At 38.0% G+C, this 115,343-nt stretch carries 125 protein-coding genes, 1 pseudogene and 2 riboswitches (2 of these 128 cut by a window edge); of the genes and pseudogenes, 21 read left to right on the top strand and 105 right to left on the bottom strand.

Translation table 11 applies throughout. From position 1 onward, the window contains the following. Positions 1–230: the 5' portion of a MarR family winged helix-turn-helix transcriptional regulator gene (locus ACFX40_RS13300; RefSeq protein WP_013057279.1), read on the bottom strand. It extends 178 nt beyond the left edge of the window; 230 of the gene's 408 nt are visible here — the first part of the coding sequence; its start codon is at positions 228–230; its stop codon lies beyond the left edge, outside the window. Between the two features lie 170 nt (positions 231–400). Between ACFX40_RS13300 and pssA the strand changes: the two genes are divergently transcribed. After that, entirely contained in the window at positions 401–892 is a 492-nt protein-coding gene (gene pssA, locus ACFX40_RS13295; protein WP_181170486.1) for a CDP-diacylglycerol--serine O-phosphatidyltransferase, read from the top strand. A 32-nt stretch (positions 893–924) separates the two neighbouring features. Here the strand turns inward: pssA and ACFX40_RS13290 are convergent, their stop codons facing one another. Then, positions 925–1,152 carry a hypothetical protein gene (locus tag ACFX40_RS13290; protein ID WP_028408327.1) on the bottom strand — a complete coding sequence of 76 codons (228 nt, stop codon included), beginning with the start codon at positions 1,150–1,152 and terminating at the stop codon, positions 925–927. Between the two features lie 218 nt (positions 1,153–1,370). Here ACFX40_RS13290 and ACFX40_RS13285 point away from each other — a divergent pair, with 218 nt between their 5' ends. After that, the gene (locus ACFX40_RS13285; RefSeq protein WP_060745498.1) at positions 1,371–2,129 is read left to right on the top strand and encodes a TrmB family transcriptional regulator; all 759 of its coding nucleotides are present in this window, start codon (positions 1,371–1,373) and stop codon (positions 2,127–2,129) included. 104 nt (positions 2,130–2,233) lie between these two features. Next, complete coding sequence (locus tag ACFX40_RS13280) at positions 2,234–3,403, top strand: MFS transporter (RefSeq protein ID WP_377255202.1); 1,170 nt, start codon at positions 2,234–2,236, stop codon at positions 3,401–3,403. Between the two features lie 45 nt (positions 3,404–3,448). On the opposite strand, the gene ACFX40_RS13275 is transcribed toward ACFX40_RS13280, so the two are convergent. The 7 genes from ACFX40_RS13275 to ACFX40_RS13245 form a co-directional block, all read right to left on the bottom strand. Then, the gene (locus ACFX40_RS13275; RefSeq protein ID WP_028408325.1) at positions 3,449–3,919 is read right to left on the bottom strand and encodes a 2-thiouracil desulfurase family protein; all 471 of its coding nucleotides are present in this window, start codon (positions 3,917–3,919) and stop codon (positions 3,449–3,451) included. An 83-nt stretch (positions 3,920–4,002) separates the two neighbouring features. Next, on the bottom strand, positions 4,003–4,443 hold the full coding sequence (locus tag ACFX40_RS13270; RefSeq protein WP_025751716.1) for an Asp23/Gls24 family envelope stress response protein: 441 nt from the start codon (positions 4,441–4,443) through the stop codon (positions 4,003–4,005). Between the two features lie 27 nt (positions 4,444–4,470). Then, the gene (locus tag ACFX40_RS13265) at positions 4,471–4,680 is read right to left on the bottom strand and encodes a DUF2273 domain-containing protein (protein WP_377255199.1); all 210 of its coding nucleotides are present in this window, start codon (positions 4,678–4,680) and stop codon (positions 4,471–4,473) included. 15 nt (positions 4,681–4,695) lie between these two features. Then, entirely contained in the window at positions 4,696–5,238 is a 543-nt protein-coding gene (gene amaP, locus ACFX40_RS13260; RefSeq protein ID WP_098524982.1) for an alkaline shock response membrane anchor protein AmaP, read from the bottom strand. A 147-nt stretch (positions 5,239–5,385) separates the two neighbouring features. Then, a complete protein-coding gene (locus tag ACFX40_RS13255; RefSeq protein WP_098524981.1) occupies positions 5,386–6,216 on the bottom strand; it encodes a YihY/virulence factor BrkB family protein in 831 nt (276 codons plus the stop codon). A 282-nt stretch (positions 6,217–6,498) separates the two neighbouring features. Continuing rightward, positions 6,499–6,861, bottom strand: coding sequence for a YidH family protein (locus ACFX40_RS13250; RefSeq protein WP_060745497.1), 363 nt, complete (start codon positions 6,859–6,861; stop codon positions 6,499–6,501). A gap of 185 nt (positions 6,862–7,046) precedes the next feature. Continuing rightward, complete coding sequence (locus ACFX40_RS13245; RefSeq protein WP_371400198.1) at positions 7,047–8,498, bottom strand: alanine/glycine:cation symporter family protein; 1,452 nt, start codon at positions 8,496–8,498, stop codon at positions 7,047–7,049. A gap of 472 nt (positions 8,499–8,970) precedes the next feature. Here ACFX40_RS13245 and ACFX40_RS13240 point away from each other — a divergent pair, with 472 nt between their 5' ends. Next, positions 8,971–10,170, top strand: a complete 1,200-nt coding sequence (locus ACFX40_RS13240; RefSeq protein WP_028408323.1) for a multidrug efflux MFS transporter — start codon at positions 8,971–8,973, stop codon at positions 10,168–10,170. Between the two features lie 33 nt (positions 10,171–10,203). Here ACFX40_RS13240 and ACFX40_RS13235 read toward each other — a convergent pair whose 3' ends face one another. The 4 genes from ACFX40_RS13235 to ACFX40_RS13220 all read right to left on the bottom strand — a co-directional run bounded on the left by ACFX40_RS13235 (position 10,204) and on the right by ACFX40_RS13220 (position 13,053). Beyond that, entirely contained in the window at positions 10,204–10,503 is a 300-nt protein-coding gene (locus ACFX40_RS13235) for a TIGR04104 family putative zinc finger protein (RefSeq protein ID WP_016764349.1), read from the bottom strand. A 152-nt stretch (positions 10,504–10,655) separates the two neighbouring features. After that, positions 10,656–11,828 carry an MFS transporter gene (locus ACFX40_RS13230; protein ID WP_028408322.1) on the bottom strand — a complete coding sequence of 391 codons (1,173 nt, stop codon included), beginning with the start codon at positions 11,826–11,828 and terminating at the stop codon, positions 10,656–10,658. Further along, complete coding sequence (locus ACFX40_RS13225) at positions 11,798–12,238, bottom strand: MerR family transcriptional regulator (RefSeq protein WP_337134364.1); 441 nt, start codon at positions 12,236–12,238, stop codon at positions 11,798–11,800. The genes ACFX40_RS13230 and ACFX40_RS13225 overlap by 31 nt, the downstream gene beginning before the upstream one ends. 152 nt (positions 12,239–12,390) lie before the next feature. After that, positions 12,391–13,053, bottom strand: a complete 663-nt coding sequence (locus ACFX40_RS13220; protein ID WP_377255196.1) for a hypothetical protein — start codon at positions 13,051–13,053, stop codon at positions 12,391–12,393. A 249-nt stretch (positions 13,054–13,302) separates the two neighbouring features. Between ACFX40_RS13220 and ACFX40_RS13215 the strand changes: the two genes are divergently transcribed. Together ACFX40_RS13215 and ACFX40_RS13210 are read left to right on the top strand one after the other, a co-directional pair. Continuing rightward, positions 13,303–13,890, top strand: coding sequence for a beta-class carbonic anhydrase (locus tag ACFX40_RS13215; protein WP_028408319.1), 588 nt, complete (start codon positions 13,303–13,305; stop codon positions 13,888–13,890). 16 nt (positions 13,891–13,906) lie between these two features. Next, positions 13,907–15,526 carry a SulP family inorganic anion transporter gene (locus ACFX40_RS13210; RefSeq protein WP_050691663.1) on the top strand — a complete coding sequence of 540 codons (1,620 nt, stop codon included), beginning with the start codon at positions 13,907–13,909 and terminating at the stop codon, positions 15,524–15,526. A gap of 43 nt (positions 15,527–15,569) precedes the next feature. On the opposite strand, the gene ACFX40_RS13205 is transcribed toward ACFX40_RS13210, so the two are convergent. Both ACFX40_RS13205 and ACFX40_RS13200 read right to left on the bottom strand, forming a co-directional pair. Further along, a complete protein-coding gene (locus ACFX40_RS13205; RefSeq protein ID WP_377255192.1) occupies positions 15,570–16,253 on the bottom strand; it encodes a response regulator transcription factor in 684 nt (227 codons plus the stop codon). Further along, positions 16,231–17,721, bottom strand: a complete 1,491-nt coding sequence (locus tag ACFX40_RS13200) for a sensor histidine kinase (RefSeq protein ID WP_028408316.1) — start codon at positions 17,719–17,721, stop codon at positions 16,231–16,233. Before ACFX40_RS13200 ends, ACFX40_RS13205 begins: the two co-directional genes overlap by 23 nt. Positions 17,722–17,991: 270 nt before the next feature. Here ACFX40_RS13200 and ACFX40_RS13195 point away from each other — a divergent pair, with 270 nt between their 5' ends. Beyond that, entirely contained in the window at positions 17,992–18,492 is a 501-nt protein-coding gene (locus ACFX40_RS13195; RefSeq protein ID WP_028408315.1) for a GNAT family N-acetyltransferase, read from the top strand. A 42-nt stretch (positions 18,493–18,534) separates the two neighbouring features. Here ACFX40_RS13195 and ACFX40_RS13190 read toward each other — a convergent pair whose 3' ends face one another. Next, the gene (locus ACFX40_RS13190) at positions 18,535–19,074 is read right to left on the bottom strand and encodes an SMI1/KNR4 family protein (RefSeq protein ID WP_050690216.1); all 540 of its coding nucleotides are present in this window, start codon (positions 19,072–19,074) and stop codon (positions 18,535–18,537) included. Between the two features lie 155 nt (positions 19,075–19,229). Further along, complete coding sequence (locus ACFX40_RS13185) at positions 19,230–20,822, bottom strand: APC family permease (protein WP_013057301.1); 1,593 nt, start codon at positions 20,820–20,822, stop codon at positions 19,230–19,232. 249 nt (positions 20,823–21,071) lie between these two features. Here ACFX40_RS13185 and ACFX40_RS13180 point away from each other — a divergent pair, with 249 nt between their 5' ends. Continuing rightward, complete coding sequence (locus tag ACFX40_RS13180; RefSeq protein ID WP_252123291.1) at positions 21,072–22,640, top strand: RQC-minor-2 family DNA-binding protein; 1,569 nt, start codon at positions 21,072–21,074, stop codon at positions 22,638–22,640. Positions 22,641–22,800: 160 nt separating this feature from the next. Then, positions 22,801–23,970 carry a stage II sporulation protein P gene (gene spoIIP, locus ACFX40_RS13175; RefSeq protein WP_060746920.1) on the top strand — a complete coding sequence of 390 codons (1,170 nt, stop codon included), beginning with the start codon at positions 22,801–22,803 and terminating at the stop codon, positions 23,968–23,970. A 26-nt stretch (positions 23,971–23,996) separates the two neighbouring features. Here spoIIP and cobO read toward each other — a convergent pair whose 3' ends face one another. From cobO to ACFX40_RS13090, 17 genes are all read right to left on the bottom strand, one after another. Continuing rightward, positions 23,997–24,536, bottom strand: coding sequence for a cob(I)yrinic acid a,c-diamide adenosyltransferase (gene cobO / locus ACFX40_RS13170; protein WP_013057304.1), 540 nt, complete (start codon positions 24,534–24,536; stop codon positions 23,997–23,999). A gap of 31 nt (positions 24,537–24,567) precedes the next feature. Next, positions 24,568–25,137, bottom strand: coding sequence for a nitroreductase family protein (locus ACFX40_RS13165; protein WP_028408310.1), 570 nt, complete (start codon positions 25,135–25,137; stop codon positions 24,568–24,570). A gap of 20 nt (positions 25,138–25,157) precedes the next feature. Further along, positions 25,158–25,928 carry a uroporphyrinogen-III C-methyltransferase gene (gene cobA / locus ACFX40_RS13160; RefSeq protein WP_013057306.1) on the bottom strand — a complete coding sequence of 257 codons (771 nt, stop codon included), beginning with the start codon at positions 25,926–25,928 and terminating at the stop codon, positions 25,158–25,160. Beyond that, positions 25,925–27,307 (bottom strand): cobyrinic acid a,c-diamide synthase CobB, encoded by a 1,383-nt coding sequence (locus ACFX40_RS13155; RefSeq protein ID WP_098333073.1) that lies wholly within the window; start codon positions 27,305–27,307, stop codon positions 25,925–25,927. The genes cobA and ACFX40_RS13155 overlap by 4 nt, the downstream gene beginning before the upstream one ends. Before the next feature lie 13 nt (positions 27,308–27,320). Beyond that, on the bottom strand, positions 27,321–28,445 hold the full coding sequence (locus ACFX40_RS13150; protein WP_377255188.1) for a cobalt-precorrin 5A hydrolase: 1,125 nt from the start codon (positions 28,443–28,445) through the stop codon (positions 27,321–27,323). Then, entirely contained in the window at positions 28,442–29,218 is a 777-nt protein-coding gene (gene cobM, locus ACFX40_RS13145) for a precorrin-4 C(11)-methyltransferase (protein WP_098967691.1), read from the bottom strand. The genes ACFX40_RS13150 and cobM overlap by 4 nt, the downstream gene beginning before the upstream one ends. Further along, positions 29,215–29,916: a precorrin-2 C(20)-methyltransferase gene (gene cobI / locus ACFX40_RS13140; RefSeq protein WP_013057310.1), complete on the bottom strand. Its 702-nt coding sequence runs from the start codon at positions 29,914–29,916 to the stop codon at positions 29,215–29,217. The genes cobM and cobI overlap by 4 nt, the downstream gene beginning before the upstream one ends. Positions 29,917–29,918: 2 nt before the next feature. Beyond that, entirely contained in the window at positions 29,919–31,115 is a 1,197-nt protein-coding gene (cbiE, locus tag ACFX40_RS13135) for a precorrin-6y C5,15-methyltransferase (decarboxylating) subunit CbiE (RefSeq protein ID WP_377255185.1), read from the bottom strand. After that, positions 31,105–32,208 carry a cobalt-precorrin-5B (C(1))-methyltransferase gene (locus ACFX40_RS13130; RefSeq protein ID WP_028408304.1) on the bottom strand — a complete coding sequence of 368 codons (1,104 nt, stop codon included), beginning with the start codon at positions 32,206–32,208 and terminating at the stop codon, positions 31,105–31,107. The genes cbiE and ACFX40_RS13130 overlap by 11 nt, the downstream gene beginning before the upstream one ends. 3 nt (positions 32,209–32,211) lie before the next feature. After that, positions 32,212–32,859 (bottom strand): precorrin-8X methylmutase, encoded by a 648-nt coding sequence (locus ACFX40_RS13125; protein ID WP_013083415.1) that lies wholly within the window; start codon positions 32,857–32,859, stop codon positions 32,212–32,214. A 5-nt stretch (positions 32,860–32,864) separates the two neighbouring features. Then, positions 32,865–33,632: a precorrin-6A reductase gene (gene cobK / locus ACFX40_RS13120; protein WP_028408303.1), complete on the bottom strand. Its 768-nt coding sequence runs from the start codon at positions 33,630–33,632 to the stop codon at positions 32,865–32,867. Next, the gene (locus ACFX40_RS13115; RefSeq protein ID WP_028408302.1) at positions 33,629–34,540 is read right to left on the bottom strand and encodes a sirohydrochlorin chelatase; all 912 of its coding nucleotides are present in this window, start codon (positions 34,538–34,540) and stop codon (positions 33,629–33,631) included. Before ACFX40_RS13115 ends, cobK begins: the two co-directional genes overlap by 4 nt. 18 nt (positions 34,541–34,558) lie before the next feature. Further along, entirely contained in the window at positions 34,559–36,181 is a 1,623-nt protein-coding gene (gene cobJ / locus ACFX40_RS13110) for a precorrin-3B C(17)-methyltransferase (RefSeq protein WP_028408301.1), read from the bottom strand. A gap of 13 nt (positions 36,182–36,194) precedes the next feature. Beyond that, the gene (locus ACFX40_RS13105) at positions 36,195–36,575 is read right to left on the bottom strand and encodes a (2Fe-2S) ferredoxin domain-containing protein (RefSeq protein WP_016764370.1); all 381 of its coding nucleotides are present in this window, start codon (positions 36,573–36,575) and stop codon (positions 36,195–36,197) included. Between the two features lie 102 nt (positions 36,576–36,677). Then, positions 36,678–36,857, bottom strand: a riboswitch (cobalamin riboswitch). 118 nt (positions 36,858–36,975) lie between these two features. Beyond that, positions 36,976–37,154, bottom strand: a riboswitch (cobalamin riboswitch). Positions 37,155–37,301: 147 nt separating this feature from the next. Then, positions 37,302–37,460 (bottom strand): hypothetical protein, encoded by a 159-nt coding sequence (locus tag ACFX40_RS13100; RefSeq protein ID WP_013057318.1) that lies wholly within the window; start codon positions 37,458–37,460, stop codon positions 37,302–37,304. A 352-nt stretch (positions 37,461–37,812) separates the two neighbouring features. Continuing rightward, positions 37,813–38,850 (bottom strand): M42 family metallopeptidase, encoded by a 1,038-nt coding sequence (locus ACFX40_RS13095; protein ID WP_028408300.1) that lies wholly within the window; start codon positions 38,848–38,850, stop codon positions 37,813–37,815. 107 nt (positions 38,851–38,957) lie between these two features. Further along, positions 38,958–40,229, bottom strand: a complete 1,272-nt coding sequence (locus tag ACFX40_RS13090) for a cation:dicarboxylate symporter family transporter (protein WP_028408299.1) — start codon at positions 40,227–40,229, stop codon at positions 38,958–38,960. Between the two features lie 386 nt (positions 40,230–40,615). Between ACFX40_RS13090 and brnQ the strand changes: the two genes are divergently transcribed. Further along, entirely contained in the window at positions 40,616–41,971 is a 1,356-nt protein-coding gene (gene brnQ / locus ACFX40_RS13085) for a branched-chain amino acid transport system II carrier protein (RefSeq protein WP_028408298.1), read from the top strand. A gap of 39 nt (positions 41,972–42,010) precedes the next feature. Here the strand turns inward: brnQ and ACFX40_RS13080 are convergent, their stop codons facing one another. From ACFX40_RS13080 to ACFX40_RS13060, 5 genes are all read right to left on the bottom strand, one after another. Continuing rightward, positions 42,011–42,388 (bottom strand): hypothetical protein, encoded by a 378-nt coding sequence (locus tag ACFX40_RS13080; RefSeq protein ID WP_028408297.1) that lies wholly within the window; start codon positions 42,386–42,388, stop codon positions 42,011–42,013. A 14-nt stretch (positions 42,389–42,402) separates the two neighbouring features. Beyond that, the gene (locus ACFX40_RS13075; RefSeq protein WP_377255182.1) at positions 42,403–43,560 is read right to left on the bottom strand and encodes a hypothetical protein; all 1,158 of its coding nucleotides are present in this window, start codon (positions 43,558–43,560) and stop codon (positions 42,403–42,405) included. A gap of 185 nt (positions 43,561–43,745) precedes the next feature. Further along, positions 43,746–43,943, bottom strand: a complete 198-nt coding sequence (locus ACFX40_RS13070) for an IDEAL domain-containing protein (RefSeq protein ID WP_013057324.1) — start codon at positions 43,941–43,943, stop codon at positions 43,746–43,748. A gap of 133 nt (positions 43,944–44,076) precedes the next feature. Next, a complete protein-coding gene (locus ACFX40_RS13065; RefSeq protein ID WP_028408295.1) occupies positions 44,077–45,360 on the bottom strand; it encodes an ammonium transporter in 1,284 nt (427 codons plus the stop codon). Beyond that, a complete protein-coding gene (locus ACFX40_RS13060) occupies positions 45,357–45,773 on the bottom strand; it encodes a hypothetical protein (RefSeq protein ID WP_013057326.1) in 417 nt (138 codons plus the stop codon). The genes ACFX40_RS13065 and ACFX40_RS13060 overlap by 4 nt, the downstream gene beginning before the upstream one ends. A 429-nt stretch (positions 45,774–46,202) precedes the next feature. On the opposite strand from ACFX40_RS13060, the gene ACFX40_RS13055 reads away from it, so the two are divergent. Together ACFX40_RS13055 and ACFX40_RS13050 are read left to right on the top strand one after the other, a co-directional pair. Beyond that, on the top strand, positions 46,203–46,655 hold the full coding sequence (locus ACFX40_RS13055) for a DUF1641 domain-containing protein (protein WP_013057327.1): 453 nt from the start codon (positions 46,203–46,205) through the stop codon (positions 46,653–46,655). Between the two features lie 33 nt (positions 46,656–46,688). After that, positions 46,689–47,867 carry an NAD(P)/FAD-dependent oxidoreductase gene (locus ACFX40_RS13050; RefSeq protein ID WP_013057328.1) on the top strand — a complete coding sequence of 393 codons (1,179 nt, stop codon included), beginning with the start codon at positions 46,689–46,691 and terminating at the stop codon, positions 47,865–47,867. Positions 47,868–47,912: 45 nt separating this feature from the next. Here the strand turns inward: ACFX40_RS13050 and ACFX40_RS13045 are convergent, their stop codons facing one another. From ACFX40_RS13045 to ACFX40_RS13030, 4 genes are all read right to left on the bottom strand, one after another. Further along, the gene (locus ACFX40_RS13045) at positions 47,913–48,869 is read right to left on the bottom strand and encodes an AEC family transporter (protein ID WP_028408294.1); all 957 of its coding nucleotides are present in this window, start codon (positions 48,867–48,869) and stop codon (positions 47,913–47,915) included. A gap of 12 nt (positions 48,870–48,881) precedes the next feature. Continuing rightward, a complete protein-coding gene (locus ACFX40_RS13040; RefSeq protein WP_028408293.1) occupies positions 48,882–50,585 on the bottom strand; it encodes an NAD-dependent malic enzyme in 1,704 nt (567 codons plus the stop codon). Positions 50,586–50,826: 241 nt separating this feature from the next. Beyond that, complete coding sequence (locus tag ACFX40_RS13035; RefSeq protein ID WP_098331794.1) at positions 50,827–52,278, bottom strand: M20 family metallopeptidase; 1,452 nt, start codon at positions 52,276–52,278, stop codon at positions 50,827–50,829. Positions 52,279–52,300: 22 nt separating this feature from the next. Next, positions 52,301–53,524 carry an MFS transporter gene (locus ACFX40_RS13030; RefSeq protein WP_330533757.1) on the bottom strand — a complete coding sequence of 408 codons (1,224 nt, stop codon included), beginning with the start codon at positions 53,522–53,524 and terminating at the stop codon, positions 52,301–52,303. Positions 53,525–53,693: 169 nt separating this feature from the next. Between ACFX40_RS13030 and ACFX40_RS13025 the strand changes: the two genes are divergently transcribed. Continuing rightward, positions 53,694–55,760 carry a helix-turn-helix domain-containing protein gene (locus ACFX40_RS13025; protein ID WP_377255178.1) on the top strand — a complete coding sequence of 689 codons (2,067 nt, stop codon included), beginning with the start codon at positions 53,694–53,696 and terminating at the stop codon, positions 55,758–55,760. Between the two features lie 17 nt (positions 55,761–55,777). Here ACFX40_RS13025 and ACFX40_RS13020 read toward each other — a convergent pair whose 3' ends face one another. Genes ACFX40_RS13020 through ACFX40_RS13005 form a run of 4 tightly spaced genes read right to left on the bottom strand, consistent with a single transcriptional unit; the run spans position 55,778 to position 58,516 of the window. Next, a complete protein-coding gene (locus ACFX40_RS13020) occupies positions 55,778–56,248 on the bottom strand; it encodes a hypothetical protein (RefSeq protein WP_336063910.1) in 471 nt (156 codons plus the stop codon). A 21-nt stretch (positions 56,249–56,269) separates the two neighbouring features. Next, positions 56,270–56,494: a non-oxidative hydroxyarylic acid decarboxylases subunit D gene (locus ACFX40_RS13015; protein ID WP_028408288.1), complete on the bottom strand. Its 225-nt coding sequence runs from the start codon at positions 56,492–56,494 to the stop codon at positions 56,270–56,272. Between the two features lie 16 nt (positions 56,495–56,510). Continuing rightward, the gene (locus tag ACFX40_RS13010) at positions 56,511–57,932 is read right to left on the bottom strand and encodes a non-oxidative hydroxyarylic acid decarboxylases subunit C (RefSeq protein ID WP_334035380.1); all 1,422 of its coding nucleotides are present in this window, start codon (positions 57,930–57,932) and stop codon (positions 56,511–56,513) included. Positions 57,933–57,934: 2 nt separating this feature from the next. Continuing rightward, complete coding sequence (locus ACFX40_RS13005) at positions 57,935–58,516, bottom strand: non-oxidative hydroxyarylic acid decarboxylases subunit B (RefSeq protein WP_060746935.1); 582 nt, start codon at positions 58,514–58,516, stop codon at positions 57,935–57,937. Positions 58,517–58,629: 113 nt separating this feature from the next. On the opposite strand from ACFX40_RS13005, the gene ACFX40_RS13000 reads away from it, so the two are divergent. Continuing rightward, complete coding sequence (locus tag ACFX40_RS13000; protein ID WP_377255175.1) at positions 58,630–59,499, top strand: LysR family transcriptional regulator; 870 nt, start codon at positions 58,630–58,632, stop codon at positions 59,497–59,499. Between the two features lie 71 nt (positions 59,500–59,570). On the opposite strand, the gene ACFX40_RS12995 is transcribed toward ACFX40_RS13000, so the two are convergent. The 4 genes from ACFX40_RS12995 to ACFX40_RS12980 all read right to left on the bottom strand — a co-directional run bounded on the left by ACFX40_RS12995 (position 59,571) and on the right by ACFX40_RS12980 (position 62,743). After that, positions 59,571–60,527 carry an AEC family transporter gene (locus tag ACFX40_RS12995; RefSeq protein WP_028408284.1) on the bottom strand — a complete coding sequence of 319 codons (957 nt, stop codon included), beginning with the start codon at positions 60,525–60,527 and terminating at the stop codon, positions 59,571–59,573. 706 nt (positions 60,528–61,233) lie between these two features. Then, positions 61,234–61,638, bottom strand: coding sequence for a YkvA family protein (locus ACFX40_RS12990; RefSeq protein WP_377255172.1), 405 nt, complete (start codon positions 61,636–61,638; stop codon positions 61,234–61,236). A 99-nt stretch (positions 61,639–61,737) separates the two neighbouring features. Continuing rightward, on the bottom strand, positions 61,738–62,019 hold the full coding sequence (locus ACFX40_RS12985; RefSeq protein WP_033579186.1) for a hypothetical protein: 282 nt from the start codon (positions 62,017–62,019) through the stop codon (positions 61,738–61,740). A gap of 88 nt (positions 62,020–62,107) precedes the next feature. Further along, on the bottom strand, positions 62,108–62,743 hold the full coding sequence (locus ACFX40_RS12980; protein ID WP_098659335.1) for a DUF1796 family putative cysteine peptidase: 636 nt from the start codon (positions 62,741–62,743) through the stop codon (positions 62,108–62,110). A 234-nt stretch (positions 62,744–62,977) separates the two neighbouring features. On the opposite strand from ACFX40_RS12980, the gene ACFX40_RS12975 reads away from it, so the two are divergent. Next, a complete protein-coding gene (locus tag ACFX40_RS12975; protein WP_221817393.1) occupies positions 62,978–63,982 on the top strand; it encodes an LLM class flavin-dependent oxidoreductase in 1,005 nt (334 codons plus the stop codon). 27 nt (positions 63,983–64,009) lie between these two features. Here the strand turns inward: ACFX40_RS12975 and ACFX40_RS12970 are convergent, their stop codons facing one another. The 14 genes from ACFX40_RS12970 to ACFX40_RS12905 all read right to left on the bottom strand — a co-directional run bounded on the left by ACFX40_RS12970 (position 64,010) and on the right by ACFX40_RS12905 (position 79,107). Continuing rightward, entirely contained in the window at positions 64,010–65,329 is a 1,320-nt protein-coding gene (locus ACFX40_RS12970; RefSeq protein ID WP_377255168.1) for a (Fe-S)-binding protein, read from the bottom strand. Then, positions 65,326–66,738, bottom strand: a complete 1,413-nt coding sequence (gene glcD, locus ACFX40_RS12965) for a glycolate oxidase subunit GlcD (protein WP_377255165.1) — start codon at positions 66,736–66,738, stop codon at positions 65,326–65,328. Before glcD ends, ACFX40_RS12970 begins: the two co-directional genes overlap by 4 nt. 128 nt (positions 66,739–66,866) lie before the next feature. Beyond that, positions 66,867–67,979, bottom strand: a complete 1,113-nt coding sequence (locus ACFX40_RS12960; protein ID WP_028408279.1) for a CdaR family transcriptional regulator — start codon at positions 67,977–67,979, stop codon at positions 66,867–66,869. 71 nt (positions 67,980–68,050) lie between these two features. Then, on the bottom strand, positions 68,051–68,623 hold the full coding sequence (locus ACFX40_RS12955; protein ID WP_028408278.1) for a DJ-1/PfpI family protein: 573 nt from the start codon (positions 68,621–68,623) through the stop codon (positions 68,051–68,053). A 120-nt stretch (positions 68,624–68,743) separates the two neighbouring features. Further along, a complete protein-coding gene (locus tag ACFX40_RS12950) occupies positions 68,744–69,076 on the bottom strand; it encodes an IDEAL domain-containing protein (protein WP_153255301.1) in 333 nt (110 codons plus the stop codon). 210 nt (positions 69,077–69,286) lie between these two features. After that, positions 69,287–70,720, bottom strand: a complete 1,434-nt coding sequence (locus tag ACFX40_RS12945; RefSeq protein WP_028408277.1) for a GntP family permease — start codon at positions 70,718–70,720, stop codon at positions 69,287–69,289. Positions 70,721–70,765: 45 nt separating this feature from the next. Further along, positions 70,766–71,956 carry an iron-containing alcohol dehydrogenase gene (locus ACFX40_RS12940; protein ID WP_098791898.1) on the bottom strand — a complete coding sequence of 397 codons (1,191 nt, stop codon included), beginning with the start codon at positions 71,954–71,956 and terminating at the stop codon, positions 70,766–70,768. Between the two features lie 245 nt (positions 71,957–72,201). Beyond that, a complete protein-coding gene (locus ACFX40_RS12935; protein WP_286127423.1) occupies positions 72,202–73,350 on the bottom strand; it encodes an ABC transporter permease in 1,149 nt (382 codons plus the stop codon). Between the two features lies 1 nt (position 73,351). Continuing rightward, on the bottom strand, positions 73,352–74,458 hold the full coding sequence (locus tag ACFX40_RS12930) for an ABC transporter permease (protein WP_377255162.1): 1,107 nt from the start codon (positions 74,456–74,458) through the stop codon (positions 73,352–73,354). Between the two features lie 19 nt (positions 74,459–74,477). Further along, positions 74,478–75,416, bottom strand: a complete 939-nt coding sequence (locus tag ACFX40_RS12925) for an ABC transporter ATP-binding protein (protein ID WP_043982960.1) — start codon at positions 75,414–75,416, stop codon at positions 74,478–74,480. Between the two features lie 101 nt (positions 75,417–75,517). Then, positions 75,518–76,639 (bottom strand): sensor histidine kinase, encoded by a 1,122-nt coding sequence (locus ACFX40_RS12920; protein WP_377238249.1) that lies wholly within the window; start codon positions 76,637–76,639, stop codon positions 75,518–75,520. A 4-nt stretch (positions 76,640–76,643) separates the two neighbouring features. Next, complete coding sequence (locus ACFX40_RS12915; RefSeq protein WP_028408271.1) at positions 76,644–77,282, bottom strand: response regulator; 639 nt, start codon at positions 77,280–77,282, stop codon at positions 76,644–76,646. Positions 77,283–77,449: 167 nt separating this feature from the next. Continuing rightward, entirely contained in the window at positions 77,450–78,685 is a 1,236-nt protein-coding gene (locus ACFX40_RS12910) for a Zn-dependent hydrolase (protein ID WP_014459799.1), read from the bottom strand. A gap of 299 nt (positions 78,686–78,984) precedes the next feature. Beyond that, positions 78,985–79,107: a hypothetical protein gene (locus ACFX40_RS12905; protein WP_013057357.1), complete on the bottom strand. Its 123-nt coding sequence runs from the start codon at positions 79,105–79,107 to the stop codon at positions 78,985–78,987. Positions 79,108–79,399: 292 nt separating this feature from the next. Here ACFX40_RS12905 and ACFX40_RS12900 point away from each other — a divergent pair, with 292 nt between their 5' ends. Beyond that, positions 79,400–79,936, top strand: a complete 537-nt coding sequence (locus ACFX40_RS12900) for an IseA DL-endopeptidase inhibitor family protein (protein ID WP_014459798.1) — start codon at positions 79,400–79,402, stop codon at positions 79,934–79,936. Between the two features lie 154 nt (positions 79,937–80,090). After that, entirely contained in the window at positions 80,091–81,677 is a 1,587-nt protein-coding gene (locus ACFX40_RS12895) for an MptA/MptB family glycosyltransferase (protein WP_377255159.1), read from the top strand. Positions 81,678–81,717: 40 nt separating this feature from the next. Here ACFX40_RS12895 and ACFX40_RS12890 read toward each other — a convergent pair whose 3' ends face one another. Continuing rightward, positions 81,718–82,137: a GNAT family N-acetyltransferase gene (locus ACFX40_RS12890; RefSeq protein ID WP_231504486.1), complete on the bottom strand. Its 420-nt coding sequence runs from the start codon at positions 82,135–82,137 to the stop codon at positions 81,718–81,720. A 125-nt stretch (positions 82,138–82,262) separates the two neighbouring features. Then, positions 82,263–82,460, bottom strand: a complete 198-nt coding sequence (locus tag ACFX40_RS12885) for a hypothetical protein (protein ID WP_028408267.1) — start codon at positions 82,458–82,460, stop codon at positions 82,263–82,265. A gap of 92 nt (positions 82,461–82,552) precedes the next feature. Between ACFX40_RS12885 and ACFX40_RS12880 the strand changes: the two genes are divergently transcribed. Further along, positions 82,553–83,470 carry an aminoglycoside phosphotransferase family protein gene (locus ACFX40_RS12880; RefSeq protein ID WP_377255156.1) on the top strand — a complete coding sequence of 306 codons (918 nt, stop codon included), beginning with the start codon at positions 82,553–82,555 and terminating at the stop codon, positions 83,468–83,470. A 17-nt stretch (positions 83,471–83,487) separates the two neighbouring features. On the opposite strand, the gene ACFX40_RS12875 is transcribed toward ACFX40_RS12880, so the two are convergent. From ACFX40_RS12875 to ACFX40_RS12860, 4 genes are all read right to left on the bottom strand, one after another. Continuing rightward, the gene (locus tag ACFX40_RS12875) at positions 83,488–84,483 is read right to left on the bottom strand and encodes an LLM class flavin-dependent oxidoreductase (protein ID WP_225049839.1); all 996 of its coding nucleotides are present in this window, start codon (positions 84,481–84,483) and stop codon (positions 83,488–83,490) included. A gap of 14 nt (positions 84,484–84,497) precedes the next feature. After that, complete coding sequence (locus ACFX40_RS12870; protein ID WP_014459792.1) at positions 84,498–84,782, bottom strand: DUF3219 family protein; 285 nt, start codon at positions 84,780–84,782, stop codon at positions 84,498–84,500. Positions 84,783–84,916: 134 nt separating this feature from the next. Next, the gene (gene uptA, locus ACFX40_RS12865; RefSeq protein ID WP_014459791.1) at positions 84,917–85,510 is read right to left on the bottom strand and encodes an undecaprenyl phosphate transporter UptA; all 594 of its coding nucleotides are present in this window, start codon (positions 85,508–85,510) and stop codon (positions 84,917–84,919) included. A gap of 94 nt (positions 85,511–85,604) precedes the next feature. Beyond that, positions 85,605–86,324: an endonuclease V gene (locus tag ACFX40_RS12860; protein ID WP_060746950.1), complete on the bottom strand. Its 720-nt coding sequence runs from the start codon at positions 86,322–86,324 to the stop codon at positions 85,605–85,607. Positions 86,325–86,592: 268 nt separating this feature from the next. Here ACFX40_RS12860 and ACFX40_RS12855 point away from each other — a divergent pair, with 268 nt between their 5' ends. After that, positions 86,593–87,468 carry a glycerophosphodiester phosphodiesterase gene (locus ACFX40_RS12855; protein WP_377255152.1) on the top strand — a complete coding sequence of 292 codons (876 nt, stop codon included), beginning with the start codon at positions 86,593–86,595 and terminating at the stop codon, positions 87,466–87,468. A 34-nt stretch (positions 87,469–87,502) separates the two neighbouring features. Here ACFX40_RS12855 and ACFX40_RS12850 read toward each other — a convergent pair whose 3' ends face one another. The 34 genes and pseudogenes from ACFX40_RS12850 to ACFX40_RS12685 form a co-directional block, all read right to left on the bottom strand. Then, positions 87,503–88,015: a hypothetical protein gene (locus ACFX40_RS12850; RefSeq protein WP_098791893.1), complete on the bottom strand. Its 513-nt coding sequence runs from the start codon at positions 88,013–88,015 to the stop codon at positions 87,503–87,505. Between the two features lie 27 nt (positions 88,016–88,042). Beyond that, complete coding sequence (locus ACFX40_RS12845) at positions 88,043–88,537, bottom strand: hypothetical protein (protein ID WP_098791892.1); 495 nt, start codon at positions 88,535–88,537, stop codon at positions 88,043–88,045. Positions 88,538–88,590: 53 nt separating this feature from the next. Then, positions 88,591–89,121 (bottom strand): ankyrin repeat domain-containing protein, encoded by a 531-nt coding sequence (locus ACFX40_RS12840; protein ID WP_263034117.1) that lies wholly within the window; start codon positions 89,119–89,121, stop codon positions 88,591–88,593. Between the two features lie 116 nt (positions 89,122–89,237). Continuing rightward, complete coding sequence (locus ACFX40_RS12835; protein ID WP_165575062.1) at positions 89,238–89,750, bottom strand: Imm6 family immunity protein; 513 nt, start codon at positions 89,748–89,750, stop codon at positions 89,238–89,240. Between the two features lie 76 nt (positions 89,751–89,826). Continuing rightward, a complete protein-coding gene (locus tag ACFX40_RS12830) occupies positions 89,827–90,285 on the bottom strand; it encodes an antitoxin YezG family protein (RefSeq protein ID WP_047750816.1) in 459 nt (152 codons plus the stop codon). Then, positions 90,276–90,788 (bottom strand): ankyrin repeat domain-containing protein, encoded by a 513-nt coding sequence (locus tag ACFX40_RS12825; protein WP_263034116.1) that lies wholly within the window; start codon positions 90,786–90,788, stop codon positions 90,276–90,278. Before ACFX40_RS12825 ends, ACFX40_RS12830 begins: the two co-directional genes overlap by 10 nt. Positions 90,789–90,927: 139 nt before the next feature. Continuing rightward, a complete protein-coding gene (gene cdiI, locus ACFX40_RS12820) occupies positions 90,928–91,305 on the bottom strand; it encodes a ribonuclease toxin immunity protein CdiI (protein WP_047751848.1) in 378 nt (125 codons plus the stop codon). A 113-nt stretch (positions 91,306–91,418) separates the two neighbouring features. Next, the gene (locus ACFX40_RS12815; protein WP_033579207.1) at positions 91,419–91,889 is read right to left on the bottom strand and encodes an SMI1/KNR4 family protein; all 471 of its coding nucleotides are present in this window, start codon (positions 91,887–91,889) and stop codon (positions 91,419–91,421) included. A 90-nt stretch (positions 91,890–91,979) separates the two neighbouring features. After that, positions 91,980–92,459 carry an antitoxin YezG family protein gene (locus ACFX40_RS12810; RefSeq protein WP_263034115.1) on the bottom strand — a complete coding sequence of 160 codons (480 nt, stop codon included), beginning with the start codon at positions 92,457–92,459 and terminating at the stop codon, positions 91,980–91,982. 53 nt (positions 92,460–92,512) lie between these two features. Continuing rightward, on the bottom strand, positions 92,513–92,968 hold the full coding sequence (locus ACFX40_RS12805) for an immunity protein YezG family protein (protein ID WP_230932747.1): 456 nt from the start codon (positions 92,966–92,968) through the stop codon (positions 92,513–92,515). Positions 92,969–93,094: 126 nt separating this feature from the next. Then, entirely contained in the window at positions 93,095–93,583 is a 489-nt protein-coding gene (locus ACFX40_RS12800; RefSeq protein ID WP_377255704.1) for an immunity protein YezG family protein, read from the bottom strand. Between the two features lie 322 nt (positions 93,584–93,905). Beyond that, complete coding sequence (locus ACFX40_RS12795) at positions 93,906–94,412, bottom strand: ankyrin repeat domain-containing protein (protein WP_377255147.1); 507 nt, start codon at positions 94,410–94,412, stop codon at positions 93,906–93,908. 141 nt (positions 94,413–94,553) lie between these two features. After that, positions 94,554–95,396 (bottom strand): immunity protein YezG family protein, encoded by an 843-nt coding sequence (locus ACFX40_RS12790; protein WP_263034114.1) that lies wholly within the window; start codon positions 95,394–95,396, stop codon positions 94,554–94,556. Positions 95,397–95,455: 59 nt separating this feature from the next. Next, positions 95,456–95,668 (bottom strand): annotated as a pseudogene (locus tag ACFX40_RS12785) (SMI1/KNR4 family protein); the annotation flags it as partial. A gap of 174 nt (positions 95,669–95,842) precedes the next feature. Then, positions 95,843–96,412, bottom strand: coding sequence for a suppressor of fused domain protein (locus tag ACFX40_RS12780; RefSeq protein WP_263034113.1), 570 nt, complete (start codon positions 96,410–96,412; stop codon positions 95,843–95,845). Positions 96,413–96,590: 178 nt separating this feature from the next. Beyond that, the gene (locus tag ACFX40_RS12775) at positions 96,591–97,070 is read right to left on the bottom strand and encodes an SMI1/KNR4 family protein (RefSeq protein WP_263034112.1); all 480 of its coding nucleotides are present in this window, start codon (positions 97,068–97,070) and stop codon (positions 96,591–96,593) included. 59 nt (positions 97,071–97,129) lie between these two features. Further along, a complete protein-coding gene (locus tag ACFX40_RS12770) occupies positions 97,130–97,675 on the bottom strand; it encodes an ankyrin repeat domain-containing protein (protein ID WP_153254699.1) in 546 nt (181 codons plus the stop codon). Between the two features lie 221 nt (positions 97,676–97,896). Beyond that, positions 97,897–98,535, bottom strand: coding sequence for an SMI1/KNR4 family protein (locus ACFX40_RS12765; RefSeq protein ID WP_228116953.1), 639 nt, complete (start codon positions 98,533–98,535; stop codon positions 97,897–97,899). 98 nt (positions 98,536–98,633) lie between these two features. Continuing rightward, entirely contained in the window at positions 98,634–99,119 is a 486-nt protein-coding gene (locus ACFX40_RS12760) for an antitoxin YezG family protein (RefSeq protein ID WP_263034683.1), read from the bottom strand. A gap of 212 nt (positions 99,120–99,331) precedes the next feature. After that, entirely contained in the window at positions 99,332–99,796 is a 465-nt protein-coding gene (locus ACFX40_RS12755; protein WP_195696836.1) for a hypothetical protein, read from the bottom strand. A gap of 455 nt (positions 99,797–100,251) precedes the next feature. Continuing rightward, positions 100,252–100,767, bottom strand: a complete 516-nt coding sequence (locus ACFX40_RS12750) for an Imm6 family immunity protein (RefSeq protein ID WP_025751639.1) — start codon at positions 100,765–100,767, stop codon at positions 100,252–100,254. A 29-nt stretch (positions 100,768–100,796) separates the two neighbouring features. Then, positions 100,797–101,210, bottom strand: coding sequence for a hypothetical protein (locus tag ACFX40_RS12745; protein ID WP_028413068.1), 414 nt, complete (start codon positions 101,208–101,210; stop codon positions 100,797–100,799). A gap of 272 nt (positions 101,211–101,482) precedes the next feature. Continuing rightward, positions 101,483–101,992, bottom strand: a complete 510-nt coding sequence (locus ACFX40_RS12740) for an Imm6 family immunity protein (protein ID WP_025751637.1) — start codon at positions 101,990–101,992, stop codon at positions 101,483–101,485. Between the two features lie 174 nt (positions 101,993–102,166). Continuing rightward, positions 102,167–102,865: an SMI1/KNR4 family protein gene (locus tag ACFX40_RS12735; protein WP_114895647.1), complete on the bottom strand. Its 699-nt coding sequence runs from the start codon at positions 102,863–102,865 to the stop codon at positions 102,167–102,169. 699 nt (positions 102,866–103,564) lie between these two features. Further along, complete coding sequence (locus ACFX40_RS12730; RefSeq protein ID WP_114895648.1) at positions 103,565–104,278, bottom strand: pentapeptide repeat-containing protein; 714 nt, start codon at positions 104,276–104,278, stop codon at positions 103,565–103,567. Between the two features lie 19 nt (positions 104,279–104,297). Continuing rightward, positions 104,298–105,077, bottom strand: coding sequence for a hypothetical protein (locus tag ACFX40_RS12725; protein WP_114895649.1), 780 nt, complete (start codon positions 105,075–105,077; stop codon positions 104,298–104,300). 49 nt (positions 105,078–105,126) lie between these two features. Continuing rightward, entirely contained in the window at positions 105,127–107,349 is a 2,223-nt protein-coding gene (locus ACFX40_RS12720) for a ribonuclease YeeF family protein (protein WP_377255142.1), read from the bottom strand. An 18-nt stretch (positions 107,350–107,367) separates the two neighbouring features. Further along, positions 107,368–107,625, bottom strand: coding sequence for a YwqI/YxiC family protein (locus tag ACFX40_RS12715; RefSeq protein ID WP_377255139.1), 258 nt, complete (start codon positions 107,623–107,625; stop codon positions 107,368–107,370). After that, positions 107,622–108,053, bottom strand: a complete 432-nt coding sequence (locus ACFX40_RS12710; RefSeq protein ID WP_013057382.1) for a YwqH-like family protein — start codon at positions 108,051–108,053, stop codon at positions 107,622–107,624. The genes ACFX40_RS12715 and ACFX40_RS12710 overlap by 4 nt, the downstream gene beginning before the upstream one ends. A 334-nt stretch (positions 108,054–108,387) precedes the next feature. Then, entirely contained in the window at positions 108,388–109,782 is a 1,395-nt protein-coding gene (locus tag ACFX40_RS12705) for an MATE family efflux transporter (protein ID WP_014459767.1), read from the bottom strand. Positions 109,783–109,936: 154 nt separating this feature from the next. Then, complete coding sequence (locus ACFX40_RS12700; RefSeq protein WP_025751627.1) at positions 109,937–110,569, bottom strand: HlyD family secretion protein; 633 nt, start codon at positions 110,567–110,569, stop codon at positions 109,937–109,939. Positions 110,570–110,598: 29 nt separating this feature from the next. Continuing rightward, positions 110,599–112,254 carry an MFS transporter gene (locus ACFX40_RS12695; protein WP_028413057.1) on the bottom strand — a complete coding sequence of 552 codons (1,656 nt, stop codon included), beginning with the start codon at positions 112,252–112,254 and terminating at the stop codon, positions 110,599–110,601. 193 nt (positions 112,255–112,447) lie between these two features. Next, positions 112,448–112,885, bottom strand: coding sequence for a MarR family winged helix-turn-helix transcriptional regulator (locus tag ACFX40_RS12690; protein WP_014459764.1), 438 nt, complete (start codon positions 112,883–112,885; stop codon positions 112,448–112,450). 117 nt (positions 112,886–113,002) lie between these two features. After that, complete coding sequence (locus ACFX40_RS12685; protein WP_098432964.1) at positions 113,003–113,764, bottom strand: exodeoxyribonuclease III; 762 nt, start codon at positions 113,762–113,764, stop codon at positions 113,003–113,005. Between the two features lie 171 nt (positions 113,765–113,935). On the opposite strand from ACFX40_RS12685, the gene ACFX40_RS12680 reads away from it, so the two are divergent. Further along, the gene (locus ACFX40_RS12680; RefSeq protein ID WP_171843257.1) at positions 113,936–114,094 is read left to right on the top strand and encodes a hypothetical protein; all 159 of its coding nucleotides are present in this window, start codon (positions 113,936–113,938) and stop codon (positions 114,092–114,094) included. Between the two features lie 86 nt (positions 114,095–114,180). Continuing rightward, on the top strand, positions 114,181–115,343 hold the 5' portion of the coding sequence (locus tag ACFX40_RS12675) for an erythromycin esterase family protein (protein WP_377255135.1). 97 nt of this gene lie beyond the right edge of the window; the window shows 1,163 of its 1,260 coding nt (coding positions 1–1,163); the start codon lies at positions 114,181–114,183; the stop codon falls past the right edge of the window.

The raw sequence follows: 115,343 nt of genomic DNA, 5'->3' as shown, positions 1-115,343 counted from the left end.
ATATCTCTATTTTTATATACATACCCTTTATCAATATTTCTCTTTACGTGTTCAGATGCCGTATTATGTGAAACGTGTAAATAATCCGCAATTTCTTTTATTCCAACCGAAGATGATTTGTCGATATGCTGTAAAAGACGTATGGTTTGGTGTGTAATTTTCTCTTGATGCGTATAGTGCAAATGATAATAAATAGACGTCCAATAGCTGTTTAACTCCTCTACTTTCATGATCCTGCTCCTTTATATCGTATTTTCAATTATTATCGTATTATACGATATATATTACAGAAACGACACCCAGTTTTCAATACTACCTTCTTTTTATCTTGTATCTCACATAATAATACGATTTAACAGTTACACTAATTGTACACACTGTGAAAGGCGGTTGTATGACATTGATTCTTCGACTGTTAAAATGGGTTCCGAATCTCTTTACGATTGGAAATTTGCTAAGCGGCGTATTTTCCATAGCCTTTAATATGAACAGCTACGAACGCTTAGCTGCTCTTTTTATTTTTCTAGCCGCTTTTTTCGATTTATTTGACGGCAAAATTGCGAGAAAGCTGAAAGTTAACAGCGAGTTTGGTGTAGAGCTAGATTCTTTGGCTGATATTATCAGCTTTGGCGTAGCGCCTGCAATGCTATTTCATACTCTTTCTCCCCACTCTTGGCTAACCGTACTCGCTTTTATGATTTATCCAAGCATGGGCGCATTAAGATTAGCTAAATTTAGTGCAAATCCAACCGTAGGTTATTTTATAGGGCTGCCTATTCCTTTTCCAGCTCTAATTATCGCACTGCTTGGTATGTTTTATTATGTGAATCCTTATCTTATGATTATTTTAGCTATTTTGATGGTGAGTCCTATCCGGGTCATGAAAATTTAGATACAATAAAAGACAGACAAAATGCCTGTCTTTTATAGTGCTGTCCATTCTTCGCACAGCATTTTATGCTTAAATTTCAGCTCATGTTCTCTTTTTTCAAGCTGAGCTTGTAAAGACAGCCACTCCTTATTATCAGGTGCTGAGCATAATTTTTCTTCAAGAGACAGTAAGGAATCCAGTACGTCTTCAAGCTGAGCAGCCACTTCTCGTTGCTGTTTTATGTTCATTTTTTTCAACAGTAGTTTTTCATTTTTCTTCATTTTTTTCACCTCTTTCTTTTCTTTACCCGATGATGAATGTTTTAGTATGAAAAGCACCTGATTAAAAATAGTTTTATCGTAGTACAAGCCATTTAATAGCGTATTTTTTATTTTTATTAATTATTTAGAACATAGTTTAACAAGATATGTTTAGAATTAGTAATACTTTTACAAACCGTGATATACTTAAAAAAAGAAAGGATGATGAATAGAAAATTATGCTGCAAAAATTTGGTTTTTCTCAGTATGAAAGTCAAGTATATGAAGCGCTGCTTGCGAATGATGGCCCGCTGGATGCTAGTTCAATTGTTACGTATTCGCATGTTCCAAAAGCAAAAATTTATGAAGTGCTTAATCGTTTAATTGATAAAGGTATTGTAGTAAATACATTGTCCGGGAAAAAGAAACTTTACTCAGCGGTAGCCCTTCAAACCGTCATTCAAAAACTTACTGCTGATTTTGAAAATGACATTAATGAATTAAAAACATATAAAATTAAAAAAACGTTTACAGATGATCATGTTTGGAGTTTAAAAGATAAATCCTCTATTTCTGCTCACATCGAACAATTGATTCATGAAGCGGAATCTTCTATTATTTTATCCGCGTGGAATGATGAGTTAGCACATTACCGCTCATTGCTAGAAGAAAAAGAGAAACAAGGCGTAAACGTCGAGGTCTTAACCATAGGAAACTTGCAGACTGCCCTCAAACATTTACATACATTAAATCCAATAGATGATCATAAAAACCTTGAGCCGTCGCAGTTGATTATTGTTGACGATGCTTACCTTTTATTTGCCGGCATTGAACATGAGACATGGAAAGCAATAAAAACCATGTCCCAGCCGCTTGTAAAAGTTTTTGCTGATTTCTTTTATCATGACGTTGCACTTACCCATATTACAAAGAAATATCAAGAGCAGCTTCTTCAAGATTCTGAGATCATGGATCTGCTTACTCGCCTGCGATATTAAAAAGGTTACTAATGAATTAGTAACCTTTTTAATATTACCTATTGAAATCCCTTCTAAAAAAGGTTACTATTCTAGTTGTAACTTTTTAAAGAGGGGGTTTTTTGATGAATAAAAAAGTTTACATACTTGCGATTGCTTCTTTTGTTGTTGGAACGGTCGAATTAATTCTAGGAGGCATCTTAGACTTAATTGCCGATGCATTTCAGGTATCATTAGCAAAAGCAGGTTATTTAATCTCTATTTATTCGTTTGTTTATGCCTTGTCTGCGCCGATTTTACTAAATGTGACGGCTAAGATAGAGCGTAAAAAAGTTTATATGTGGACATTATTTATTTTCTTATTGAGCAATGTATTTTCAGCCTACAGTTCGGGCTATTATATGCTACTGATTGGACGTATTCTTGCTGCTGCGAGCGGTTCTTTTATCATTGTACTATCTACCACAATGGCTTCTAGAATGGTAAAACCTGAATACCAGGGCAGAGCAATTGGCATCGTATTTATGGGAATCAGCGGCTCACTTGTTTTAGGCATTCCTCTTGGTATTTTGATTGGAAATGCGCTTGGCTGGCGTCAAGTATTTGTTATGATTGCAATTTTGACTGCCATTATTATGATTACCGTTTGGTTTACAATGGAGCGTCTAGCTCCTGCTCCAATTGTACCGTTAAAAACTCAGGTAAAAGCTTTACGCAATAAAAAAATGCTCGCTATTCACCTAGCAACATTATTTGTACTTGCGGGCCATTTAACGCTTTATGCGTACTTCACACCATTTTTACAAGAAACACTAGGATTAAATACAACGATGGTGACCATTATTTATGGTATTTTCGGTCTTGCTGCCGTGGCAGGAGGAGGACTTGGAGGAGCTGTTTCTGATAAATGGAACCCTTCTTCATCTGTTATCACCATGATTGCTCTCTTTTTTGTTAGCATGATTGCTATGCCTTTTGGCGTTCATTTACCATTTATTGTGTTCTTGCTTCTTATGATCATTTGGAGTGCACTCAGCTGGGCGGTTTCACCAGCTCAAAGCAATTTAATTATCCATAGTGCACGCGACACGTCGGACATTTTAATCAGCACTAATGCAGCGATTTCACACGTAGGAATTGCGATCGGCTCCTATGTTGGAGGAATTGTCGTTAATCAATACTCTGTTATTTATAACGGCTGGGTCGGGTCTATTTTTGTTTTGCTTGGTCTTTTCTGCTCTCTTTATGCGGTAACACGAACAGAAAGCACAGCAGATACGCTTCACAGTAAATAAGCTTTTATAAAAAAAGCGTACACATATAGTGTACGCTTTTTTTGATTATGATGGGTCTCCATGCATTTCAGCTGCAAATTGAGATTCGGACATGACGATAAAACCATGCTTTCTTAGCAACGCAGTCGTTACCCCTTCACCGGCTAATTTAACATTTGAAAATGCTCCGTTATATATATGTTCACTTCCACATGAAGGGCTGTTTTCTTTTAGTACAATAACAGTAGCTTTTATTTCTTTTGCGATGCTCAGTGCCTTATAGGCCCCGTCTATGTATATATCTGTCACGTCTTTTCCCGATCGTTCAATAACTCGCGCATTTCCGTTTATTACGTCTATTCCCGTTCCTTTTATAATTTCTGCCGGTTCTCTAGGCGTGTGAAATCCACCTAACAGTTCCGGACACATCATCACCGCTTCTTTATTTTCAACGAGCGCTTCAATTTCCTTAACTAAGGCACTGCTTCCATTATATCTGCAAGCTTGACCTGCTAAGCAGGAACTAACCAGAATCACAGAATTCTCCCTCCCATAAAAAAACACTTCTCATTCATCATACAAAGAATATATGATGAATGGAAGTGTTTACCTTTTATATTTTATTCAAGATCACGCTTTGACTCCTGCTCTTTGTCTCGATCCGTTTTCGCTTCAAATTCAGAGCGAGTCATTACGTCCTCTACATGCATATTTACTTCTACTACCTCTAATCCCGTCATATCGTGAACTGATTTTTTTACGTTATTAACAGTTTCAGAGAAAATGGCTGGAACATTTTTTCCGTATTCGACAATTACTTTTAAATCAAGGGCAACTTGCTTTTCTCCTACTTCAGCGTTAATCCCTTTTGTGATATCTTCAGTGCTGCGGAAGCGATCTGTTAACCCGCTCATAAATCCGCCGCTCATTGATAAAATTCCTTTAATTTCATTAGCTGCAATTCCAGCAATTTTTTTAATGACTTGATCTTCAAATGTTAATGTATTTTGATGTGTATTTTCCTGAGATTTTACTGCTGTATTTGTTTCATTAACTGCCATAACTAACATCTCCCTTAAAGTGATTTTCTATCTTCCTTTAGTAAAGAATCCTACCCAAGCATTTATGTCTAAATGACCGTCTCTCCACTTCCCGATTATATAACCAATTCCCATAAAAGCTACAATTAGCAGCGTGGGGCCAAAACCAATTGTTAATAGCAAAATTGCCAACACTAAACCTGCCAGAATACCAAGTACTCGGCCACGGTACGGAATCAATTTATTTGGAGTACTCATTATGTCCCTCCTTCATCACACAACACGCTCTTTCTTTCGTGTTTGTGTATCTGTTAAGTCAATACGGACGGAGTGAACGGGAAGCTCGAGTAAGGCCTCCACGGCGCGTTTTGTTTCAAGCTGCATCTCTTTTCCTAGTGTTGGTAGTCCATCTCGTCCAAACAACGAACAGTTGATATACAGACTAACTTTTTCTTTCCGAGAATGAATAGAGGCCTGGACTTCAGGAGAGCGTATTCCCTGAAAGCTTCTAATTGCTCGTAAAGCTGTAGATTCGATCGTTGCTTTAGAAATTGTTATTTTGCCTTCACCAGTTACAATTGCTAAATTCTTCTTAGGCGGTCTGCTAAATATGCCTGTTAAAAGAAAAATAATAAAAATAACTGCTAAAAATGCGCTTATTGATAAAATTGTGTAGTAAAACCACTCCTGATGCTGCCACTTTTCTAACCAGTTTGAAAGGTGAGGAACCCTATAAACCATCAGTGCTAACATACCTGAACAAATCAGTCCTGCAATTCCAATAATTGCGATTAAAAACCGATTAAAATTATTCAATTTTCCACCTCATCTCAACGTGAACTCCTACTGCTTTTTTGTTGTGTGTAAAGGGAAGGCAACGAGATATTCAATAGTTACCCGCAATATTTTTTTGATAAACTTTCTAACTGTAAAACTGAATATAAAAAAAACGACTAGGTTTCCCTAGTCATTTTCTGCGTCTCTATACGTTGTCCTGTGAGCTTTGATGAACTTATTACCGTTTATTAAACCGCCAATTAATAAAATAGCGGCGGTTAAATAAAACCAGACCATTAAAATAATAATACTTCCAAGCTGACCATAGATTTGCGAGTAGCTTCCAAACTGGACATAGTATCCGAATCCGGTAGATACAACTTGCCATCCTAGCGTGGAGAAAACAGCCCCTGGAAGTACATCTTTCCACGTTACTCTTGCGCTTGGCATCAGTTTGTAAAAAAGAATGAAGAAGCCTAATAAAAATAATGTCCCAATTCCCCATCTAATTGTCGTCCAGCTTTGAAACCATATATCAGGAACATGGACTTTTGTTAGGACCAAATGTCGAATGACCTCTTCAATAATTGGTACAAACAATGAAATAGCTACCACAACCATAAAACCAAAAGTTAAAATCAAATCATTGATTAAACCGCGCAAAAACGTTTGTTTTCTTTGAATATGATACGCGTCATTTAACGAGCGAACCAAAGATTGTATAGCCATAGATGCGAGCCAAAAAGTCGCTAATAAACTAAAAGATAAAACTTTTTTCCCGCTATTGTTAACTGTTTCAATTGACCGTTCAATTACGTCGTAGGCGCTTTTAGGCGTAAATGGTTCAATAAATATCAGCAAATTGTTTGTATCAATTGGAAAGAAACTCAGCAGAGAAAAAAGAAAGATAATAAACGGTACAAAAGATAACAAAAAATAGTAGGCTGTTTGAGCAGCCTGATCAAAGAAACGCTCCGTAAAAAAACGAGCGGCAACGGTCTTAGATGTTTGAATCATAACAGCGTTCTCCTTTACTTTCGCTTCACCCTGTAGTGAAATTCATATTCAATTTTTATGTTCAACATGTATTGGATAAGTTTCGGCTTATAAAGCTTTCCTTTTCCATTATCCGCGGTTAACAAAGAATTTAACCTGTAAAATTATACAGCCGGTTCATAAAGAAGATATTATTATAATTACATCTGCCATTACCACCATATCAATAGATCTTCTTTTTCTTTCATAAAACCGTAAATTCTCTGAGACTGCTTTCCCTTTTTTCTTACATCTTAAACTTTTTTACGCAATGTTAAAAAAGTAAAACATAAGAGCGCCGATCAGCATCAGCATAATCATTGAAACAAAAATAACCAAAGCGTGAGAAGATTGATACGTTTGGCTGTTAATTTTTTTGCGTGTTGAAAAATAATGATAGGTTGAGAAGAGAAGCAAACCTGCACTTGCAGCTAAAGAAAAGATGATAACAGCAATAATAAGAGTATCGGCTGCTTCACTTAATTTTTTTCCGGAATTGAAATGTAGGCCGCCTGCAACAAAGCCAATGCCGAGTGTGGCAACAGACGTTCGAATCCACGCTAAATACGTTCGTTCATTTGCTAAATGCTGCTGAATATAAATGGATTCATTTTCTTTTTTAGTCATTTACATACCACCGTCCCTTTATATGTCTTCTATTATAAATAAATACTCAAACGAAAATAAATTGAGGACGCTTCACGCCACATTATACCCGAAAAGAACGAATCATTACCATCTTCAAGCGGTCAAAAGAGCTTCTTCATAAACTAAAAAAAACCAACGGGATAACCCCAGCTGGCTTTTTTGATTTATGAAACATTTTCCTTATCTTGATTATGCTGATATTCCTCGTCCCAATAATCAGCATTTTGAATTCCTAATTTCCTTGGAGAAAAGATAGGGTCTATCCCTAGTTTTCTCTGCTGGCGATAATCTTTTAAAGTTATTAAAGCAGGCTTAGCTAAAATCAAAATTGCAATTAAATTGAGCCAAACCATTATTCCAACTCCAATATCTGCTAACGCCCATGCAGTTTCAGCCGTTCGGATAGATCCGTATAAAGTAGTGGCTAAAAGAGCTGCCTTAAGGAACATGGATACTATTTTATTTTGTTTGCCTTTCAATACGTAAGCTAAGTTCGTTTCCGCAATATAATATTGTGACATAATCGTAGTAAAGGCGAAAAACACGAGAGAAACAGCTACAAACCCTGATCCGAATCCAGGAAGCACCGTCTCAACTGCTTGCTGCGTATATTGAGGCCCGGCTTCAACTCCTTTTAAATGATCCACAATGAACGAACCATCTGGCCCTTGGGTGCTGTAAGAACCTGTAATTAAAATCATAAAGGCTGTAGCAGAGCATACAAGCAGCGTATCAATATAAACTGAAAAAGCTTGTACCAGACCTTGCTTGGCAGGATGTGAGACTTCCGCTGCTCCCGCGGGGTGAGCTCCGGTACCTTGACCCGCTTCATTTGAATATACACCTCGCTTGACTCCCCACGCTATAGCCATGCCAATAATTCCACCGAACGTAGAATCAAGTGCAAACGCACTTTTAAAGATTAAAGCAATAACTCCTGGTAAAGCTTGAATGTTCAATCCGATAATCACTAACGAAACAAGAACATATCCAATGGCCATAAACGGAACAACATATTGTGCCACGGCAGCAATACGCTTAACGCCTCCAAAGATAATTAATCCTAAAATAACAACAAGTACAATCCCAGACGTTAAAGGCGGTATTGAAAATGCATTATTTAACCCTGCTGTAATTGAATTTGCTTGCACTCCTGGTCCAAGTACACTCATAGCTAGCAGTGCGGCAAAAGCGAAAATCAGTGCGTACCACTTCTTTCCCATGCCTTTTTCAATATAATAAGCAGGCCCACCTCGGTATTCTCCTTTATCTTTTACTTTATAAATTTGAGCAAGTGTTGATTCAATAAATGCACTAGCTGAACCTATAAAAGCAATAAACCACATCCAAAAAACTGCTCCTGGACCACCGAATGCAATGGCTGTTGCAACTCCCGCAATATTTCCAACTCCCACGCGCCCTGATAAAGCAAGTGTTAACGCTTGAAAAGACGAAACGCCCGATTCAGAACTTTTTCCATTAAACAATAAAGTAACCATATCTTTCAAATATCGAACTTGTACAAATCTAGTGAGAATAGTAAATAAAAGTCCCACTCCTATACATAGATAAAGCATCGGCGTACTCCAAATCATTTCACTTATTGTACTAATCATCTGCTCCAATATACACTCCTCCTTAAAACACTCTCCACATTATGAATAATGAGAACATAGTTTTAATATAGAATTAAAAAACAGAAAATTCATTCTTTTTGTCAGGTTGTTTTACACATTATTTGATAAATAGACAAAATTTGTGGGTATAACGTATATTTTGGACAGATTATCTGACGCAGTTTTTAGTGAAGTATAAGTTCTTTACATAATTCCACTGTCACAGCATAAAGTAATGAGTGAACCAAGGGTCACTTTATGTTCTAAGCCAAGCGTAAACACAGGACATCTTTCTGTTTTCATTTCACGGTAATATTTCACTAAGTGAATCATTTTATTTTTAAATATTTCTGATATATGGTATAATTTAAACCGATAAAAAGATGCTGCATGTATGCTAAAAGAGCAGGCCATATGGTTTCGCTCTTTTGTTGTTTTTACGCTATGCGGCACAACGAAAGAAGGAAATAGAATGGAATTATGGAAACGAAACTTGTACATTTGCTGGTTCGGTTCTTTTTGCACCACAGCCGGGATGAGTTTAGTTATTCCGTTTTTACCGCTTTATATTGAAAAGCTGGGAGTTCACGATACGAGTTCCATCAGCAGATGGGCTGGTATTGCGTTTGGAGCTACCTTTTTAATGGCGGCTATTGTTTCTCCTTTATGGGGGAGTTTAGCCGATAAATACGGGCGAAAGCTTATGCTCCTTCGCGCAAGCTTGGGTATGGCAATTGTTATGACTTCTATTGGTTTTGTGCAAAATGTCTATCAGCTTGTCGGACTGCGCTTTTTAATGGGCGCTGTTTCCGGCTTCATCTCTGCAGCCATTACGTTAGTAGCGACTCAAACACCTAAAGAGCATAGTGGTAAAGCATTAGGTACGTTATCTACAGGGGCTGTATCAGGATCTTTATTAGGACCGCTAGTAGGGGGCTATTTAGGAGATACAATTGGATTGCGTCACGTCTTTTTCGTGACGGGTGCATTTATGTTTTTGTCTTTTTTAATTGTAAATTTAATTCAAGAAGACAAAAAAGAGACGGCGAAAACGACGAAAGAATCTAACATTGGGTTACTATCTCTAAAAAATTCAAAGGCTGTGATTGGTATATTTGTTACAACTTTTTTACTGCAGCTTGCAGTTATGGCTATTCAGCCAATCGTTACACTGTATGTAAAACAACTGTCTACTCATACCGATCACCTTGCCCTTATTTCAGGTTTTGTCGTGGCGGCAACAGGAATATCAAATATTTTAGCTGCATCAAGACTCGGCAAAGTCAGCGATCGCGTTGGTCCTCAAAATGTACTTCAAATATGCCTGCTCATCGTAGCAGTTATTTGCGGCTTACAGGCCTTTGTGCATAGTACTTGGCAGCTATTCTTACTTCGTTTTTTACTCGGTTTTGCAATGGGAGGATTATTACCTTCTATTAATTCTTATTTAAAGAAAATTGTGCCGGACTCGATTACCGGTAAAATGTTTGGCTATAATCAAACAGCGCAATATTTTGGGAATTTAGCCGGTCCAGTCATTGGCGGACAAATTGCCGGAGCTAAAGGAATTCCTTACGTATTCTTAACAACCAGTGTTCTTCTACTATTGAATGCTGGGTGGGTGTATTATCAGCGCCATCACGGACAACAGCTAGACGGTAAAGCCGCATAAAAAAACCTTCCGTTAAAACGGAAGGTTTTTTTATTACCACAAGGGTTCTTCTTCGCTGCTTACTTCATAAGAAAGTGGCATCATAACAACCGCTGCTATGAAGAAAATAAGCTCCGCGACAACAATGGATGGAAAGGAAAAGTCAAATAGTGAGAGAATAAGCCAAATAATAAGGGGTGCAAATGAGTAGATTGATAATCGCTTTTGGGATTTTGCAGAGATATACTGTTGTTTGTCACAGTGTGGGCATTCTAAAACGTTTCTAAATGTTAACAGTTGTTTAAAGGTTGTCCTCCAGTTCCATTTATGATTACAATTTTGACAGGTGGCCATGGGCATCACGCTCCTAAAAAGATTTATGTACATATAAAGTATACGTACAAGTGGGTAAAGAGTTTCATTTTTATGATTAAAAACGTTTTTACTATTATAACATAAAACAAAATAAAAGGCTTTTTACAAGAAAAAGCCTTTTATTTCAACGTTTATTTAGATACAGCTTCATTCGTTTGAGAAGCTGTTTTTACTTTTATAACCATAATAACAAAAGCTAGCAACCCAAGAATCGCTGCTACGAGAAAAGGAGCTTGAGGCGCTACGGCATTGCCGATAACTCCTGATAATAAAGGAGCAAAAGCTGCACCTAACCATCTTAAGAAATTATATCCTCCAGATGTAATTCCTCGTTCATAAGGAGATACTTCCATTACATGACTCGTAAATAATGCATTATTAAGTCCTGATACAAGACCTGCTGCCATGATTAAGACAATGCGCAACCATGTTGCATCAAAGGCAAATAAACAAATTAAAATAAGTGAAAAAACAATTAAGCTAACATGTAACACTTGTTTTGGCTGATATCTTTTCTCTAACTGATGTGCTAAAACCGCTGATCCATAAGCTAAACATAATCCCCATCCAAAGAAAACAAAGCCAATTTGAAGAGCTCCGATCGATAGAATAAGCGGCGTATAAGCTAACACTGTAAAAAACCCGTAGTAATAAAGCATGCCTGATACAGCGCCTTGAGTAAATGGTTTTAATTTATAAAGTTTAACCATGTCTTTAAAACCCGCTGCTTTACGAGGCTTAGTGCTTGTAGGCTGTTTAACAATCGTTAATACTAAAATAAAGGCGATAAAAATTAAAGCACTTGTACCGAAAAACGGCAATCTCCAAGAAGCATTTCCTAACACGCCTCCTACAAGCGGTCCTCCGGCCATTCCCAAACCAATCGCAGCTTCATATAATCCTACTGCTTTTTTCACTTCACCTGATAATGCAATAAGCAGCGTCATAGCTGTTGCAAAGAAAAACGAATTACCAAGTCCCCATCCTGCTCGGAAAATAGAAAGCTGAGGAATATTGTTAGAAAACCCGCATAGTGCTGCAAAAATCGTTACAATGATAAGTCCTGTTACCATCAAACGCTTGTCTCCTACACGTGATGCTAAGATGCCTGCTGGAATCATCATAATAGCCATCATTAACAAATAGGAAGTAAATAACATTTCTACTTGCCAATGAGAAGCTCCAATTTGCTTAGCAATCTCTGGTAAAATCGGATCTACTACCCCGATTCCCATAAATGCTAAAAAAGTAGCTACTACCGTAATAATTTGACCTAATCGGTTATTTGAATGCTGTCCTTCCACTCTTTCATCTCTCCTTTTGTTTTTTCATGTATTTTCATAGCAGATTCTCGCATTTGTTTTAATTCTGTTTTAAATGCCTGCATTTTAACCACTTTAAAATCAATCATCTTGATTTGATTTTCCAGTAAATTTTCTATTTTAGTTATCTCTTTCGCTGATAATCCTTGCTGCTCACTTCTTTCTTCAATCATTCTTTTGAGCGACATAAACTGCTGCAGCTCCTGTAAAGAAAAACCGAGAACTTCTTTTGCTTCTGCTACTTTTTTTAGTTCTCTTACCTCTTCTTCGGAATAAATCCGTGCATTTCCTTTTGTACGCTGCGGGGGCAAAATGAGTCCAATCTCTTCATAATACCGAAGAGCACGCTTGGTCAAACCAGTCATTTTCGTTACGTCATCGATTAGATACATATTTTCCCCTTCACCTCCCTCAAACATTAACGTTAACGTCAACTATCTATCACCATTATAGATTAACGTTAACGTTAATGTCAATAATATCGAGACATTTTATGTAAATTTAAAAATATGTGCACAAAAAAACCTATTGATAAATCAATAGGTTACATCAATATGTCATATAGCTGCTGTGCTGTTTCTCCTGTAACTTTACCATATACTCCTCGTCTTTTAGAAGTAAGTTCCGCACTCTCGGAGGTGAATCGTACATTGTATACGACTCCTTCATAAGTAAGCTGTACATCTGGGTCAAGAGCGACAGTGTAATCAGCTTTTTTCCATTGAATTTGTTTCATAATTGATTCTACAGCTAAAGCATCTTCTGAACTTAACGTTTTATCTCCTGCTTTTATAAGCTTGCCCTCCCTTTTTTTATTAAATTTTAGTTCAGAATGATAAAATGAAAACTCAAGTTGGTTTTTATTATGTGCTATGAAATCTTGGGGTAGTTCTACATAGCGGACAACTTCTCCTTCGTGTACAAACACAAGCATTTGATTAGCAGCAGATATTTTTTTCATTACCTCTTCACTGATCGGTGCGTTTACAAGTTTTTCTACGTCGGCTTTCTTGCTTTTGTTTGTGAATAAATATCCTTTTTCCCATTTAAAATCACTTAACTTCGATACATCCACTGACCTTACACCTTTTTTTTCAAATAATTGCTGAATATTCTCCCCCATTTCTTTGTCGTTGGTGACTTGAGCATTAGAACTGCACCCTGCTAAACAACAAAAAATAAAGCCTATTGCTATAAGAGCCTTCACTTTTGCCTTCCTCCTCCCTACCATTCTTTTAGACAATTCCAACTTTGTACCATTTTAACATATAATTCCTATTTTTTCGTCAAAACAAAGAAAGAATACGCTTACATAATTTCACGCATATAAATGTGATTTATTTACAAGTTTTTTCTGAATATTTTAAGAAAATTTTAATATTTTATTTAGTTCGTTTTTAAACTTTATCTTTAGACTAAAAAATAAGTTAAAAATAAATAACGCAGGAGGAAAACAATGACTTGTCTATCTGAAGTTTTAAAGTTTAATGAAAAATTTGTAACAAATAATCAATTTGAGGCTTTTCAAACATCCAAATTTCCTAACAAAAAAATAGTCATCTTAACTTGTATGGATACACGTTTGTTAGAATTACTTCCTAAAGCCATGGGGCTAAAAAATGGAGATGCAAAAATAGTGAAAAATGCCGGAGCTGTTATCTCCCATCCCTTTGGCAGCGTCATGAGAAGTATATTAGTTGCCGTCTACGCTTTGCAAGCTGATGAAGTATGTGTCATCGGTCATCATGAATGTGGAATGACGGGCATGAAAGCTGAAGCTATTTTAGCCTCTGCTGAACAAAGAGGGATCAGCGCGGAACAAATTCGTAATCTAAAATATGCCGGTATTGATTTAGAATCATGGCTGACTGGGTTTGAATGTGTAGAGGATAGTGTCGAAAACAGTGTGGATATGATTCGAAATCACCCTTTATTACCAAAAGACGTGCTTGTTTCTGGAATGGTTATTCATCCCTCAACAGGCAAACTTGACGTTGTTGTAAACGGCTATTCCCAAGACCAAGCTGAAACCGTAAGCTCATGAAGGAGGATTTTATCGAATGCTAAAAGATAACCGATTTCAAGGCTATTCAGCAGGGCATTTACAAAAAGATATTATCGCCGGTTTGGTTGTTGGGGTCGTTGCTATTCCTTTAGCAATGGCCTTTGCCATCGCTTCTGGTGTAAGACCTGAATACGGGATTTATACAACCATTATCGCAGGAATTATGGTTTCCATATTAGGCGGATCTAAATTTCAAATTGCAGGTCCAACAGGTGCATTTGTTCCGGTGCTGCTTGGAGTTGTCATGCAATATGGTTATGAGAATCTCATTATTGCCGGCTTTATGGCTGGAATTATGATTACGCTGCTCGGAATATTTAAGCTAGGTAAATTTATAAAGTTTATTCCGCGCCCTGTGACGATTGGATTTACAGCAGGAATTGCGATTATTATTTTCTCAGGTCAGATCGCTAACTTTTTAGGATTAAAGGGAATTGCAAAACATGAGGAATTTCATTTAAATATGATTGAAATCCTACGAAAAATTGCAACGATTAACATTTACAGCGTCATCATAGCCGCTATTTGTTTAGCTATCGTGATTATAACGCCAAAGTTTTTACCTAAAATTCCCGGTGCTCTTCTAGGTCTTCTTATTTCCACACTTGTAGCCATTACACTGTTCCCAGGAAAAGTTGCAACGATTGGCTCTACTTACGGTGCTATTCCGAGTAAACTACCATCTTTTAGCTTCCCAGATTTAACATGGGATAACATCGTGATGCTATTTCCGGCTGCCTGCGTAATTGCGATGCTTGGAGGTATTGAATCTTTACTATCAGCTGTTGTTGCTGATAATATGGCCAAAACCAAGCATAATAGCAATAAAGAGCTTGTGGGCCAAGGAATTGCTAATATCGCTACCTCGCTATTTGGCGGAATTCCAGCAACTGGTGCCATTGCCAGAACAGCGACCAATATCAAAAACGGCGCAGCTTCTCCGTTATCAGGAGTTATACACGGCTTAGTTGTTTTATTGGTCCTTGTGATGCTGGCTCCTTATGCATCAAACATTCCGCTGGCAAGTATGGCACCTATTTTAATGTTTGTGGCTTGGAATATGAGTGAGCGTAAAGAATTTGCGCATATTTTAAAAACCAAGTCAGCTGATTCATTTGTACTTGTAGCTACGTTTTTATTAACAGTTTCAATCGATTTAACAACAGGTGTAGGCGTGGGTCTACTTTTAGCTATTGTTATGTTCGTGAAACGAATGAGCGGATCACTGAAGATTTCAAAAGTTTTAGCGGAAACATCTGAAAATGCTCACAAATCTGAGTTGATGGAATATACCATGCAAGGATCTCTTTTCTTTGGATCGGCTGAAGTATTAGAAGATTCCTTTGATAACATCGCTGAAGCGAAACCGAAAGTTTTATTGCTTCGAATGAGCCAAGTATCCTTTATTGATACATCTGGAGAAGCTTTACTATCGAAGGTAGTCGAACGTTTGAAAGATTCGCATAGCCAAGTCGTTATTTCTGGCTTACAGCACCAGCCGAAAGAAATGTTAAAGTCAACCGGTCTATATGATAAAATCGGTGAAAAAAATATATTTTCTTCCGAACCTCCCGTGAGTAAGATTAAAGCTCGTCATAGAATCGTTACTACGTAATAAAAAAGAGATCCGAACGATTAATCGTTCGGATCTCTTTTTTTTAAATATTAAACCGGTACCCTGCTCCCCAAACCGTTTCTAGGTACTGAGGGTCTGCTGGGTTTTCTTCTAACTTTTCTCTTAGTTTTCGAATGTGAACTGTTACGGTTGAAATATCTCCTGAAGAATCGAATCCCCATATTTTTTCAAATAGATGTTCTTTACTTAATACTTGATTTGGATGAGAAACGATAAACTTCAGCAAATCGAATTCCTTCGCTGTAAAAAACACTTCTTTGTCATTCACAAATACTCTTCTAGCGGGCGTGTCAATCGCTAAGCCATGAATGCGAATCATACGCTTTTCCTGCTTATCAGAGAGTCTTTCATATCTCGCTAAATGCGCTTTAACCCTTGCGACCAGCTCCCCAGGGCTGAATGGCTTGGTAATATAGTCATCTGCACCTAGCCCGAGACCTCTAATTTTATCAATTTCTTCTTTTTTAGCTGAAACTAAAATGATTGGAATATCTTTTGCAGCTCGAATTTGCTTGCACACTTCAAATCCGCTCACTTTAGGAAGCATAATATCCAAAATAACCAGGTCAAAATGTTCATTTAACGCTTTTTCTAATCCCTTATCCCCGCTATATTGAACGTCTATTTCAAAATCGTTAATTTCTAAATAATCTCTTTGCAATTCAGCAATACTTACTTCATCTTCAACTAATAATATCTTCTTCATGTGTATCACCATTTTCATTCATTTTTTGCAAAGAAAAGAAAATACTTGTTCCTTCGCCAAGCTTACTTAGTGCCCAGATGTCTCCCCCGTGGCGTTCAACAATTTGTTTTGCAATGGCCAGTCCAAGTCCACTTCCTCCAGTATTGCTATTGCGGGACTGTTCTGCTCGATAAAACCGGTCAAAAATATGCGCTAATGCTTCCGGTGAAATCCCAGAGCCGTTGTCTTTTACTTCAATAATGAGTTCACTTTCGGTAGCAGAAAGAACGATATCGATTCTTCTTCTTTCTTTATCCATAAATTTAATGCTGTTGGTTGTTAAATTTATTAAAACTCTCCGCAGCTGCTCAGCATCTGCCTTTGCATACAGTGTCGTTAGAGAATCATTAGAAAATAAAACATCAATATCATGTTCGCTCATTTCAAACTGAAGCTCTTGCACATAACTTTCCATAAATGCTGAAATATTAAGTTTTTTAAACACAAATGGAATTTCGTGCAAATCCAATTTAGAAAATAAAAATAGCTCATCGATTAACGCATTCATGTCTTTTGCTTTTGTTGAAATCGTTAACAAATATTTAGAAAGCTTATCCGGCGTATTAGCTACTCCATCTTGAATTCCTTCTACATATCCTACAATGGAAGTAATAGGAGTTCGTAAATCGTGTGAAATACTTGAAAGCAGCTGCTTTCGATTATCTTCATATTGAATTTGCAGTTCAACAGAAGATTTTAGTTTTTGCCTCATTTCTTCAAAAGCTTGCGTTAATTCGCCTATTTCATCCTTTGAATTAGCAGAGATCTCAAAGTGAAGATCACCTTGTTTTATTTTTTCAGCCGCTTCTTTTAATTCACGAATAGGTTTAATAATGCTTCTTGAAACAAGATAGTTTAAAAATCCAATAATAACAATGACTAAAATTAATAGTAGAAAGATTAAAAAAGGGAAAATTCGATTAATAATACCTACATAAGGGCTGATTTTTCGCAAAACGTAAATGCTTCCTTTTTCTTGATTCGAGAAAGGAAAATCAAGGTTGATATATGTAAAGTACTGCTTGCCTATGCGCAGCATGTCCTGCTGATACGAATGATTTCCTTTACTTTTTTGATTCTTTGGCAAGTATTTACGAAGGTTTTCTCCTTTAATGGATTCTGAAGCATATACAACCTCTGTGTTTTTTTGAATCACAATATCAATATTTTCAAATTCATATTTTTTAACCATATCCGGCCGCAGCAGCTGCTCCGGTTTTTCTTCACTCAATAACTTTAAATCCAAGAATGCATTTTCTTCTTCTGGCGTTAACAATTTGTACTCATAGGAGTGACTGTACAGTTTTCTTACAAAATCGGCGTCTCCAGTAATAGAGAAGAAAATGAGAAAGCCCGATAAAAAAAGCAAAATAATAAAGACAAACACAATACTGATATACGTTAAAACAAAACGCAGTTGAATTGACATTTCTTACCCTGTGCCCCTTTGGCTTTAACAAAACTATTTGATAGACTAGTAAAGGTGAATAACAAATAGATCGTTAGACATTATACATGTAGCAAAAATTAAAACAACAAAACAAATGTATATTCTCACTTTACCGTGATAGAGTGAGAATGAACACCACCTTTTTTACCATTTTATGAATTACTGGAAAATTATGATCTATTTTTCATAATATTCTTAGGCTGAAAGGTATACTATATGCCTTAATATTTTAAAAAAGGAGATTTTTTAATGAAAATTATTAAAGCTACTTCCTCTCACATCCCTTCTGTTGCCCGTCTGTACGTAGACAGCTGGCGCATTACATACAAAGAGTTAGTACCTGATGCTTATTTAAACAACTTGTCTTATGAACAAAGTAGAGAAAAATGGTCCCTTTTTCTTACCGATCCTTCTCATTTTATTTTGCTCGCTATCGATGAACGAGGAGAGATCGTCGGCTTTTCAGCGGGTAAGCCTCATTTGTCACGCGCTGAAATATACGCGCTATACGTTTGCAAGGAAGTGCAAAGCCAAGGAATTGGTCATCTTCTATTTTCTCATTCAGTAAAAGAATTTGCTGATCAGCAATATACGTCTATGATTATTTGGGCTATGAAGAAAAATAAGAAAGCGACTCAGTTTTATAAAAAATTAGGCGGCAAAAAAATCTTGAATCGTACAAGTCAGTTTGGAGAAACTAAAGTTGAAGACGAAGCATACGGTTGGGAACGTCTTCCTTCTAATAAATAAACGAGCACACTAGTGTGCTCGTTTATTTATTAGAAGATAATATTATTGAGCCGTTGTCTTTTTATCCGTTGAATGAGCTTTATTACAAAGCCCATTCCAGTGCCAAAAACAATTCCCTTGACTCACTATAAAACAATCCAGCCATTTCTGAAAATTCATATGTAATACATGTGCATCTTGAAACGATGCCTTCCGCTTTTTTACTATTATATATGCAGAGTGCGCTGATTTTTTAGAGTCAATGATAATCTCTTCTTCTCCGACAGACCCAATTGTCATATAAAGACTCTGACTTTTATAAGCTGTTTCTCTTACATCTTCTAAGCTATAAAGATTCCCTGCTATTTTTTTGTCAGCATCAATGAACAAATTACACCCATTTGTTAGCTGTAAAAACTGCTTGTAGTCTTCAGGAAGTGATACATGCATTTCTTCTTCAAAAACATTCAGTTGATTCTTGCTTACTCCATCAAAAAAAGCACACGTGGTTCTGTATACTTCTCCTTCATTTTTACACACTTCTATAACATTATTGTTTTCCCACAGCCGCTTTCGAAGTGAATTTATTATTTTTTCAATCATACTCTTCCTCCAAGCGTTGGATTTAAAACGGTTACATTACATTAATTAAACAATAATGTGCTAATTCCTTCTTTCCTACTAAATTATACGACAAACTTTAGAAATTCATGTTCAAATAACATAGAAAAAAGCAGCGAATATCGCTGCTTTACAGGTTATACAGGTGCTTTTTCTTCCTGTTCAGGATGGTGATCGTAATCAATAAGCGCTTTTGGAAGGCCGGTATATTTAGCCCAATAATAAATCCCAAGAGATACGACCGCTATAATAATTAAGTCTACAGGCGTATCGATCAAACCCTTTCCTCCGCCGAACGAACCAATATAAGAAATAAAGAGCATGATGATATAATAAGCAACTAACCACCAAGTTGATTTAATCTGCTGACGAAGACTTACTTCGTTTTTAGGCACATATTTAGCAAAAATCAAATATATAACAAACATAACCAATTGAGAAGTTAACAGCCATGAAATAGTCTTCCATCCTGACCAGTAGACAATAAAGGAAGCAAAAATAAAGGATAATGGACCAATTATACTCATTCCTCTTAATTTAAAAGGCTTTTCCAAATCTTTTGCATTCACCATAAAGGCCGCTGATGAAATTGGTGCAATCGCGTAAGAAAGAATAAGCGCAACAGAGCATACGTTTACGAGTGCATTCCATGAAGGAAATGGCAGTGTCCAAAAAATCGAAAGTCCTAATGAAAGCCATAGAGACGATCGAGGAATCCCTGTTTTTTTATCCACATGAGCAAACGTTTTAAATAGCGTACCATTACGAGACCAAGCATAGATAAGTCTAGATGTTGTATTCATAAAAATATTACCGTTACCACCCGGTGATAAAATAGCGTCTAAAATAACAAGTGTTGCTAGCCAGCCAAGGCCAAGAACAACAGCGATGTCTTTAAACGGCAGTGAGAATTTATCTTGAATGCCGGACCAACCGCCTTTAATCATGTCAGATGGAATAGCTCCGATAAATAATACTTGTAGGGCAGTATAAATGAGAGCTGCTAGAATGATACAAATCACAAGAGCAATTGGAATATTACGCTGAGGATTTTTCACCTCTCCAGCTACCGATACAATTGGATGAAGGCCTAAGTAGGCGAACATAACCCCGCCTGTGGCAATGGCGGCCTGGATACCATCAAACCCCCCGGGAGCAAACTCTCCCATCGTAAAGTTTCCTGACTTAAAATAAAATGCCAGCGTTACGATTACTGTAAGCGGTACAAAATATTTAAAAATAGAAATGATAATATTCGATTTTGCAAATGCTTTTACACTCCAGTAATTGAGTAAAAAGAATAAGCAAAGCAACACAAATTGTAGAATCCATCCAGATATGGTCGGTGAATCAGATCCAGATTTTGTTAAACCCGGAAACCAATAGGCCACATACTGTCTCACAGCTGTTACTTCGATAGCGATTAAGCTAGTGTACGCTACAATCGTAATAAATGAAATCATATAGCCTACAAGATGACCATGTGAATAAACAGGATATCGAATAATTCCTCCTGTACGAGGCAAGGCAGCCCCTAGCTCAGCGTATACAAGGCCTATTAATAAAATAATAACTCCACCAATAACCCAAGAAAAACTTCCTGCAGGACCGGCTTGCGTAGCGACATTACTAACGGCAAACAGCCAAGCGGAGCCAAAAATAGCCCCTAATCCAATCAATGTTAAGTCTAATAGGGATATCGTCTTTTTAAACGGACCTTTATTCTCCATAAGCTTCCTCCTTTGGATGAATCATCACTTTTGTTGTTTTTTTTGACAACATTCATATATATTCGATAATATGTGTCAAAATTTTTATTACTATACCCATTCAAAATCACTTTGAATCCCTTTTCTTAATTTCTACAGATTAATTAACAGAAAATTTTAAAAAATAACTCTTATATTCAAGACACACTAAAACTTTTTCTTCTCTTCTTTAATAGGTAAAATACTCAATAAATGAAAGGAGCTAGACAAATGACTTTACCAGAAAATTTGCCTGTTGATTTTACAGCTTACAACCACTTAACATTCCTTCCGCTCGGACGCAAAAATAAATCGATTCGGTCCGTAGGAAGTAAACATACTAAAGGGCTGCTTGGACGTTTAAATGACTACTTTGAACGAGCAATGAATGAGTTATCTCAAGAAGATATAGTCCTTTTTCAAACGTTCTTATATGGAAGTCATAGGGGCGGTTTTCCCGTCGCAATTGATAAAAATGAAGACGTTTATCCTCACTTTTGGAAACCAACTTCATTCCTATGGAAAGAATATAATAAGAATCGCGGCATTCCTATTCATCATGATGAGCTTTATTCTCAAGATTTTACGGTTTTAACTAAAAATGAGTTGGAAAACTACCTCGGAAGTATTATGAAAGATTACATGTTTTGCGCTAGGATACATGATTCTTCCAAAGAAGAATGGATTCAACATATTAATAAGTGTTTCTTCAAACATCCGCTCATTTCCCTTTATCATCGAAATGCAGATGTGATTGAAGCAATTGAACAATCAAAAAAATCACCTTTGCTTTTTATTATGAAAAACCCTGAGCAAATTGCTTTTTGGCGCAATCGGATTGAAATCATTATGAGACCTTTTCGCTCTCTTTCTTCCACCGCCTTTGAGAGAGGTTTTTCAGATACGGAAGATACGGTATTAACTGTTCACGGAGAAAACGAGATCATTCGCTTAACTTCAGAAAACAGGGGTCTCGCCGTAACATATGATGTCACAAATGATACTATTTCACTCGATGATGAGTATAATGTAGTGCTAGCAGCGAAACGATTAGCTACAACTCAGCGGCAGTTCGAAGAGATTATAGATGAAAATGAAGAAGTAATTCAAAAACTGCTTGTCTTTTTTAAATGGAAAAGTCTTTTAAAGCATCATGAAGTGCACATCAAAGAGATCCAAGACAAATTGTGCAGCCTAACCACTTATCAACTTAATGAAGAACAAGTTTTACAGAAAAACGAGCCCTTTCTTTCCTTCATTCAAAACGTATTACAAGTAAAGACACCGAATGCCAATCTCAAAGTTGGTTCCATTCAATGGTTTTCACAGTGGGATTTTCCAGATGTCACCCTGCTGCAGGAAACAAACAAATTTACATGTTATATGAGTCCAAACGAAATAGAAACGAAGCTGACAGAAATAAGCGCTAAGATAGAAAATGAACTTCATAAGCAGCGTCAGGACCTGCTTTCGACTCCGCTAAAAATCGGTCAAATAACTTTTGATTCAAACCAAATGTTACGGCTATTAACACTTATAGATACCTTAAAAAACACGGAAACTCAGCAGGTTTACGTACAAATTTTAGAAGGCGTTTCTACTAACAGTATTCGTCAAAAAGAGCTCGATATAATACCCGCGTTTGGATTATTAAATTCCATAAAGCGCAAGCGCATTGTTACGTATTTACAAGAATTACAAAACTATCAGATGCTTAAAAAAGAGAAAAAAGGATTCAGCCTCACTCCAAAAGGAGAAGCCATCCGACGTCTATTTGAAGAAGAATCACGGAGAATATGAGATTGTATCTCACGTGATTCTTCTTTTTTGATTTTGAAGACTACTTTCTCTATTAAATGCTTATCATAATTAGAAACCTCCATTCATATAATCATTACTAGATTAGCAAAGTCCTTCATACCTATTAGCCTGACGCTGACATAGAGAGGAGATTTCGCCATTGAAATCTAGTAATCGCGCCAATTTTGTAGTGTTAACATATAAGATGGTTCTTGTTATTTTATCCGTTGTTTTAATGACATCATCTATCATTGTTCTAGTAAGTTACTCAGCATTTAAAGAACAGTTCAATTCTTCTATTGTCTATCAAACGTTATCAAAGCATAAAGCAGAAAGCCTTTATTATTTGATGAGCCAGGAAAACCACCACTTTTCAACGGCTTTTGATAAAAATTACTCGCCTCCAGGTCTTTCTTCTACACTGCTCGAGTTATCAACAAGTATTCGAGCAGAAGACGCGAGAAGCTTGTTTGGTTCAGAACTGCCTGGATTCAGTATTTACGACTCCAATATTATCATCGCCGGTGAAGGCACAAATTTCACCAACTTCCCTAGAGAATCTGCACCGCCGCTAGATGAAACGCTAAAAGAAAGAAATTCTACTACAAAAGTTCAGCAACCTAAAGAAAACGATGGTACGAACGCTCCAAATAATAATACAACTGGCGGAAAAAAGGTATTTTATATTTATCATACACACAGCTGGGAATCTTACTTGCCTCTGTTAGGACTTGAAGGTGATCCAGATGCTAATAAAGCAGTAGATAGCAAAACCAATATTAATATAGTCGCAAATATGCTAGGAAAAGATTTAGAGGCTCAGGGAATTGGGGCAGAAGTGGATCAAACCAATATTGGACAGAAATTAAAAGAAAAAGGCTGGAACACCAACCAATCGTACGCCATGTCTCGCACAGTCATTGAAACGGCGATGACTGAGAATAGAGATTTAACTTACTTTATCGATTTGCATCGAGATTCGCTTCGAAAAGATAATACAACCATTAAGATTAACAATAAATCGTATGCAAAAGTTGTGTTTGTTTTAGGGAAAGCGAATCAAAACTTTGAACAAAACTTAAAAATGGCAAAAGCGCTTCATGAAGGTCTTGAAAAGAAATACCCTGGGTTAAGCCGCGGAGTTATTGGCAAAAACAAATCCAGCGGTAACGGTGTATATAACCAAGATGTTTCTAAAAATGCGATTTTAATTGAAGTGGGCGGGGTTGATAATAACTTTGATGAATTAACCAACACAGCAAAAGCACTGTCTGATGTCATTAGCCAATTTTACTGGCAAGCTGAAAAAGTAGATGCTCCTGCTCAATAAAAAAAGCCCTCTTCACTGAGGGCTTTTTAAAATTCAATTCCTTTTACAGCCGGAATTCCTTCATCATAATAGTGTTTATGAGGCTTCATTTCCGTCACAAGATCTGCTGCATCCATCACTTCTTTTTTGGCAGAACGCCCGGTAATGACCAAATGCATATGCTCAGGGCGCTTTTGAATAAGATCAATTACTTCGTGTAGCGGTAGCACATCATCAATAGGAAATTTCTCGATAGCCAGTGCATTATTTAACTCGTCTAAAATAACTACATCATATTCGTTCGAGAAGACTTTTTCCTTCGTTAGCGCCCAAGCTTTTTGCAAAGCTTCACGATGTTCAGGCGGTGTTTTTGTCCACGTAAAGCCGACTCCTGTTTGAATCATTTCAATTCCTATTCTGTCAAACATCAGCTTTTCGCCATATGTACGCTGAGGAGATTTAATAAATTGAATCATTAATACTTTTTGTCCGCGTCCCGTAGCGCGCAACGCAAGACCTAAAGCAGCGGTTGTTTTTCCTTTACCGTCTCCGGTATAAATTAACGTAAGACCCCGTTTGTCTTTCAATCTAAAAACCTCTTTTTCTTCGAATTTCAGTTTACAGCCATGTTGTTTTTTCTGTAAACGGTGTTCTAGCAGGCTCTTTCATTTTTGTAAGAGACTCTTCATTTGGGTAACCTAAAAATACGTTTCCTACTACGACTTTACCTGAAGGCTTGCCGATAAACTCATGCAATCTCTCGTCTCGAACAAGACCAACGCCTCTTGTTCTCCAAACGAATCCAAGACCTAGTTCTTTAGCTGCTAGCCACATGGAATGAATCGCGCATGAAACCGCATATTTGTTGTCTTCAGTGGCTTCGTCGTCTCCTTCAACTGTGTCAGCAGTTACGACGATATGTACAGGCGTATTTTTTACTGCTTTTAACGAACTTTCTACTAAATGGGGCTTTGTAGGAAAGCGCTCCTTTAAATAAGCTTCAGCCAGTTCTTCATACTTCTTTTTTGCTTCTCCTTGAATCACATAAAAGCTCCAAGGCTCTCTCATTCGGTCATTTGGAGCCCATGTTGCTGCTTCAAGCAGCTGTTCGATTTTCTCTTGCTCCACTTCACGCGCTTCATGATCTCGTACCGCTCTTCGTTCTTTTAGCTGTGAGATAATCGTCATATTGTCTCCTCCTTTTAACATTAAAGCAGAATATTTTCCGCTCTTTCTTCGAACCATTTTATTTTTTCTCTAATTGTCACTACTTCACCTACAAGCACGATAGCAGGATGAGCAATTTCTGCTTTTTTTGCTATTTCTTCGATTGTGGCAAGCGTTCCCGTTACGGTGCGCTGATACTTCGTCGTTCCCCATTGAACAAGCGCTACTGGCGTATGTTTATCTCGTCCATGGTCCATCAACTGCTTGCATATATGAGGTAAATTTCCAACGCCCATGTAAAACGCAATTGTATCTATTCCTTGAGCAAGCGCTGACCAATTTAAATAATCTTTTCCTTTTTCTTCTCTTCCATGACCCGTTACAATCGCAAAAGAAGTGGCATGATCTCTATGGGTAACAGGAATTCCTGCATAAGCTGGAGCTGCAATTCCTGACGTGATACCAGGCACTACTTCGTAAGGAATTCCTTGAGTAGCAAGCACTTCAGCTTCCTCTGCTCCGCGGCCAAACACAAAAGGATCGCCTCCTTTTAAGCGCGTCACTACTTTTCCTTGAAGCGCTTTTTCAACAAGCAGTTCGTGAATACGATCTTGGATGACTCCGTGCTTGCCCGGTAATTTCCCGCAAAAAATAAGCTCGGCGTCTTTTTTAGCATAGTTTAACAACTGTTCGTTGGCTAAGCGGTCATATAAAATAACATCCGCTTCTTGAATACACTCCATTCCATATACGGTTATTAGCTTCGGATCTCCTGGTCCTGCTCCTACTAAATATACTTTTCCAACTGTCACACGGCATCTCTTCTTTCTTTTTTTACCGCTTTACACTGTTCCACCCAGTTTTCTACCATCTTCGTAGAAGAGCCGAAATGAAAGTGCGTATAGCCGGCAATTAAATTATTGTTCATATAGCCTTCTTCTTTCATTCCTCGCATCCCTTTTGTATCATAGGCAGGCGAAAACTCTTTCTCTGAATGAAAAGTTGAATAATGAAATTCATGGCCTTTAGCTTGTATATCGCCTTTAAATAAAAAATTCCCCTGCTTTCCCGTTACTTCTCGGTACCCTAAAGCAGCTAATTTTGTCTGCATTCTTACTTGTCCGGGAATAAGCCCCACCATTTCATGGCATGTATCATCTGTTGTGACAATACCATCTGTTAAAAACATAAAGCCTCCGCACTCAGCTAGTGTAGGAATCCCTTTTTGGATGGCTGCTCGAACAGAATTTTTAACGTCGATTTGCTTAGCCAGCGTTTCAGCAAATTCTTCTGGAAATCCGCCTCCTATATAAAGACCGTCAGCATCTTGTGGAACCATTTCTCCTTTTAAAGGCGAAAATTCTACAAGCTCTGCTCCGTAAGCTTTTAACAATTCGAAATTTTCTTCATAATAAAAGTTAAAAGCGGCATCTCTCGCTACAGCAATTTTCACTTGAGGTACGGACGGCTTTGTAAAGATAGGCTCATTAATTTCTATTTTAGGAGCTAAAGCCAGTTCATATACTTTTTCGATATCAATTGTATCATGAACAAGCTTTCCTAACTGTTCAAAAAACGGTGTTAACTCTCCTCGTTCAATCGACGGAATGAGCCCGAGGTGACGTTCAGGAATCGTAAGATCATCGTTTCTTTTCAAGTAGCCTACTACAGGGATATGACATTCCTGCTCAATCGCTGCCTTAACAAGTTTATAATGTCCTTCACTTCCAACCCGGTTAGCAATTACACCAACGATGTTAGCTTCCGGTAAAAATTGCTGAAACCCTTTTACAATCGCCGCTGCACTTCTAGCCATACTAGCACAATTGACGACTAAAAGGACAGGGCTATTGGTGATTAAGCTGATTTCTGCTGTTGTTCCTTCGTTCGTTAACGGGTTTTTCCCATCGAAAAATCCCATAACTCCTTCCATGATGGAAATATCAGCATCTTCACTAGCGCGAGCGACAATTTCTCTAACCATATCGTGTTCAAGCATCCAGCTGTCTATATTTCGAGACGCTCGTTCTGTAACAGCCGTATGATACGTTGGATCAATATAATCGGGTCCGCATTTAAACCCTTGAACTCTGTAACCAGCTTGTCTTAATGCTGCCATCAGCCCGATTGTAAGTGTTGTTTTCCCTACGCCACTTCCGGTACCGGCAATGACGAGTCTTCTGTTTGACATGTTGCTCTCTCCTTTAGTCATATGGAATAAGTGCCACTGAAATGGTTACATTCCCTGACTTTTTCTTCACAAGTTCAAGCTTATCAGCACCGCTGTATAACATAGCAGCAGGTTCACTGACGCCATATGCACCTGTATATTTAAAGACAGTATCTGAAGGCTGTTGGATACTTATGCTGTTTAGCTCTTGGGGCGAATAATAGACAAACTCCCAGCCGTACTTAGATGCCACTTCTAACAGCCCTTCTTCATCTTTCTTTAACTCTATTGTACATAATGCTTTTACACTTTTCATTGAAAACTGAAGTTCAGCAAGCGTTTTTTCAATAACGGTTTCAATTTCCGCTGTACTTGTCCATCGATTGCATCCCATCCCAATCGCCAGTACTTTTGGACGGTAAAGAACACCGTTTTCTAAGATCGCTTCTTCCTCTTCTTCTAAATTGCGATGCGTTACAACCAAGGCTGCATGTGGCGATGCTTCAAGAGCTGTCTGAATCGATGAATACGTTTTAATGTTAGCTGGAACAGGGTGTTCATAATGCCACCAGTTCTTTTCACCTGATTCTTGAACCACTGCTATTTCTTCTTCATTCACCACAGAAGCGCTGACAGGCGTTAGTTTTTCTGCTGATTCCCACACCCATCCAAAGCGCTTACCAAATAAATCAACTGGAATTGTTTTTTGCACATCGGATGCTGTTGTAATAACAGGATGAGCTTCAAGAGCTGCCGCAACTTCACGCGTAAGCTCATTTGCTCCTCCGATATGACCTGAAAGCACGCTGATGACATTTTCACCTTTATCATCAATGACAACAACCGCAGGATCCGTTTTCTTATCTTTTAAAATAGGGGCAATCATACGCACAACTGCTCCGAGTGAGATAATAATAATAAGTCCTTTATAGGATTCAAAAAGAGAAGGCAAAAGCATCCGAACGCTTCCTGAAAACAGCTGAATGTTCTGCTCTTGTTCGTCTCCTTTTTCAAATTTGCTCATGTAATACACGTCAGACTGCTGAAAAGTGCGGCCTAGATTTCTTGCAATTTCTACGCCGTGTTTTGTGATAGCTACAACGGCATAATCTCCGCGCTGTGTAATGAGGGCTTTTTTTCCTTCTTGGAGTTGAATCATTCCGACTTCACTCCTCTTCGAAAGCCATGGGTAAATGTTTTGTCATAAAGTTTTGAACGATAATCTTTGTCATGAATGTGTGGATCAAGTGCCCAGCCTGCCAAAATCATCGCCTGCTTGCGAATGCCGTTTGTTCGCATAGCATCATCTAGGTCTTTTACCGTTGTGCGAACAATTTTTTCATCTGGCCACGTTGCTTTATAGACTACTACAACCGGCGTGTCTTCACTCCAACCGGCGTTTATAAATTCTTTCATTACTTTTTTTGTGAGCGTCGCGCTTAAAAATAACGCAATCGTACATTTATGTTTTGCTAAATCAGTTAATTTTTCAAACTCAGGCACAGGCGTTCTTCCTTCAGCACGAGTTAAAATAACTGTTTGAGTCAAATCTGGAATGGTTAATTCCGCTTCAGCCGCTGCTGCAGCAGCGAATACGGAGCTGACGCCCGGAATAATTTCAATATCAACGCCTTCTCTTTTTAAAAGTACCATTTGTTCCATAATGGCTCCGTACATAGCGGGATCTCCGGTATGTACTCTTACAACCATTTTTCCTTCACGCATGCGCTCAAGCATCGTACCGACCATTTCTTCTAAATGCATACCCGCTGTTTTTAACACTTCAGCTCCTGGTTTAGACTTAGCAACTAGCTCTTGACTTACCAGTGAGTCAGCGTACAAGACAACATCTGCCTGCTGAAGTAATTTTAAGCCTTTTACGGTAATTAAATCTGGATCTCCGGGTCCAGCTCCGATTATGTATAACTTCATTTTCGCACCACCATTAGCGTTAAGTATTGTAAATCCGCTCCTTCTAGTTCTGAAGCTTTCCAGATAATTTCTTCATCTGACGTTACTTTTGTCACCACTGACGCTTTTTCAAGCAGATCAAGCTCTTTTAAAAGACCGACCATAAAATCGATGACTTTGGCCACTTTAATAAAAATGACGCAGTCGTTTTCCATTAATACTTTTTTCATTGTTTCATAATCTTCACGAGCAGGAACAATTGCTACGTGTTCATCACCGTCTGCTAACGGAATACCTAAACGAGATGCAGCTCCATTGATGGATGAAATACCAGGAATTACTTGAATCGGAGCTTCAGGGTGACGTTCTTGCATTAGACGCATCATGTGAATAAACGTACTGTAAAGCATAGGGTCGCCTTCTGTGACAAATGCTACATCTTTTCCTTCCTGGAGCTTTTCCCATACTCGTTCTACCGTTTCGGTCCATTTTCTTTCCAAAATAGCAGGATCTTTTGTCATTGGAAACACAAGGCCGAGCATATCTTTTTCATTTGCACTGAAATAGACATCAATAATTTTTTGGGCGTAGCTTTTGCTTCCTTTTTGTTTTTTCGGGTACGCGATAACGGGTGATTCTTTTAATTTGCGAAATGCTTTTACTGTAATCAGTTCTGGATCTCCCGGTCCAACTCCAAGTCCGTACAATGTTCCAATCATATTCATTCTCCTCTTTTGGCTGTAATAATATAAATGGGGTTTAAAGCGTCAAATCGCGTTAAATGTAAAATGGGCTTGCTTCTTGAAATTTGTGCAAGCGTAACAGCAGTCTCGAATCCTCGCTCTTTAAAAGCTTTCATCGCTTCTGCTAAATTTTCAATCGTTACGGCATTTAATACGATGCGCCCTCCTGCATTTAATCGGCTGCAGCACACGTCCAAAATGGTTTCCATGCCTCCTGCTGTCCCTCCAATAAACACCGCATCAGGATTAGCAAACTCACTTAACCCTTCCGGTGCTTTTCCGTGCACAGTGTGGGCGTCTACTCGAAATTTCAATAGATTTTCTCTGCAGTTTTCTAAGTCTGCTTCATTTTTTTCCACGGCAAAGATTTGTCCTTCACGCGCAATTTTAGCCGCTTCAATTGCGACTGAACCCGTACATGTTCCGATATCCCATACGACGCTGTCTCTCTTTAGCTGCAGGGCGCTAATACTAAGTGTACGAACTTCTTTTTTAGTAATAAGTCCTTTGTCCGGCTTGCGTTGAATAAATTCATCGTCCTCTATTCCAAGAGGCCAAATTGGGCTTTTTTCTACCTGCTTTAATATCACGACATTAAGCGGGGAAAAGAGTTGATTCGCCGCTTCTTCCAGCGTAAGCAGCTGACAGCGCTCCGTTTCTCCTCCTAAATTCTCTGCTACAAACATCTTGTATTCCGTCATGCCAAATGACAATAAGTAGTTTGCCAGAGCACTAGGAGAATTTTGCCCATCTGTTAAAATCGCTACTTTTTTATGACCGTCTATGCGCTGAGCGAGTCCCTTTATACTTCTGCCGTGCACGCTTGTAAAATAAGCGTCTTGCCATCGCTCTTTTAAACGTGAGAACGCAAGCTGAATAGAGCTTAAATAAGGATATATTTCAACGTCTAGCTTTGTAGAAAGATAGCTTCCTATTCCGTAAAATAACGGGTCGCCTGAGGCTAACACAACCACATTTCCTTCTTCGTTTTTTAAACGTTCAACAAGAGGAGAAAGACCCCCTTCAATCGCTACTTTTTCTCCTTCGAAATCTTGAAAAAAATCCAGGTGACGCTTTCCTCCAATTAGCACATCACTTTCATACACCCACTGTTCATACATCGGAAGCAAACTTAACTTCCCATCGTCACCAATTCCAATAATTTTAATTGCCATGTTGCACCGCCTGTCCTAAAAAATCTCCTTTTAATGTGTAAAGAGACGTATCGACATCGATTCCGTCCCCTACTTCCTTTAATGCTGATAAACAGCAGTACTCGCACAGTTTTTCAAAAAACTGATGATGACCGCTTTGCGTCATTAAATCTCCCACTTGAGAAGCTGTGTTTGCACCTTTTATTTCCTCTACCAGTTCAGCAGAAGCGCCTGACTCAGAAGCAGCTTTTGCTAAAAAATTAAAATCAATGGGCGCACTTTTTGAATGAACCATCATAACGCCCTGCGCGACTTTTGAAAACTTTCCCATCATGCCTACGAGCGACACTTTTTTCATTCCTTGCTTTTTACATTGTTTTAACGTAAATCCAACAAAATCTCCCATTTCGATAAATGCTTCTTCCGGAAGTTCAGGGAACTGTTTCATTCCATACTTTTCGCTTCGGCCCCCTGTCGTAATGACAACGTGCTCACAGTTACTCGCTTTAGCAACGCTGATGGCCTGAACGATACTTGCTTTATAAGCAGCTGTCGAGAACGGAACGACAATCCCCCGCGTCCCCAGTATCGAAATGCCTCCTAAAATACCTAGACGCGCATTTAATGTCTTTTTCGCCATTTCTTCTCCTTCAGGAACCGAGATGACAATCTTAACGCCTTTTTGTATATTGTATTGGGCTAGAAGCTGTTCAGCCGTTTCTTTCAGCATCTTTCTTGGAACAGGGTTAATGGCTGCCTCACCGACAGGAACTGGGAGACCGGGCTTTGTCACACGCCCTACTCCCACTCCTCCATCAATGATAATGTCTGCACCATTACACCACGAAACTTCAGAAATAATCAGCGCTCCGTGCGTGGCATCGGGATCGTCTCCAGCATCTTTAATGATGCTGGCTACAGCACTGCTTGTGCGATACTCGCATTCTTCAAGATGAAACGTAGCAAAGCGGCCGACAGGTAGGTAAATCGTTGACTCATCTTGCACTTCTCCTGAAATTAGCGTAAGCAGAGCTGCTCTCGTAGCTGCCGTTGCACAAGCGCCCGTCGTATAGCCTTCTCTGAGTTTCTTAGGTTCTTTTGGTACTTCCTTCATGCGTTACACCTGATCTGCAAGAATTGAAATTGCATTTAATGCAGCAACCGTTACCGTACTGCCGCCTTTTCGCCCGATGTTTGTAATAAACGGTACGTCAAGTTTTGCAAGTTCTTCTTTAGATTCAGCTGCTGAAACAAATCCTACCGGCAGACCAATAACAAGCCCAGGCTTCGCTTCTCCTTCTTTAATCAAACGAATTAATTCAAGTAAAGCTGTGGGTGCGTTCCCAATTGCAAAAATTCCACCGTCTGCTTCTTTGATGGCTTTTCGCATCGAAATAATTGCACGCGTTGTATTTAAGCGCTTTGCTTCTTCCATTACGTCCGGATCCGAAATATAAACTTTGATTTCACCGCCGTGTTTTTCAATTCGCTGCTTGTTTGTTCCTACTTGCACCATTTGTACATCTGCAACCACTTGCTTGCCGCTGCGAATAGCTTTAATTCCTGCTTGAATCGCATCCGGATGAAACAGCATGCTGCGCCCAAGTTCAAAGTCTGCAGACGCATGAATTACGCGCTGAACAATTGGGTACTGTTCGTCTGTAAACGGATGAGGCCCAAGCTCTTCTGTAATCATCTCAAAACTTTTTCCTTCTATTTGCTGAGGCTGAACAGTTAACGGTTTAAATTCTGTACGAAAATCCATCTCAATCAACTCCTATTTTGGTTTACTAAAGCATGAACCACTTCTTCAAAAGTGGAATACACGGTTCCATACTCAATTTTCGGTCGCCCAATCATAATAATATCTAAGCCTAACTCTTTAGCTGCTTCCACTTTTTCATCCACAGATCCAACTTTTCCGCTTTCTTTTGTGACCATGACCGTCACTCCGTATTGCTTATACAGCGCTCGATCAAACTCTTTTGTAAACGGCCCTTGAATAGCAATAATATTTTTTTGCGGGAATCCCAATTGCTGGCACTTTTCCATATTATCCAGCCTTGGAAGCATACGAGCCACAAGCCGTACATCTGAAAGAGGAAGCAGCTTTTCTGTAAAAACCTGCAGCGTTTTGCTGCCTGTTGTGAGCATAATAACTCCTTTTTTCACAGCTGCTACTTCTGCTGCTTCTTCATACGTAGAAACCATTGTCATATTATCATAGGTAAAAGCCTGCGAAGCCCGCTCATAGCGTATGTAAGGAATCGCTGTTTCAGCAGCTGCGCCGATAGCATTTTTAGACGCTTCTTCCGCAAAGGGATGACTTGCATCCACAATAGCTTTTACACGATGTTCGTTTACAAAATCCATCATATCTTCTTTTGTGAGACGTCCAATTTTCACTTTCACTTCTGCACGCTGTAATTCGATAGCTGCGTTTTCGGTTACAACCGTTGCCGTAACCTCATGACCTGCTTTTTTTACTTGCACGGCTAATGCACGTGCATCGCTAGTTCCGGCTAACAATAAAATCATTTTAGCCCGCCGACCTTATCTTCATGGTGGTCGTGGTCATGATGGTGATCGTGGTGATGGTGTCCGTGATCATGGTCATGATCGTGATGATGATGGTGATCAATATGCTCCATAATGCCGAGGCGATATTGACACGTATCGCAGTTCATTTTCACTTCACCTTCTAATCCTTCTTCAGCACGTTCTTTTAAAATTGTCTGCAGTTTTGGGTGAAAACCGAAATAGCCGGCGAGCTTAAACTCAATGTTTTCATGCTGCATTTTATACTGCGTCACCATTTCTTCCAAACGCTTAATTAGTACTCCTGTAAATAAGAAATACGGGAGAATAACCACTTTTTTAGCGCCTAGTTTTAAACATCGCTCTACCCCTTCATCAATCAGCGGAGCAGTTACGCCCATAAAAGAAGTTTCAACGATTTTATAGTTTGTTTTTTCCCAAAGAAGGCGCGTAATTTTATATAAATCACTGTTTGCATCAGGATCACTTCCTCCTCGCCCTAAGACGATAACAGCCGTGTCTTCAGCTGGAGTTTCTAAATTCTCTCCTGATTCTTGTAATCTCGTTTTTAAAATTTCAAGGACTTCTTCATGAACGCCAATGGGACGTCCGTATACGAAGTTTACGTGTGGATATTTTTCCTTAGCTTCATCTATAGCCGCCGGAATATGTATTTTAGAGTGGCCCGCAGGCAAGAGCATAATTGGAATTACAACTACATCTTGTGCTCCTTTTGCCACACATGTATCAATGCCTTGACTTACATTTGGGCGTTCAAATTCTAGAAAACACGTTTCTACTAAAATAGATGCGTCCCAATCATGCTTCATAGTCGAAATAAATTCGCGAATTTGATCGTTCCCTTCAGGATCTCTGCTTCCATGACCGACAAATAAAACTGATTTCATATAATGCCCTCCCATTTTTTAATCTCCACACGGAGCTGGTTCTACTTTTATTTTTGGTGTTATATCTTGATAGTCGAATCCATAAACGTTCTTCACACGCTTAAAGAATTTATGAAACCGCTCATTAGGATGACCTTTTTCTTTATATTCATGGACAATGTTCTCCACTATTTCAACAATGTCGTCAGGCGCTATACCTTCCGCCACAATTTGACCTGAATGCGCATTGCGTCCAACCGTTTTAGCTCCTAAAAATAAATCAAACGCACCTTTTCTATAGACAATGCCGATATCTTCTTGAACAGCGCCATAGCAAGCCATACCGCATCCATTAATACCAAGCTTCAGCTCTTTTGGCATGTCCATTCCCCCGAGGCGTTTTTGTAATTCTTCCGTATGTGGAATAGCATCGCTTTTTTCTCCGTCACAAAAATCACACGCTTTAATTGTGAACACATCTCCGACCGGAGATAGTAAAAAGGAAGCTGCTTGGAGCTTTTTAATAATCACATCTGGCTGAGCCGTTGGGATTTGCAGTTTGATTTGATGGTCAGGTGTATACTCCATCGTACCTTTTTCACCAACAACTTCTGCTAGTGTTGTCATTTGAACAGGCGTGAATTTCTTATTAGCAAGTCCTGGACTAACCGCCACTTCGAAAATAGACTGTACTGGCTGACGTACGACCGCAGAAGTAGGTTCACCTAAAATTGCTTGAAGCGCTTCTTCTGCAAGAGCTCGTGAAGTTGCTGTTTCTTCTGTTTTGGTCTGAACTGCTTCAATAGTCGAAGCTGTTTGCTTTACAGTCTCTTCTTGATCGAGAGCCCATGGTTCTGCTTCTTTTCGAAGTCGCTGATGCGGTCTTAGCGGCTGCTCCGTTTGGTTGAGGGTATATTTTCGCTGATATCCGCGCGGTGTAATCATTAAATCGTCGTAAAAGAACGTAGATGAATTTCCGACAACAACGGTAGTCAGCATGCCAATTTCATGATTTAACATGTCTTTTAAGTTGGTCATTACGACTTCTTCACGGTCACGATAAGCGCTTTTCACAAGACCAACAGGCGTATCAGGGGAACGATACTTTAATAGAATTCTTTGCGCTTCAACAATTTGTCTTGTTCGTCTTCCGCTCTTTGGGTTGTAAAAAGCCACTACAAAATCTGCTTGTGCAGCTGCTTCAATTCTTTTTTCGATTAGCTCCCAAGGCGTAAGGTGGTCACTTAAACTAATTGTACAAGCATCGTGCATCACGGGCGCTCCAAGGAGAGATGCGCATGAATTGATAGCCGAAATGCCAGGAATTACTTCCAGCTCTACGCCCGTTTCTTTTTTCCAGCCTTTTTCAATCAACACTTCATACACAAGGCCTGCCATTCCGTATACTCCCGCATCTCCGCTCGAAATGACAGCTACGGTTTTTCCTGCTTCAGCTTGCTTTACAGCTTCCTGTGCACGGCTTACTTCTTCGGTCATTCCCGTACTAATAATTTGCTGATTCGTTAACAGTCCTTGAATTAATTCCACATAGGTTTTGTAACCGATGATCATATCACTTTCTTGAATGGCTTCTCTTGCTCGCTGTGTAATATGTTCAAAGCTTCCCGGCCCAAATCCAATAACTAAAAGTTTACCTTTCATGCTAGCTCCTCCTTTATGCGTTACTTTTTACTTTGTCAATTCCTTCTATGGAGTCACTGTTTTCCGGAGAAACGAAACCATTTTGATCATATTCATAAATAAGCGATTCCTTTATACTGCAGCCTCCTGCTAAATGTTCTTCGACAATCCGATGAGCCACGGTTTCAGTGACCTGCTTGTACCAATCTCCTGAAGGATAGACGATAGCTACAGGAGCATCTTTGCATCGTCCGTTACAACGTGTACGCGTTGTATGAACCGTTTCATCCAAATCCAGTTCTGTCACTTTATTTCGAATAGCTTGCGTGGCTTCTTCTCCACCTTTTCTCATACAGCTGCTTCCATTACAAATCAATACGTGATGTTTTGTTCCATTTAAGTTCCACGTCGTCACACTCATTCGCTCCTTTACTAAAAAAAGCGCCTCTATCAATGATAGAGGCGCAGAAAAATTCAAACTAAGTTTTTGCACTTCCACCTATATCCCGTAGGGTAAGCTTCGCATTAGAAAAAGGCTGGTTTCCTGACTTCGATTCATCACTTGATTGCGCCTTCCCGAATACAGTGGCATATGCAATCAGCTCATCTTCACAGTGGCGGGTACCGCGCTGGCTTCACACCAGACTTCCCATTTAACGCAATGTGGACATTGCGCACCTTTTTTGCACGATATGTAGTTTTGCGATACGAGAAAAACCCGCTTCGCTAATATGCGAGCGGGTAAAACGTCAGAATAAGAGTGTACACGAATGCCACTTTAAGCCAACGTTTCCCTTCCCGCTCCCCGGAGAAATAGAAACTTCACAATAAAGACAGGTCTCCTGACTTGTGTATCATTCTACTTGAGAACCTTCCCGTGATTTTTCCACAGTGGTTATACTCGTTCGTCCACACTTACAGTTGCGGGGGCAGTACTGGTCTTTCACCAGTTTCCCTATTAAGCCTTCTTGGCATCTTTACTGTTGCTGTTTGATATATATGAACCTTTTAAACTATCAGAATAATAGAAGTAACTACCATATCATAGCGTACATTTTTTTTTATTTCAACTCTATTCTTTTTATAGGATATAAAGAGCCATAAAAAAACAAGAGCAAAAAATCAGCTCTTGTTTTTCTACTTATATAGCTACCAATGTTAAATGAGGATCATTATAATACACGACTTCTGAAAGAACTTTACAGCCATTTGTTTTGGCAAAAGCTTCTCTCGCCTGCTTTTCAGTTTCAAATTCAAACATTTTCATTTCTTTTCCAGCATATACCGTCAGTACCCACATGAAAAGATTCGCCTCCGATTATTGTAGTGATCGCTATATCCACATTATGACGAAACCATTTCCTTTTGAAAACCCATTCTACAAAACTTGTCACAAGAAACTTTTAAAAATTTAAAAACATTTTAACTTCTGTAAATGAACAAAATGTACAAAAGGTTTAAGCAGTATTGTACCTTTTTAAAAAGGTGCTTTTTTAACCAACTGTTGATTCACCAGTAAAAAAATATATAGTATTTATAAAAAAAAAGAAGCCAGACAGCCGGCTTCTTTTTTAAGAAAGGAAAGAACAGACATCACAATCCCGTTCTGTTCTTTCCTTTGCATAAAAATACACTAATTAAATATCCCTTTCTTAAAGCAGAATCATGTTCGACTGAACATAGTAATAGAGAAGCTTATACGTATGATTCAATGAATCTTGATGCGTTCTCTCAAACGCATGAGAAGAATCAATTCCTGGACCAATCAAGCCGTGTACGATATCGTGTCCGGCACGAATAGCAGCAGAAGCATCTGATCCGTAAAACGGATAAATATCTAATTTGTACTGAATATCATGCTGCTTAGCTAGCTCCACTAAATGCTTTCTCAAACCGTAATGATATGGGCCGCTTGAATCTTTTACACAAATAGACACGGTGTATTCATCAGTAGATTGTCCATCTCCCATAGCACCCATATCAACCGCTAAGTATTCTACTGTTTGAGGCGTAATGTTCGAATTTCCTCCGTATCCAATTTCTTCATTATTTGAAATGAGAAAATGCGTAGTGTATGGCAGTTCGATCTGTTCTTCTTGAATTATTTTCATGAGCTGAAGCAATAAAGCTACGCTTGCTTTATCATCGAGATGACGAGATTTAATAAAACCGCTTTTTGTTATTTCTACACGAGGATCAAACGAAACAAAGTCGCCGACTTCAATTCCAAGACTGCGAACATCTTCTGCGCTATGTACTTTTTCATCCAATCGAATTTCTATATTTTCTTGATTCCGCTCAGCTTTCCCTGCATCTTTATACACATGAACAGATGTTTGATGCATAAGGATGGTTCCTTTAAATACTTCTCCTGATGAAGTTTCAATTTCACAATATTCTCCTTCAATAGAATTGTAGCGAAACCCTCCAATCAGGTCGATTTTCAGACGTCCACTCGGTTTGATTTCTTTTACCATAGCACCTAATGTATCGACATGAGCCGTCAGCATGCGGTGGTGATCTGTATCTTTACCGGGAATAGTAGCGACTAAGCCCCCTTTTCGATTGCGATACGTTTGAATATTTAGCTCTTTTACATAGTCTTCGACAAATGAAATTACCTTTTCTGTATTTCCAGAAGGACTGGGAATCGAAACAAGCTTTTTAATTAACTGAACAGTTTCCGTCATTATGACACTTCCTTTGTCTCTCATTTCTTTTATTTTACCATATGTTTCAAAAAAGATAACAGGCAGCTCCAAACAAAAAAGCCGGGCAGATGCCCGGCTTTTTTGTTTTAAGCTATGTTTGATTTCTTTAATTCATTTGTGTAATTTAATGATTTTTGCTTATCAAACTCGCCTTCAGACTTGGACATTACAATAGCAGCTAAAGCATTTCCTACTACGTTAACTGTGGTACGCATCATATCAAGAATGCGGTCAATTCCTGCAATAAATGCCATGCCTTCAAGAGGGAAGCCCATAGATTCAAGTGTAGCAAGTACAACTACAAACGATGCCCCTGGTACACCAGCCATTCCTTTTGAGGTTAACATTAGCACAAGAAGGAGCTGAATTTGATCCATAATGGAAAGGTCGATGCCGTACATTTGAGCAATAAACAGCGATGCCAGCGCCTGATAAATGGTTGAACCATCTAAATTAAACGTGTAGCCCGTTGGAATAACAAACGATGTAACCGATTTAGAACAGCCGAAGTCTTCCATCTTTTTGATAAGAGACGGTAAAACGGCTTCTGAACTTGCCGTTGTAAAAGCAAGAAGCAGCTCGTCTTTTAACACTTTTATCAGCGTAAACATGCTTGTTCCAGCCATTTTAGCAATAATTCCAAGAACCACAAGCACAAAGAAAATCATGGTGAAGTAAACGGCGAACACTAATTTTCCTAATGGAATAAGTGATCCGACACCAAACTTTATAATATTAACACCAATAAGTGCAAATACACCTACTGGAGCAAACTTCATCACCAAATTAGTTACCCAAAACATTGCATCCAAGACGCCTTCAAAAAAGGCTAAAACAGGTTTTCCTCTCTCTCCAATCGAAGCTACGCCTACACCAAACAGTACGGAAAATAAAATGATTGGTAAAAGATCGCCTTCTGCTACCGATTGAAAGACGTTTGTCGGAACAATATGAAGAAGCTCTTGAGCAATCCCTGTACTTTCAGACGTTTTTGCCGTTGCCTCATATTGAGAAATATCGCTTTTTTCAATATGTCCCATATCAACCCCTGCACCAGGGTGAAATAAGTTCGCGGCAATAATCCCCACTACAATAGCAATGGTTGTAACAATTTCAAAATAAAGAATTGTTTTTCCGCCAAGCTTACCTAATTTTTTGATATCGCCTACTCCTGCGACCGCTACGATTAATGCTGAAATCACAATCGGTACGACAATCATCTTAATTAAATGAATAAATATGTCTCCAATCGGCTGTAAAATAGAAATGGCTGTATCGCTTCCGTAAAAGATAGCACCTACAGCTACGCCTAAAATCAGTCCAATTAGAATCTGAGTTGCTAGACCTAACCTTTTCACTTTCTTGCTCCTTTCGCACAGTTGACTTTCATCCATCGAGCATATGCGGTTCCGTGAACCGTGTATAAATATACATCCTTACAGCACCTTATGTAAACAGTTCTTTACTAAAAGGATGTAAGGCCGCACATGCGAATTTTTAAAAGCCACGGTTCTGTTTTATCATATCAAATAATTGTTGTATATTGAGATTTTTTTGCTAAGAATTTTTCTATTTTTGCTATTTCAGCGAATAAATTAAAAAAATAAAATTTTATATTGAAATATGCATTTTAGGTTAGTATAATACGATACATGTTTATTTTTATTATTCGAATATAAAATTCTGAAAATTTTAATTATTCAACACGATAATAAAAAGCATTTATAATTTTGGAGGTTTTAACGTGTCAAACAAAGTTCCTTTTTCATTTATAGTGGTTATTGGCTTTATGCTTTTTGCCCTATTCTTCGGCGCAGGTAATTTAATCTTCCCTGCAATGTTAGGTCAGTCTGCTGGAAGCAATATTTGGTCAGCAAACGCTGGATTTTTAGTAACGGGTGTAGGTCTGCCTCTTCTAGGCGTTCTCGCATTTGGTTTTTCTGGAAAAGAGGATCTGCAGTCTTTAGCTAGTCGCGTACACCCAGCTTTCGGTATTATCTTTACTACGATTTTATACTTGGCAATCGGACCGCTTTTTGCGATGCCAAGAACGGGAAGCGTTTCATTCGAAATCGGCGTTAAGCCTTTTTTATCAGAAAATTCAGGGCACCTTCCCCTTATCATTTTCACGGTAATTTTCTTTACTATTACCTGCTTTTTTTCGCTAAATCCTGCGAAAATTGTCGATTTAGTAGGAAAAGTTTTAACACCTATTAAATTAACGTTTATTGGAATATTGGTAGTTGTAGCCGTTGTGAACCCAATTGGAAAATTTGAAGCACCAAGCGAAGCTTACACAACACACTCATTTTTTAAAGGCTTCCAAGAAGGCTACTTAACAATGGATACACTAGCATCATTTGTTTTTGGAATTATTATTATTAATGCAATTAAAGAAAAAGGAGCAAAAACCAACCGACAAATTATCACAATTTGTGCAAAAGCTACGGCTATCGCTGCCGTTATTTTAGCTCTTATTTATAGTGCATTGTCCTATATGGGTGCTTCAAGCGTATCAGAGCTTGGACGTCTTGATAACGGAGGTACGGTTTTGGCTGAAGTATCAAATTACTACTTTGGCTCTTACGGAGGAATTCTTTTAGGTCTGATGATTACCGTTGCTTGTTTAACAACAAGTGTAGGTCTTGTAACATCTTGTTCATCTTTTTTCCACAAGCTGTTTCCAAGTGTTTCTTATAAGTTGATTGCTGTTATTTTATCAGCATTCAGCGCCGTTGTAGCGAACTTTGGTTTAACGGAATTAATCGCTATTTCGGTTCCCGTCTTAACAGCTATTTATCCGTTAGCTATTGTGTTAATTGCTTTAACATTCTTACATCCTTTATTTAAAGGACGTTCTGAAGTTTACCAAATGAGCCTTCTGTTCACGTTTATCGTTAGTTTATTTGATGGCTTAAATGCTGCTGGATTCAAAATTGCGGCAGTAAACGATCTGTTTACATCGATTCTACCTATGTACGGAGTGGGTCTCGGCTGGGTAGTTCCTGCTATTGTAGGAGGATTAATCGGTCTTGGCATTACCTTCCTTCGTACAAATGATAATACGAACAGAAACACTTCAAGAAAATTGATTAAATAAAAAGAGGATGCACTCGCATCCTCTTTTTATTATGGCGTATTATGAATAAGGAGTTTTTTTCTCCATCAACTTCACTTCTTCTCTTAACACATGTTTTTCGTATAGATATTTATCCGTACGTTGAAAATGATATTTATCCGCTTTTTCTTTTTCAGATGTGGTCAAAAGCACTCGATGATTAGAAGCATCTGACACACCAAACGTTTCATTTTGATAAGTAGCATACGGAGCTACAAAAAACACTTCTTCAACAGCATCACGAGGAACTTCTTTTGTGAAAGTCGTATCATTGTATGGAATGAATCCATTTGCTACATCGCCTTTATCATAGCTAATTAGCTTTACACCCCCGTTTTCCGTTTCATAACATTCGTAATCTCGTTCATTATATGCTGCATACAAACCTTTTCGAATCACAAAAAACCAGTCCTTTACATTGGGTTAACAACCGCTGGTACAAATCGTTTTTCTTCTGCCACATAGGTAGCCACAAGTACTTCTTCCCCATTTACCACTTGGTATAGTTCCGCTCCGTTTGCTGGTGGATAATAGTTATCGAATTTGAACTCTGGAACGGTTTCCCCGTTTCGAGATCCTGTAAACCCATTAAGCGTACATGGAGGTCCGTCTGTTGTTTTTCCTCCGAACACAGTTCCGTAGGGAATATCAACGTGGCTTACCGCTTGCGATTTAAATTTGATTACACCATACGTCGATCCTTCTTCAGGAAACGGCCTTTTGCCTGAACCATCGATGTAATCTAAACGTAAGCTTTCAACAAAATCTTTGTAAGAAGTAATATCATGAACATCTTCAGCTTTAGCTACATACCCCCCCACTGCTGTATAAGATCCATCTACATACTTTTCAATATCTTTAGCAGGAATCGTTTTTTGCAGCAGCGTATCTTTTGTAAGGGGAGAAACAGAATCACGTATAGCCTTCATTACTTCTATTTCATGAGAAGTTAATGTTTTAACATCCTTTAATTTTAGTTCATTAAACTCTTTTTTTGTAAGATTAACGCGCTTCAGCACTTCATTAATTTTTTGATCAAAATCTTCTAAGCTTTCTAAATCTGAAGCCTTATAATGAGCATAAACTGTTCTTACATCTTTATGTACTTTTTTAACTTCGTTTAATTCATACTGTTCTACTTCATCAGCCGTTTTAAACGTTTCAATGCTTGAAATCGTTTTGCCATTCGTATCAGCTACAACGTAATCGTCTTCAGCTTTAATCACATATCCGACTTCTCCGTTACCTAACGCAATTAAGTCTGACTGTTGAAAAGCGGCTTTCTCTTTTTCTTTTTGAAATTCCTTATCTGTCATTCCCTTAGTAACGAGAGCTTTAAGTTCTGACGTGTCTTTACTGTCTTTTTGATTTGCTTCTACTTTCTCAGCTGTAACTGATGAAGTTTCTGTATTAGATGGAGAATGAGTGACTGTCCCGATCACAAAAATAAGACCAAACCCAATCCCTATGCCATACAAAAATTTGCTTGTTTTATGAGCTCTAAATAAAATTCCTAACACAATACAAACAATACCTGCAATCAAGCTATCTACTAATAATAGATGTCCCAACCAAACCCCTCCTCTTTAATTCTTGTTTATGTTAAAAAAATCCATAAAAGAAGTCAATACAATTAATGTAAATAAAGTTTTAAATAGGAATATATTCATAATTATTACTAATTAATCCCTTTTAGTAGGTATCAAAAATAAAACACACCATCTAAAATAGATGGTGTGTGAAGTATAGTAAGTAATTAAGAAATTTGTTTAAGTTCTGATGAGAGTTTTAAAAACTCTTCTTTATTTTTCATCAATAGCGTGCGGTCGATTTCTTCTTTTAGCTGTGCTTTACGAAATTCTGCAATCGCCTTGTCTAGAATCATCTCAGCGAATAATGCATCAAGCACCTTTCCGTTGGATTTTTGCGGTGAATTAAGTAAATTCTTTTTCATAAGAAATCAACTCCTTGGCTTTTTTATAATATAACACAAATATTCTGACTTTTCAATCATTTAAACCAAGTATTTTAATCTATTTTTTTTCACATAAAAAGGCCGCCCTTTTGTTATAAAGCGCGGCCTTTTATTACGAATCTGCGGCTTTTTCTTTTACTTCCGCATAGTAGTTTTCATATTCAATAAATTCAGGAGCCTGATGAGCTGCCATGATACCGTGGTAGCTGATATCTAAGCCCACTTCTTCTTCTTCTTCCGTAGATCGAAGCGGAACCACCAAGGAAATAACCTTTAACCCTATCCACGTCGTAACAAATCCCCAAGCGCATAGAGCGATTAACCCAAGAAATTGAACGCCAAATAATGTCCAGCTCCCTCCTGTAAACACACCGCCGTCTGTAGAAAACAAGCCTACAGCCAACGTGCCCCATATTCCCGAAGCAGCGTGTACAGGAAAAGCTCCTACAGGATCGTCGATTTGACGTGCTTCGAGCCAGTTTGTAGCTGCCATCATTAATAAACCAGATACAGCTCCAATAAAAATAGCAGATGATGTGTTAACAAAAGCGCACCCGGCCGTAATGCCAACCAGTCCGGCAAGCGATCCATTTATCACAGAAGGTGCATCTGAACGGTTGTAGCGAAATAAAGTATAAAATAAAGTAGCTGCTCCGCCTGCTGCTGCTGATAACATTGTGACAATAGCAATGTGACCAATTCTAACGTCAGTAGCACTTAGCGTACTTCCTGCATTAAACCCGAACCATCCAAACCATAATAAAAAAGCACCCACTGATGCAAGCGGCAAATTGCTTGGAAGAGAAACAGAACTGATTCCATTTTTCGTGAACTTCCCTTTTCTCGGTCCAATCATTATTGCAGCTGCTAAAGCTGAAAAACCGCCAAGAGCATGAATAACTGCCGAACCAGCAAAATCAAGCATCCCTAACTTACTAATCCATCCGCCTCCCCAAATCCAGTGGCCGGCTATAGGATAAATAAATGTAGTCATCAAAATCGCATATAAAAGATATGCGCGGAAATTAATTCGTTCTGCTACCGCTCCAGAAACGATAGAAATGACCGCAATAACAAACGCACATTGAAACAGCCAAAACGTTTCAAGCCCAATTGGAATGTCAAGGTGCGATAAATTACCCGAGAGCGCAAAACCGCTTTTACCGACAACTCCACCTAAATCATCGCCGTACATTAATCCAAAACCAATTAAATAGAAACAAAGCGTTCCTATTGTAATATCAGCGAATACTTTCATAATAATATTCACGCTATTTTTATAGCGGACAAAACCTGCCTCTAGCAAGGCAAAGCCGCCTTCCATTAACAAAATCATCGCGGCTGTTAATACAACCCACGTTGTATTTATACCTAAACTTAGTTCATTAACACTCATATCCCAACGCCTCCACTGCTTTTTAATCGTTTTATTTCTTGTACAATAGCAGGCGAAAGCGTAATTTCACTTGTTTCTTCATTTTCCGCTTTTATTAATTCAAGAACTTCATGAAGTTCTCGCATTTGTGCTTTAAGGTGATCAATTTTTTTAAAGCGCTCCTTTACGTATACCATATACTCGACCGCTTGATGCTGACTTAAAGGACGCCCGGTAAAAAATTTACGAAACGGTGATAGTGATTGATACCAAGCTTCTTCAGCACGTTTCTTCTCTTCGTATTTACTAATTTTCGTTTTTATATCTTCTATTTCTTGTGCTTTAGCTTCTTTTAACTTCATTATAAATTCAATTAATTTTAATTGAGGCAACGTAATGACCACATTATGATAAAGTTCATCCACTATAACCATGTTATATCTCCTTACATAAGATGTTATATTTTGATTATATGTAGAACACTATAGTAAGTCAATGTAATTTTTTGAAAACTCTTTAAATAGTAAATGCGCCCTATCTTTTTAATACTTATAGAATATTAAGTTCGTATGTGTTGAAATATGACGTTATTTGTTTTATCGTAGGAAGAGGAATCATGTTAGTTCCCTATTTTAATTTTATTTACCTAGGCAATTATTCGTTTTATTTTTTATAAACTTTTATTAAACAAAGGGTTACGAGGTTCTTCACTTATTTTTTCAACGAAATGAGTTGATTTTATCTCGTATTAAAATTAAAATAGAATTATGTGCAAGATTTCACAACTTCACAATGTAGTTTGAAAGTCTAGCAGATAACTAGGAACTACATATGCAACAGTATCCAGCAAAGGAGGACTTTTCATGTCTCAATCAACTATTCAAAAATCAGCTGCAGAGGAAAATGCTGCTGTACAAACAGAAGCGGCAGTTAACAAAGGTCAAGCGGATGTGTTAGATCAATTGTTAAAGCCTGAAGTACAAGAAGCTCTTACTGTTCTTGTAGATAATTTACCAAAATTATCTGAAATGGTAACGGTGCTTACAAAAACTTACGACGTTGCGCAATCATTATTAACTGACGACGTATTAAAAGAAGATCTACTTGGTGGAGTAAAAGAATTTATCGAGCCGGTAGAAGGAACAGTAAAAGGTCTTGCAGCTACTGCAATCGAAGCAAACGATCGTGCAGAAGCAAATGCTTCTAATTCAATCGGTTTATTCGGTTTATTACGCATGCTTAAAGATCCACAAGCTCAAAAACTATTCCGCTTTGCACAAGCGTATTTAGACATTACAAACGAAAAACAAAAATAATTTTCATTAAAAAGTGTGGACGGAGGATCGACTATGTCAAAACATATTTTAATTTTAGGCGGCGGTTACGGTGGTTTATTAACTGCAATGACAGCTCGCCAACACCTAAGTGCGGATGAAGCAAAAATTACAGTAGTGAACCGTTTTGCTACTCACCAAATCATTACAGAATTACACCGTCTAGCTGTAGGCGGCGTTTCTGAACAAGCGGTAGCTTTACCACTTGATAAATTACTTAAAAACTACAACGTTGATTTAAAAATTGCAACGGTAAAAGAAATCTCACCAGATCAACGTGAAGTATCTCTTGAAGATGGTACAAAATTAAGCTACGACTACCTTGTTACAGCTTTAGGTAGTGAAACTGCTTACTTCGGTATCCCTGGTTTAGAAGAGCACAGCTTCGTTCTTAAATCAGTAAATGATGCAAACCGTTTACGTGCACACGTAGAAGCTTGTATCGCTGAATACAGCAAAACAAAAAATAAAGCTGACGGTACAATCGTAGTTGGCGGCGGCGGATTAACAGGTATCGAACTTGTTGGTGAATACGCTGACTTAATGCCAAGCCTATGTCTAAAACACGGTGTTGATCCAAAAGAAATTTCTCTATACTGTGTAGAAGCAGCTCCTACAGTTCTTCCAGGCTTCCCTGCTGAATTAGTAGAGCGCGCTCAATCAAGCTTAACAAAACGTGGCGTTACATTTGTTACTGGTACACCTGTAACAAAAATGGATGCTACAACTGTTGAACTTAAAGACGGCAGCAAAATTGAAACAAAAACAATGGTATGGACTGGCGGAGTTCAAGGCAACTCTGTAGTTGCTAACTCAGGTATCGAAGTAAACCGCGGTCGTGCACTTGTAAATGAATTCTTACAATCTACATCTCATAAAGATGTATTCCTTGCTGGTGACTCAGCGGTTGTAATGGGTCCAGAAGGTCGCCCTTACCCACCTACTGCTCAATTAGCTTGGCAAATGGGTGAAGTTGTAGGCGTGAACTTAGCAGTAGCTATTCGCGGCGGAGCAATGGAATCATTCGTTCCTGTCTTCTCTGGTACACTAGGAAGTCTTGGACGCAAAGATGCAATTGGTACAATCGGCGGAAACAAAACGCAATTAAAAGGTTTACCAGCATCACTTATGAAAGAAGCAAGTAACGTTCGTTACTTATCTCATATCAAAGGATTATTTGCATTAGCTTATTAATCCGTCTTAAAACGAAAGAGGAATTCTCCTCTTTCGTTTTTTTATTTACATAAGCCAAGAAATAAGAAGCGGCAGCGTAATCAACGATAAAATGGCACTAATAACAAAAGCAGATGCCGTTTCGTTTTCCAAGCTTTCAAACCGCAAAGCAATCATCGCTGCTACAGCAGACCCAGGAAAAGCTACCAGTAAAATAGCTTTTGTCACTTCATCTGAAGACAACCCTATCCATACTGCAATTCCGAGCATAACGATGGGTTGAACCGCTACTTTTAAGACGGCTATCCCAAGCGCCCCTTTACTAAAGTTAATTTTTCCAATTCCAATCGTTACTCCTACCGCAAACAAAGCTGCTCCCGATGTAATACTTCCGATTTGATCAAGCATATCCTGTAAAAGTTTAGGTGACTGAAAACCGCAAAGGGTTAAAATCACTCCAATTAACGGTACACATGCCAAAGGCTCAGATAAACCATGCAAAATGGAATGAACCGTTACTTTAAATAAACTTGTTTTCTCTTCCCCTTCTTTTCGCCCCCGTTGTCCAACGGTTCCTAAAATCGTTGCCAGCGGATCTAAAATCGCATTCACCACGATTCCTGTTATAGCAATTGGAATCGCTACTGCGCCTGCACCAAACAATCCTCCGAGTACTGGAATGCCCATAAAAGCAAACGTTGGCTGAGCTGAGTTTAAGGCAAACATAGAAGAGGCAGTTAACGTATTCTTCCCTGCATACTTCACGACAAGCAAGATAATGAGGTAAAACCCGACGATTCCTAAAATCAGCGCTACTAAAAACGGCCATTCGTCTATGAGTGTTTTTCTTGGCGTTGTCGTTACACCTACAAATAAGTGTGCAGGAAGCGCAAACTTCGTTACTAATGTGTTGAGCCCCTTAGACGTTTGCTTATCAAATTTTTTAAAGTGCCCTGCTAAATAACCAAGCAAAATGACAAAAAAGATAGGCGCGAGAATGAGGAAAATTTGACCTATGCTCATTTATCATTCACCTCATTCATCTTTTGCCTTAACCGGTTTATAAACAGGCTGCCATACCGCTGCTTCTACAAGTTCATTTACATTTTGCTTGGTAACAGTTGCTACGTTATCTTTTACAGCAGCATCAGCAACTGCTACAGCAACCGCCTTTGATACTTTTTGAAGATCTTTAATGTTGGGAAGAAGCGTATCTCCTTTTGTGTCTGTTTCTGCTATACGCGCTACTGCATTGGCTGCTTCTGCAAACATAGATTCAGTAAACTTTTGAGCGCGAACCACAATTGCACCTAAACCAAGACCCGGAAACACAAACGCATTATTAGCCTGTCCGATTTCATAAGTGTTCCCGTTATATTCAACGGGTTCAAATGGACTTCCCGTTGCAATAAGGGCTTTTCCTTCCGTCCATTTTATAATATTTTCCGGAACAGCTTCAGCAAGTTTAGTAGGGTTGGAAAGAGGCATAATCACCGGGCGCTCTACATGTTTTGCCATTTCTTTAATGATTTCTTCAGTAAAAGCATCCGTGACGCCTGACGTTCCAATTAAAATTGTTGGCTTCACTTGCTTGACAAGCTCCAACAGTGAAATTTTATTTTCATCGTCTTTTTCCCATTCTTTAATCTCTTCATTTTGGCGAACATACGGCTGTTGAAAAGGAGCTAAATCTTCCATATCTTCGGTTAACAGACCTCTGTAATCATATGCCCAAAAACGATCATATGCTTCTTCTTCAGACAGCCCTTCAAGCATCATCGCACTATGAATACGATCAGCATTCCCAATTCCAGCAGATCCCGGTCCAAATACAACAACCCTTTGATCTTTTAGGGGCGTTCCTGTAATGCGCACCGCTGTTAAAACGGCTGCAAGAGTAATTACTCCCGTTCCTTGAATATCATCATTAAACGTTAAAATTTTATCGCCGTATTCTTTCATAATGTGACGCGCATTAATATTCCCAAGATCCTCCCAATGAAGAAGCGCTTTAGGAAACTTGGTCGTTATTTCTTTTACAAATTGAGCAATAAAACGATTATAGTCTTCTCCTTTTACTCGTTCATGACGATTTCCTAAATACAAAGGATCTTCAAGAAGCTTTTTGTTATTGGTCCCCATGTCAAGAACAACAGGCAGTACGCGGCTTGGGTCAATTCCTGCTGCAGCCGTATAGACCGCTAACTTTCCAACTGCAATATTTATCCCTCCTACACCCCAGTCCCCAATGCCGAGAATACTTTCTGAATCCGTTACAACGAGCAAATCAATATCTTCGCTGTCGAGTCCTAAGTTTTCAATCGCATCACTTAATCGATCCGCTTCATTTACGGATAAATATAGTCCATCAGGTCGATGGTATTCATGGCTGTATTCTTGGATGGATTGACCTACAGTAGGCGTGTAAATAATGGGAAGCATTTCACTTAAATGATCGGTTAATAAACGATAAAATAAGACAACGTTCCGATTATGTAGGTCATTCAACGAATTATTTTTTTGAAGATCATTCGGTGCTTTTTTGAACTGTTCATATGCTCTTTTTGCCTGTTCTTCTAACGTTAAAACCGTTGGAGGAAGAAGTCCCTGCAGATGAAGGTTTTCTCTTTCTTCTTCAGTAAAAGCAGAACCTTTATTTAAATAAGAAGTGGATAAAACTGATTTTCCTTTTAGTGAAGTTGAAATTGACCCATCTTTTTCTACTTTATATGCTCTCATGTTTCTTTACCTCTTTTCCTAAAACAATTAGATAGGGTTAGGTTCAGCAAAGAGATATATTTTTAACCATTTATTTTTAATGAAAACAAAAAAGAGATTGAGCCATAACTACATCAATACAATCTAGAGACGAAAAAACGGGATAAATGAAACCTGTGTTCAACCTAACAATAAAAAAATCCGAACGATTTATCGTTCGGATCTTCCTTACACGAAAATACGTTTTTTCCCATCTCGTTTTTTATACCACGCTATAGTCTTCCTGCTCACTTTCTGAGTAATTAGGTGGATGTATATGTGAAGGCACAAGACATTCATAGCTTTCCCCTTCTAGTCTATCCTCCAGCTCTTGTTTGGCTTGACTAATCAGCTCTTGATTTTCTATCATTTCAATCGCCGTAGCCGCGATGGCTTTTCCAGCCAATAACATCGCATCATGGGCATACTCCGTTTTCCCTTGAGCAACAGCTTGCCATGTATGAAACGGCGTAGCATAAGCCCACGTTGCGGTCACGCACTGTGCAGTGGGAACATTCCAGCTAACGTCTGCGACATCCGTTGATCCTGTCATGAAGGAAACATTTTTAGACATAGGAGCAATTTGGTTGAAGACTGGATGATCCGCTAAAGCTCTGTCTAGCAGTGAACCCACTTGTTTTTTTGCTGCTTCTTTATCTTCGGCGGATGTAGACTCGTAAATAGCTTTGGCAAAAGCTATTTCTTCATGTTTCACTTCAGCCAAATTTATCTGCATCATTTGCTTATGCATGAGCTGCTCCATTGTTTGATTTGGAATTAGATTAGCGCAGGCTCCTTGAATTTCCTGTTCCATTTGTGTTTCAGTCATTAAAGCCGCTCCCTTTGCAATTTTCACAACCCGTTCATAAAGTTCTTTTACTTGAGATGGCTTCGGAGCACGAATTAAGTACATCACTTCCGCTTCTGCTTGAACAACATTAGGAGAAATGCCTCCGCTGTTTGTAATGGCATAGTGTACGCGCGCTTCATCTATCATATGTTCACGCATATAATTCACACCAATATTCATCAACTCTACAGCGTCTAAAGCGCTTCTACCAAGGTGAGGACTAGCAGCTGCATGACTGCTTCTTCCTTTAAATTTAAAAGTTGCTTGCATAACCGCATTCGATGACGTATGCATAACACCATTAACGGTAGCGGGATGCCATGAAAACGCGACGTCTACATCTTGAAAAAATCCTTCTCGTACCATATACGTCTTTCCGTAACCACTTTCTTCAGCTGGACAACCATAGTATCGAACGGTCCCCGGGACATTTTTTTCTTTTAAATATTCTTTGACAGCAAGTGCAGCTGCTAGTGAGCCTACGCCAAGTAGGTTATGTCCACACCCATGGCCATTTCCGTTTTTTTTGACCGGATCTGCTACTGCACACTTATCTTTTTGACTCAGCCCGGTAAGCGCATCGTATTCACCGAGAATAGCGATGATCGGATAACCGCTCCCGTAACTTCCAATAAAACCTGTTTCAAGGTTAGCAATATGTGTACGAAGCGTAAACTCTTCTTTTTCTAACATGTCGCAAATCAGCTGTGCAGACTTATACTCTTCAAACCTCGTCTCTGCATATTCCCATATTTGATCACTGATTTGAGTTAGCTCGTTTCGCTTTTTTTCAATAAGTTGTTCGACTTCTTTAATAATATCCATGAGACACTCTCCTTTTTCTTCATTATTTAACAGCATTTTGTGCGTCCACTACCACTTTTGCAGGTCGAATCGAAAACAACGAAATAGCACAGACAAGAGCGCAGATAATTAATAAAGCAAATGCTGCATTATACGACCCGCCAAACGATTGTACTAAAAAGCCAATGAGCATCGGTGTTAATACGCCGGCTGCTTGAGCTCCTGTATTGATAAAACCATTTGCTGAACCGACCACTGATTCAGGCAACATTTTTAAAGGAGCTGAAGCGATTAAAATCACATTAAACGAAAACAGCAAGGTGACTGCACTTTGAAAAACGATAAACATGCCTACGCTAGGTGAAATGGCCATGAAGCAAAGAAAAATACCCATCAGTAAACCAAACACCGCCGCTATCGTCTTGTCTTTTCCGTCCGGAAGCTTGTCTAAAACAAAGCCGCTAACAAACATTCCGATAATGCCTGCAAATGCTGGGATAGCGGAAAGAAAACCGATGTCCGTTAAATTCAGATGCCTTACTTCGGCTAAATATGTAGGCATCCACGACATGAGCCCCCAGTTAATGGCGTAGATACTGAAGTATGCAATAAATAAATTCCAAATCATCGGAGTTTTGATAATTTCTTTTAATGTCATCTGCTTAGCAGGAATAGCAGAAGTCTCTGTTTTTTCTCTCTGCTGCTTTTCTTTCAGTAAAAAAACAAACAGAACTGTAATAACGAGTCCGATGGCTCCTATGATATAAAAGATACTTCTCCAGCTTATCGTTTGCATCAGCTGCGTCGCTAGAATTGGTGTAACCACGCCCATAATCGTACCTGACGATAACAAGAAGGACATGGCTCTACTGCGTTCTTGCTGAGGAAACCACCCTGCGATTCCTTTTGATGCAGATGGAAAATAACTCCCTTCCCCTAAACCAAATAAAAAGCGAATGATAATAATAGAAGCAAAAGACCAGGCCATGCCGGTAAAAACCGTAAACAACGACCATAAAAGCACGGCGATTGTAATGACTTTTTTAAATCCAAAGCGGTCTGCTAGCCACCCTCCAGGTATTTGCATCAGTGCGTATCCTGCAAAAAAGCTGCTTAAGATGATGCCTGTAGAAGAAGCATTCAGATGTAGATCTTTCGAAATATCTAAAATAGCGTAGTTAATAATAAAACGATCTAAGTTTCCAAGCGACCAGCCTAAAAATAATAAAAATAAAATGACGTATTTCCAGTTCGACCTTGCTAGCATAAATGCACTCATCTCCTTTTTATTTCATTTAATGTAATGTTTTGTAACAAATCAATTCGTTATATAAATATTAAAAAATTCTGACTATTTTTTCAATGTGTATTTCTATATAATAAGAACTATAACTATGTATTTTTTTACATTAAGTAGTCTATAAGGGGTTGTTAACATGAGTGATTTATTAGCTAATATGAAAGGTTATCTTACATCTATTATCAAAAATAGTCCTTATCAAATTTGGACAAGTATTGATTCTGCAAATTTTAACGTGATTTTTTCCAGTTCTTCATGTTCATCCCTGACTTACCCTCCTCCCACTAGCCTACATAACGGCAGTGATTCCTTTCAAAAGCATATGGCATATGAAGAGTTCGAGGAAATTTACTTGTCCTTTCCAAATCGCTATGCGTTTGTTGTTCGCATATTTGCTAAGCACGACTGGACACCCCCACAAATAAAACAGCTATCGGCTACCTTTTCTCCTTATGTGCTGCAAAAAAAGCTGGAGCGGCATGAGCACATTTTAAACGTGCTTATGAAAAGCATTAAGGAAATTTCACTTTTACAAGACTCAGATTATCTATTAACAAGAATTCTTGAAAATGCTCTTTCAGTTATTTCTGTTGCGGATATGGGCGTGCTGTGGATGTTTGATTCTTCCACTCAATTTCTTTTGCCTCGCGCCTGGTCCGGGGGGCCAAACAATGAAATTCAAAACATGAAAATGAAAGTTGGCGAAGGAATTATTGGAAAGACATTTCAGCATAATAAAAGCTATATGTATACGAACTTAAAAGATATATTACGCGATTCTTCTACTATGACTGACGATAATATTCATTATCTTAATCAGTCCTATACGTTTACAAACATTCAATCTATTATTTCTGTCCCCATTTGTATGGAAGAACAGACGGTATGCGTACTCATTATTTATCAAAATGGTACAACCCCCCTTTTAAATGAAGAGGATAAAGAATTGTTAGAAAGCTTTTCCGATCAAGTATCGATTGCTCTCTTAAACTCAGCGCTTTTTGAAGATGTAAAAAAACAAAATGAACTTTTAATACGCCGGGATCAAATTCATCGCACCTTCATGAATGTTTCACTTCAAAGTAAAGGAATTGAACCAATACTTACCGAATTGCGCCGAATGGTTACATCCCCTGTCACCATTGTAGATTTTGTTGATAATAAGACCTATGGCTTCTTGAAATTCTTTGATATAGACACAAAAATAGCTGAATTTCACACACATTTTCTTTCACATACAAAGCCTTGTTTTTATACTATTGAGGCACACAGTGTTTATATTCACCCCATACACGGCATTGACACGCTCTTAGGGTTACTTATTATGCAGGCAAATCAAGGAGATCTTTCCTCTCTAGATCAAGTGGCACTCGAACAAAGCAGCTCTGTTATTGCATTAGAAATGCTGAAAAAACAAACGTTAGTTGATTTATTTTACAAGCGAACACATGAATTATTTAGTGAATACTTATCGTGTTATGACACCACTTTGCTGTATCAAAAAGCAGCTGAGCTAAACATTGATACAAAAAAGCATATTCTAGTCGCTCTCATTACCATTCGTTCACAAGCGGACCTGCAGCTCTTAAACTTACACCTTCATCGCCTTGTATCTGACATCAAATCGGTTTTCAGCTCAAAAGCACCGGTCGTATACGGATTCGACACCAAAGTAACCATTGTATTTACGCTTGATCCTTATGAAAAACATCATGCTATTATCAATCAATTAGAGGATTTACTCTCAAAATGGCGTTACTACAATGAATGTCATGTAAAAACAGGGATTGGAAGTCGGTATTCTCATTTTACTCAAATAGGAAAAAGTTATAGTGAAGCTGAAAAAGCTATCTCTTACCTTCTGTCTCAGCAGCAAGATGGATGCATGTTGTATGAGGAAATAGGAATTAACCGGCTATTTATTAATCAATCAAAAGAAGAAGTCAAAACCTTTATTGATGAAGTATTTCTCCCTCTTAAGAACAATCATTTAAACGACGAACCTTTAGAGCAAACGCTAGAAGCGTATTTCGATAATAACCGCTCTGCTTCACTTACAGCTAAGCAGCTTCATATTCATGTTAATACACTCTATCAGCGGTTGAAAAAAATTGAAGAAAAAATGAACATATCATTTACAAACAGTGAACACCTATTAAAAGTTCAGCTAGCATGCTATTTAAAAAAATTTCACTACAGCTAAAAAACCGATTCTTATTTTTAAGAATCGGTTTTTTCGGTAGAAAGAACAGCCTCAATTGATTGTTTCCAGCGGCTCAGTACCTCTTTGGAATCATGAAGCTGAAATTGAATTCCTGATGTTAAAACTGCATATTTTGCGTAATCTTCTTTAACAGCGGCTACTTCTCCCGTAAATAGCTCATAGCCTGATGACACAGGAGCTTCTTTTTTTAGGGAAAATTTAATGTAATAAGCTTTTCCTTCAACAACTAATGTAACGGTTGCCTTATGATTCTGTATCATGTTTGTTGAAGATGTTGTATCTTTCCATACTAATAGCTTGACGCGTGAAGAGCTAATAGCCACCAGCTCTCCTGCGCTAATCATTGCTACATGAGGAAAACCCTCGGATGTCACTGTAGATAGCAACATCGCATCATGCTGCTTCCTTTCTAGATCTTTTCCATTTAAAAATACCCGCACGGCTCTTGGCAGCTCTGCTTTATCCATTTTACTTACCACCTTTGCTGATTAAGATCGGGGTGGCACAGGAGGCACGTGCGTTGCCAGCGGTACGTCTTTTGGATTGACTTTAAATGGTCGAGGGTATTTTTCAGGATTGGTGATCGTCTCAGGTTCAGAAGAACGCCAGGTAAACAAACACACGCTGCATAAATAAATTTCCCAGGCTCCTTCAACTGGTGATTTAGATACTAAGTTCGCTTGTTTGGTTTCACATCTTGGACAAGTATACATGTCGATTCCTCCTTGTTTATTTTTGCATCATATTCGTTAAGATTTTTTCCCATTTTTCAGTTTCAAGTGGTGTATCTAAAGGCTGAGAATAGTGGCCTCTTGTTTCAGGTGCAATCGGTGTTGTAGCATCCAAAATCATTTTATCTGTAATACCAGCCGGCTCAGATCCTGGATCAAGTGGCAGAACTGAAAGATTAGGCACTGTTATAACATCATGTTTTGGGTGCATTTTTGTCGATAGCGCCCACATGACTTGCGGTAAATTAAACGGATCCACATCTTCGTCTACTAAAATAACTAGCTTGCAGTATCCTAATCCATGCGGCGTAGTCAATGCCCTCATACCAACCGCCTTAGCAAATCCTCCGTATCGGCTTTTCGTTGAAATAATAGCAACGAGACCGTGAGTATACATCGCGTTCACCGCTTCAATCTCTTCAGGATATGCTTCTTTTAGCTGCTGATATAAAGGAACGCTTGTATTGATTCCAATTAAATAATCTGTTTCTGTCCAAGGCATACCGATATATAGACTTTCAAAAATAGGATCTTTGCGATGGTATACACGATTGATTTTGATAACAGGCATGCTTCTGCCGCCGGAGTAATGACCTGTAAATTCGCCAAAAGGACCTTCATATTCACGTTCACCGGCTAAAATTTCTCCCTCTAAAATCACTTCTGCTCCCCAAGGTACATCTAAATCAGAAAGCTGAGATTTCACAATTCTGTACGGTTCACCTTGAATAGCTCCTGCCATTTCATACTCTGATTGATCGTAATGAAGAGGCGTAGCGGCTGCTGTGACAATCGCAGGTTCACATCCTAAAGCAATTGATACAGAGAGGTTTTCACCTTTTTCTTCGGCTTGTTTCAAGTGAATAGCAATATCATGCTGTGGCACAGGCTGAATGCCTAGACGGTCTTTCCCTTTAACCTGCATACGATATATACCTACGTTTTGCTTGCCAAAGTTCTCCTTATCATTCTGATCACGAGAAATAACGCACGCTTTATCTAGATAGTAGCCTCCGTCTCCTTGATTCAAGCGAAACAACGGCAAAAGGTCGAATAAGTTAATATCATCTTTAATCTCACACTCATGAAATGGCGCCGTTTCTTCTCTTTTTACTTTGACAGGAAATTTTTCATATCTCCGAGCAAACTCAAAGAACTGTTCTTTTACAGGAGTTGATTTAGGCATTCCCATCATTAACGCGTGATTTGACCAGGAACCCATTACGTTTAGGGCTACCTTTGCATTGTTGTACCCATAAATATTGGTAAATAATAATCCCGGCGTTTGGTCTCCTAAATTACTGATGGCTTGACCTGCTGAACCCAAATCTGGGTCAGGCTGCACTTCATCTGTAATCGTCAGTAGCTGCCCTTCTTTATGTAGCGTATTAAGGAAATCTCTAAAGTCTTTATAAGCCATGTTTATTTTCCTCCTTGTGATAAATGTTTAATTCCATTCCATCTTTTTGCCTCAGGAAGCTCAATTCCTAATTGATCTAACGTTCGAACAGCAATATGAGTGACAATATCATCAATCGTTTCAGGCTTGTTATAAAATGCCGGCATAGGAGGCACAAGGATAGCGCCCATTTTTGAAAGATCCAGCATGTTTTCTAAATGAATCGTATTCAAAGGCGTTTCTCGAGGAAGTAGCACAAGTGGCTTTCTTTCTTTTAACATCACATCTGCCGTTCTCGCTATTAAGTTATCTGCTAGTCCCATTCGAATAGATGCTAATGTTTTCATGCTGCAAGGACTAACAATCATTCCGTCTATACGAAAAGAACCGCTCGAAATTTTTGCTGCTTGGTCTTGATATGAATAACAATAATCTGCTAGCGCTTCTACTTGCTGAACGCTATACGGTGTTTCTAACTTAATTGTGGCATGAGCCCAAGTCGACATGACTAAATGCGTTTCAACAGAAGCCTTCTTCAAAAGCTCTAAAATTCGAATACCTAGAATAGCTCCCGTGGCTCCTGTGATTCCTACAGCTATTTTCATCTCTCTTTCTCCCCTCTGCTTTGGTTACACATTTAACTTTACACTCATTTTCCATACAATTAAAATATTGATAAAATATATAATAATACCTTTAAAGTATGGAGTTGAATACAGTGGAATTAAGACAGCTGCATTATTTTATTGTCATAGCTGAAGAATTAAATGTGACCAAAGCAGCAAAGCGCCTGCATATGGCTCAGCCTCCTTTAAGCAGGCAGCTAAAACAGCTCGAAAATGAGCTGGGCCTTTTACTTTTTGAACGAAATAATAACAAGCGCTTATTGTTAACGGTAGAAGGAGAGCTTTTTTTAAAACGAGCGAAAGAAATTGTGCAAAGGGTCGAAAAATCAGTATTAGAAGTACAGGAATGTAAAAACGTAACAAATGAAAAGCTTGAAATCGGATGTACGATCTACTGTGCATCAACGGTTCTCGATAAGCTAACTCTTATTCAAAAACAGTATCCAAACAGCACATTTAACATCTATGAAAACGAACCAGCTCACTTAAACGAGTTATTAACGGAAGGAAAAATCGATGTAGCAGTCACTACTACTAACTTACCTTATCAACATGTCAAAACAAAAACACTTGCACCAGATGTTTTTGTTGTAGCTGTTCCTAAAGAAAGTGGTTATGCAACAGAAAAGATTTCAGTCGCTGAAATTGCTTCTCTCCCTCTTATTCTTCTTCGTTCAAATCGGGAAATAAGCATATATAATCGCATTGTGAAGGAATTTGAAAAGATAGCTGTAATACCCAACATTTTATGCGAATGCCATGATTCAGCGATGCTTCTTAATTTAGTATGTCGTGGCCTTGGTGCTGCCATTGTTCCTTATTCAATGCTTTCCTCTTTTTCACTAGAACATATTAAAATTCTAAGTATAGAAGATAATCCATTTGTAATTGAGCCTTTAGTTACGTGGCGTACCGACAGTTATCTTCCCAAAATCGCTCAAGAATTTTTAAAGCTTTTTTAAATATAGATGCACAAAAAAGACTTTGCTAAAATAGCAAAGTCTTTTTTTATGTTCTATATTGATATATGTGACTACATTAACCAAGAAATTAACAGCGGTAATGTAACAAGTGACATAATGGCACTAAGTACGAATGCTGAAGCTGTTTCACCAGCTAAGCTGTCAAAGCGAACTGAAATCATCGCTGCTACAGCTGAACCTGGGAACGCTACTAATAATACTAATTTTACGATGTCAGCTGATGATAGGCCCATTGCTGTTGCAATTCCTAACATTACAAGCGGCTGAATAGCAACTTTTAAAATCGCAATACCAAATGCCGCTGGGCTAAATTGAATTTTACGGATACCAATTGTTACCCCAACTGCGAATAGTGCCGCACCAGATGTAATTGAACCAATTTGATCTAAACTGCTTGAAAGTAAATCTGGAGACTGGAACCCACATAATACTAATACTACTGCGATTAACGGAACACAAGCTAATGGTTCAGAAAGACCGTGTAAGATTGATTTAATCGTTACTTTAAATAAGCTTTCTTCTGAATCCCCTTCACTTCTTTCGCGCTGTCCGACCGTACCAATAATAGTTGCTAAAGGATCAAGCATCGCATTTACTACAATACCCGTAATGGCGATTGGAATTGCTACTACATCTGCGCCAAACAAGCTACCTAATACGGGAATACCCATGAACGCAAACGTTGGCTGCGTAGAGTTTAAAGAGAACATAGACGCGCCTGTTAGTGAGTATTTGAATACATATTTTGCAACAAGTAAGAAAAGAACATAAAATCCAATAATACCAAGAACTAATGCTAATAAAAACGGCCATTTTTCAATAAGCGTTTGTTTTGATGTTGTTGTAATACCAACGAATAGATGTGCAGGTAACGCAAATTTTGTTACAAGCGTGTTTAACCCTTTAGATGTTGTTGCATCAAACTTTTTGAAATACCCTGCTAAATAACCTAACAAAATAACAAAAAAGATTGGGGTTAAAATAATAAAGATTTGACTAATTTCCATTTTTGAACACTCCATTGTTTAGATTAGACTCAATCATATAAATTTGCTTTCTTAGAAAGATAATTATCTTCTAAGGCTTGTCTATGGATATTGTTTACGTCAGGCCATTCATCTCCCTTTTTGCTAAACATCTCTACAAATATGAAGTAACGTATAATGGTTCATGAAAACGCATGGACTTTGTTTTTCTGCAATCATTTATTTACTTCGAAGCTGTTCATTTAGTTAAATCAAATCACACAAAACTTGTCATACAATACAGTAACTCTACAACCTTAGCAAAAACTTGTCATACAATCATGTTGTTGGCTTACTTAGGCTGAAAAAAAACACCTTCAAATGAAAGATGCTTAATCTTGTGACGAAAGAAAGCTACTTCTGATTGATGAGGAAGAATCTCTAAGAGTTTGAAACTCTCAGTTAAAAAGTTCCATAATTTCACAAAGTTTTTACAAACAATCTTACTTATTTGTATATTGCTTTCTGTGACGAATTTATGAACATGTTTTAACTTAACATTTGTAGGGGAATTATTCAATTACATTGCTTAAACTTTTAGTGAAAAAAATATTTTAATCCTGTTTTTTTTACATAAAACGGATTAAATTAGTCAAAAAGACCTATATATTATCGATTAAAAAGAAGATGATTCATCTATCACCTTCTTTTGCTTACTTTATTTAATAATTACATGTAGATCATAACGTTACTTTATTTTAGCATCAATAATGGAAAAATTGTGTTCTTCTGAAAACCACGTTTTAATTTTTTCTTTTGCTTTCAGTTTAACACCTTCATCAATGTACATGGCAACTTGAATCAATGCAAGCCCCAGAGCTCCTAAATCATCTGTAAATCCAACTCCTGCTGCAAAGTCCGGAATTAAATCTAAAGGAAGAATAAAATAACCTAACGCTCCTATAATGATTGCTTTTGCTTTTGGGGGAATATCAGGTTTTTGCAGCGTGTAGTATAAAAGCAATACGGCATAAACAACGTTTGCTCCCGCTTTTTTACCAAACTTTTTAAGCTTGTCCCAAAATTTTTCTTCCGAATAATATTTGGCTGTTTCCTCTGTCCGAACGGGTACAATTTCTTGTTTCTCTTCCATATCGATCACCCTTTCATCACCCTATGTACTTATTATAAACGATTATCTCTACCGAATTCCATTGAGAGCTTAAACTCCATAAACCTGCACAAAGCAGGCTTATGAATTTTTTAATGAGTAATGCTTCATAACGATAGTAACTAAGTCATTCAGCGCCGTTTCACTTTTAGAATGATTTTCAAACTGCTGAATAAGATCCATATGTTCAAGCAGCACTTCGTAATTACCCGTCATCTTTCTCAGAACTTCATATGCGGAACTATTCAAATCCACTTGTATTTTCAAATCCTCCAGCTGTACTAGATACTCATTCCAGCGCTGGTCTTGTTCTAGCAGCAGCAATACAATTTCTTTTATCGCCTTCCGCACATTGGACTCCATCTTTTCATCTCCTTTGATACACAGATATAACAAAGTCTATGAAAAAAACGAGCTTTTTCATTCCCGTATTAAGCAAAAAGAGTTTCTTTTATTTTATAACAAGCCCGCTTAAGAGCTCTTCCCATACTTGATCATCGCGCAGCACGTCCATTGAAAAAATAGGTGCATGTAAAACACATGTATAAGGCAAGTCCCAGTTAGCTTCGGACAAAAGTTCTTTTTCACTGTTTGTCAGCAGCAGTATATAGAAATCGTTTTTGACCATTCTCTTTAAAATATGCTCTAGTTCTTTCGCTTCTTCATACGTTCCGCCCATGCGAATAAACAATATACAAGAACTAGTCTCCATTGACGTTAAAAATCGCTCCGTTCTCCGTTCATATTTTTCTTTGACTTCATTATATGAAAGCCAGTTAGTCTCCGTATTAATAGACGACGGAAAATCATGAGCAGAATCAATTTGATACACCTTATCACGCAGTCTAAGCGTGGAACCATCTCCGAAAGAACTGATATAGGTTAAGTGTTCATATACAAATAAGTCTTTACAGCGATTTTTCAACAGCTGGTTAACATGAGAAAGAGAAATACTAATACACCAATCAATCACGCCGGCTTGTTTTCGCAAAGAATATTTTTTCATGTATATCCCTGGAAAACAGTTATAGCCTAAGCTGTATATCATATCGTACTGCTTGCTTTTTAGTTCATTTAAAGTAACCATGTTCATCCTCCCTTCTACTATAAAATATGACAGCTTTTTATAGAAAGAGGCGGCTTCTGCCCTATAGCGTACAAGCTTTTTGTTTCTCAAAAGCTTATGTAAATAAAGAGCAATAACGTAAAGGGAAATAACCGAAGCAAAATATTTTGGAACTCGAAAGATTATTGTTAAAATACTTGTATTCCATTGAAATAACAAGGCCTATGAAGTCTTTAAAGAAAGAAGATGAAATTGATGAGTAAAGCATTAAAAGATATTCCGATTTCCGTATTGGATCTTTCTCCTGTAGTTGAAGGAGGAACTGTATCTGACTCACTTAGAAATACATTAGATTTAGCTCAGCACGCTGAAAAATGGGGGTATAACCGCTATTGGCTAGCTGAACATCATAATATGACAGGTATCGCAAGCTCCGCTACATCTGTTGTAATTGGTCATGTAGCTGCAGGCACGTCACGCATTCGCGTAGGCTCTGGAGGTATTATGCTTCCTAACCATTCTCCGCTTGTTATTGCTGAGCATTTTGGCACGCTTGAATCACTATTTCCAGGACGTATTGATTTAGGCTTAGGAAGAGCGCCAGGGACAGATCAGCTGACAGCACAAGCTCTGCGACGCGATCGCAGAAGCGACGGGAGTGACTTCCCAGAACAGCTGGCTGAACTGCAAGAATACTTTAAACCGGCTTCAGAAAGTCAGATGCGCGTTAAAGCTGTTCCAGGTCAAGGTTTAAATATTCCGATTTGGCTGCTTGGCTCAAGCGGTTTTAGCGCACAGCTTTCTGCACAACTAGGCTTGCCATTTTCATTTGCAAGTCACTTCTCACCTAATAATACAATGACAGCTCTTAACATGTATCGCCGTTATTTTAAGCCGTCCGACGTGTTAGAGAAACCATATGCAATGTTAGGTGTAAACGTAATCGCTGCTGATACAGATAAAGAAGCTGAACGTTTGGCTACTTCTATGCAGCAGCAGTTTCTAAATTTAATTCGAAACACACCGGGGAAACTCAAAGCTCCTGTGGATAATATGGATGAACTATGGACGGACTTTGAAAAAGCTTCTCTTCAACAGCAGCTGGGCTCTTCTATTGTCGGAAGTCCTGAGACGATTAAAGTCAAGCTTGAACAGTTTATTGAAGAAACAGAAGCAGATGAACTGATGATTAACGCTCAAATTTACGATCACAAAGCTCGCCTTCGTTCGTACGAAATTGTTTCTCAGCTGTTCAAATAATAAAAAGGCCGGACACGTCCGGCCTTTTTATTTGCTTTCTACTGCTTCAAGAAGTAAATCTGCAAGATGAACGGCCCTTACACTTTCTTCTACTCCTTCTCTGACTACGCCTAGCTTCATTTGAATGAGACAGCCCGGGTTCGCTGTTACAATCGTATGGGCATGGGCTTCTTTCACTTTTTCCATTTTATAATCTAAAATTTGCATAGACATCTCTTGTTCCGTTAGATTATAAATACCGGCTGAGCCACAGCAATGATCCGCATTTTCCATTTCATTAAACACCGTTCCGTTAATCGCTTGGATCAGTTTTCTCGGTGCGCTGGACGTTTTCATCACGTTTCTTAAATGACACGAGTCTTGATACGTAATAATTTGACTTGGCAGCGATAACTTTTGTTTTTCCATAAACTGCTGCTGCAATAAAATCTCTGAAAAATCTTTGACTTTGGCAGAAAAAGCCGCTGCTCTTTCTTTCCATTCCGGTTCCTCTTTTAATAAATGATCGTATTCTACCAACAGCGCACCGCAGCCTCCCGCATTAAGAACAATATCATCCGCTTGAATGGATTCAAACGCCATAATATTTTGTTTCGCTAACTTCTTTGCCTGATCTTTTTCTCCTCCGTGCGCATGCAGCGCGCCACAGCACGTCTGCACTTCTGGTATAACGACCTTACACCCCGCTTTTTGTAAAAGTGCAATCGTGGCGTTGTTTGTTTCCATAAACATCGTATCCATTAAACAGCCTGTAAAAAAAGCAACCGTACGCTCTCTTGTTCCTTCTGCTTCAAATAAAAACGGTCGTTTCTTCATTTCTTTTTTGGTTGGCACAGGCGGAAGCGTTTTTTCCATTTGTGCTAGATTACCAGGAAGGACGTTTAGTATGTTTGTTTTTTGAACAGCTTTTTGCAAGCCGCTTCTTTGATAGAAAGCAAGCAGAGAATGTACATTTTTTAATCGTTCTTTATGCGGGAAAAGCTGTTCGAACACCATATGCCTGAGCGCTTTTACCGGCCATTTATGTCTTTTTTTCTGCTGAATAATATCACGCGCTTCTTCTAATAAGTGTCCGTACTTCACACCCGAAGGACAAACAGGCTCACACGCTCGGCAGCCAAGGCAAAGATTCAATTGCTTTTCAACGGATTCATCAGGTTCAATAAGTCCGTCTACCACTCCTTTCATCAAAGCAATTCTTCCGCGCGGTGACGCTGCTTCATATTGATTCGTTTGGCCATACGTCGGACAGCTTGGCAAACAAAAACCGCATCTCATACAATTCATTAACTCGTCATAATCTAACCGTTCTTTGAACGCTTGCTGAATGTCTTTTGTTGCCGTCATGAACGAACCACCACTCTTTTTCTCGTGTCTTTAGCAAAAATTTTCCCTGGATTCATAATTCCTTGCGGGTCCAAAGCATACTTAATTGCTTTCATCGCAGCTACTCCTTCTCCGCCCATCTTCAGCGCTAAATACGGTGCTTTCATTTCTCCAACTCCGTGTTCACCTGTAATCGTTCCTCCAAGCTCAATGGCTTTATGAAAAATCGCTTCAAAAGCTTGTTCGACGCGGTGAAGCTCTTCTTCGTCACGCGCATCTGTTAAACAAGTCGGATGCAGATTTCCGTCTCCTGCATGACCAAACGTACAGATCTTAACGTTATATGTTACAGCAATTTCATTAATCGCTTTGACCATTTCACTAATTTTAGACCGCGGGACGGTTGCATCTTCTAAAATCGTCGTTGGCTTCATTCGCGCTAAAGCAGAAAGAGCTGATCTTCTTGCTGTACTTAACGCTTCTGCTTCTGCTTGCGAAGCCGCTACTTTTACAGATACAGCATTTCCTTCGCTGCAGATGCGGGAAATCATTTCAATATCCCGACTCACCACTTCCGGCGGACCGTCTTGTTCAATCAATAAGACAGCGTTTACATCAGTTGGAAGCCCAACTTGGGCAAAATCTTCTACTACTTCACACGTCGGCTGATCTAAAAATTCAAGCGTAGCCGGAATAATCTTATTGGCGACAATTGCTGAAACCGTCTTAGCAGCTGCGTCCATGTCTTCAAACAGCGCGAGCAGAGTTTGTTTTGTTTCAGGTATTGGAATGAGCTTTAAAATCGCTTCTGTCACGACGCCAAGCGTTCCTTCAGACCCGACAAACAAGTTCGTTAAATCGTAGCCAGCTACATCTTTAGCTAACTTGCCTCCCGTCTTAATGCAGTCGCCGTTTGCAAGAACTACTTCAAGACCAAGAACGTAATCTTTTGTTACGCCGTATTTTAAGCCTCGTAATCCTCCTGAGCATTCATTGATGTTTCCTCCGATGGTTGATATTTTCATAGAGCTTGGATCAGGAGGGTAAAATAAACCTTTTGCCTCTACAGCGTTAATTAAATCTAAGGTTATAACACCTGGCTGCACGGTAGCGGTTAAATTTTCTTCATCAATTTCCAGAATTTTATTCATTCGGTTAAATGTAAGAACAATTCCGCCTTGCGTTGGACACGTTCCTGCGCTTAAATTTGTGCCTGAACCTCTTGGCACAATAGGAACATGATCTTCGTTGCATATCGTTAAAATTCTTTTCACTTGATCTTTGTTTTCAGGCATAATAATCGCATCAGGAAGCGACTGAAAGTTAGGTGTTGCGTCATAAGAGTACACGAGTCTTGCTTCACTGCTATCTTGAAAGTTGGCTGATCCTACAACTTCAATGAGCTTTGCTTTTGTTCGTTCATTAAGCATAACGTTCCTCCTTATATATCTCTTAATCTTATTATAGTTGCAGAAGCCACGAGGGGCTATGGATAAAAAACTAAAAAAAAGCGCTTTAAAAACTCATTTTTTGTATGTTTATCTAACGAAGGGCGCACTTATTCTAATAGAGACAGCGCAAGGTAAAAAAGCGTGATACCCTTTACGCTTTTTGGATCAATGTCTGTTAGTTCTTTCATTTGCTTCAAGCGGTAATGAAGCGTATTAATATGAATATGTAAATCAAACGCCGTTTTTTTCAAAGATTGATCGTTGGCTAAATAGCATTTCAGCGTTTCGAGAAGCTCTTTTTCTTTTTGAATGGAAGAAAGCACTCGACTCAAGAATTCCTTTTTTACAGGTTCAGAAACGTCTTCTAAAATCATGTCCATCAGCAGCTCCTCATAAAAAACAACGGTTTGACGTTTTGAAGCCACTTTAAGCGCTTTTTTCGCTTCTTCATATGAAGCATGCAAATTAAATTGCTCCGCTGGCTTTCCTACACCAATAGTGATCATAACTTGGTTGTTTGCTTGAATATACTGCTGACATTTTATTAATTCTTCTTTAAATCCTTGCCTTGCCTTTTCACCTACAGCCTCTTTAAGTAAAAGCAAGCGATCGTATCCCCAATTTGCGATATAATCTCCTTCAGCTTTATGACTTTCAAACCAGTAGCGAATCATTTCTTGCACCTGCTTCTGCTTCTTTTTCGAAAGAGATGAATCAATTTGAAACAGCGTGCAGCAATAAGCACTGTCTACTTGTACTCCTAAAATATGGCCTCGTTCAATAAATTCTGCATCTACTTGCTGGCTATAAATCCATTCACGAAAAAAAGCTTCTACTCCTTTATTTTCCCATTCCTTTGTTTCTATGTAATATGCCTCGCGAATAATTAGCTCTGTTAATCTTCGAATAATGTCTGCAAAAGGCTCAACAGCTTCTGGAGTACCTGTAATGCCAATAACGCCAATAATGTCTCCTTGATAACTGATAGGCAAATTAATTCCTGGCTTAACTCCTTTTAAATCTGCTGCTTCTTTTTTGGAGATATATAGTTTTTGCTTTTTTTGCATCACGTTCCAAGCGCCTTCATGAAAAAAACCAACCCGCTTTTCTTCTGTAGACGCAATAATAATTCCCCGTATATCCGTTACAATTACATGTTCTTTCATCACAAGCTGTACTTCTTTTATAATTTTCTTCGACAGTTCAGACACTAGCTGCACGTTGTTTACACCTCACCTATCATCAATTAAAAGAGCTGAAAGAATGATTTTCTCCCAGCCCGCTTTTTTTATTATGCGTTCACTTTTTCAGCTTTTTTTAGCACGTTAAAAAACTCTTTCATAAATTTAGGTAAATCCGGCCAAGCTTGTCCGGTTACTAGGTTTCCGTCTACGTGAAGCGTCTGTTCCACAAATACAGCACCCGCCGCTTCTACTTCCGGTCGGCAAGCAGGATACGCTGTCACTTCTCTGTCCTGCAGATACTCTCTAACCGTCGTTAACACGAGCTGACCATGACAAATAACGCCTAAAGGTTTATTTTCTTTTAAAAAATGCGCAGCGATTTCCTGAACTTTTGTGTTCATTCGAATGTATTCAGGCGCCCGTCCTCCAGGAATAATAAGACCATCATAATCGGCAGGATCCACTTCATCGACAGAAGCGTGAGAATCAATTTTATATCCCGTTTTCTCTGTGAATGTTTCCATTTCTGGAAGGAAATCATGAACAACCGTTTGGAGCTTCTTTTTCACGGGAGAAGCAATGGTACACTGAATATCTTCTTCTAAACAGCGATAATACGGATAAAAAACTTCTAATGCCTCCACGGCATCTCCTGTTAAAATCAAGACACGTTTACTCATCTTTTATCACCTTTTCTTTCTTAATGTTGTCACTTACTTCTTCTCGCAAGCGGCTTTCCATTCCTGCTTTTCCCCTATGAATAATAAAAAAAGCAGGGCCTTCATTCCTTATCAGGAATGTCAGCCTTGCTTTTTATCTTGTAATCTTTTTAATTCAGCTGTTAATTCACTAAACCAAGCCTTATCTTTTGTTAGCAGCGCAAGGTCAATCAGTGAAAGAATCTGCTCTTCGTGCGCCGTTTTTTGAAGGGGCAGCTTCTCTATTTTTTCATCCATCATGCCAATGGTTGTGCCGACCATTTTTTCATCATCACTTTTCACAACGTTGATTAGTGCTGCTTTTTTAGATGGATTAATCGTTTTAATATATCCGTATATAAGTTCACCGTCGCGAGACTTTCCTTTGACCCAGTCACCTACTTTTAAATTTCCTTCAAATAGCTTCACAGTCATTCTCCTTTCTTCATAAACATGCTAAGAATTAATGTAACGGCATATAGTACTGCAGAAAGTAGTGTAATCATAATACTTACAGTTTAGAAAGTCAAAGAATCTGTTTTAGAGCCAAAAGCTTGATATATAACTAAATCACTGCAACAATAAAAAAATCCGAACGATTCATCGTTCGGATTTTTCTTTAACTAAACTCAGCCTCTTTATTTGTTATACCAGTCCAGTTAAGCTGTAGATTCCAATAATCAAGAAACATGCAAGCGTTTTTATAACAGTGATGGCAAAGATATCTCGGTAAGACTGCTTGTGGGTTAACCCGGTAATAGCAAGCAGGGTAATAACGGCTCCGTTATGAGGAAGCGTATCCATACCGCCTGATGCCATCGCTACAACTCTGTGCATAACTTCAGGAGGAATGTTGTACTGATTAATAGCTTCTACATACTTATCTCCCATCGCACTAAGCGCAATTCCCATACCTCCAGAAGCAGAGCCCGTAATACCGGCTAAAATGTTTGTCGTAACGGCTCCATTGACAAGCGGATTTGTAAAGGTATGTGAAATACCATCACGAACGGTTGCAAAGCCAGGAAGAGATGATATAACGCCTCCAAAGCCATACTCAGCTCCCGTGTTCATCGCAGCGAGAAGCGCTCCGCCAATACTTGCGTTAAGACCCGCTTGGAAACCGGTAGTCACTCTCTTCCAGTCATACGCAATCGTTGTAATAATTCCAATAACAAGTGCCAATTCTACTGACCAAATACCAACAACTGCGGTTAAATCTACTTTTCCGAACGCTTCAAGACCAATTTTGGCAAAATCAAAACCGTCTGGGTACCACTTTGGAATAGAAACAGTAAAAAATTTGTTTGCAACCCCTACAAGCACGAGCGGAACAAATGCAAGAATCTGTCTTGCTACGCTAGGGTCATATTTAGGTTCTGTAGAAGGCACAGACTCTTTTTCTAGCTCTGCAGCAGCCGCTAGTTCATTATTAAACCCGTAGTAGCCTTCTCCAGCTTTTCTTGCTTTTTTGCTTCGGCTTTCTAAATACCAAAGACCTAAGCTAAAGACAATCACCGATCCGATAATCCCCAGTGTCGGAGCAGCATAGATGTCTGTTTTAAAAAAAGTCGTTGGAATAACGTTTTGAATTTGCGGCGTACCCGGAAGTGCATCCATGGTAAACGAAATAGCTCCTAATGCAATCGTTCCCGGTACTAATCGTTTTGGAATATTCGCTTCGCGGAATAAGTTAGCCGCAAACGGATAAACTGCAAACGCAACAACGAATAAACTTACGCCGCTGTAGGTTAAGATTGCTCCCATTAAAACAATAGCCAAGATGGCGCGTTTAGCCCCTACTACTTTAACAATTGTTTTCGCAATCGATTCAGCGACTCCAGACATTTCTACCATCTTTCCGAAGACTGCTCCTAATAGAAAGACAGGGAAGTAGTTTTTAATAAACCCAACCATTTTCTCCATAAAAACGTTTGAGAAAAACGGGAGTGCATAGCTTGGTTCCGTTAAAATAACGGCTAGCAGCGCACACAGTGGAGCAAACAAAATAACTGAAAATCCGCGGTAAGCAACCAGCATCAAAAGCCCCAGAGACAGCAAAATAATCAGCAAATCCATAACGTTTCCCCTTTCATCCCTCATTCAATTTGTTTTGAATTTATCTTATTTTTTATAAAGTGCAGACTCAAACTCATATTCATAGCACGTGTAATACAGCTGGATAATTTCTTCTGCCGTCGGTACAACCGGATGGTTAGCAGGACTTCCGCTTTGAATCGCATCCGCTGCCATTTTCTCAACCGCCGCGTAAAATAGCTGGCGATCAATGCCCCACGATTGAAGATTAGGAATCTCTAAGTCGATACAAAGCTGCTTGATGGCTTCAATTAACACATCTGCTCCTTCTTTTTTTGTATATGATACGTTCGGAAAAAGAGCTTGTCCTATTTCACCTAAACGATCGATTGAAGCCTCTTTTGTATAGTCCAAAACCGCAGGCAGAAGCATCGCATTAGAAATACCGTGCGGCACATGGAATAACGCGCCAATAGGTCTTGACATACCGTGCACTAGAGCAACAGATGAATTTGAAAACGCCATTCCTGCCAGCATAGATGCATAGGCCATTTCGTTTCTTGCTTGAACATTTTCTCCATTTCTGTACACAAGACGGATATTTTTCATGATTAACTCAATTGCTTGAAGCGCAAGTGAATCTGTAAAAGGATGTGCTTTTTTAGACAAATACGCTTCCACTGCATGACTGAGTGCATCAATTCCTGTAGCTGCCGTTACGTGTTTTGGACATGATAGAGTTAATAACGGATCAACAATGGCTGTATCAGGCAATAATTGAGGCCTTGCGAGCATCATTTTCACATCGTACGCCGTGTCTGTAATAACCGTCGCTTTCGTCACTTCTGAGCCTGTTCCAGCAGTCGTAGGCACGGCAACCAAAGGAAGAGGACTATCTTGAAAATCTTGTTGATTTTGAAAATATGTTCGTAGATGCCCTTCATTTGTCATCATAATGGCAACCGCTTTTCCAGTATCGATACAGCTGCCTCCCCCTAAGGCAATAACCACATCGCACTGCTCCGTTTTACATATAACAAGCGCTTCATCTAGATGAATATCTGTCGGCTCTGAATTTACGCCTGTATACACGGCACAGTCCATGCCAGCCTCGGCTAAGTAACGACGGCAAGTTTCTACATTGCCTGCTTTCACCATAACGTCATCACTTATAAGCAATGCCTTTGTCCCAAGCAGTGCAGCCTGTTCTCCAATTTTAGAAAATGATCCTTCTCCATATAAAACCGTTCGTGGTACAAGTAGTTCATAAATTCCCACTGTTTTTCCCCCTTTGTTATCTCGCTGACAATCTCTCCTTCCGTATTTTCATGCTGACTTATGTAAGCGATTTCATTTGTTTATGCAAAAAACCAACATGAACTTCGTTTTTCTCCCCTATTTATTCTCTTTTTGTATACCCCTTTCCTCTTTCATTCTAAAATTTCATCTTATATTTTTCAATCTTTTTTTGTAAATTTTTAAAAATTACAAAAAAAGCCAGAGGTATTCTCTGACTTTACCATTTAAATAAACTTTTGAACAGTATTATTTCGATTTAATTTATAAATAGACAGCAGGAAAAAAACAAGTGCAAAAGCTAGTAAAATGCTGATATTTAACCATAGGCTGCTTAAATCAGCTCCTTGTTGAACACTTTTTAACGTACTTAATACCCACGTTTGAGGAAGAAAGTCGGCTATTTTCTGCATCACATCCGGCATAAATTCAGGCGGGAAAAAGCAGCCGGACAGTAAACAAGTTGGCGTGATGATAAGCGTCTGAAGACCATTCGCTGCTTTTGAACTTTCTGTAAAAGCGATAATTACAAGAGACAAGCCGATGGCTACTAGACCAAACAAAACTAAAATGAAAAACAGCTGCCACACGGGAATGTTCATATCTACGTGAAAAAGAGTCGTAATACAAACAAGTGTAATCATTACTTGCAGAGTTAATAAAATCATATTTGTAATAACATTGGATATCACGTATTGCCTTGCGCTAACTGGCGAAGCTAACAGTCTAAAATACGTTCGCTGCTCTTTTTCTTTTGTGATAAGAGCCGATAAATTCACCGCAGAAAAAAGCATAAACATAATTAAATACCCAATTGTCTGCTTGACAATATTTTGATCGGTTCCTTTGTCTTCAAGGGCGTGCGTAGAGACGTGGAATGGCGCTTTTTGATAATTCTCATACATTTGTTTAAACGCAGCATCGTCGCCTTCAGCAGCTTGATTCAGCGAAGAAATATTGTCAATATATTGATACAAATAAGACTTAATAAAGCTCGTTACTTCTGCTCCTTTTATTGAAGTGATTGTAATATGATCTGGTTTGTTCGCTTTGACGCTGTCAGAAAACCCTTTTTCAAAGGTAATAACCGCATCAACTTTCTTTGACGTAATGTCATGATCCACTTCTTTGTCCGTAAGCATTTTAACATTTGTTTTATGCAGTCCTTTTAAAAACTGAACGGTATCTTTTGTAATATCCGTTGAATCGTGATTGACAACTCCGATATTCACCGAAGTCCCTCCTGCATTTCCATAAATAAGAACGGACATTAAAACACCTGCAATAGGCAAACCAATAACAAGCACAAGCGTCCTTTTGTTTCTAAGCAGCATATTTCTTAGCATATTTGTGACAAGCCACATGATATTTTTCATGTTATAACCCCTCTCTTTTTCTCAAAAGCACAATTGCTATGCCCAGGAATAAAATAGAGAAGCCTACGTTCAACCCGATAACTGAAAGAGAAGCGCCGATACCATTTGTATAAATCAATTTAATAAGTCCATTATTCATCCAGGTTAAAGGTGATACATTGACGAATCCCTCTCCAGATCCATTTTGAAAATAGGTTCCTCCCACAATACACGACACTTGAATAACAACCATAATAATCGCTCTTGACGCCGCTTCTGTCTTCGTAAGGTAGCTAACTCCTAATCCAAAGCTAATGGAAAAAAGAATCTGTGATACTAACATAAGCAGTACTAGGAGTAAATGATCTCCCCAGTTGGCATCAAAAAAATATTTAGTCGACATAATGACCACTAACACACAAATAGCGTGAACAAAAACAGTACCTAAAATTTTCCCGACAAAAATTTCAGCAGTTTTAATCGGCGCGGCTACTAATCGACTTGCTGTATTTCGCATACGCTCTCCTCTAATTAAATAACTCGCTGAGATAGATCCGTACAAAACAATCATAGTTGTCATTGAAATGGCGTAGTAGTCTATTGAATTTGGCTGTTTTTGAGAATGAAGAGATGTTTCTTGAATATAGTCATGCTTAGACGCATGGAGCAGATTATCCACTTGCTGAGGGTTTACTTTTGCCACTTCCATAGCCACGTTATACTTATCCACAAAAGTGCTTAACATACCTTGGACCATGTTGAATTCAATGCTGTTTTCTTCATTTCCGTAGAGATGAATGTCTCCTTCTTTCACTTCTACATAAGCTGTATAGCGCTGCTCTTTTACTTCTTTTTTTCCATCCTGATTTTTTTTCAGCGCTTTAAAATGAATGCCCGATTTTTCTGCATGGGCAGCAAACTGCTTAAAAGCAGCAGATTCTTCATTACTTGTGTCGATTTTATAGAGAACGTAACTGTCGTCTATCGTCATGTCATTATTAAAGGCTTGGGACAAAGCTGTTCCTAAAATAAGGACAAGAGCTAGCGGAAAAAGAATCATAAAGATAAATGCACGCTTATCCCGCAGATCACTTTTCATTTCTTTCAAAGCAATTGCAATAATATTCATTCGTTATTCCTCCTTTCTTTTATAAATCTCTTAAACTGCGTCCTGTGAGCGTCAGAAAGACCGTCTCTAAATTTGGTGCTTGCTCCTTGACTGCTTTAATTTCGATATGATGCGTCATTAAATAATGAATGACTTTGTTCAAGTTATTCACTTCGGCGCTTGAATTAATTTTAATGATTCCATCTTCATACGTAACGGCTGTTACGCCTGGAATTTCTTTTAGACCGCTGCAATCTATATCGTCCGCTTCTTTTACTTCAATCCAAATATCTTTTGTATCAGTGATAATAGCTTTCAGCTGCTCTTTTGTTCCTTCAGCAATAATTTTGCCGTGATCAATAATCGCAATCTTTGTACATACCTCTTCTACTTCTTCCATATAGTGACTCGTATAAATGATTGTGCTTCCCATTTCATTTAGCTTTTTTACAGATGTTAAAATATAATTTCGCGACTGAGGATCAATGCCAACCGTCGGTTCATCCATAATGATCAGCTTCGGTCGATGAGCAATTGCGCATGCGATATTTAACCTTCTTTTCATTCCTCCTGAAAAGCTTTTCGGATACGCCTTTTGTTTATCTAAAAGCCCTACAAACGCTAAAGCTTCTTCGACTCGTTCGTTAAGAAGTGATCCTCTTAATCCGTAGAGACCTGCAAAAAACTTCACATTTTCATAGGCTGTCAAATCTTCATAAATCGCTAAGTCCTGCGGAACAATTCCAATGTTCATCTTTGCGAAATTTCGGTGTTTCTTTATATTTTTCCCAAGTACTTCAATATCGCCGCTGTTGCTTTGAAGCAGACTAGCCACCATATGAATCGTTGTGCTTTTTCCTGCTCCGTTTGTTCCTAAAAAGCCGAATATATCTCCTTCTTCTACTTGTAAAGACAAATTATCTACCGCAATAAAATCTCCAAATTTCTTTGTTAATTTTTGAATCGATAATACGTTCATCATTTCACCTCTAGTGTGTTGGTATATCCTTATTTTATGAAAAAAAGGCAAACTTACGTCAGTGCATAAGTTCACCTTTTCTCCATGAGAAATCTCATTATTTATGTATGAAGTTTCTCACCTATCGGCAGCAGCGTGGTAACAGAAAAACCGTTTGCCCCGTCAACAATCACCGTCCCGTTAATGGAAGCAGCTCGTTCTTCCATTCCTGCTATGCCAAGGCCTTTTTGAAACAAGTGAGCCCCTTTTCCATTGTCTTTGACTTCTACTTTAACCATTTTATTTAATACATGAAGCTCAATGGCAATCATCGTTGCTTCTGCATATTTTAAGGCATTCGTAATAGCTTCCGTTATATTTTCATGGATAATTTTCCACTGAAGAGGGGTGATAAGATCCAAATTCCCTTTGTATACAAGAGGCAGTGCGATACTATGTTTAGCCTCAAATTCTCCAATAAATAATTTAAGCCTGCTGATTCCTATTTGCTCAGCGGGAGGCTTTATACTTTTTAACGTTAACCTGATTTCTTCAATGCCTTCTTTCGAAATTGTAATTGCATTTTGAAGAAGAGACAGCGCTTTTTCTTCATCTTGCTTCATTACATGCTTTGCTGCCTCCATTTGAATAAGTGCTCCAGTCATTGAATGACCAATCTTATCGTGAATTTCCTGCGATAATCGATTTCGCTCTTCTAATTTTGAAGCATATTGAGACTGTCTCACATACTCTTTATTTTCATTCACATGCTTTTGCAGCTTTTGCATACTTACTCTCATTTCATCAAGCTTTTGTTCATAATTGATTGTCCTCTTTTGATAAAGAGCTGCTCCTGTATAAATAAAGAAAGTAAACGCAGCGACTAACACATACAGCGCGCTAATATCAGAGGGAACAAGCAGTATTGGAAGCAAAACAAGCAGCAGCACCATCCATTTTTTTACGACTGATTCTCCAATAAGCTCACAAAGGTTTAGCGGCAAAAGAAGAAAAAACAAAGGATGAAGTTTATACGCACAATATAGAATAAGGACAATTGAACTAACAATAAACATGCGCTTGAACACGCTCTTTTTCACAATGGACGCTGCAATGTTAACACAGCTGTAAAGAAGCAGTGCTAACACAATAGCTGAAATCGAGTGTACATAATTAAACTGAATGTACGTAATAGCCAAAAACAGTATAAGGATGAGCTTAGTCATCATTAATCCAACTTCCATAGCCCTACTTCCCTTTACCGGTTAAATAGTAAATAGCAATTTGAGTACGGTGCTCCAGTCCTGTCTTACTTAAAATCGAACTAATATAGTTTGCTACGGTACCTTCTGAAATAAAAAGTGTTTTAGAAATTTCTTTATTTGAAAGCCCCTTGGCAATCAGCGTCATAATGCTCGTTTCACGCTCTGTAAACTGTGTCATATCCGCTTTTGACTCGCGCTCAGTTGCAGCGTTTAAACTTGATTTGATTTTATCAAGCACAACATCTTGAAGAACCGTATGCCCGTTGAACACGCTTTTGATTGCGTCTCGAATGCGCTCTGGTTCTGTATTTTTTAACAAGTAGCCTTTAGCTCCGTTTTTTACGGCATCAATAATATATTCATCGTCATCAAACGTAGTTAAAATAAGCGGCTTTGCTTTCGTTGACTCTGAAATAAGCTTTGTAGCCTCTACACCGTCCATAACAGGCATTCTTACATCTAACAATGCAATATCAACGGAATGATTCTTGCAATATTGAACCGCTTCCTGACCATCTTTTAAAGTAGCGACAACGTCGAATTCCTCGTATGTATTTAATATAATTTTCATTCCTTCTCGAATAAACGAATTATCATCTGCAATAATAATAGTAATTTTCATTTCTGTAAGTGAGGAGACCTCACTTTTTTTCACATCCTTTTTTCACATCCATCCCGATGCTTCTCATTTATTGTAGCCATAATAAACCAAAAGTTCAATGCGATAGTTCGCAGTCTTTCTAAGCACTAAAAAAGAGCAAACCTCCGCAGGTTTACTCTTTTATCTCATTACTTCTGAGCTAACTTCATCACCGTCTCTAAAAGTACGTTTACACCTTTTTCACATTCTTCCCAAGGAGTGAACTCTTCCTCACAATGACTTTTTCCGTTTACGCTCGGAATAAAAATCATAGCCGTCGGAATATAGCTAGCTAAAAACTGTGCGTCATGTCCAGCTCCGCTTACCATTCGCTTATAGGAATACCCAAGCGAACGAACCGACTCTTCCACTTCATCGCAAACCGTTTTATCAAACCACACGGTATCGCGACCCCAAAGCTTGGTCACCCGCACTTCGCAGCCTTCTAACAGCTCTGCTTGATCAGGCAGTGATTGAATAATTTTTTCCACAGATGCAATGACATCTTCATCCGTATGTCTCGCTTCAAGCGAAAAAATAACTTTATTTGGAATAACGGTATGAATATTAGGCAGTACGTTCATACGACCCATTGTATAGACTAAATTTGAATCTAATCTGCCGAGCTCATGACGAGCTTCAGCAATCAGGTTATTAGTTGCAAAAAGTGCGTCTTTCCGCATGTCCATCGGCGTCGTCCCAGCGTGATCTGACTCCCCGGTAACTTCAATTTCATAGCATACCATTCCTAGCACGCACTCGACTACACCGATTGATTTGGCTTCTCTTTCTAAAATAGGCCCTTGCTCAATATGTAATTCTACAAATGCCGATGCTTCAGTAAGACGGCTACTCGTATCGCCTTCATATCCGCATGATTGAAGGGCTTGCTTAAACGTCACGCCGTCAACATCTGTCTTCTTCATCATAACGTCTTTTTGAAACTTGCCCGATAAAATACCTGAAGCCATCATAGAAGGCTCAAAACGCGCTCCTTCTTCATTCGTAAAGTTAACAATGGTAATCGGCACCTTCGGCTTAATATTATGTTCAACCAGCGTCCTTACTAACTCTAACCCTGCAACTACACCGAGGATTCCATCAAACCTTCCGCCTTTTTTTACGCTGTCCATGTGTGAGCCAATCACAACAGGCGGCTTATCTTCTAGTCCTTCAAGCGTGGCATAAATACATCCAAGATCGTCGATTTTAATATCCATTCCAAGATCCCGGCAGCATGAGCAAAAATAATCTCGTGCTAGGCGATCTTCTTCTGACAGTGCTAGGCGGGTTACACCGTTATTAGGTGTTCGTCCATAATCGGCAAATCGTTCAAGCGTATTTTTTAACCTTTCTCCATTCACTGCTACTTTTTGTCGTTGCAACTCAACCACTCTCCTCATTATTTGGTTATAAAGTGCGTCTAAGATGCGGTGTTAATGAATATCATTCATTATGACATAAAATAGGCGATATCACTTGAAGTCTGTTAGAACCCCTTCCATTATTTTTATAATGAAAGTGCGCAGTTTGCCTTATGTATCTATTAGCTTCAAAACGTAAATTTCCTGCTTTTTTCTATGAATAATGCACGCGTTATTTATGCATTTTTATTATAAAAATAGCGATAGGTTTTTTTCAAAAAAAAGAGAATTAGTTATTATACTAACTCTCCTCTACATACTTACTTTTTATTTGCTTTCTTCGCAATCGCAATCATTGTAGCTAAAACACCGACTGTAATAATCACAATAGCAATTACAGCAGTGGTAATAATAATTCCTGATGTTACTTCTGAAACACCCATTAGTCTACGTTCTCCTTTTGTGCCTGACCTATTTACCTACATCAGCATACTGGTCGGTTTATTCCTATTATATACGAACTTGTAAAGCGACGAAATATGTGACACATAATTGACATACTGTTTATATGTTTTCTTTTAATTCTACGTTTTATTTAAGAAAATACGGGAATAATTCAAACATATATAAGAAATACTCTTTATTTCTTTAAAGAAGTATTGTAATATAAATGTAACAATTGTAATATTAGCAGCATGAATGTTACATATATTTCAATGAATGAGTAGGAGGGAAATGGAAATGAAAAAATTTGGAATAATCTTAGCATCACTTGCTCTTTTCTTTTCACTAAGCACAGGAGTTACAGCTCAAGCAGCATCACAAAATCTATCAACGACTAATGCGGTAAAAATTGCAGCAAACGCAAGCAACCATTTCTGGAATGCACTTCATGGATCTAAAGGTAATTTATGTACTCAAAAAACATTTAATTATAAAGGCACTCAGTACTCATATCTTTGTCAAGATTTTAATACAAAAAGCAAACTAGTAAGCTACTTATCTGAAACGTTTACAAACAGTGCTATTCAAAAAGGATTAACAAATTATCGCTACATCACATATAACGGAAAGCTTGCTCGTCCTGTCGGTGACGGATTCAGCATGCTAGAGTGGAACAAAGCAAAAGCAAAACTAACTTATCAGCGCGCCGATGTTCGCTCTTATCAATTTACGGTTCCAACAGTTGACGGAGGAAGTGTAAAACGCACCGTTACATTTTATAAATCTGGTTCACAGTGGAAAGTAAACAAGTTTGATGCTGTACTATAAGCAATATAAAAAACAAGGTCTTCTAAGGCCTTGTTTTTTTATGCTCTCTCTTCCGCTCTTTATTAAAGAAGTTTCACTTTATTTTCACTAACTCCCCTTATAGTATGGATACACACTACTACTTATTCGATACATTGTCATCGGAGGATTTTATATGAACATACTACAAAAAAGAACGGCTTTTATCGTAATGGCTGCTTTTCTTTTAGCATTTGTTTTCAGTATCGTTTCACTATCACACTACAAAGGAGAAGAACATTTATTTTCGATTCAAGAAAGTCATCAGTTAAAAAAGATTACGAATGGTATATCTGCTTCTGATAATAATTCGAGGGATCATCGTCTTCCTTCAGGAAACGGTCCCGCTTCGTCTAGTAATTCCGGAGAACACGTAACGCCTTTTCATAATCTATCTATGGATAACGGTGCCGGAAGTCAAGGAGCTAATAAAGACTATGAAGCACCGCTCGCTCTTTATACGGTGGGCTTTTTTATAGCATCAGCTTTCGTTTACGGATTATTAAAGAAAAAGAAATGGCATCATTCGATAGGGCATTCTCGCGTTATTTTATGGTCATTACTTGGCACTGGACTATTTATCCGGATTGCACTGATTCCGTGGGTAGGCTCTCATATGGATGCATCTCTTTTCAAAAACTGGGCATCGGTTGCGGCTAATCATTTTTCAAATTTCTATGCTAAAAGCGGAAGCGATTACCCGCCGTTTTATATTTATATCTTGTTTATCGTTGGGAAAGTTGGCAGTTTACCGGATTTTCAGCAGTATTTTTCGCTGTTGATTAAAATCCCGCCTATTTTAGCAGATGTCGTCACATCTTATTTACTCTATCGTTTAGCTCGTAAATACTTGGCACCTTCTTTTGCCTATCTGTTAGCAATTGGGTATTTATTTAATCCGGCCATTTTAGTTAATTCAACGTTTTGGGGACAAGTCGATTCATTTTTCACTTTGCTTATTGTCCTAGCGATTGTAATGATTACGGAAAAAAGAATTTACGCGTCGGCCGTTATTTTTACAGCAGCGGTCTTAATGAAGCCGCAGGCGATTATTATCCTGCCTATTTTATTTTTCGAACTCATTCGCCTAAAGCAAGTGAAACATTTCTTCGGTATTGCTTTAACGGCGGCTTTTACTGCTGCTGTGATTTTATTGCCTTTTTCAGCAGGAAAAAGTCCTGCGTGGATTATTGATTTATTCTCATCCACCATTGGAGAGTACCCGTATGCTTCTGTTAACGCCTATAACTTTTTTAGTTTAATAGGCGCAAACTATAAAGACAGCTCTGCAACGCTGCTGTTTTTCAGCTATCATACGTGGGGACTTATTTTTATCGTCGCAACAACTGTTTTTTCATGGCTTATTTATATAAAAGGGCGCAGCTTTAAATACGCCGCTCTTGCAGCGCTTATTCAAATTTCCGGGGTATTTACGTTTTCTTCAAGCATGCATGAACGCTACTTGTTTCCAGCAGCAGCTCTTGCTTTGCTCGCTTATATTTATTTGAAAGACAAAAACTTGCTTTACTTATCCTTTGGATTTAGCATCAGTATTTTTATGAACACTTTTTTTGTTTTATACGGTAACAGCAATATGCAAAACAGTACGTCCTATCCGTTTTCTATGTTTGCTACGTCTATGCTAAACGTTTTGCTTGTTGTTTATTTAGTAAAAGTTGCTTGGAATTCAGTCCAAAAAAGTACGGTTTTAAAAACTGCATAATACAAAGAGCTCAGTGAGTATGATTGATCACTGAGCTTTTTTATATAACAAGCGACATGCCTGGCGCGTCTTCTTCTCTTTCTTGAAACCCTAATTTTTTATAAAAATGATGCTTTCCTTTTGCTGCAAACAGCTGAATCGATTCAATTCCGCTTTCTTGGCATTTCGTCAACAGCTCTTGGATAATTTGCTTTCCAAGCCCTTTGTTTTGGTATGTGGGATCCACCATTACGTCGCAAATAAGCGCTTGGTAAATTCCGTCTGAAATCATACGGCCGAATGCAATTAATCGGTCATTGTCATAAATGCCGACTCTAAACCAGCTGTTGGCTGCGGCTTCAAACAGCTGTTCTTTTGTATAATTTCCTTTTTTACTTTTATGTAATCCGCTCGCTTCATGCAGAGCTGCAAACTGCTCAAATAGCGGAACCTCTTTTTTTATTACGTAGGACACGTTCATTCTCCTTTCAATACCGTTGCTTTCTATATTATATTTATACATCAAATAGAATAATAATTCAACATTTTTATCTAGTTATCTTGTTACCCTTTCTCCAAATAAAAAAACTGCCAAACGGCAGTTTTTTAGGCTTGTACTGATTTTTTTCGTTTTTTAAGATCAATTCCTGCAATAATAAGCAAAATGACTCCAAGAACAATCATGATTTTACTCACCGTTTCTAGCCACTCCGGTGCGCTTCCAGCAAGTAAAAGTGAAAAACCAATGATATAAACCGGGAACCCCGCAAGAGCCCAAGGGGATTTCACCTTCTTTTTCTTCATATGTAGGATCTCCTCCTTCTTTACAGATTCTATATAGACTGTATATGATGAGTTTATCAGAAAAAATTGGAAACAACAAAGGAGACAAACGCATGCATACGTTGCCTCAAACGTTTTGTGATACGATTACTCACCTTCACTCTCATAAAGGTCAAAAGTGGTTAACTGACTTTCCTCAGCTTATTCGCTACTGTGAAGAGCGCTGGCGTATCAACATTCACAGTCACTTTCCCCTTTCTTACCACTTTGTTGCTCCTGCGCGCAAAGCAGATGGAAGTGAACTAGTTGTCAAACTTTTTGTAGAGCCTTCAGAGCTGCTTCATGAGCAAGAAGCACTGACAGCACTAGCTGGTGAGAGCACGGTAAAGGTCGTGGACAGCGATGCTGAAAAAGGCATTTTACTGCTTGAAAAGCTGTCTCCCGGATGCCCGCTTTCCTCTTTATCAACTAAAGACGAAGCTGCGTTAACCGCTACTAGGCTTATGAAATCTCTATGGCGCATGCCTCAATCAGACTCCACTATCGAAGAAACAGCCGTTAAAAGAGAGAAGCAGCTTCGAGAGTATACACAAATGTATCCAAACGGTATTGATTTTCTTTCTTCTGAAACTCTTCAACACGCACTAGCCGTTTTCTCTGAATTAAACCGCACTTCTCAGCAGCTTTTTTTGCTTCACGGCGACTTGCATCATGATAACATCTTACAGTCTGGTGAGGCGTGGAAAATAATTGATCCAAAAGGGTTAATTGGAGAAAAAGAGTACGAAATTATCCCTTTTCTTTTAAATCATCTGCCTAAGACAAACGTGGCAGAGACAATTGACCATCGAATCAATATATTTGTAAAAGAACTGAACGTAAGTAAAAAACGCATTTTACTGTGGGGATACGCTCATTCTGTACTAGCCACGTGCTGGTTAATAGAGGACCGCCAAGACGTCGCTTCTTTTTCAAGCGCTATAGAAGCATTTCAGCACTTATTTGAGTACTATTACGGGCATAAAAAATAAGAGCCGACATTTGGCTCTTATTTTTTGCATTTCTCTGCGACAAGCTCATATGATTTTAATCGGTCAGCCGGATCGTGTGTAATGGTGACAAGCATGAGTTCATTCGCTCCGTAGCGTGCTTGAACTTCTTGAAGACGGACGTGTACTTCTTCTGGGTCTCCGATAATCATGGCTTCTTTCATCTTCTTCATTTTTTTCTCTTCTTCTTCTGTAAGCGGATAGCTGGCCGCTTCTTCAATAGAAGGCACGCCTTTTGCTTCCATTTTATCCTGCTGAATTTTCCATACGAGTGAGCTCGTTGCGATGCGATGCGCTTGCTCCGTTGTTTCAGCGCAAATGACCGATACAGTGACAATCGCATAGGGCTGATCACCGGTCCGTCTTGGCTGAAATGCCTGTTTGTACTGATCAATAATAGCTGAACCATCTTGTTCACTCATAAACTGTCCAAACGTATAGGCCATTCCGTTTCTAGCGGCGAGCTCGGCACTTTTTTTACTTGTGCCAAGCAGCCAAGGTTCCGGAGAGACAGGAGGCAGCGGCGAAGCTGAAAGCTTTGCGTATTCATGTTCAGCCGGAAATTTATCGTCTAAAAACTGCAGAAGCTCTTCAACAAGTTCAGGCATTTTAAATACTTGCTGCAAGAAGTTATCCGACAGCGCATTTGTTGCTTCAGCCGATCCACCCGGCGCGCGCCCAATTCCTAAATCAATTCGCCCTGGAAACAGCGTTGCGAGCATGTTATACGTTTCCGCTACTTTATACGGCTTGTAGTGAGGCAGCAGCACCGCTCCCGATCCAATTCGAATTCTATTAGTTTGTGCGCCGATATAGCCAAGCATCACTTCAGGAGCCGAACAGGCAAGTCCAGACAAATCATGGTGCTCTGCAATCCAGTAGCGCTCATAGCCAAGCTTGTCACCCGCTTTGGCCAGCTGCATCGATGCTTCTAACGCTTCCGCTGGGGTCTGATGGGATGAAACAGGCGATTGGTCGAGTATACTTACTTTCATCACACATCTGCTCCTTATTCGTTCACTTCAATTAAACTTAATGAAAAATCCCCTACCTGGCCTTTTTCATATAAATTGGTAAAAGACGTAGAGTACTGATGAATCGTTCCTTGAAAATCCAGATCTTCTTCCGGGACATTTACATGAAAAGTACCTTTATATAAAAGTGTAGTAATATCATGATATTCCTCACTTGTTACTTTAAAATCAACTGAAACTTTTGTTTTGCCTTTTACAATTTCTTGTTCATAGCTGTAAATTTGAATAGGCGTATCATTTAATACAATTTCTTGTACCACGTTAAATCGTCTCCTTTTTTAGTGCGTATGAAAAATAATAGCACTTGAAGAAGTCATGAGCAAATAAAAGAGCTTGTTTTTGTTCATGCAAAAAAAGCATGGCTTTTTGCCATGCTTTTAGTCCAAAAACGATCTTATACGCGCTTTGTACGGGTGCGTTTGAATACGAAATAAAGAACAATAATAACAAATGCCGCAACCACAAACGGAAGCGTATATTTGCTTGCTACGTCTTCAATGTTCGCCCAGTTCTCGCCTAGCTTTCCGCCTAAGTAAATAAATAAAATTGACCAAGGAATCATCGCTAACACGGTTAAAGACGTAAACTTCCAAAACGGCATTTTAGCAATACCTGCAGGAATCGAAATTGCATGTCGAACAACCGGGACAAAACGGGCGGAGAAAACAACGCCCGCGCCGTATTTATTAAACCAGTTTTCCGCAAGATCAATATGCTTATCATGAATAAATAAGTACTTGCCGTATTTTTGAAGAAACGGACGTCCTCCGTAGGCTCCAATCCAATATAAAAACCACTGTGCAATCGTTCCGCCAATAATTCCGGCAATGACTGCTCCAGGAAAACTAATCATGCCTTGAGAAATCATATACCCCCCGTAGGCTAGTACAATTTCACTTGGAATGATTTCAATCATTAAGCCGAGCGCAATACCTAAATAGCCAAGGCTCGTTAAAAAATCCAAAATACTCGTAATAAATGAACTCACCTTTAATCACCTTACTCATTCTTTAATAATTTTACACTACTACTATATTCCAACCATCAGTATAAAAGGAAACTATGAACTCACTATGAACAGCTTACTTCCCTGTTGACTGCCGGTACCTTTTCCGCAGCTCATGCGTATGCAGATCCGCTAGGCGGACCGGAATCGGAAGCTTACTTTCTTTTGAAATAAAATGCATCATAAGCTGATACGACATGTCCAAATCAATATAGTTTCCGCACGACAGAAAAATAGGCTTTACCCCTTTGGCTGTCCTTACTACTCTACCATAAACTTCATCATCAATCACAATATCTTCATAAGCGCCCTCTGTATCTTCAGGCATAACGTAATCATGTCCCTTGATCTTTAAATAGCTTTTCCCAATTCCAACGGTAGGTTTATTGAGAAAAAACGAAGCATGTGTGGCTACTCCCATGTGCTCGTAGTGCAAATATCCGTTGCCATCAAATAAAAACACGTCGGGCTCTATTTGAAGTTTTTTAGCCGCTTCAAGAATTAAAGGAAGCTCTCGAAAAGCTAGGAATCCAGGAAGATAAGGAACGGTTACTTCTCCTACACTGTGCACTTTTTCTACAACGTTTTTCGTCTGATAATCAACCACTACAATGCTGCAAGCTCCGTAAGATATGCCGTTTTCTTCCCAATACGCAACATCAACACCAGCACAGTTATGTATATGCGTCGTTTTGACCCGTGATGTTAAATCAATTTGTGCTTTTAGCTTTTGCTGAAGCGTCCGGCACTCCTCTTTTGTTTGCATCGTAAACGTATGTATGTACTGAATATCCATGTTCCATTCCTTTCATTGACTGACTCACCTATTATACAACTATTTTCTAAGAAATTCCTATTCTTTTTTTCACACCTTTTATTATAGCGCTGTTTCCTTAACGTTTGATTAAAATTCCTATTCGTTTACGCATTTTTTGTAAACATCGCCATGAAAAAATCCCTATTTTTCTTTACGAAATGTCAACGCTTTCTACACACTTTCTCTATATCAGCATCACATTTTTTCGTTACGCTGTTTCTATACCAACGCATAGGAGAGAAATGTGATGAAAAAATATTTAGCTGGTCTAAGCGTAGTCGCCTTATTATGCTGTTCGATTGCTTCTTCTGCTTTTGCACGCACGGAAGAAAAACTCACAAATATCGCGCACCGAGGAGCCTCCGCTTACGCACCTGAAAATACAATGGCTGCTTTTCACCAAGCGCTAGAAATGAATGCGGATTACATTGAACTTGACGTGCAGCAAAGCAAAGACGGTGTACTCGTTATTATGCACGACCGTACCGTAGACCGAACAACAAACGGAAGCGGACACGTTCGAGAGCTAACGTACGCTGAGCTTCAGCGCTTGGACGCAGGAAGCTGGAAAGGGGATTCTTTTACGAATGAAAAAATTCCAACTCTTTCACAAGTGTTAGATGAATTTCAAGGAAAAATCGGTATATTAATAGAGTTAAAAGCCCCGGAACTTTATCCTGGAATTGAAAAAAAAGTAGCTTTTGAAATCAACAAGCGAAAGCTCGATCACGTTATCATTCAGTCTTTTAACGTTTCATCCATGAAAAAGATGCATGAGCTTCTCCCAAACGTTCCTATAGGCATACTAACTTCTTCAGAGCGAGATACAAACCCAAACTCAATCCGGCAATTTGCTGACTTTGCCACTTACTTTAACCCTTCCTATGATATCCTAACGCCTGCTCTCATCCACCAAGTTCATTCTGCCGGAATGAAAATATCGCCGTGGTCTGGAACCAAGCGGCTTCCGGCTTCATTTTTGTGGAAAACAAAAAGTGACGGAGTCATTACAAATTATCCTGATGAAGTGAATTGGGTGCAAACATCAAGTGCTATCGGACAACAGCTCGAAAAAGGAAGCGCACGCCGAGTAATTACACTTGCCGTCACAATGTGGCCATAGTCCCTGCAGTCTTTTACTAGTAACCTCGTCTTCCTTACTGCCTTTTTAATGCTTCAATACGTTTAATTTCACTGAAATACTGAAAGTTCCCTTTAAAACATCTCTCCATCGTTTTAAAAAACTGCTCCGCTCCTCCTAACACCATCATAAAAAAGTCTTGTTTCGGAAGCACTGCTTTTATGGGAGGAGATGTATGCAAGGTATACAGTACAAACTGTTCAGAAGCCGATTTTAAGGTTAATACTAACGGTTGATCTGGAAAATTCACCTTTCCATATCCGGTCTCTTTTAAACTCTCCATTGCATTCAACAAATAAAGCCACATCCCATCTATAACATCCCATGCAGATACATCAAGAAGCGGCTTACCGTAGTATTCAAGCTTAATAGCTCCTTCAAGACAGGTAAAATCAAACTGATTACCGTAACGAATGAGTTCTTCTTCGTTCGATATATCGATAAAATAGGTAGATTCCTTTTCATATAGAGATGATAAATCGGTAATCAAAATATCTGGACGCTTAATGAATGTTTGAACACGAAACATCGTTATCCCTCCATGCCCTGTTTGCTTTCACAGCTCAAATAAATTTTCTCCGTCCTTATTTACCCAATACTTTTCTATTTTTGGAATCAAACCTGTAAAGTCTTCATACATTCCTTTCCAATCGCTTGGAACATATTCTTCAAATGAAGCCGGTTCAGGAAACAGTGAGTAGAACGTTTTTTGATCAAAGTTCACTAAAAACGAAGGGCTAAAATCTAATACGTCTTCTTCATCTTCGCTTTCTATTTTATCTTTAAACAGCTTTAAAAGAGTAGCTGCATCTGCTTTATATGACTCTATACGTTTTAAAAAAAGCTCAGCATTTTCACTGCTAAGAACCTCGATTCCTTTTCGTTCAGGTTCCATGTATTCATTAACCGCTGAACCACCTTCACTTTCAAAAGCTTGTGCAAACTTTACATAATCTAAATACCATAGCTCTCGATCGGTTACATACCATTGAAACTGCTTTTTATGTATCACTCCGACAATTACGTTTTCAGCATATATGGGTTCTAGCATGAGATGGACCTCCTTGCTTTTATTAGTTTTGTGACCTGTTGTATACGATTTTATTAGTCTTCAAGCACTCTCTTTTGTACTTTTCCATTCAGCTTTCGTTTTAAATATTCAGCAATTTCTATTTGTCCAAATTCCTTAGCATATCGGTACGCATCCATCCTCTTAATATTCTCCCCCGTATATTGAACGGAAATATCTATACCTTGATTAACTATATATTCAACTATTTTTTTATGACCACCGTAAATTGCTGCGAATAATGGATTTCTTTTTGCTGAGCTTACATCTAATTCTGCTCCAGATTGGATTAAGTACTGTACTATATCTACATGCCCCTCACCTGCTGCCACTCGTAAGGGAGAAGCATCAAATATATCCCCTTTTATATTTACATCGATTCCTTTATGCACTAGATACTCTACTATTTCCATCTGTCCTTTTTTTGCTGCTATATGCAACCAGCTACCAAATGGAGTCATGGTATGTAGAATTTCTGTATTACTACCTATTAATTCTTTGACTGAGTTAATGTCACCAAGTTTAATTGCATTTCTTATTGCTTTATTGACGCTGTTTTTCTCCAAATCATATCCCCCTTAATGTAGTCGCCCATTATTGCCGTGTTTTAATATAGACATCTCCCTCAATAATTTAGCTGTTTCTACCGTTTTTGCTTTTAAATAGTTGTGATCAATTAAAATCACTGTCGTATTTGTAGTTCTTTTAACACTTTTGTTCGCAGATCATTCATTGTTTTCCTATTCGTATCATCATTTAATAAAGAAGTTAATCTTTCTATGTAACTATCCGCATTCTCTATACATCTTTCAAAACCATTTATAAAATGCTCTACTAATGTATCATCCACTAAAGCAATGGGTTCGGGGTAATATTCGACGCCTTCTCTTTCAAATGCTTTTCTACTAGTATAAGCAACTGCATCAATAATACAGTCCCAGACTATCACATCTGTTTTATTATCTGACATCTCTTGAATTATTGTGATACCATTTTCCTCGTGATCTAATAATTCATAAAGAGTATCTCCACTATTTTCTTTGTCTTTTAACCCTTCCCAGCATTTACATATAACTTTCCGGGCTAAAATTTGATCTTCCGTACGAGAAAGTAACGGTACCACTTTTTCTGAAAGTGCCAGAAAAAATATCACTTTATCATGTTCTGTTAAACTATTGAAGTTAGCATTAGTCATTCTTAAACTCCGTTTCCATTTCCCTCACTATGATGAGCTTAACGCCTCCGTCCATATATCTTTTGCTCTTCTATGATTAGGAAAGAAAGTTTTTTATGATCTTTTTATCATATTCATCTTCTGAAATAATCCCTAAGTACTTATACTCCCAAATCACCTGTTGTTCATACGGGTCAACAGTAAGAATATCTTCATACCCGTAGTCTATCTCAAATTTCCCATCATGACCTAAATGCAAAGTTAAACTTGTCCATATCTCCTGCTTGTTTTCTATAAATACATCTAACAACTCACGAAAGCACTCTAACTGTTTATCTAATAACACTAAGTAGCTCTGTTCTGACACCTCAAATAGTTCAGGTATATCATGACTATATATAGGTTCATCGCTTCCTTTTGGATAATAAAAGAAATACGTTGCTTGAGAACCTTCTCCTACTTCTGCATACAAATAGATTTCTCGCCAGTCTTCTTGTATCATTTCCTTTAAATTATCGGCCACCTTTTGATAAATATTATTAAGCTTTAATTCCATCTACTGTCCACCTTCTGCTTTAAATATTCAGCAATTTCTATTTGTCCTCGTTCAATCGCAAATGTGTAAGCATCCATTTCTTTCATGTTTTCACCAGAGTATGTGATCGATATATTAATATGATTCTCAACTAACAGTTTAACCATCTCAAAATGACCGTTATATATGGCAGCAAACAGCGGATTTCTATCTGGTTCACTGATATCAATTTCAATATTATGGTTAATAAGATACTTAGCAATATCTATATGTCCTTTTGCAGCCGCTCTTTCTAAGGCATTGGTAGAAAAAGTTCCTCCTTGTGCATTCACATCTATTCCAGCACGAATAAGGTACTGGACGATTTCTAAATGACCATGAGCTGTCGCTACATGTAGCCATGTACCAAAAGGTGTGACCCATGTTAACATTTCTGGCTCTTTCTCAAGTAAGTCTCTCACCTTATTTAAGTGACGACCTTTTATAGCACCTCTAATAGCTTTTGCTATGTGAGTTGTTTCCATTTTTCGTTTTCCCTCTACTTTCTACCTTGTAGAATCCTCTCCAAAATATATCGTCTCTCTGCTTGGTGTGATGCGCTGTAGTGTGGGGAGCTTATTGTCTATAGCAAGACTCGATTCGTTGCTTCTTTATATACTCCTACTAGTCTTCATTACTATGATTTTGTTTGATTTTATGTAAAAGAGCCATCACTTTTTCTTTATCATGGGCATGATCTTCCATATATACGTGGCAAATTTTGTGCAAGTAAGTTAAAAACGTTTCATAATCGACAATAACACTTTTGTCAGTGTCACCCGTACCGTCTAGAAATTCAATGCCGTTTTCAACATAGCCCTCTTCCCACGGCTCTAAGTCGTCTGAAAATGTACAAATGTGGTACTCATTTCCATAACCAGTTTCCTCTGAAAAATAGTGTAAGACTTTTAAAAATTTTTGATCTGATAAAGCGCTATAAAAACTTATCATGGGAGACAACGTACAATCTATATCATGAAATAATTCTACGATCTTCTTCATTCGTATCCCCTTTTTATAATTAATTGAATCAACATTTACTATTTGATCACGCCTACTTCTATGAGAGCCTCAAAAAATCCACAATTATTTTCATGCCCTACTTTAGCTGCGGATTAATGAAGCATAGCTAAAAATTCTTTGAATGTATCTGCAACAGGGTACGTGTTCGGCTCAAGCTCAGCAGAATTTTCATGATCCCATACACAAACGCTAGGGTTATCTCTTGAATTTCTATAATCTAAACACACAAAATCTCCTGCAAATAAAGTCGCGATTGGTAATAAAGCTACTCCCAATAAATCTCCATCATCTGTAAGCCGATCCTCTAATTGAGTCCATGTTACATCAATATCAAACGTACCGGCTTCATTGTTCTCTGGGGCTTCAAGAATACATAAAAACCTTATTAATACATAGCTATGACTCTTCACTTTAAAAGCTTTTGCTTCTGGAGAAGCCCCGTTATTTCTTTTTATCATTTGTTTATAGTCTGGAGGTAATTTCACTCTCCAAAACGCTTCCTTTTCAGCTAGTAAATTATCCGATGGTAATGGATAAATGATTGAATCTTTTTTTATTTCCATTGAATGTACTCCTTCTCTGTAGTATTCTTTCATTCCCTATTGAAATATGTATATTTAACATAATGAATTACACTATAAGCTGTTCATTTTTTATCTATCTTTTACAGCCTCGAGATATCTCTTTAGATGCTTTTGTCCTAGCTTACTTTTTGGCAAGATACTAAGGTATTCATATTTCCATATTGTCTTCCTATCATGGGAATCTGCGGCTGAAAGATCATCATAATTAAATTGAATCGTAAACGTTTCTTTGTGATTAAAAATTAAAGTGAAGCTGGTCCATGGCTCTTGGTTCTCACTTCCGGTAAACACTTTCCACAATTCTTGGATGCAGTCTAATAATTTGTTCCATTGTTTAACATAGTCTTCTTCACTTACAGCAAAAATTTCAGGAATGTCATGACTGTATATAATTTCATCACTGTTATTAGGATAATAATAGAAGTACGCTGTTTGGGCACCATCAACAACTTCACCATAAAGATAAACTTTAGAACACGCTTCCGGAATGGTCTCTATTACGATATTGCCCATGTCTTGATATAGCTTATTCACTTTTTCTTCGTTCATCTAACATTCCTCCTGCTGCCTTGTTAAATTGCCTAAGAAGCCCTAGCAAAATATTAAAGCCTATTACGTTTCACCTTTTCAAACCACTCATTAGCATTATAACTAGCGGTTTTAACATCATCATTTGTATAAACCAACTCGTAATTGTATTCCGCTGTAAAGTGGCCGCTCTTCACATCATAAATTAATTTCATCTCCGTTGGCATGTCTCTGTTATTTTCTTTACACAGCGCTTCAATTTTTTCAATATCTTCATTTAAAATATCTAATACCATAAATCCTCTTTTCGGAGATGTATCATATCTTTCATCCTCATCCTCTAAGGCGTCGTTCACTTGATGAGATTTTACATATTGATTGTTAATAAGATAAAAAAACTTACTAGCGATAATGTTTCCTTCACACGAAGCATAGATATACACTTTGTCGGCTCTATCGTCAATATATTCTATACAAATTGATATCATATCAGCTTGGAGTTCACTGAATCGGTCTTCAAATTCTTTCATATGATGTTGCACCTCGCTTATAAACTTTTAATTCTACGCTTGTAAAATATTCCCTTGATGCAATTCTTTAGGGTTAATTTAGTACCTTCATGAGGTGGGAATTTAACCACAAATACTGGATTTATGCTAGATTGGATTATTGGGATACTCATTTAAATACTTATTGATTAAAGTCTTGCTTTCGCTATCATCTGGTTCTGTTCCTAAATATTTATATTCCCAAATCACTAGCTGGTCATCAAAGCTGTAATCCGTGTCAAACCAATTTGTATAATCATGATGCACCTTCAATTTTCCATCGCTATCAACAGATAGCGTAAAAGAGTACCAAAGTTCTTGCTGATTATCTTTAAAAACGTTTCTTAATCTATTACTTAACTCAAATAAAGCTCGATCCTTCATTTTATAAAATTCTTTATCAATATCGTATTCATAAGGAATTTCTAAACTATATTTATAGTTACTTTCATTATCAAGGGTATTATAAAAAAAGTAAGTGCCTCCTCCAGTTTCTGATATTTGAGCATAAAAATAAAACTTTCCCCATTCTTCTGGTATCATTTTATTCACTGTTTCAGAAATTCCCCTATAAATTTGATTTATTTCTGTTTCCATACTCAATATGTTCGACCACCTAACTGTTTTTCCAGTTTATAACGCGTTCCTTACTGTACCATCCATTAATGTTTCTCTATAACTATTATAAACCACTACAATAAACTCATCATTACTCTTATCATAAAACACTAAAGTACTAAATACTTTCTCTCTACTTCCTGCATTGCATTCTTTACATTTCAAATACTAACTTTTTACTCCAACATAAAAAAAGAATTCGACTCTTTTCGAATTCTTTTCCTAATTTAACAACTTCTCTCCTCATTTTTTTGCTCTTAAGCAATTTGTACCACCTGCATGAGAGACAATCTAAACCCAATCAATTTTCAGTCATCCTTTGCTTTAAATATTCAGCAATCTCAGTCTGCCCAAACTCTCTTGCATATTCATAGGCATTCATATTTTTGATATTTTCTCCCGTGTATCTAATCGACACATCTATTCCTTTTTGCACTAAATATTTAACTACTTCTTGATGCCCCCCATAAATTGCTCCAAACAGTGGATTTCTCTTCGCTAAGCTCACATCTAGTTCTGCTCCAGATTCTATTAAATACTTTACTATCTCTAAATTACCGGACCCAGCTGCTAAATTTAACGCAGAAGCATCAAATGTCCCGCCTTTCGCATTAACGTCAATTCCTTTTTTAACTAAATATCGGACGATTTGAAGGTTCTCTTTTTTAACCGCTACATGTAACCACGTACCAAATACATTCACGGTATTCAAAGTCTCTATATCATCGCCTATTAGTTTTTTCACTGCGTTAATATCGCCAGTTTTAATGGCATTTCTTATCAATTTCTTACTATGGTTTCGGTTCACTATGCAAACTCCTTCATTATCATCTACAAATAACTTATTATATAATCCTTATCTGTGCTATTAAGTAACTGTTGAAGAAAATGAATATCATCCTTATCCATAAGTTCGTGCCTCCTTTTAAAAACACTCAGATACTATAACTCATTGATTATTGCTGTTAAAATCTTCTTCATATCTTTTCATTTTCATCATTTGTTCTTTATCTTTTTCATCCGCCAATTCTCTACTTAAATATTTGTACTCAAAATACTTAATTCGAGCTGAAGGGCCAAATAGTGAGTCGTTCCAGTTTACATAACTAAAGTGCACCTTTAATTTTGTTTCATCATTTACTATCATCGTAACTGAATACCAAGGTTCTTGTTGATTCTCCATAAATACGTTTTGTAATTGAACCGTTAAATGAAATAATTCATGAAGAGAATGATTGTACGCTTTTTTTTCGACTTGATATGTTCGAGGTATTAAATGTGAATATTGATATTCATTTTCTTCTCCTACAACTTTATAAAAGAAGTATACTCCACCTTCTCCATCTTTCACTTCACCATTAAAGTAAAAGCTGCCCCATTCAACAGGAATCATATCGCTTATCTTTTGAGTAATTTTACGATAAAGTGTTTGAAGTTCATTTTCAAATGACATATGATTTCCCTCTGCTTCATTAAGCACTAAGTTATCCATTTCTTCCCTATCTTTTGCAACGCCTTCTGTCGTTTTGATTAAATTTTTCACCATATTAAGTGTAATCTCTTCTTCATCTTCACAAATCTTAATACTTGCTCCCATTAAAAGTAACTCTTCAGCAGACACTACTAAACCTTCCAAGGCTTCTGCATCATAATAATCACATACAATCACAGGGATTCTCATACTGATATTTTGTTTTATGTCGCTTATAGATTTAAGTGTTTTTTGTCTTAATAAAGGAATATATTTATTAACATTTGAGTCATTAAAAACTACTAAACTAATGGTATGCATATGTACGACTCCTCCTACTCAGTCATCAAAACATTCACGGTCACTTGCTGATGTAATCTTTAGTCATGTAATTTATCAAGAAATTCAGTAAATGTTGCTGCAACGTAAAATACATTTTCTCTTGCACGCTCTTCCGCCTGCTCTTCTGTTAAACCCTCTTACTCGATTAACATTTCTTTTTACCAAGCGTGTTCATGTTCCCCAAAAACTACAATTGGATTATCTTCATGCCCTTTGTAATCAAAACATATTAAATTCCCCGCGGAGTCAAATCCTGTACATTCTTTAAATAAATTAGTATCAGTTATGTTTGTAATCGATTACGAGGTGGATTATAGGTCACCCGCAAAACCATCTGTATCACTTGCTGCTTCGTATTTTGCAGTGACGCCCTTATATAGACAGCTAAGTGTTTTACAATTATAGTTTTCAGTAAGTACCAGCTATCAAATTACAGACTTTCTATTAACATTAAAAGGATCTACATCGCTTTCTTCTAACAACTCTTCAAACTTTTCTGCTCCGTATGTTATAAAAAAGTCATATTCAGCCTGAGAAATAAAGAAACTTAACAAAACTTTACCCATTTGTTGTGTGCTCTCAGTATCTAGCTCATGATATTCTTCGGGAAAAGCAAACGGTTCAGTAAAATAAACGGAATTTTTATCGTATTTTTGATAAAATGACTTTTCAATACTTTCAATACCGCTAACCGCTGTTCCAAGCCCTATTTCTATTTCATTACCGAGACAGTAAAATAACACATTAGCTAAGATATATCCTGTGCTATTGAATGCTTTATCCACTACCATTGAAATTTCCATATTATCTCTTAAAACTTCTTCATAGTTACTTAATCCTAATGTATTAAAAACGAAACATTCTTCAAAGACATTTTCATATTTTAAAATTTGTATACTAGGAAGCTCTTCATTATTCCGATAAATTTCTCGGTCTATTGGCTCACCTAGATACTTACTGTAATGATCGTAATAAAGCTCTCCGTAGTTAATCATTTTTTGACCTCTCCTCCACATTTCCTATTTACGTCTCTTGCTCTCAAGCTAGGTGTTCTAGTTGATTACAATTTAAGACGCTTGAAATGATATGTTCTTAGACAAATAAAAGCATTTAATACTCATATAGAATATCAAATGCTTTCTATTCATATGTTATAAACATTTCATTTTTTAGTCATTTAGGTTCATATAAACCATTTAAAAATTCAGTAAAGTTATCTGCAACATTATATGTAACAGGCTCAAACTCACCGGATTCTTCATGAGACCATATACAAACAGATGGATTATTTTTATCTGTTCTAAAATCTAAGCATACAAAGTCACCCGCAAATACACTAGCTATTGGCAATACCTCTGCCCCTAATAAGTCTTCGTTATCAGTTAACCTTTCACCTATTTGTGAAAATACAACATCTATGTCATAAATCCCTTTTGGATGATTCTCGATATCATCTACTATACACAAAAATCTTTCTAAAGCATAACCACGGTTGTTACACTCAAATGTCGCTTCTTCAACCTTTACTCCATTATTTTCTTTTATAAAATTTAAAAAAGAATTTGGTAATGTAAGCCTCCAAAATTTTTCATGTTTTTTTATTAATCCTGCTGAAGGCAACGGTTTTACTACAGTGTCTCGTTTAATTTTCACCTTTTTCTCCTTTCGCCAAAAATACGCTATCTCAGATTATCCAATTATGAATAGTTTTATTAAAAACTACTTTTTTCAGCTAACGACTTCATGACTTTTTTCATATCCTCAGTTCCACGTTCTTCAATTACTTGTTTTAATGAATAACCAAATTTATTGGAATCATTAAAATTCGGTCGTTTTTCTAAGCAATGTACAACTAAATGATTTCCATCCTGTGTCCGTTCTTTTAATACTTCTTGACATAGAGACAATATTGCAGAATTAGCAAATTTTTTATCTTTTAAATTTAAATCCACGCCCATTTCAACCAACCTATAAGCTACATCAACAGCACCTATGCAATTAATATTTGCTGCTACATAGTGCAATTCATTACGTCCTTCATTTGAAATAACATTAACCTGTGCATTGTTGTCTAGTAAAATTTTTGCTGTATCAAACTTTCTACTAATCAATGATGTCTCAAGTAAGCTTGTACCATTTTTATCCACAAAGTTCACTACTTCTTCCATACATTTATTTTCAATATTCAACTTCTTTAAAAAATCTTCGAGATTTCCAAATTTTATAACAGTCCCAAAATCGGCTTTATTAAGATCCATATAATCACTACCTCCCCCGTTTATACTTATGACCTCAAACGGTATTTAATAGTTCATCATTTGGTAAAGGTAAAACAATGGTATTATTATCTACTTTCATATTTTTTCACTCCTTGTTACTTTCTTTCTCTACGTTTATATACTTATTCAAATCCTATAACCATCCATTCATCTACTACGTTCCAAAAGTTTAAATTATACTCTGGCTCTTCTTTTGAAGATCACAAAGTAGCGTTGTCACCCAAACTGTTTTTATAATCCACTACTACATAAGTTCCCATTCCATTACTGAAAAATCCATATGAAGATGCGAAGTCAATTTTTAAATTACGTTCTCCAATTTCTTCAACAATGTCCCATTCATAATTGTCTAAATACGTAATGGTTTCTGGAGACTCTAACCCCATTGACTTACTTGGATAGTAGTAAAACCCGCTATGAACATTTTCATAAAAGCTTCTAATTTTATCTGGAATTTTACTCCAATCTTCTTCAAGCTGTTCGTTATTAAAGTACTCTTTAAGATTTCGACCTTCATAATATAAAATTTTCCTTCTGGCATTTTTCACCGAATATAATATAAAATATCGATCACCAATAGCCATTAATTCAACATCTATCAAAAATTCCTTTAAAAAAGATATGGTGTTGCTCATTTCATTACTTACATATCTTTTCCATATGGTTAATACCTTACTTATCTTACTAGATTTATCTTTTTCTTTAAAAATTTCTCTCCATTCATCAGGAATTAAATCCTTTTGGATATGATCGATGTTAGTAGACTCTATTAAGCTTACAGATAGTTTCTTACTTAATGTATACTTATTTAAGAAATCTAATTTATCTTGAAGCATCATTTCTACCCACTCCCTATTCTTCTAAAGTCCAGCTATTAAGTCCTGTATGTTCAATTTATGTTTACTGCTTCCTTCATTTGTATAGCCTTAATCAGTATTTAAATAGGATTATTTGGATACTCTTTTAAATATTGATTTAGTAAACTTTTAGTTTTTTCATCCGCCGGTGCTTCATCTAAATATTTATACTTCCAAATCTTTTTCTGTGCTACAAATCCGTAATCTGTATTCAACCAATCTGTATAATCAAATGATACAGAGAACTTCCCTGTTTGCTCTAACATTAGCGTAAAAGAATACCATAGTTCCTGGTTATTTTCTTTAAAGATTTCCCTGAGCTGTTCACTAAGATCAAAAAGCTTATCTTCTTCATTATTAAATTCTAGTTCCGATATGTTAAATTGTTTTGGTATATCTAGACTATACGTGTAGCTATTATCTCTAATTGATTTATAAAAAAAGTAAACTCGCCCCCCTGATTCATCAATCTGTGCATAAAAATAAAATTTCTCCCATTCTTCTGGAATCATATTATTAACCGTTTCTGCTATTTCTTGATACAATTCCTGTAACTGGCTTTCCATTTGCATAAAATTTATCCTCCTGACTGGTTTTCAACTGTTGCTATCCCTAGTTCTTCATCTTCAATTTGGTATGTTATCCTAACTGTTTATCTTTAACTTTTTTATATTTCTTCAAATCCATGTCAAACAACTAAAAAAAGACACTATGATACTTATATATCGTAGCAACTATTAAGCTGACACATCTTATGAACTCTAGCTTCACAAAAGAATTAGCGCTCTTCTTTGCACAAATATAAGTATTGGCCAAATTCAGGAAACACATCCCAGTTTTTTTCAAGGGTATTGTTTGCTTCGCGTTCCTCGACTGAACCATTTTTTAAATCACGCTTTTCCATTGCTATGTAACCATCTTCTCGGAAATTCAAAATCAAACTACTTACTTCTGTATTAGTTTTATCATCATATTCCCAATACATGGCTGTTCTTAAAAAAAGCTTACCTTCACTCATAACTTCGAAATCATAATTTAAATATTTACGAATTAGTTCATCATAAAACCCTACCGAAACCCATTCATTTGTAATATTTATAATATACTTGTGCTTCTCATCTTCCCTTAGTACGACCGTATAGGGTTTATGTTTTTGGTGGTATGTGTATGCAGTATGCTCATCAAGAATGTTCCAAGGCTTCTTTTTGATATCTGACCATTCGTCACAATAATACATTTCCATAGTCACTTGTACACCTTCCCATAATATTTCTACTAACAGTGCTGTTTTTTTTCACAAATTCTTTATACGTTTCTGGTAAATTCATTCTCCATTTACCTTCCTTTTCAGAAAGCACAGTATCGTCCGGCAAGGGATAAATGATTGACCATCCTTACATTCCATTTGTATACCTCTTTAACATTGTGATGAAGTGTAATATTAAAAGGCGATATATCCATTTGGCTTCTGATCATCGTCCTTCTCATAAAATTCAAATATTAACTTGATATTCCTTGATGATGCTACCTTCATAAACTTTAATAAAGCATCATTCAAGTATACAAAATGTAAATATCTCAAAAAAACAACCAAAAGCAGCTGTCATCTAAAAGTCTCATCTGCTTATCTTTGAAGTTAAAATCTGCTTTTAAAAGTATAGCTAAATAATTACACATTTTTAGAAGTTTCTTAGTTATCTATTTCTCAATAGACTCATCAATAAAAGTCTTTATTGAAATTAAATCTACCCTTTTATCAGCATTCTTTGGATAGTTTTCTTCAAGAAAGTGTAATAGCTTATCTGAGATACTATTATTCTCATATACCTTTTCAAAATTTGTTATGAAGCTTTCAACAGTCTGATAATCAACACTTTCAATAGTCTGGGGAAGATACTTTTCTTTTTCATATTGATACGCCTCCCAGATTGTATATGCCAGAGCATTTCCAATACATATCCATACTTTTTCATTATCTTTATCATCGGCCAGTTGCATATAAGTCATGATATCTGTTTCATCTATGTTTTCTAAATATACATACAGGCTATCTGCGTCAAAATCCTTTAATTTTAGCCATTCCCAAGCTTTTTCTAATGACTCAACCGCTACTTCAAATCCTTTAGATTCAGAAATCTTGTTGATAATTAAATTAGATAGCGACAATAGATATACGACTTTAGCATCCTTGCTCAAATTATTAAATCGATTCATTTGATTTGGTGATCCTCCTTCATACATGGTTACCTTTTGAGTAATTTTATATATTTCGTGTCTTTCCCTTCAAATAACCTTCCTTCTGATTTTCGATTAGCTATATCAAAAAACTCTTTGGCAATTAAAAGGGATCCCAACTCATAATAAATAACGCCTGAAATAAACTCTTTTTCACCATCATCAAATCGTTTAAAGCCTGATGAGTATAGATGAGTTAGCCAATATTGGGCACTTTCATAGTCATTCATTATGATAAAGGTATCAATGATATCTTTTACCACCTCATAAGTATCACTATATAACCCTTTTGGAAGCGGAATCTCTTCCCACCCTTTGATTAATACATCAACAGATTGTTGATAATTTTTCTGTTCAAATAACTGATCACTTTTCACTCTATATTCTCCAACTCTTTGTTGGATATTTAATTCCATTTTCATTTACATTCTCCTTAATAAAATGGGATGACTTGTTAAGACTAAAGATACATTACTATTTAATAGTTTTGCACTTATAAAATTTGACTAGACCTATTGATTCCTATCCTAAAACATAAAAAGCGCCTTTTTCTTTCCTTTAACAATTACGTGCTGTTAAAAATAATGCATTTAACTGCTTTTTGAGGTGTGCTTACTGTTAGTTCTCACCATTTGCTGTAGTGGTCTACACTTACTCATTCGTTCTGTTTATTTAATAGGTTCCATACACTGAGTTAAAATAATTTCATAAAGTCTTCTCTTTTTATTGAGGTTTCATTGCTTATACACTCATAATCATAAAGAACTAATTCCATTCTTTCAATTTCCTCTACTGTGATAAAACCGGTTTCAACTGCGCTATTCAAAAAGACAGTGATACTATCTGCACCGATACCTTCCAGTGCTTGCGGTACATATTTTACTTTTTCGTTTTTATAAGCTTCCCAAGATGTATAAGCGACGGCATCCACTAGTAGTGACCATAGCCTAGCCATATTCAAGTCTTCTTCTTCCTCAGCAAATTCTGAGATCCCTGTATAGTCTGCACTATCAATAAGCTCATAGAGTTCATCTCCAGTTACAGTATGAGATTCACCCCATAACCAACATTTGTCTAACGCTTCTCTACCTGCTGGATATCTTTCATCACCTTTACTTATTACAGAAAATACTCTTTCAGCAACAATTAAAACAGCCCCAACTTTTCGTTCACTTTGTAAATTAATAATAGATTTATTTTCCACAAAATCCTCCTTATGTTTATTTAATAATCTTTCCATTTTTTTAACGTACACGTAATTCATTTTTGAACTTTTCTATGATTGTACTGATTGTCCATAAAAGAAAGCACCTGCTTCCTTTTATGGACAATCAAGTGCTATATGCTATATAAACTTAGTTTATTTACACATTATTTTTTAATTATCTTGTAACCCTATTAAAATCCATTCATCTACAATATCCCAGAAATCAACAATATATTCAGGCTGGTCATTGGTGAACCACAGTGTTGCTCTATTATCCGTACAATTGTTCAAATCCACCGCAACGTATCCACCCATACCATTCTCAAAAAATCCATAAGTGGTATCAAGATTGATTTCTAATGGATGCTCTAAATCATCAAGAATCCCCCATTCATCTTCTTTAAAATAAGTTACTCTCTCTAACGGTACTAGACCCATTGCTCGACTTGGCATATAATAAAAGCCATTATGTAACTTTCCGTAAAATTTAACAATAGATTGCGGAACACTTGACCAAGCTTGTTGCATGTCTAAATCGTAAATTGATTTGTTTGGTATTCCCCCTTCATAATAAAGAATTTCGTCATTTTCACTCTTCACGCTATATAGAATGGCGTACTGTCCATTATCTATAATGAGTTCAACATCTATTAAATTCTCTTTTAAATATGAGATCGTATGACTTAATTCTTTTTCACATACCCGATTCCATAAAGCAATTATTTTATCTTTCCTCTCAGTCTTGTCAGTTTCTATAAATACTTCCATCCATTCTTCCGGGATTTTCTCTTTCTCAATACTTAGTAAGTCTTCATTAGATACAAACTCAATACTTTTTCTGTATTGTTGTAGAAAAGATAACTTATTCACTTAGAATCACTCCTATTTATCCTCTTAAATTCATTTATTAAACTATATTTATTTTCTTCTGTTAGACTATTGTAGAAACCTAGGTGATTTTCAGTATTCATCATTTTTTGGGTCTATTTAAGCTAGTCAGTATATTTAAAATCATGAGTTTTCGGCTTTTCACCTGTCATATTACTTCAATACATTTTGTTTTCGTATCGACCAATGATCTTTAGTGATTTTTTGTGGAACTGGCTTCGTTTGAACAGGAACTTCCAAAATTAATTCTCCCTCTACTCGACCACCTTTTAAAGTGTTTAGGTTAAATTTACCAGAATAATATTTTTTAGTAAATTCACTTAAATAACTTAATGCGGTCTTTTCTTGTACTTCAGTCAGTTGAGTGAATTTCCTCGAGACAATTTCCCCACCTAGAATATAAGAATCAACAACATATTTCTTCCCATTGTTTTTTCACAAAATTGGGTATTGATTTCTTTTTAGATACTGCTTTACCATTCTCTTTAGCATACTTATAAAATTATCATGTTCATTTCACCTTTCATACTGAAATACAAAAAGCACTCATCGTCTCTCTTAGACAATTAAGTGCTTTAAGTTTGCAAGTTTTATAGTGAGAGTGTGACACCCTTTACATGCTGTGACAAATCATACATTAAAACGTAGGTGCCAATTTTACATACAATTTAAAATCAACTTCTATATCATTTTCAACACTTGTTCTTTAACATTTTCGTCAAACTTAGCTCCTTCTACATTTGCTCCTGTCCAAACTACATTGTCGAGTTTAGCACCGGTAAAATCCGCTTCTGTGAAATCCCCATTTAAAAGGATTGCTCCGGTAAAATCCGCTTCTGTGAAATTAGCATTTCTAGCATCTACCGCTGATAAATTTACATTTTCCAAATGCGCTTTTTCAAATTTACTATTTGTCAGATTGGCACCGCTGAAATCCGTTCCCGTACAGTCGGCCTGTTCCGCATCAATTCCTGACAAATTTGCATGGCGAAATGTAGCATGATTTAAAATTGTTCCAACTAATTCTCCATGTGAAAAATCAGCCTCATCAAAACGAGTTTCAAAGCAACTACTTATATTTATCTTTGCATATTTCATATTTGCTTTAGAAAAATCCGCTTCGCCCAACCTACAATCTGCCATGTTAATTTCCTCTAAATTACAACTTCTGAAATCAGCTAACTCAAAATCGCAGTCATGAAACGCTGCTCTCATTAGTGAAGAGGCTCTCAACACAACACGTTTTGCCATAATACGCCTTGCCATTACTTCTGACAGGTCTGAAAAACTAAGGTCTAAATCACTCATATCTACCTGATCTATAACCTCATCATTATATTGAGATCTATTTACTATTTCCATAACCCTTATTCGCTCATTACTTTTCTCATCCATGATTACAAATTCCTTTCCTTTAATTTTCTAGATACTTCTTCCAAGCAACATTGGGCGAATACGTGACAACCATTCGACTTTCATGAAAACTTGGCACAGCTATTACTTGAGCTGGTTCTAAGTATTTCATTACATGTAACCACCGATCTAGCAATGTATCCCTATCAGCTTCTAATGGATTTTGTAAAAGATCCATACAAACCCCGCCCCATTCTAATTCCGATACGACAGCGGGAGTATTTAGTAAGAATTCTTTATCAAACATTTCCAAAACCTGACCACTAAAATATGTTCTAGCTCCTACCCCCAAAGGACCGTTAGGAAGAAATCTAACCGGTATAGGTAGAGATGAGATATTCATCCATTTTTGTAAACGTTCACGTTCAGTATTCCAAGGATTAGGTACTGGCCAACAAATTTGAGCTACTCCAAAACAAGGTTTTGCAACTTCTGCGATTTGATCAGATAGCACAAAAAAATCTGACCAAAATTTTTGAGGAATAGATTTTTGAAATTCAAATTTCAGAAATGAACCATAGTTCAAGTTAACTTCAAAGCGTCCTCTATAGTGCACAGATTTATCACGATACAGATGAACTTCAGATACTTTACGTCCCGAAATTACTTCTTCTAGAATTTCCTCACGATTATATTCTACCCGTACCGTTTCAGCGTTCCCCCAATGAGTAGGAGCAAATTTTTCATTTGACTCAAACACATCCAAAAGACGACCTAATAGCTCCTCTTCGTTAAAAGCTACTGTGGGGTACATTGAAATTGAAAAATAATTAGGTTTCATCTATATCCTCCTTAATATCACTAAAATAAAGTTATACAGCATTTTCAATTCACTGCTTTATCCACATACCACCACCAGGTATAGTTGGATCTGGATACCATTTATGTGTCACTTTACCACTCTTTGGATCAGTATAGAAAATTTCACTATTTTCTCCTAAAGGCCCACTTGGTCTTGGCCTAGGAGGAATCCCATTTAAATCGGGATTATCACTTGATATCGTCACGATATGACTTCCTTTTGTTTCTTTCGCCAGTTCTCTTTCAGCTCGCATTTGACTGTCATTATGAATAACATGTTCTTTGTCACTTATTTTGTGTTTGTGATCATGAACCACGTCAATTTCACCCTTACTATTACGCCCTATACTGTCTGGACGCGTAAGATGCCCTTCACTGGATGTATAGGTAACAACCTCACCGACGTTATTGTTTTCTAGCTTACGATCAAGATGTTCTCCTAAAGCTTTTCTTCCTTTTATTTCTTCTTCTCTACCACGCTCTGTAATCTTTTTTAGATTCTCATTCCTAACATCCCATTTTTCACGATCTAAAGGTTTTTTCGTTTCTTCACAATAACGATCATATCTAATATCATCCGCTACATCATACTCTCCTCGAGCTTCAGCTTCATCTATTTTCTTTCGATAATATATTTCTCGTTCTGGAGTTAGTTTAATTTTGTTTGGGTTTGTATTACTACCTTTACCCGTACCCTTAGTACCTTTTTGAATTTGACGTTCACTCACACGCTCTACTTTTACAGGCTTTTCAATCATCTGCATCGTCTGCTGCTTCACATTCTGCAAGGTCTCCCTCACCGTCTGCTGGGCAAGTGCTGGACCAGCCGGCACAAGTTCTGGCCCCAGTCTTGGCATGCTGCTGTCTAGGATGTTGTTATATGTTTTATGTAGCGACTGTGTCCAAGAGGCCGGTGCGTTTTTGACGCTTTGGTAGGCTTGCTTTGTGACGTTGGCAACGGCGCTTGTGCGAAGCGTGTTGCGCATGTTGTTGAGCTTTTCGGTTCCTTTGGTCGCAAGGCTTTGTCCCATTTTTCCCGCTACCTTCGTAGAAAGCGCTCCAGCTCCAGCAATTCCTAATGCTTGCAGAAGACTTGCTTTACGCTGCTCTTCACTGATTTTATTCCCGAACATGTCGCGTCCGGTCATATATTCTCCTAGCCCGTTTGCGGCCACAAGACCGTAGAGGCCTTTTTCCGTTTGCTCCAGGACTTTGAAGGATTTAGCGGATTTGTAGGCGTCTAAGGCGTGATCCGCTGCGCTTAGGCCTTTAGCCGTTTTGTAGATGGCTTTTCCGCCTTTTGCGGCTCTTCCTACCCAGCCGACAACCGGAATGAAGCCGGCTGCTGCCATGGCTCCCGCTGCGACGCGCTGTGAGGTAGAAAGTTTTTCACCCGTAACAGGGTCCACGCCTTCTGCTGCTCGTTTATAATCATAATATCCGCTGACCTCTCCTGTAAAGGTAGAAACCGCGTCCCACGTTTTTTCATACCACGGCTTGTTTGCTTCTTCTTCTTGCTTTTTTTCCAGCTCGTATACTTCTTCTTGCTGCTTGTTGTAGTCAACATATGAAGTTGCATAGTCGTTTAGCTTTGTTTGAACTTTATACAGCTCGCTGTCGTGATAGGCTTTTTCGTCAAAGGCAAGCTGATAGACACTTCCTCCTTGACTCGTAGCAAGCTCTAAGCCGCTTACTAGCATATCCACTACCGCATAGAAGTCATCCATTTCGCTGTATTCTTTTGACCATTCAGCGTCAAGCTGGTTCACTGCTTCAATTGTATCGGTGCGTTTTTTCTCTGCTTCTTCTATTTTATCGTTAAACTCACTCGTTGAAAACGCTGAAATAGAGACGATATCGTCAATGCCGTTTAAAATACTCTGCAGATCTTCGTGCTGCTGCGCAACCATTTCTTTAGCATTGCTGTTGGCGTTTTTTAGCTCTGTTTCTAAAAATGATTCAGTTACAATCGTGCTTCCTGATAGCTTTGCTTTTTCAGCTTTAACGTGAAGCGTTGAAAAATAGCTTTGCTGCATTTTAATTAAGTTTTCCCACTGTCCGGCCGTATCGGCGTGCTGCTTATAAAAAGATTTTATATTGTCAGCGCCTTTTCCTTCTAAGCTGCCATCTAAGTCCGCTACGCCCTGCAGCGCTTTTTTCAGTTCACCCAGCTGGCTGAGTAACTCATCGTAGGCTTTTTCCCTGTCTTTTGCTACATCAAACAGCGCTTTTGCATCGTATACCTTTCCCACAGTCATCCCCCTTTGCTGCTACAAATGGATAATAGATTCGTCTTGTTCTTTTAGTAAGTCTACATTAGATTTTGTATCTTTTACGTTTTTGTTTAGTGCTTTTATATAAGTAGAAATAAGCGTTTGAATTTCTTCTTCGCGCGCTTCCCATTTCTCTGTAGTATCAAGGCTGTTTTTTCCAAGGTCAGGCATTTTGCTAATGGATAAATTTCCAATCGCTGTGCTGACTGCTTCAAGCTTTTTGATAACGTCAGCGTGATCAAGCTTAATTGTCATGAAAACAGCCCCCTTCTAATTTCACTAATCTTGTTTTCTACTGCGTCATAGGCTTCTTCACCTTTAGCTAATAAAGAATCCGCTTCTCCAATAACGGCGTTCAAGCCGCTCAAAGCTCCTTTTTCAGCTTCTAGCGCCCATATCTTTGTTTCAATTTCACGAATGTATCCATCGTAATCACCGTCTAAAATGCCTTTTATGTTGTCGTAGGCCGCCGTACGTTTTTCGTCAAAATCATCCGATAACGTACCCGTCCATTTGTCTCCCAGCTCAGGCTTTTTGATGTGTTCAATTTCTTTTAATGAAACAGCTTGTTCATGCTCAATTTTACTTTTAGCCGTTCTTAGCTTAGAAATTTTCCCTTCTACATCTGAGACTCTTCCAGATACTTCACCCAGCAGTCCGTCTAATACGCTTCCTAACCCCATATCGTTCCTCCTGTTCCGCACATTTCGAGTTTAATCCAATAATTATAAGTATAAAATTTGTCTCATTATAGCTAAATAGGAAAAAACTCTCTTTTTTATGCTTCTAGTTTCATGAATTGAGATAAAAATGAAAAATAAGAGAAAAAAGACTCATGTCTAAATGCGTTATCCAACCATATACCGTTATCTAAAACAAAGAATAAGTAGAATAAAACCATTCCTTTGTACTCATACCCGTTTTTCCCCACAAATTAAAGCTTTTTGCGTAAAAAGACCAGCTTCACTTCGTTTTTTTACACAGCAAAACCTCTGCACATCCTGCAGAGGTTTTGTTTTATACTTGAACCGGCGTTGGTTCTTCAGCTGTTTGTTCGTGCTGTATAAGTCCGTAGTTTTCCCATGCTCGGCTTTTCCAACGGAAAAACATAATAACTGCGCGCGTCCATTCATCGGCTGCGATGGCAAGCCAAATGCCAGCGAGCCCCATGTCTAAATGGAAAACGAAGAAATAACCGAGCGGCAAGCTCATCATGACCATCGACATCGCACCAATTAACACCGGATATTTGGCATCTCCCGCTGCCCGCAGCGAGTTAATCAGCACAATGTTCATCGTTCTTCCCGTTTCAAGCACAATGCTCAGAAGCAGCACCGTCGCCCCAAGCTCAATGATATGCGGATTGTCTGTAAACACGCTGATCAGCTGTGTTCTGAATGTCATCACAAGAACAACCATCATCATCGTTACGGCACTGGCCCATTTGACGCTTTTCCATACGCGATGGTACGCTTCATCTTTTTCGTTTCCGCCTACTAAACGGCCGACAATAATCGCTGTACCCATTCCAATTGCAATGGCAAATAAGTAAATGAACATTGAAATATTCATCGCGTACTGTCTCGCAGCAAGTGATTCTGCTCCTAGGTAGGTTGCATAGTATAAAAAGACAATTTGACAGCCTTGATACATCACTTGTTCAAAAGCCGACGGAATACCGATTTTTAAAATTTTACCAATATATTCTTTTGAAAGCGTAATGTAGTATTGAAATTTCACTCTATATTCCATCACTTGATACAGCAGCCAAAAGAACACAATAAGGGCAACGAATCGGCTGAACGCAGATGAAATCGCTGCTCCTTGCACGCCCATTTCCGGAAAGCCGAACTTCCCGAAGATTAAAGCATAGTTTCCTGCAATATGAAAAATGTTCATTCCAAGTGAAACAAACATTGCCTGCTTCGTAAAGCCATGTACGCGAATAATCGCTGCAAGAGAGTTAATAATCGCTTGAAGAAAAATAGCTCCTCCGACGATGGATAAATAGCTTTGTGCATACATCAGCACGTCACCTTGTAAGTTCATCGCTTCCATCATATGCCTTGAAAACAAAAGAAAACCCGCGCTAATGACTAGCCCGACTCCTAAATTTAACGTAACGGCCAAAGCAGAAATCTTTGACGCTTCCATATACCGTTTTGATCCTAAATACTGAGAGACAACAATTGCTGCTCCGTTACCAATGACCTCTAACACCAAAATCGCAATGTGAAGGTATTGATTAGCTGCTCCGACTCCTGATACGGCATCATCCGACAGCGCACTTAGCATAAAGGTATCAGCAATCCCCATTAACATAAAAAGAAACACTTCTAAAAAGATCGGCCACGTTAAGAAAAACAAATTCAGCTTTTCTTTTGGCCCTTTTTTTGTTTCGACCGCGGTCATCCCATCACCTTCTTTACCGATATCCAATTTCAAACAAGAAGTATCTTACCACACATTTCCTTTGTATACATCCCCTTTTTAGCACATTTTTTATTTTATTTGTTTAGGCATAAAAAAAGCCGCTCCCTTAGAGGAAGCAGCTTTTTTTCCGTTATTAAATTGAAATTTTCACTTCTGCGTTCATACCTGGAAGAACTTTATCTGATGCATCATCAATTGAAATTTTCACCGGTACTTTTTGCGTTACTTTTGTGTAGTTTCCTGTATTTTGAGCAGGAAGCATAGAAGACACTGAGTTTGTTGCGCGACCGATTGCTTCAACATGGCCTTTAAAGACTTTACCTGAATCTCCGTCCACTGTAATGTCGACGCTGTCTCCTTCTTCTAAGTCACCTAGGTCTGTTTCTTTAATGTTTGCATTGATGTAGATTTTAGATAAATCAGCTGTTTGTGCTAACACATCGCCAGCTTTTACTAATTGATTTTGAGATGCGTTGTTTTTAATAATTGTTCCGTCAATCATAGACGTTACGTCTGTTGATTTTTCGCCTTCTTTTAAGCTTCCAACAGAATCACCTTGTGAAACGCTATCTCCTTCTTTTACATTCCATTCGCTTAACTGACCGTTAGCTGAAGCGATGACTTGTGAAAGCGGTGCTTCTACCTGCGCTTCATCTGTTTTAACGTAATTTGCCTTTTCGTAGAAATAATATCCACCAAAGCCTACTAGTAATAAAATCACAATGATTCCAACAATGTTAGTAACCAATAAACGACTTTTACTCATCGGAATTCCTTCTTTCTATAGTTAGTATATTATACAGAGGTTTCTTCTGTTTGAGGTGCCGGCAGCATTTTTCTTTCTTCTTGCGGCTCAGCTTCTTCTTGAACCTCTTCTTTTTGAACAAGAATTCTATTTTCACCGCTCCACGCTTTACTTAGTGAAGCAATGAGCATAATTACGCCTAAAATACCAAGCATGAAAAATAAGTTGTGATACGCATGTAAAATCGATGCTTTTTTAGCGCCTGCTACAACAGCCGTCACGGCCGATGTTTTTGCATCTGCTTGACTCATTCCCATACCCATATAGCGTTTAATCATTTCAGACAGCTGCATCTTCACCTGAGGATCTACTGAGCTAATTTGACCTCGAAAATCTTCATAATAAATGGCGTTTTGTCGAACAACAAACCACCCAATCACAGGTGCCACGATGGCTCCTAATAAATTTCGAATGGAGTGCAGTGAAATCGAACGCATCGAAGCTTGATGTAAATCTCCGGCTAGTGCCGCTCCTAGCGCACCGGATACAAGTGCCATACTAACACCCATACCAAAGAGCATAATGTGAACATACAAGCTCACTAGTGATGTATCGGCTGATACGTTTACCCAGCTAAATCCTACAATGACAATGAGAAGTGATCCAATCGCTCCAAGATAACCTGGACCAAACTTGTCATACAAGAATGTCGTCGCAAATGCTGAAATCAGTACCCCAACAAAAAAGTATAAATAAAAATAGGAAAGCGTGGTGTACGATGCATTTTGCACATTTTGCATGACGCCATTAATACCTGCAATTGCTAAGATGTATGCCATATGACCGCCAATGGCCATAATTGTACCCGCAACTGGTTTTACGGCTAGCAGCGATTTTAATGGTACTAGCGGATTTTCAGCCGCTAAATCAACTAAGACAAAAATGACAACTAACCCTGCTGCAGCTAGTAAGAACGGCCACACTTGGATAGAAGCAAATCCTTCGTATCTTAGTTCATACAGTGGATAAACTAATAAAATCATAATAAGGCTAAGAATAAAGATACTTTTCTTATCCACTGGACGGTCTTCTTGCTGAGTTGGATCATGAGCAGGTAATACCTTATATCCGATAAACAGAGAGACAAGAGAAGCAAGTATTCCTAAAACAAACACCCAGCGCCAATTATCCATGCTAAGAGATACAGCACCTAAAAAGGCTCCAATCGCCGTTGAACCGAACAGTCCGCCGATCGCTAATACTAAAAAGAAGTTTCGGATTTTATTCGGAAACGAAATCAGCGCAGCTGGAATAATGGTTAAAAACAGCATTCCTGAGCTTAAGCCTTGAATCAGACGACCAAGGGATAAAAACGCCACATTTTCAGAAAAAACGTTGATAATCGAACCTGCTAAAAAGACTAAAACGAACGTTAAGTATGCTTTACGCACGCCATATTTTTTCGCAAGCATCGGACCAATTGGTACCCCAAGTCCAAATGCCAAGTTAGAAATAATAGATGGCAATAGTAAGCTTTGTGTACTCGCATCAAATCGATTTTGAATCAATACTTGATTGACCGTGTAAGATAAATTCAAAAAATACTGAGGGCCAATTGAAAATAGCGTTAAAATCGCCATAATTAAGTATTTAGGTACGCTTAAACCTTGTTTGTCGGAGGCTACTGCTGGATTATTCTGACTCATATTTATTCCTCCTTTTATTAAATTCTTTTCATATGACTAACAATTCCTTACATATTTTATTGTACAAGTTGTATCATGCAAGTTATAGCAGCACTACATATTATACATCTTTTAATGAAGAAATCAACTTCTTTGTTTCAACTTAAAAAGACTATTTTTCAATAGCCTTTTTGTTCATCTATATGTATTCGCTTTAACATCCATTACTGCGCCATCTTTTAAAATCAAGATTCAAGCGTGATAAACTTTTTTCCAGTGCCAAAACCTCTTCTTCCGACCAATTTTCTAACACTTCAGCATAGGCTTGTTTACGCTTGCTTTGTACATGCTGCAAAATATCTTTCCCTGCATCCGTCATTTCAATTAAACTAATCCGCCCATTTTCTGGACTCGGAAAGCGACGAACAAACTGTTTAGTCTCAAGCGCAGATACTTGCCGGCTAGCTGTAGATAAGCTCAGCTTTAAATTTTCAGCTAATGCATTAATCCCGAGCGGACTGCGCTGATCTAGTTCGCTTAACAATAAATACTCAGAACGGTCCAAGCTTCCAAGCTTAGGACTGTGCGTCGTTGTTAGACGAACAAGCAGCGCAATTTCGTGCTCAATGGTTTGCAGCGAGTCTCGCTTCACCTCTGTCTCCCCCTTTATCTCCTAGAACATTCTGTACTTTTCAATATGTTTACTATACCGCAACCGTTCGCGTGAACCAACCTTTTTTCCGTTTTTCTTCTATTATATAGAAAGATATCATAGATGGGGTACATTTAATTCTAGCATCACAGGACAGTGGTCGCTTCCCATTACATGCGGATGAATAGCAGCTTCTTGAATAACATCTTTGATTCTCTCCGATACGATAAAATAATCAATGCGCCATCCGATATTTCGTTCTCTCACTTTGTTCATATACGACCACCACGTGTATGCTCCTTCTTGATTCGGATACAAATAACGAAATGTATCAAGAAATCCGCTAGCAAGAAGCGTCGTCATTTTCCCTCGCTCTTCTATGGTAAAACCAGAATTTCCTCGGTTTGGCTTTGGATTACGCAAATCAATCTCTGCGTGTGCTACGTTTAAGTCTCCGCATAAAATCACCGCTTTACGGCTATTTAATTTGTTTAAGTACACGAGCAGATCGTCTTCCCATTGAAGCCTTTCTTCAAGCCTCGCTAAGTCTCTTTTAGAATTTGGCGTATACACATTTACTACATAGCATTGTTCAAATTCAAGCGTAATGATACGTCCTTCGTCTTCCGATTCTTTATCCACACCGTATGAAACCGATAAAGGCTTCTGCTTTGTAAAAACAGCCGTTCCGGAATACCCTTTTTTCACGGCATAATTCCAGTACTGATAATACCCTTCTAGCTGCAAATCAATTTGGCCTTCCTGCAGCTTCGTCTCTTGAATACAAAATACATCCGCATTCACTTCTTGAAAATAATCTAAAAATCCTTTTCGCACACACGCGCGAATGCCATTTACGTTCCACGAAATCAACTTCATAAACTTTTCACGTTCTCCTCACTCGATTTATGTATCAGTGTTTAGTGTAGACAATTTTTTGCATGAGTTCAAATAATTTAAAGCGTATACTTTTCTTTTCAAGGTATTCCTGATATTTCTTCTTATTTTATTTTCTGTACCTCAAACACTAGATACAAGAGGTGAAATATAATGTCAACAAACAACACGTATGAAAATAACGAAGAAGTTTCTGCTGTTTCTAAAAAAGAAGAGCACCCTACTAAAGAATGCGAAACACAGAATCAAACGGCGCTTACTAAAGAAGATTTTTCTTTAAATGATTCTGCCATTAAGCACTTTAGCAGGTAATTCATAAAAATAAAAACCCGTTAACTGGTAGCAAGACTTGCTTTCTCAAGCTCTTGCTATCCATTTCTTAAACATAAGGTGGTCGTATGCTAAAAACCATTCAAATGATAGAAGCCATTAAAAAACATTCTATGCCTTTTGCTGATGTCGATGACTTACTGCCGCTTATTAACACAGCAAGCCGCGCTCAATACGTACTTCTTGGAGAAGCCTCTCACGGCACATCTGAATTTTACGAAATTCGAGCAGCTATTACGAAAGAATTAATTCAGCATTATGATTTTTCCTTTATAGCAGTGGAAGGAGACTGGCCTTCATGTTTTGAAGTTAATCGCTACATTAAAGGATATACAACTCAGTACGCCGATGCCGAAGATGTCTTAAAATCTTTTAGCCGCTGGCCTTCATGGATGTGGGCCAATCAAGAAATAAAAGAATTGATTGAATGGCTTCGTGATTATAACAACAACTTGCCAGCACATCAGCTAAAAGTAGGTTTTTACGGCTTAGATGTATACAGCCTGTGGGAATCGATGGAAGCTATTATTGAGTACTTAGAAAACAACCACGCTTCTGATGCAAAGAAAGCGAAAAAAGCCTTTGAATGCTTTGAATCTTTTCATCGCGAAGCACAGATGTACGGAATTTCTTCTGCCTTTTACGGAAAAAACTGCATGGTAGAAATCTTAGAGCTTTTACAAACCATTCAGCAAAAGAAAGATACCTATACTCATGAGCCTGAAGCTGCGCTTAGTATGCAGGTAAATGCGCTGGTAGCAAGCAATGCTGAAGCTTATTATCATACGATGATTACCAACGACAATGAATCGTGGAATATTCGCGATCGTCATATGGTAGAAGCTTTAAAATATATTCAAGCTTACTACAAAGATAGCGCTAAAGGAATTGTATGGGAGCATAACACTCACATCGGAGATGCAAGAGCAACGGACATGAAAAGCAGCGGCATGGTGAATGTAGGTCAGCTTACCCGTGAAGAATACGGACAGAAGCATGTTTACGCCGTCGGATTCGGAACTCATCACGGCACGGTCATTGCTTCTGATAGCTGGGGTAATCCTCATCAGGAATTAACCGTTCCTCCAGCTATAGAAGGAAGCTGGGAAGATGCCATTCACCGAGCAGGTGCTTTTGATCAATACCTCATGTTCACAGAGGAAAACCGAACATTTTTTCATTCAACGATAGGCCATCGCGCCATTGGTGTTGTATACGACCCAGAGATTGA

It is taken from the genome of Priestia sp. YIM B13552, from assembly GCF_042787775.1.
Taxonomy (GTDB): Bacteria; Bacillota; Bacilli; order Bacillales; family Bacillaceae_H; genus Priestia; species Priestia megaterium_E.
This window is presented reverse-complemented; position numbering and strand designations above follow the sequence as displayed.

Bases quoted from the DNA above. Each gene is read 5' to 3' on its own strand.
- cobJ (WP_028408301.1), bottom strand. From the start codon at position 36,181: ATGAAAGGTAAACTTTTAGTTATTGGATTTGGGCCGGGAAGCTTTGAA.
- ACFX40_RS13055 (WP_013057327.1), top strand. From the start codon at position 46,203: ATGTCTCAATCAACTATTCAAAAATCAGCTGCAGAGGAAAATGCTGCT.
- ACFX40_RS12715 (WP_377255139.1), bottom strand. From the start codon at position 107,625: ATGACAATTAAGCTTGATCACGCTGACGTTATCAAAAAGCTTGAAGCA.
- cobK (WP_028408303.1), bottom strand. From the start codon at position 33,632: ATGATTTTATTGTTAGCCGGAACTAGCGATGCACGTGCATTAGCCGTG.
- ACFX40_RS12950 (WP_153255301.1), bottom strand. From the start codon at position 69,076: ATGACTGTGAAGCTATTTGAAGGAAATTTAAAAGTAGGTGACTGGGTC.
- ACFX40_RS13130 (WP_028408304.1), bottom strand. From the start codon at position 32,208: ATGAAGGAAGTACCAAAAGAACCTAAGAAACTCAGAGAAGGCTATACG.
- ACFX40_RS13025 (WP_377255178.1), top strand. From the start codon at position 53,694: ATGAGTGATTTATTAGCTAATATGAAAGGTTATCTTACATCTATTATC.
- ACFX40_RS13150 (WP_377255188.1), bottom strand. From the start codon at position 28,445: ATGATTCAACTCCAAGAAGGAAAAAAAGCCCTCATTACACAGCGCGGA.
- ACFX40_RS12895 (WP_377255159.1), top strand. From the start codon at position 80,091: ATGAACATACTACAAAAAAGAACGGCTTTTATCGTAATGGCTGCTTTT.
- ACFX40_RS13285 (WP_060745498.1), top strand. From the start codon at position 1,371: ATGCTGCAAAAATTTGGTTTTTCTCAGTATGAAAGTCAAGTATATGAA.
- ACFX40_RS13020 (WP_336063910.1), bottom strand. From the start codon at position 56,248: ATGGATAAAGCAGAGCTGCCAAGAGCCGTGCGGGTATTTTTAAATGGA.
- ACFX40_RS12705 (WP_014459767.1), bottom strand. From the start codon at position 109,782: ATGACCGCGGTCGAAACAAAAAAAGGGCCAAAAGAAAAGCTGAATTTG.
- ACFX40_RS12860 (WP_060746950.1), bottom strand. From the start codon at position 86,324: ATGGATATTCAGTACATACATACGTTTACGATGCAAACAAAAGAGGAG.
- ACFX40_RS13245 (WP_371400198.1), bottom strand. From the start codon at position 8,498: ATGATTAGTACAATAAGTGAAATGATTTGGAGTACGCCGATGCTTTAT.
- ACFX40_RS12770 (WP_153254699.1), bottom strand. From the start codon at position 97,675: ATGGATCTTAATAAAGCCGATTTTGGGACTGTTATAAAATTTGGAAAT.
- ACFX40_RS13205 (WP_377255192.1), bottom strand. From the start codon at position 16,253: ATGAAGAAGATATTATTAGTTGAAGATGAAGTAAGTATTGCTGAATTG.
- ACFX40_RS12905 (WP_013057357.1), bottom strand. From the start codon at position 79,107: ATGGGTGTTTCAGAAGTAACATCAGGAATTATTATTACCACTGCTGTA.
- ACFX40_RS13200 (WP_028408316.1), bottom strand. From the start codon at position 17,721: ATGTCAATTCAACTGCGTTTTGTTTTAACGTATATCAGTATTGTGTTT.
- ACFX40_RS13045 (WP_028408294.1), bottom strand. From the start codon at position 48,869: ATGAGCATAGGTCAAATTTTCCTCATTCTCGCGCCTATCTTTTTTGTC.
- ACFX40_RS12930 (WP_377255162.1), bottom strand. From the start codon at position 74,458: ATGAATATTATTGCAATTGCTTTGAAAGAAATGAAAAGTGATCTGCGG.
- cbiE (WP_377255185.1), bottom strand. From the start codon at position 31,115: ATGGCAATTAAAATTATTGGAATTGGTGACGATGGGAAGTTAAGTTTG.
- ACFX40_RS12810 (WP_263034115.1), bottom strand. From the start codon at position 92,459: ATGAACGAAGAAAAAGTGAATAAGCTATATCAAGACATGGGCAATATC.
- ACFX40_RS12805 (WP_230932747.1), bottom strand. From the start codon at position 92,968: ATGAAAGAATTTGAAGACCGATTCAGTGAACTCCAAGCTGATATGATA.
- ACFX40_RS13100 (WP_013057318.1), bottom strand. From the start codon at position 37,460: ATGTGGGTACTGACGGTATATGCTGGAAAAGAAATGAAAATGTTTGAA.
- ACFX40_RS12990 (WP_377255172.1), bottom strand. From the start codon at position 61,638: ATGGAAGAGAAACAAGAAATTGTACCCGTTCGGACAGAGGAAACAGCC.
- ACFX40_RS12750 (WP_025751639.1), bottom strand. From the start codon at position 100,767: ATGAATCGATTTAATAATTTGAGCAAGGATGCTAAAGTCGTATATCTA.
- ACFX40_RS13060 (WP_013057326.1), bottom strand. From the start codon at position 45,773: ATGGTTATAGTGGATGAACTTTATCATAATGTGGTCATTACGTTGCCT.
- ACFX40_RS12815 (WP_033579207.1), bottom strand. From the start codon at position 91,889: ATGGAAATAAAAAAAGATTCAATCATTTATCCATTACCATCGGATAAT.
- ACFX40_RS12800 (WP_377255704.1), bottom strand. From the start codon at position 93,583: ATGGAAACAGAAATAAATCAAATTTATAGGGGAATTTCTGAAACAGTG.
- ACFX40_RS12855 (WP_377255152.1), top strand. From the start codon at position 86,593: ATGAAAAAATATTTAGCTGGTCTAAGCGTAGTCGCCTTATTATGCTGT.
- ACFX40_RS12880 (WP_377255156.1), top strand. From the start codon at position 82,553: ATGCATACGTTGCCTCAAACGTTTTGTGATACGATTACTCACCTTCAC.
- ACFX40_RS12875 (WP_225049839.1), bottom strand. From the start codon at position 84,483: ATGAAAGTAAGTATACTCGACCAATCGCCTGTTTCATCCCATCAGACC.
- ACFX40_RS12915 (WP_028408271.1), bottom strand. From the start codon at position 77,282: ATGAAAATTACTATTATTATTGCAGATGATAATTCGTTTATTCGAGAA.
- ACFX40_RS12920 (WP_377238249.1), bottom strand. From the start codon at position 76,639: ATGGAAGTTGGATTAATGATGACTAAGCTCATCCTTATACTGTTTTTG.
- ACFX40_RS12790 (WP_263034114.1), bottom strand. From the start codon at position 95,396: ATGCATACCATTAGTTTAGTAGTTTTTAATGACTCAAATGTTAATAAA.
- ACFX40_RS13255 (WP_098524981.1), bottom strand. From the start codon at position 6,216: ATGATTCAAACATCTAAGACCGTTGCCGCTCGTTTTTTTACGGAGCGT.
- ACFX40_RS12745 (WP_028413068.1), bottom strand. From the start codon at position 101,210: ATGAAAATGGAATTAAATATCCAACAAAGAGTTGGAGAATATAGAGTG.
- ACFX40_RS13270 (WP_025751716.1), bottom strand. From the start codon at position 4,443: ATGGCAGTTAATGAAACAAATACAGCAGTAAAATCTCAGGAAAATACA.
- ACFX40_RS13240 (WP_028408323.1), top strand. From the start codon at position 8,971: ATGGAATTATGGAAACGAAACTTGTACATTTGCTGGTTCGGTTCTTTT.
- ACFX40_RS13155 (WP_098333073.1), bottom strand. From the start codon at position 27,307: ATGTCAAACAGAAGACTCGTCATTGCCGGTACCGGAAGTGGCGTAGGG.
- ACFX40_RS13195 (WP_028408315.1), top strand. From the start codon at position 17,992: ATGAAAATTATTAAAGCTACTTCCTCTCACATCCCTTCTGTTGCCCGT.
- ACFX40_RS12765 (WP_228116953.1), bottom strand. From the start codon at position 98,535: ATGATGCTTCAAGATAAATTAGATTTCTTAAATAAGTATACATTAAGT.
- ACFX40_RS13215 (WP_028408319.1), top strand. From the start codon at position 13,303: ATGACTTGTCTATCTGAAGTTTTAAAGTTTAATGAAAAATTTGTAACA.
- ACFX40_RS13265 (WP_377255199.1), bottom strand. From the start codon at position 4,680: ATGAGTACTCCAAATAAATTGATTCCGTACCGTGGCCGAGTACTTGGT.
- ACFX40_RS12925 (WP_043982960.1), bottom strand. From the start codon at position 75,416: ATGAACGTATTATCGATTCAAAAATTAACAAAGAAATTTGGAGATTTT.
- ACFX40_RS12700 (WP_025751627.1), bottom strand. From the start codon at position 110,569: ATGAGTAAAAGTCGTTTATTGGTTACTAACATTGTTGGAATCATTGTG.
- cobI (WP_013057310.1), bottom strand. From the start codon at position 29,916: ATGATTGGAACATTGTACGGACTTGGAGTTGGACCGGGAGATCCAGAA.
- ACFX40_RS12845 (WP_098791892.1), bottom strand. From the start codon at position 88,537: ATGCTAGAACCCATATATGCTGAAAACGTAATTGTCGGAGTGATACAT.
- ACFX40_RS12985 (WP_033579186.1), bottom strand. From the start codon at position 62,019: ATGGAGTCCAATGTGCGGAAGGCGATAAAAGAAATTGTATTGCTGCTG.
- ACFX40_RS12830 (WP_047750816.1), bottom strand. From the start codon at position 90,285: ATGGAATTAAAGCTTAATAATATTTATCAAAAGGTGGCCGATAATTTA.
- ACFX40_RS13290 (WP_028408327.1), bottom strand. From the start codon at position 1,152: ATGAAGAAAAATGAAAAACTACTGTTGAAAAAAATGAACATAAAACAG.
- ACFX40_RS12970 (WP_377255168.1), bottom strand. From the start codon at position 65,329: ATGACGGCAACAAAAGACATTCAGCAAGCGTTCAAAGAACGGTTAGAT.
- ACFX40_RS13095 (WP_028408300.1), bottom strand. From the start codon at position 38,850: ATGACGGAAACTGTTCAGTTAATTAAAAAGCTTGTTTCGATTCCCAGT.
- ACFX40_RS13185 (WP_013057301.1), bottom strand. From the start codon at position 20,822: ATGGAGAATAAAGGTCCGTTTAAAAAGACGATATCCCTATTAGACTTA.
- ACFX40_RS12755 (WP_195696836.1), bottom strand. From the start codon at position 99,796: ATGGAAATGTATTATTGTGACGAATGGTCAGATATCAAAAAGAAGCCT.
- ACFX40_RS12900 (WP_014459798.1), top strand. From the start codon at position 79,400: ATGGAAATGAAAAAATTTGGAATAATCTTAGCATCACTTGCTCTTTTC.
- ACFX40_RS13115 (WP_028408302.1), bottom strand. From the start codon at position 34,540: ATGAAATCAGTTTTATTTGTCGGTCATGGAAGCAGAGATCCTGAAGGG.
- ACFX40_RS12825 (WP_263034116.1), bottom strand. From the start codon at position 90,788: ATGGAAACAACTCACATAGCAAAAGCTATTAGAGGTGCTATAAAAGGT.
- ACFX40_RS13065 (WP_028408295.1), bottom strand. From the start codon at position 45,360: ATGAGTGTTAATGAACTAAGTTTAGGTATAAATACAACGTGGGTTGTA.
- ACFX40_RS12760 (WP_263034683.1), bottom strand. From the start codon at position 99,119: ATGGAAAGCCAGTTACAGGAATTGTATCAAGAAATAGCAGAAACGGTT.
- ACFX40_RS13030 (WP_330533757.1), bottom strand. From the start codon at position 53,524: ATGCTAGCAAGGTCGAACTGGAAATACGTCATTTTATTTTTATTATTT.
- ACFX40_RS12955 (WP_028408278.1), bottom strand. From the start codon at position 68,623: ATGAGTAAACGTGTCTTGATTTTAACAGGAGATGCCGTGGAGGCATTA.
- ACFX40_RS13070 (WP_013057324.1), bottom strand. From the start codon at position 43,943: ATGAAAAAGAATTTACTTAATTCACCGCAAAAATCCAACGGAAAGGTG.
- ACFX40_RS13010 (WP_334035380.1), bottom strand. From the start codon at position 57,932: ATGGCTTATAAAGACTTTAGAGATTTCCTTAATACGCTACATAAAGAA.
- ACFX40_RS12835 (WP_165575062.1), bottom strand. From the start codon at position 89,750: ATGACTAATGCTAACTTCAATAGTTTAACAGAACATGATAAAGTGATA.
- ACFX40_RS13225 (WP_337134364.1), bottom strand. From the start codon at position 12,238: ATGTATCTAATCGATGACGTAACGAAAATGACTGGTTTGACCAAGCGT.
- ACFX40_RS12850 (WP_098791893.1), bottom strand. From the start codon at position 88,015: ATGTTTCGTGTTCAAACATTCATTAAGCGTCCAGATATTTTGATTACC.
- ACFX40_RS12980 (WP_098659335.1), bottom strand. From the start codon at position 62,743: ATGGTTACTTTAAATGAACTAAAAAGCAAGCAGTACGATATGATATAC.
- ACFX40_RS13210 (WP_050691663.1), top strand. From the start codon at position 13,907: ATGCTAAAAGATAACCGATTTCAAGGCTATTCAGCAGGGCATTTACAA.
- ACFX40_RS12695 (WP_028413057.1), bottom strand. From the start codon at position 112,254: ATGAGTCAGAATAATCCAGCAGTAGCCTCCGACAAACAAGGTTTAAGC.
- ACFX40_RS12935 (WP_286127423.1), bottom strand. From the start codon at position 73,350: ATGAAAAATATCATGTGGCTTGTCACAAATATGCTAAGAAATATGCTG.
- ACFX40_RS12680 (WP_171843257.1), top strand. From the start codon at position 113,936: ATGTCAACAAACAACACGTATGAAAATAACGAAGAAGTTTCTGCTGTT.
- ACFX40_RS13235 (WP_016764349.1), bottom strand. From the start codon at position 10,503: ATGGCCACCTGTCAAAATTGTAATCATAAATGGAACTGGAGGACAACC.
- ACFX40_RS13005 (WP_060746935.1), bottom strand. From the start codon at position 58,516: ATGAAAATAGCTGTAGGAATCACAGGAGCCACGGGAGCTATTCTAGGT.
- ACFX40_RS13165 (WP_028408310.1), bottom strand. From the start codon at position 25,137: ATGACGATTATCTCACAGCTAAAAGAACGAAGAGCGGTACGAGATCAT.
- ACFX40_RS12995 (WP_028408284.1), bottom strand. From the start codon at position 60,527: ATGGAAATTAGTCAAATCTTTATTATTTTAACCCCAATCTTTTTTGTT.
- glcD (WP_377255165.1), bottom strand. From the start codon at position 66,738: ATGCTTAATGAACGAACAAAAGCAAAGCTCATTGAAGTTGTAGGATCA.
- ACFX40_RS12730 (WP_114895648.1), bottom strand. From the start codon at position 104,278: ATGGATGAGAAAAGTAATGAGCGAATAAGGGTTATGGAAATAGTAAAT.
- ACFX40_RS12780 (WP_263034113.1), bottom strand. From the start codon at position 96,412: ATGATTAACTACGGAGAGCTTTATTACGATCATTACAGTAAGTATCTA.
- ACFX40_RS12945 (WP_028408277.1), bottom strand. From the start codon at position 70,720: ATGGATTTGCTGATTATTTTGCTGTCTCTGGGGCTTTTGATGCTGGTT.
- ACFX40_RS12710 (WP_013057382.1), bottom strand. From the start codon at position 108,053: ATGGGGTTAGGAAGCGTATTAGACGGACTGCTGGGTGAAGTATCTGGA.
- ACFX40_RS13035 (WP_098331794.1), bottom strand. From the start codon at position 52,278: ATGGATATTATTAAAGAAGTCGAACAACTTATTGAAAAAAAGCGAAAC.
- cdiI (WP_047751848.1), bottom strand. From the start codon at position 91,305: ATGAAGAAGATCGTAGAATTATTTCATGATATAGATTGTACGTTGTCT.
- ACFX40_RS13040 (WP_028408293.1), bottom strand. From the start codon at position 50,585: ATGAGAGCATATAAAGTAGAAAAAGATGGGTCAATTTCAACTTCACTA.
- cobM (WP_098967691.1), bottom strand. From the start codon at position 29,218: ATGAAGTTATACATAATCGGAGCTGGACCCGGAGATCCAGATTTAATT.
- ACFX40_RS13250 (WP_060745497.1), bottom strand. From the start codon at position 6,861: ATGACTAAAAAAGAAAATGAATCCATTTATATTCAGCAGCATTTAGCA.
- ACFX40_RS13015 (WP_028408288.1), bottom strand. From the start codon at position 56,494: ATGTATACTTGTCCAAGATGTGAAACCAAACAAGCGAACTTAGTATCT.
- ACFX40_RS12975 (WP_221817393.1), top strand. From the start codon at position 62,978: ATGAGTAAAGCATTAAAAGATATTCCGATTTCCGTATTGGATCTTTCT.
- ACFX40_RS13180 (WP_252123291.1), top strand. From the start codon at position 21,072: ATGACTTTACCAGAAAATTTGCCTGTTGATTTTACAGCTTACAACCAC.
- ACFX40_RS12725 (WP_114895649.1), bottom strand. From the start codon at position 105,077: ATGAAACCTAATTATTTTTCAATTTCAATGTACCCCACAGTAGCTTTT.
- ACFX40_RS12685 (WP_098432964.1), bottom strand. From the start codon at position 113,764: ATGAAGTTGATTTCGTGGAACGTAAATGGCATTCGCGCGTGTGTGCGA.
- ACFX40_RS13125 (WP_013083415.1), bottom strand. From the start codon at position 32,859: ATGGATTTTCGTACAGAATTTAAACCGTTAACTGTTCAGCCTCAGCAA.
- ACFX40_RS13190 (WP_050690216.1), bottom strand. From the start codon at position 19,074: ATGATTGAAAAAATAATAAATTCACTTCGAAAGCGGCTGTGGGAAAAC.
- ACFX40_RS13280 (WP_377255202.1), top strand. From the start codon at position 2,234: ATGAATAAAAAAGTTTACATACTTGCGATTGCTTCTTTTGTTGTTGGA.
- ACFX40_RS12885 (WP_028408267.1), bottom strand. From the start codon at position 82,460: ATGAAGAAAAAGAAGGTGAAATCCCCTTGGGCTCTTGCGGGGTTCCCG.
- ACFX40_RS13050 (WP_013057328.1), top strand. From the start codon at position 46,689: ATGTCAAAACATATTTTAATTTTAGGCGGCGGTTACGGTGGTTTATTA.
- ACFX40_RS12890 (WP_231504486.1), bottom strand. From the start codon at position 82,137: ATGAACGTGTCCTACGTAATAAAAAAAGAGGTTCCGCTATTTGAGCAG.